Here is a 114,163-nt window from a genome sequence, read left to right as displayed (position 1 = left end):
ATTTTGATTCAAGTCTTCCAATTTCAAGCACACTAGGTTTCAAATGTTTAGGAACATCACTAAATCCGGAACGAGTGATTTGCATATGCTCCCGTCTAGTCAGCAGAACCAAATTTTCAGGGGCGCAGTTAAGTTTATTGCCGTCCTTAAACCTGACAACATGTCCTTTCGGAACAGGGCCGTTCATTTGTTCCCAGATAACCACATGCTTAAATCTGTACCAACCCTGAGCCCCTGTGTACGGGTTTACCTCGTCTACCTTAATGAGAATGTAGCCATCTTTTGAGCAAACTTTCTCATGCCCGATTGGCTTGTGGTTTTTCGGAATCTGACCTTTTTTGAAATTCCCGCTGTTGGGCTGTACCAAACCTTTTGTTCCTGCGTTCCAAGGCTTCATGCCTTTTTCAAAACATCCGGTTCGGCCACAGGTTATTTTGTGGTTTTTAAGGGCTGCTCGAATCTGATCTTTTGACTTATTCAAACCAAACTGCTGGTTAAAATCTTCTGTGAGTTGAGGGAGACACTTAATCGCGTACTCCCTAGCCAAGAAGTCCAGATGTTCTTTTGAATAGCGAAACATCACTTGTTACCTTCAAGCATCCGAGGCATACCTACATCGCAGCCATGCAATTCCTGTCTGGTCTTTGCTGCATCCAAGGCAAGTCTGCCGTTTGCGATAATTTCTTTGGAAATCGTTGTCATTGCCCCAGCCCTTTTGACCTCTTCATTAAGCTTGTCCCCTGTGACCTCATCGTCATTAAGACGTTCAAGCTGCTCGAAAAGATGGTTGTTCAGATCGGCTAATGTGTTTTTCATAACTTATCCTCTTGGCTGCTCATCAGGCCACGGCCGCCACGTCATGACGACCGCCCAGCGTGGGGCGGTTTCGCACTAGTTAATCCTTTCTACAAACTGAATCTTGCCATCTTCAATCCAGCTTTCGGGAATGTATTCCCTGTTTTTAAGGCCGCATTCATGGCACTGGTGCATGATATTCAACCAGCGTCCGTTAGGTTCGCCGGGGAGACGGACAGAGGTGGAGGCCTCCTTGGCCGGGAGCCTGCGCAGGAGCTTGCAGACAGCGCCGGATTTGATTGTGCCGACGGAAGCTTTCAGCATGATCCAGTTGTCAGCGTAGTCCTTCTTCAGCTTGGGTGCGGGAATCGGGGTGAATCCGTCCATTTCGGGGTTTTCGCCTTCACCTTCGATTATGTCGCAAACAGCGAGGACTATCTTTTCTACGTCGCGAGCCTTTGCGCGGAACTGCATGCTTTTGATCTGCTTAACGATGCTTGATCTATCCATTCAGGGCCTCCTTCCATTCTTCCTTAGTCCCATCAATGGGATCGTAATCAATCATCAACACTTCGGGGTTGACGCTTTCGGCCTGATCAATCAGACTCTGTGCTTGCCTGGTCCAGTCGTTTGACATTGCGCCACTCTCGACGCCAATCTGGAGGAGCTTTGCCATTCGCTGGACCACTTTTGTTTTTGTAAGAGACCGGGCTTCAACAGCATGGAGCCGGGACAAGGGTACGTACAGTTTGCCGGGACTGAATCGTTTGAGACACATGGTCGCCTCCTACAGGGCTGCGATGTCTAATACGATGTTTTCCCACTTGCCCTCAGGGCCGGTCCGCCGCTTGAATCTGATGTACTTTTTACTGTATTGCACTGTCAGGCTGGCTTTGACGGCCTTCATCGCGTTGTTCCAGTCTTCGTCTTCAATTTCCAACCTCATCAGAGGAATGACTTTAGAGGGCGAGACGCTGCCTTCCTTATCCGTCTCAAAAGCCTGACTGACCAAAGCCCGAACTTCGGGGCGGGCATCTTCGGTCCAGCCGATCAGGCATTCGTCAACCAGTGACTTCGCAGCCTGAAGCTGTTCATCGAATTCAAGGAAGTCGTTCACCGCCACCTCAACCCGAAGAGTACCGTCGAAAGTTGTGAGCCGGAAATTTTTAAGCTCACGTTTCTTTGCTTCATATTTCTCAAAAGCGAGTTCCATGAAGGCGTACATGTCGCCAAGAGCTTCAACTTTAAAATCCCGCATTGTCTCCTGAATGGGGACAGCCTTGGAAACAAGCCTGCGTACCAGTTCTTCCTTTTCTTTGTCGTAGTCCGAGACCTGTTCAAGAGGGACAAGGTGGCCCTTGCTGTTTTTCATGTATTTGCCATCAATGATTGCTTCAGTTGTCATAGGTTTCTCCTTCTATTTAACTTCCAAACCGGGCATCAGGATTCCGCAGAAACATCCGCCCTGACCGCCTTTCTTGTTCTTCCAGCCTGCAGAACAACTTTTGTTGCCATTGCGGCCTTTGGTGCATTCCCAACAATCCACAAACAGGAACCCACGGCTGTCCTTTTCGCTGAATTCGGCTTTTACGATGGGCATGCTAACCTTCCATTCTTGCGGCCAGCTCGTTAGCCAGCTTGGTTGAATCCAGGGGCGGTGTGTACTCCTTTACCGGGGTCTGCTGTTCAAGTTCTTCAAGGTGAAGAACGCATTCTTCCAGCAGGGTAATTACGCCGCTAAGCTTCTCGAAATCTTCATCCTTGAGCGGCTTTGAGAAGCTACGCAGCTCGTAAATGCAGTTTCTGATTTTGCCGATGGTGACTTCCTGCTGCCTGAAATCATCCATGTGCTCGATGCAGCCATCCAGAACAGCAATGACTTTGCTCAACCGTTCAAAATCATCATCGTCCAGAGGCTGTACAAAGGTACGCAGGACGATTGTGCAACCACGGATTTTGCCGCTTATCGGTGCCGCTTCAAGTCTGCTCGCCTGACTCATGATTCCTCCTGATCTTTTTCAAACCGGCCCGAAATGGTCCGGCAATGTTTCAAAATTTTCTTCTGGGTGCCGGGCTGGTAGAGGTCTTCTTCAAAGAAGATCCTTGCAAGGTTGCTCATGGCCTTGCGCTCGGCGGCAAAGGGATCTCGGATAGGCCGGGGCGGATACGGAGTATCAATTGTGTCACGGGCTTTCTTGGTCGGCGCATACAGAATCCGCTGACCGCTTTTGCCGCCTTTGCTGAGAAAACCTTGCTCCAGCAGGAAGCGGCAATACTTGCTGACAAATGAGACTTCCACGTGTGCCAGAGCTGCTACTTCGGCAATCTTGAATGTGGGACTGGAAGCCCTGATGATCTTCCACATGCGGCCGTATCCATCACCGCGCAGGAAGTGAACCTTAGGCATATAGATGTATGTTCCTTCCTTGACACGTTCGACTTCCTTGCCTTTGATCAAATCATACAAACGACTGCGCAGGGCTGTTTTCTCGGCGTCTGTCTTGAGGTTCAGTGCCTTATAGATCAGGATGTTGGTAAACTCCTGTTCTCCGTTCAGGCTCAAGGCCTGCAGCACTGTGCGCAGTTTATCCATTTCAGTGAGAACCATTAGTTCCTCCCGATCCGCAGTTTAGTGATTGTGGCCATGTCAATTTTGTTTTCACCCTGAACCTTTGCGTATTCTTCAAGCTTCAGCATGTAGCCATACACAAGGCGGAAGCTACCGCGTGCCAGCTCAGCCAGCCTGTGACACGCTTCCGGTGTCACTTCGAGCGATGCGGCCTGCATTGCGTAAAGCATGATGTCTTCAGGGGTGACGGGGCTGAATTTGACAACCTGAACCACACGGCTGCTGGTGCGGGACATGGAGCTGATCTTAGTCATCATGTTTTCTTCGCCGATCAGAATCATGGGGCAGGATGTGTAGTCGTGCAGGTCACGCAGGTTATCCAGCGTCTTGAGGCTCAGCCTGTCGGCTTCATCAATGATGATGGTACGGCGGAACCTGTGGATCTCGTCCAGAATCAAGTCCTGACTTGTGCTGATGCTGCGCGGCTTCTCCCCGCAGAATTCGAAGCAGAGGGCACGCCACATAGCTGCTTCGGTCCAGCTGCCCCAAACACGCAGGAAAACACTGTCGTTATTTGCGTGCCATTCTTTGGCGCACATGGTCTTTCCACGTCCGGCGCTGCCCTGAACAACCATCATTCCGGCCTTTCCCTTCTCGGTGTTGGCCAAGCTTGATGTAGCCTTGCGGAACTTGGTCACATTGCTGGTTTCAATAAAGATTTCGTGGTTCATACGCTCTCCGCATGGGCTTTGGTGTAAAGCTGTTTAAGTTGTTCAAATCGTGCTCCTGTATTGTTCACATACTCATCCGAGTTCTCGTATTCCCGCATGAATTCAAGGTCAGCGGGTGAAATTTGGTGGCCCTTGGCAACGGCTTGATTGAAACACCATTCGTACTTGTCCAGTTCGGATTCAAAGAAGTCAGGGCGCGGATCGGTAGCAGTGGGCAGGGTCTTGATCTTGGCCTGTAAAGCCTCCAAACGCTCTTTCTCTTCCGGCGCGATCGCTTTCTTCGGGGCCTCTTTCTTCTTGGAAACGATGGTAAGAGGCTGTTTTTGCTGTCCCATCCAAGGCAGGGAGTTAAGGCCGGATTCATCAAGGGAAACGTCCATTTCTTTGGCAAGCCTCATGGTGTCAGCCTTGAGGGCGTTCTGTTTTTTGATAGCGTCTTTGACTTTGAGCTGATCCAGTTCAGTGCCGTGTAATTTTGCAAGCGGGTGATGTGCTTCAACAGGGGTTGCAGTACCCAGCGGGCGATTCTCTTCATCGTAAAGGTAGACGGTGGAGAGGTCGCTCCAGGAGTACATGACGTAGAAAGGATTACCCCAGCGGTAGAGGCCTTCGTATGATTCGAAACGGATTTTTGAGATTGTAAAACCGCATCTGTCCGCCTTCTCAAACCGCTTGCGCCACATGAAATGACGCTCCAGCTCGGCAACATCAACGCCCGGTCCCTGTCCCGGCTCGAACCGCTCCCAAGGGGTGCCGTTCAAATCGTCCTGGTACTGTGTGCTGTACCAGTTCACATACAGGCTGAATATGTGGGACATCTCTGTCAGCGTTGGCTTCCAGTCGTTGTGATTCTTGGAGTGATAATTCTCGTTCCGCTTCATCCATGCTGGCTTGGAAGCAACGTTTTCCCCTATGTAGGAAGGCAGCAACCGGGCGCATTGGTCATTGAAGGTGCGAAAAAACCGTTCCACGATCTTAGTTCGGGCTTCATAGGGGCGGCTGAATTGAACATTAATGCCAAGTCGGGAATACAGGCCGTCCAGTTCGCCAAGATCGGGGTTAGTCTCTTGGAAATATTTTGATTTGAAAGCCTTACCGTTATCGAGATAAACGGTGATCGGGTACTTACCGAGATTCTTAACAGACATCTTTAAGGCTGAGGAAATAGCTACCGTGTCTTCCGAGGGCATGATTTCCCAGCCTACGGGCATACGGGAATACCAGTCGAACCAGAGGATAAGTGTAGGCCGGAACGGAAGACCGGTAACAGGGTGAATGCACTGAATGTTAAGGGTATGACCGTCGCAGAACAGCACCTGTCCAGCTTCTTTAAGCAGTGAAGGATCACGGGTGATGTACGGGGCATGCTTGTCTTTGAGGGCCTTTTCTCCCTCACGTTTCAGGATAACAAGATCAGGGAATTGACCCTTGAAACGCTTTGCGAAACGGGTGACCTGTTTATAGCCTGGGCAAGTCTGCTGTTGACGTTCCAGCACAATTTTCATGCTCTTCCAGGCCAACATCATTGAAGGCTGTGAGGGCAGAAGCCAGCAGCCGAGGAAGGCCTGTTCAGCTTCCGGGCTGATCTGGCCTAACCCCTTCTTGCCGCCTTTGGACCAAGCCCCGCGCTTGTCGCAAAGGATTTTGTAATCATTACCAGCATCTTTAAGCTTCTTGTCCCAGCGGTACAGGCTCTTATCTGAGACCTGACCTAATATTTCGCCTTCTTTAGGCAGAAGCAGACCGGTGTTAAAGGCGTTGATGAATGCGACCAGCATTTCGGACTTCTTCATCTTGCCTTTGTTTTTGGAAACGTAGTCGCGCCATTCAAGCACCAGCCTGTAACGAGCCATGCCGAGGTCATAAGACCAGTCAGGCACAACAGCTTCCGGGGTCTCGGCCTGAATTGTTACGGGCAGGTTCTGTTTTTCCAGTTCCGTTGCTTCCGCCTTCAGGATCGCGGTCTGTACGTCCTGCGGTAATGTGTCAAAAGCATACTCGTTACCGCCGCCTTTGCCCTTACGAGGCCGGGCTGTCCAGTTCTCACGGTCAGCACGAAGTAATAAGCCTTTAACTGTTAAGCCTATGTTTTGTGCTATTTTTGCGGTGGAGTAATACTTACACATGATGTTCTGTCGCTTGTTGAGGTTTGATTCTTCTGCTAATTAGAGGCTTCTTCTTTCTGGATCTCGGCAAGCAAAGCCGGATCAGCTTCTCTTATTTCTTTTAACGCCCTGCGCAGACGGTCTTTTTTTAGCCCGACCCGCAGTTCGGCAATAACTTCTGGAGGGCTGGCAGGTGTCAAAGAAACAGGTTTCTGATTATGATTTTGATGGGACATGGGAATATTCTCCTTTTGGTATGGTGCTCATGCAGCGGGATTTTTTCTGTATCCGCTGTGGTAAGGTTGAGCGTTTCTCTATTGCAAAAAAAGAACTAAAAGCCATTAAGTACGAAGATGATGCTTCCGATGCTTTAGTTGTTAGAAAGCTCCTCGGAGCGGGATGGATATTCACCTCTTCATTTATTGATAGAAAACCACAAGAATACATATTGTGTCCTGATTGTGTTCAGGCCGACATTACAAGGTTTAATAATCATCAACATGTATATGCTTCCTTGTATTCTCAGCGGTACACTATTGCAGAGCCGGACCACGCAGACTCTATTGCTGAATTTACTGATCTTCTAAACAAACAACTGCGGGAGACAGATGAACAGTAGCGACCCAATTAATATTTCCCATTGCATTTATCGCCTTAGTTGAAATAGAAGCGGCCTCTGTCAGATTAAGTCCGTGCTTATCCTCAAGGAGGGCACGGACTTCTTCTGCTATTTCCACCTCACTAGGCTCTGCAGTCTCTCCATGCTCTTCCTTGAACTCGACCTTTTCCAGACACAACAACTCAGACAAAAGTTCTTTAATTTCAGTCACAAGATTCTTTTCGTCACCTGTAGTCTTAGGAGACCACAGACCTTTGCAGGTAATTGAAATTTGTACTTCGGATTCCATAATTACTGATCTCCTTGCATATCTGCAGGCAGCCCCAGATACCTTTCAGGACAGCCCAGTTCTTTGAGTGCGGTCAGAACCTTACGATTATTCGCGCCGCCACGAATGGTCCTGCTAACGATAGACTGGGCTTTGATCCCAGCTTCATCAGCGATGTCTTTCTGCTCAAGGCCCTTTGCATCCATCCATTCCATGATCAGATAAGGACGACGCTTTCTGCCGTTTTTTACTCCGGCATGAGGATTTACTGCTGCTGCGCTCATATAAGACCCGCCTCCAATTTCTTTTTCTCTTTCTGTGATTTCTTGGCTTCGATCACGGCCTGGCCGTAATCCCTTAGCTTCTTGTCCTGGTCGGTCATGACTTCAAGGCCGAGCGCACTCAACAGGGGCATCAACGGGCTGTTATCTCCGGTTGCCATGACGAATGCGATTACAGCTTGAAGGCTGGGGGGATGATCCCGATCTTCCGGGGCAAGCCACTTATTGAGTGTGGCCGTCTTGACGCTCTTGGCGTTCCCGCGGCTCAACTTAACGCCGGAAGATCGGGAAATATCAGTCATACGGTCGGCAATGAGATCGCGAGACAGGGGATGGGCTTCGGCAACTCTATTCATGCTTGAACGGACCATTGGCATCAGGCTGGCCAGATTCGCGGCCAGTCTCTGAAATTCAATTTCCTGATTATCGTCATGAAAAAGTGTAAGCTGCTGCACTTTTTACCGTCCCGTTAGCTCCAATTTACCGTCTAAACTGTTTCGTTGACCGTTGGTGTAGGCGGGTGCTAATCAGTAGGTTACAAATTGCTGATTTATTTGCCGCCGACGACTCTTAAATAAGCAAGTTTTCTTGGTGTAGTCAACAAGAAAACTTGTTCAAAGTTTGCTTTTAGAAAACGAGTCGTCATTATTAATATCTTTAACAATTATTTTAGAGTGTTAAGTGGATAAAAATAGTGACAATAAAACTTCAAAGTTGAGTTCAAAGTTAGAAGAAGATACTTTGAACCCAACTTCTTTTGGTTCAAGGGTTCAGCTGTGTCGTGAAAAACTTGGTTTGTCACAGGAGTCCTTGGCAACAAAAGTTGGTGTAAGTGGAAACACAATCCAGTCTTACGAGAAAGGCAATTATCCTAAGGGAAAAAATGCAATTGAACTCGCAAAGATATTTGAGGTGTCTCTGGATTGGCTTCTTATGGGCATTGGTCGACCACAGAGTGAAAAGCCTGAGATTTTAAGCGATATCTCCGAAATGACACGCTCAAATTATGAGCTTGACCCTTTAAGCCGAGCTTTCATATATCCACATGAAAGACTTGAATTTCTTCGTATACAAAAGGGATGGACGCAGGAAAGCCTAGCCGCAACTGCAAGAGTGCCTGTGGCAAAGGTAAAAGAGCTGGAGTCTCCATCTGTATCAGAGGATATTTCAGCCATCACAATGATTGCTGACGTTCTTTTTGTTTCATTAGAATGGCTACTTACTGGGGAAGGTCCTCGGCAGAAATTCGCCGCAACTCCTCAAGAAGATGGGTACCGCCAACGGTGCGAGCAGCTTGAAGCAGAGCTGGTGAAAGAACGCGAAGAGAATCGTGCTTTGAATAAAGAAAGCCGGGAGCTTATGCGCGAGAACGGAGACCTGAGAGTAGAGCTGGAACGAATGAAGGCCAGGGCCGCACCGGACCAAGAAACGCCCAATGAAGCCCATCGAAAGGCAGGGTAAATTTAACGAAAGGAAAAGTGGGCAAAGGTAAAGTTTTATTTTTGCCCACTCATTTATAAGAATAACAATGGGTTGGTCAACGCCTTATGTGAGTGCTCATTGTGACGATTTTACAACTTAAATAACTAAAGTGGACGCAGCCCAGGACAATCAACTGCCGTCCGCCCGTGGACGGTAAAACCGCAATTTGACCCCAGACCCAGGGCAAAAGTATTTCTCAATTTGAATGTCCAAAACAAAGGCATTCAGCCAAAATTCTCATTTTGACCAAATGCCCTAAAATTTTATTTCGTCCCACACGAAAACCCGCAGAATACCTACATTCGTCCTACATTTGTCCTATACGATCCCCGTCTTTATTAAATTCTCATCTTCTCTGTCCCCCTATACGCATTTTATTCTTGAATCAATTTCTCTGGAGAATCCTGTATATTCAGTAATTCCACCGGATTTACATGGGTAATCAGGCAGTCCCTTACGCTTACGGGCACTTTGTACCCGGCAGTCTGTCATGCGGAAAACAAAAGAATTTTCTGTTTCATCAGTAATTTCCCAACGATTAAGATGAGCATACATACGCACCTTAAGAGCAGCCTTAAGGCCTTCCAGTCCCCCGTTTTTAGGCAACTCTAATATGTCCTTGGCCCGTCTTGCTTCTAGTGGGGAGAATCTGGACCAACAAGTGTCATTTACACGTTTAGCTGTGGTCATATCTGCTTGATGTTCAATGGCTTGAAACCAAACTCCGTCCGCTGCAAGCCATGCTGATCGCAATGCCATCCCTAGTTTTTCAACAGTATCTTGATCTGCGCTATCCAAAACAGATTGTGGGCTTATTCCGAGTGCCCGAGTCAGCTTTCCGGAAAGAATCTTAAAGAATTTGTCACCGGCCTCTTTCTCCGCGTCTAATGCTGCCTCCAATCCAAGTTGGTGCACGCTTTCTGCCATCCAAAGTCCGTAGTGACTTGTTAATTGACGGATAACTTCGGTGATATCCTCAAGTGTAGTCGGCTCCTTAGTGTCCATGTGTTTACTCCATATCAGCTAGGATGTGTTTTCTTTTTATAACAGCATAATGTGTCTGGATGCGCAACAAGGTCGCCTGTTTTTGACCTTTACTTACCCTGTTTAGGGTGGTTTCTGTTGAGTGTTTAACTGGTGTGCTTTGAGGTGTTGGCATATTTATACCAATGAGGCTGAGCGAATAGCTGTGGGTATGCTTTTTTTAGTGCCTTTTTTGCTGAAATAGGGAGTTTTGCTTTGTAGAGGGTTTTGGCTTTAGTTATATCAACTTCGGTAAGATCAACTCCCATAAGATTTGTTTGTACTAGGATTGCTCCAGTTAGATTGGATCCAGATAGCTTCGCATCGTTTAAATTTGCTCTAGTAAGATTTGCACCAGTAAGATTTGTATCAGTTAGGTTTGCGCCGATTAAGTTTGCCCCTTTGAAGTTTACTTTTTTAAGGTTGGCTTTCTTAAAATATGCGTCATGGAGATTGGATTCTTTGAGGTCCGCGCTTAGGAGGTAAGCTCCTTTGAAATTAGCTCCTTCCATATTGGCTTTTGTTAAATTTGCTTGCGTTAAGTCTACACCTTTGAGTTTCGCTTTTGTTAGATTGCAGTTTGTTAGCTTGGCTTTAATAAGTTTTGCTCCTGAAAGATCTGCTTTTTTAAGATTCGCTTTTTTCAAGTTTGTTTTTGTCAGATTCGCCCTGTACAGTTTGGCACGTCTTAAATCGGCTTTGTATAAATATGCCCCTGACATATTGGCTCCTATTAAATTAGCCTTGTTAAGGTCAAATCTATACATTTCCAGTATTGAAATTAGGAGTTTTTGGCCTTCAGTATATTCTTCTTCGGCAAAGAAAGAGCTGATAGTATCGTAGAAGTCATAGACTATAGGTTTTATGGGGACTCTCATCTTTTGCAGGCGAGCTAAATTGACACAAGCTTCTGCTCTGTACTCAGAAGCCATTTGCGTTTGAAAGTTTAAGACTCTTAATTCATATGAGTGCACTGTCTGTTCATATCTATTTGATGCTATACCAAATAGAACAAAATAAATGCTCATAATCCATAACATAAAAGTGCTTGGTTTTGGCGAGTTGTCCATATATTTTGGTGGAGGTGGAGATAATTTCTCCCAGATTGCACGTGTGCCGGAATATTCATATAAATTGTAGAGCGGCCTTGATGAATTCCAGATCAGGATTAGGACAATAATTCCAATGTGAGATGTAATGTATGTTTTCATGCTACTTATGCTCGTTTTAGTGAGTTGTTCAAACGAACTAAGTATAAATATAAAATGCGCGCAAGATTATTTTAAAATATATTTTTTACCCCTTCAAATCCCCCCCCACCTAATGTATCCATACCCCCATGAACCACCTGAAAAAATACGCAGACCAAGTTAAATTCATATCTGATGAAATGAAAGCAGGGCATATGACCATGGCGCAAGGAGCTATTCAGTTACAGGCAGTGGCAACTCTTGCGGAGCAGGATGCTGCTGAGGCTGAGGATGAGCAGTATGCCGCTCGGCTGCGTAAATTCGCGGAAATGATTTATGATGTGATTGAGAAGATGAACCCTGAGCAGCGGGTTATTCAGTAGAGTGGATAGTTAGATGTATTTTCAAAGCCCCTGTCTTGACGATTCAAGGCAGGGGCTTTGTTTATTCTTGGGTCTGGTTTGATTTCATGATGACCGTCTGATTGGTTGCGTTTACGTTCTGGGGAGGCTCAACATTCTTTATGTGGAGGGAGAGTGAGATTCCCAGAATTATCAGGCCGGGCAGGATGTAGAATAGTCGCTTGGCTTTCTTGGCGTGGGCTATGATCACACCGATGGAAGTTGCAAGCACTCCGATCTGTCCGAGTATGTCGACAAGCATAAACGGCTTACCTTCGGGCAGGGTTACTACATATACGATGATTGAAACTATGCAGTAGAGTGAAAAGAAAACTCCTAGCCCGCTATGGCCTTTCTTTTTTGCATAAAATGATATTCCGATGATGCTCAGCAGGGTGATTCCCGCCAGTATTAATGTAGTCAAGGTTAACCTCGTTTTGTTCTGTGTTTACGTGTTTATTTTTCTGTGAAGTGGGAAAAACTGTCAAGTTGAGTTGGGCGTATTGAGAATTGTGGATAATGAATCTTTAAGAGTGACTGTTTTTGAGTGTCTCTCTTCGTCTGTAAGTATCTTCAAATGAAAATAATGAACTTTTTGAATGAAAAACTGAATATTTTAATCCGTATTGTAGATATGGCCGTACAATCGACGCTGAAAAAAAATATCTTGTACACAATGGTCAGGATGGTTAAATAGTGGCCCCTTTTTACGTTTAAGGTTGTTTTTGTTTTCTTTACTTGTTCAAAAAGGATTTATTGTGATTCAGACTGAGACTTTGCTTACTTTTGGTGTTTATCTGGTTTTCCTGCTGGCGGTGGGGTGGTACTTTTACAAACGCACATCTGACATTGAAGGCTACATCTTAGGCGGCCGTGGACTCGGCGGGTGGGTTACCGCTCTGTCTGCACAGGCCAGTGATATGTCCGGCTGGCTGCTCATGGGGCTTCCCGGCGCGGTTTATCTCGGCGGAATGACTGAGGCTTGGATTGCTATCGGCTTGTTCGTGGGTACTGCCCTGAACTGGATTTTTGTGTCCGCACGTTTGCGTGTATACACCCAGATTACTGATACCCTCACAATCTCATCCTTTTTTGAAAAACGTTTTAATGATCCAACCAGCCTGCTGCGGGTCGGTTCTGCGGTTATTATTCTGATTTTCTTTACCATTTATTCTTCATCCGGTCTGGTTGCTGCTGGCAAGCTCTTCGAGTCCATGTTCAATATTGATTACTCCGTAGCTGTTATCACCGGGGCGGTCGTAATTGTTTCCTACACTTTTCTGGGTGGATTCATGGCTGTATGCTGGACTGACTTTTTTCAGGGCGGCCTGATGTTCTTCGCTATTGTGCTTGTTCCGGTTCTTGGCACAATTGATAACGGCGGTATTTCTGCTGTTGAAGCTGAAATGGTAGCCAGGAATATTTCAACCAGCCTCTTCCATAATGGTGCAGGAGTACCTATTTCTGTCATGGCAGTAATTTCCACCATGGCTTGGGGACTTGGTTACTTCGGTCAACCGCACATTCTGACCCGTTTTATGGGTATCAGCTCCATCAAAGAACTGCCCAAAGCCACAGCTGTTGCTCTTATCTGGGTTGTGATCTCCCTTGCCGGAGCGGTTGTTGTCGGTATGGTTGCTATCCCCATGTTCGACGGTCTCCATGGCGGTGAGCAGGAGAAAGTTTTTATTTACATGATTTCCAAGCTCTTCAATCCTTGGGTGGGCGGTGTGCTGCTGGCTGCGATTTTGTCCGCGATTATGTCCACTATCGATTCCCAGCTGCTTGTTTCCTCTTCCGCGTTGACCGAAGATTTTTACAAGAAGATTCTGCGCCGTGATGCTTCTGAAAAAGAGCTTATGCTCGTAGGACGTCTTTGTGTTCTGGGAATTTCCATCATCGCCATGAGTATGGCTCTGACTCCGGGTAACACTGTTCTCGGACTCGTTTCTTACGCTTGGGGTGGATTCGGTGCTGCTTTCGGTCCTGTTGTTCTGTTTTCCCTGTTCAGCAGGAAAACAACTTGGATTTCCGCACTTTCCGGTATGATTGTCGGTACTCTTGTGCTGGTTTTCTGGAAGGATTCCGGTCTTGGTGCCACAATGTATGAAATTGTTCCCGGATTCGTAGCGAACTTCCTGACCATCATGGCAGTGAACATGTTTGCCCCGCAGAAGGACGAAGAGATTCTGGCTTGTTTTGATGAAATGGAGGAGGCTCTTAAAAAATAAGAGCTTGTTGTTTAGCTTAGTTATGTTTATAAGGCTCTGCCCGCTCTAGGGCAGGGCCTTTTTTTATTGAATCAAAGAGTGTAGTCTGAGTTTTGTTTGGCTGCATAGAATATATTTTGGGCAGATATTTGTCCGGAGAGGTTAAAATGTTGGATTTTGAACGTAAAAGTATTGTGTTGGTAACATGTCCCAAGAATTTCAGCCCTTATCTTGCGGAAGAGATGGGCAGGCTGGGCTATAAGGTCCGGGCCGAACTTCCTGCGGGGGTGGAAACCAAAGCATCCTTGAATGACTGCATGCGCCTTAACCTCTGGGTGCGTTGCGGGCATCGGGTTATGTACCAGCTTAAGCGTTTCAAAGCCGATAATCCTGATCAGATGTACAATCAGGTTAAAGATATGGTCTGGGAAAAAATTCTTACCCCGGACGGCTACCTGACAGTAACCTCATCTGTCCGCACCGAGACTGTTAATGATTCTCGCTTTGCCAACGTGAAGGTCAAGGATGCCATCGTTGACCGCATTCGCGAAAAGACAGGGCGACGTCCTTCTTCCGGTCCTGAGATGTCCGGTATTGTTGTTTTCCTGCATTGGAAAGACGATGAGTGTACCGTTTATCTTGATACCTCCGGTGTGCCTCTTTCCCGTCGCGGTTATCGTAAATTCCCGGCTAAGGCTCCTTTGCAGGAGACTTTGGCAGCAACCCTGATCCGTGCAGCCAAATGGTATGGCCGTGGAAATTTTGTTTCTCCCATGTGCGGTAGTGGAACCCTTGCAATTGAAGCCGCGCTTGTTGCTTTGAACGGTGCTCCCGGTCTGATGCGCGATAATTATGCTTTCATGAAAATACCCGGATATAATCCTGAGTACTGGGATAATCTCTGTATTGATGCGGAAGACAGGGAACGTGACTCCATAGACGGTAGAATCATTGCTACCGACATAGACCCTGAAGTCGTTGAGGCGGCAAGAAAAAATGCCCGCGCTGCCGGGGTTGAGCATCATATTGAATTTGATGTTTGTGATTTCCGAGAGACAGAGGTTCCTGATGGTGAGGGTATAGTCATAATGAACCCTGAATACGGGGAACGTCTTGGAAGCAAAACCAAGCTTGAAAAAATTTATACTGCCATCGGTGATTTCCTGAAGAACAAGTGTCAGGGATACAAGGGTTATATTTTTACCGGAAATCTTGAACTTGCTAAGTTTATCGGTCTTAAGGCTTCGCAAAGATTGATTTTTTATAATGCCAAGATTGAGTGTCGTCTGCTTGAATTTGAAATTTTCAAAGGCAGCCGCAAGTCTCGCTACTAAGATTTTTTCTTTAAAGTCTTGAAAATAATTTTTTTAGAAGTTAATTCCTAGCATGATAGTTGTGGAGTGATGCCTGCAACAATTATCTGTTTTTGATCTGAGTAATTATTTTGGGAAGTTAAGGAGATTTTTTTATGCCCCGGATTCTCGTCGTAGATGATGATCCAATTTCACGTCAGGTTCTTAAAGCAATGCTTGAGAAAGAAGGGCACCTTGTTACGGAAGCCGAAGATGGAGTCAAGGCTGTAAAGGGGGACGACCGTAATCTGATCGATTTGGTTATCACAGATATTTTTATGCCGGAAAAAGAAGGCGTACAGACTGTCAGGGAATTGATGAAGGAAAACCCGGATATAAAAATTATCGCAGTATCCGGAGGAAGTTCTTCAGCAAATTATGATTCGCTTGATTGGATTAAAATGTTTGGGGTGAAATACACTTTCACTAAACCTTTTAATGCTACTGCTATTTTGGCCGCTATAGATGACCTGCTTGGATCATAATTTTAAACTTGTTTTTAATCTGTTGCATCTTAGCCCGTCCTGCCGTATTCCATCTTTCAAAAAAAGAACGGGAAATAATTAATGGCAGATAAACAAACATTTAGGGTTAAACTTGAATTTGATGATGTAGGACTGGCCAGCGTGCTGTTCGGTGCTCAGAATTCAAATCTTGATCTAATCGCACGCCAGTCCGGTGTCAGGATAGAGAGCAGGGGGAATTCCCTGCAGCTTATTTCTGAAAATGAAGAACTTATCGACCCGGTGGCAAAGTCATTTACCCAGCTGTATAAGTTGCTTAAATCTGGTAAGGAGGTCTTTCCGCAGGATGTGGAAGCCGCTTACCGTATTCTCTGCCGTGATCCGAAGGCCGATCTGATCAAAATTTTTCGTGACGAGCTTTTTGCGGTTTCACCCAGAAAGACGCTCACTCCAAGAACCCTGACCCAGCGTGCTTATTTTTCTGCCATCCGCGAAAATGATATGGTTTTCTCTGTCGGTCCTGCAGGAACAGGTAAAACCTATCTTGCCGTAGCCATGGCCGTTTATGCCTTGCAGCGCAAAGAGGTAAAAAGGATCATCCTTACCCGTCCTGCTGTAGAAGCCGGGGAAAAACTGGGCTTCCTGCCCGGCGACCTCGTGGATAAGGTCAATCCTTATATGCGTCCTCTTTATGACGCCCTGTATGATATGCTCGATGTGGCTAAGGTGCAGGATATGATTGAAGAAAATGTCATTGAAATCGCACCGTTGGCCTTTATGCGCGGGCGGACCCTTTCCAATGCCTTTGTCATTCTTGATGAAGCCCAGAATACTACTCCCGAGCAGATGAAGATGTTCATCACTCGTCTGGGATTTGGTTCCAAAGCAGTTGTTACCGGGGATATCACCCAGATTGACCTGCCCAACCGTGAACCTTCGGGACTGGTGGATGCCATTAATATCCTTCACGATGTACGCGGAATCAGCTTCATTAAGTTTGAGGATTCCGATGTTATCCGCCATCCGCTGGTGGCCCGGATTGTTAAAGCTTACGATTCCTACGAGTGCAGGGGTGGTAAGTAATGGGTGTGAACTTGAGTATGGAGTGTTTGCCTGATGCAAATTTTCCCCTTGCAAAAAGGGAATTGCTGCGCATGGCGGACCTGTTGCTTAATGTTCTTGGGTTGGAAGGTTTTGACTTTGATCTGAAAATAGTCAATGATGCTGCTATTGCAGAAGTTAACGAAGAATTTTTGGGATGCGTAGGGCCGACCAATGTGCTCAGTTTCCCCTTTTCCGAGACACCTGATCTGGAAAAGAACAGTTTTTTAGGAGAGATAGTTTTGTCTGTGGATACACTTGCCCGTGAAACCCGTCTCTACGGCCAGCAGCCGGAAGAGCATACTGTAAGGTTGCTTGCGCATGCGCTTCTGCACCTTGCCGGGTATGATCACGGTCTTGAAATGTATGCCCTTACTGACACTGCTGTTGACTCCGTATCTCCTGAGGTTCGACAGCGAATCTTGGGTTGGCAATAGTTTGAAAGCCAACCCGTTCCTTTGCAGCATGGTCCCGTCCGGGATCGTCCATATGCTGCGCATGAGCAAACCCCGTTTTTGTACTCATTCTTAGACCATTGCCATGTTTTTATGGTTTACAATGGCGGGTCTTATAGGCAATAATTCCCGATTGCAATTTTTCATTGTCAGTTAAGGCTCACCTCAAATATATCTGGAGTTTTACGATGATCAGACATCTTCTCAAAATCAATGATGTTCCCCGTTCAGAACTCGGCCAGCTCCTGCTTCGCGCAAAAGAGCTGAAAGATAATAAAATCAGGAATAACGCCCTTGAAGGGAAAACCGTTATCATGATTTTTGAAAAAGCTTCTACCCGTACACGCGTTTCCTTTGACGTTGCTATCGAACAGCTCGGCGGCCATTCTATTTTTATGACCCCTGCTGAATCCCAGCTCGGCAGAAGTGAACCGCTGGAAGATACCGCACAGGTTCTTTCCCGCTATGCGGATGCGCTTGTTGTCCGTACTTTCGGTCAGGACAAGGTTCGTACCCTTGCTGAGCACGGTTCTGTTCCGGTCATCAATGCCCTGACTGACAGATATCATCCTTGTCAGGTGTTGAGCGATATGCTGACTATCTACGAAAGAACTCCCGATCTTTCGAAAGTCCACGTGGCATGGGTCGGTGACGGAAACAACATGGCTCATTCATGGATTAATGCGGCCATTTACTTTCCTTTCTACCTGACTCTGGCATTCCCCAAGGGATATGAGCCTGACCACGACATTCTTTCCCGTGCATTGTCCATGGGTGCAAAGATCAACCTGAGCTATGATCCGGTTGAAGCGGTTAAAGGCGCACACTACGTCAATACCGATGTTTTTGCCTCCATGGGGCAGGAAGAAGAGCAGAAAAAGCGTGAACTCGCTTTTGCCGCTTATCAGGTAAATGATGAGCTGCTCAAGCATGCAGATCCTGATTGTAAAGTAATGCATTGCCTGCCCGCACACCGCGGAGAGGAAGTTACAGCTGAAGTTCTCGACGGCCCCAGATCAATCATTTTTGATCAGGCTGAAAACAGACTGCATATGCAGAAAGCTATCCTCGAATGGGCAGTTAACGGTATCGAAGTTGATTATGATGCTGTTGAAAAACTGCTCGGCCCTGTGCAGGCTGTTCCGCACATGCATACTATTGAGTAAGAATAATTATATTTTTAAGGATTTATAAAATGAGTAAAATTGAAAAAGTAGTATTGGCATATTCTGGAGGTCTGGATACCTCCATCATCCTGAAATGGATCAAGCAGGAGTACGACTGCGAAGTTATTACCCTTACTGCCGACCTCGGTCAGGGTGAGGAGCTTGACGGTATTGAGGAAAAAGCTCTCAGGACCGGAGCAACCAAGGCTTTCGTAGAAGACCTGCGTGAAGAATTCGCACGTGATTTCATTTTTCCCGCTTTCCGTGCCGGTGCCATCTATGAAGGTCGCTACCTGCTCGGAACTTCCATTGCACGTCCGCTGATTGCCAAGAGAATGGTTGAGATTGCGGAAATGGAAGGAGCACAGGCTCTGGCCCACGGTGCAACCGGTAAAGGTAACGACCAGGTTCGTTTCGAACTGGGCGGAATGGGCATGAACCCCAAGCTCAAGCACATCGCTCCTTGGCGTGAATGGGATCTCAAGTCCCGTACCGATCTCATGAAATTTGCAGAAGAGAATGATATCGAGATTCCCAACACCCGTAAAAAGCCTTGGTCCATGGATGCCAATATGCTCCATGTCAGCTTTGAAGGTGCTGAGCTTGAAGATCCTTGGAATGCTCCGTCTCCGGAATCTTACCGTTACTGCCGTCCCATTGAGAAAGCACCGGATGAAGCTGAAATCATCACCATTGATTTCGAAAAGGGTGATCCTGTAGCAATCAACGGTACCAAGTATTCTCCGGCAGCTCTTATTGAAAAACTCAACGAGCTGGGCGGCAAGCACGGTATCGGTCGTGTGGATATGGTTGAGAACCGTTTCGTGGGCATGAAGTCCCGTGGCGTGTACGAAACCCCCGGTGGAACCATCATGCATATCGCGCACCGCGACCTTGAAGGTCTTTGCATGGACCGCGAAGTCATGCACCTGCGTGACAGCTTGATCCCCAAATATGCTGAGATGATCTACAACGGTTTCTGGTTTGCTCCTGAGCGTATCGCGTTGCAGGCCATGATTGATGAAACCCAGAAGACCGTAACCGGTACTGTAAGACTGAAGCTCTACAAGGGTAATGCAATTCCCGAAGGCCGTAAGTCTCCTTACTCTTTGTACCGTGAAGATCTCGCTACCTTCGAAGAAGACGAAGTATACAACCAGAAAGACGCTGAAGGCTTTATCAAGCTGGTAGGTCTGCGTCTCAAAGGCAAAACTTCTTCCGGCTCCGAGTGGATCAAAGAATCTGACGTCGCTGACGTAGATTAGTAATGTCTCTAATTGCCCGGACGGACGCGAGTTCGTCCGGGATTTTTTCTAAATCCCAGATCAAAAGCGCGTAGCGCATCTATTTTACCATGGCAGATAATAAATTATGGGGCGGCAGATTTGCTGCCAAGACCGCGCAGTCTGTTGAAGATTACACTGAATCCGTAAGCTACGACCAGAATTTGTACCGCGAAGATATTTCCGGCTCTCAGGCCCACGCCAAGATGCTCGCAGAGCAGGGCGTGTTGACCGCTGAAGAAGCCGAAACTCTGGTCAAAGGACTTGATCAGGTGCTGGAAGAAATTGAATCCGGCAAATTTGAATGGAAAAAGGAGATGGAAGATCTCCATATGAATATCGAAAGCAGGCTGACTGACATTGTCGGACCTGTGGGCGGCAAACTGCACACAGGCCGCAGCCGTAACGATCAGGTTGCCACTGATTTCCGTCTGCACGTGCTCCGTTCTTTGGAAGCATGGAAAACCGCTCTCGAAAAATTGATCGCATCTTTCACTGCCAAGGCTGATGCAAATAGGGAAGTTCTGCTTCCCGGTTACACACACCTTCAGCCCGCACAGCCTGTAAGTCTCGCACACCACATGCTGGCCTATGCATGGATGTTTAAGCGCGACCACAGCAGGGTGGTTGATTGCATCAACAGAGCAAATGTATGCCCGCTGGGTGCTGCCGCTCTTGCAGGCACCACTTATCCGCTCAAGCCTGCGACTTCTGCAAAGTATCTCGGCATGGAAGATACCTTCCGCAACAGCCTCGATGCTGTTTCCGACCGTGACTTCGTAATGGAAGCCATGTTTACCGGAAGCCTGATCATGACCCACTTGAGCCGTATCTGTGAAGAACTTATCATTTGGGCCAACCCCTGTTTCGGTTTTATCAAGCTGCCTGATGAATTTTCCACCGGATCATCCATCATGCCCCAGAAGAAAAACCCTGACGTATGTGAACTCATGCGCGGCAAAACCGGACGTGTTTATGGCGATCTTTTCTCGTTGATGACCACCTGTAAGGGATTGCCGCTGGCTTATAACCGCGACATGCAGGAAGACAAAGAGCCTTTCTTTGATTGTGATAAAACAGTGCATGCTTCCGTGGTTATCATGGCTGATATGATGGATGCCATGGGCTTTAACTCCGCAAATATGGAATCAGCCCTCAAAAAAGGTTTCCTGAATGCTACTGAGCTGGCTGATTATCTCGTGGGTAAGGGCATTCCTTTCCGTGAAGCTCACCACATTACCGGTTCAGCTGTTGCAAAAGCGGAAGCGGAAAGCAGGGGGCTTGAGGATATGAGCCTTGAAGAATTGAAGACCTTCTCTGATAAAATCGAAGAAGATGTTTTTGAAGTTCTCTCTTACGAAGCAGCTGTCAGACGCAGGGTATCACCCGGTAGTACCGGACCGGAATCCGTAGAGGCTCAGATTACTGAGCTTAAGGCTTGGCTTAAGAAATAAGCTGTATTTTATGTAGTAATATTAAAAGCCGGAAGATTTGTAGTTGAATTCTACAAGTCTTCCGGCCTTTTTGATTCTGGAGAGTAAAAAAGCTAAGAATTGTTTTTTACGTATTCAAGGTCACGTTTATCAGTATTCTGAATGTGGTTAACAAGCCAATTTTCTAAAGCATCTGTCATTTCCTGCGCTAAGTCTTCATCTTCTGCAATGCATTTCAATTTGAATTCTTCCAATTTCTCACCAAAATCCTGATGATTTTTCTTGTGTTCATCCAGATTAGGAACACCTGCTTCTTCCATTATTCGCTCTTCAGATTCAAAATGATAGAGTGTGTAAAGGTGTATTTTCTCTAATAAGCTTGAAAGATGGGAAGAGTTATCTTCAAGAGGTTTTTTTCTTATCCTTTCGAGAATAGTGAAAAAGGTTTGATGCTGACTGTCGATAACTCCGATGCCAGTATGGAGAGGGTGTCCGGCTGCTGTCTCGCTATTCATGGTATGTCTTCTTTTTAACTAAGAGTGTTTGTTTGCATTAAGGGTATACGATTACTTTAATATCATAAGTCTGTTTTGGAGTCTTGTCTCTATCAATTCAAATGAGAGCCGAATTATTGCGCAAGGGACAGATGATGTCCGGAGTCGGTCTGAGTCAGAAAACTTAATTCTTCTGGGTATTGAAAATCTTTGTAAGGACCTTGGTGTTCGCTATGATGTAATTAAACGTAATCATGATTGGTAAAAAAATCACTGTCCATGTAATAATATAGGTGAAAAATACCGTAATGCGGAGGCTGTCTTGATTAAAAGTATTGCACAAATATTTCAAGGTAACGATAAGGATCTGTTTGTAAGCAGCAAACAGGTTCAGAAACAGATACTTTATAGATTAGCGGGGGTAAGTCTTTTGCTGGCTGTTGCTGTCGGTTCCCTCGCTTATCTGCTTGAAATGCGTTCAGTCATACATGATGTCGAGTTACTGGCTTTGGAACAGGTAAAGTCGACAATTAGGAAAAGTCAGCCTCTGATTCAAAATCCTACCAAAGAAAATATTAAGCAGCTCGAAGCTAATCTTAAAGAGGATTTACAGGTAAGTGATTTTGTTTTGATTGAAGTGTATACTTCTGAAAAAGAAGAGCTTGCTGAGGCCTACATACCCGGTATTGATGCAATTGACCGGCGAGCTGCTACTCATACCAAGAATGTTTTTAGAAAAGATGAAATTATTTGTCGTAATTTTGAATTGAATGAAAAAATTTATATTCAGGTTTTTAGTTTGCTCAATGCTCCGGAATATGGAGATGTAGGTTTTTTAGAGGGGCTGTATCAGCTTCCAGATTCCAAAAAGAACCAGATGTTCAGTAGGGTGTATTATTCTGTAGGGGTTATTGTCTTTGCTGTGTTCGGTACGGCGCTGATTCTTTATCCGATCATTTTAAGATTGATGAGCAAGGTTTTGAACTTCTCCGCACACCTTACCGAAGCTAATGTCGGTATGCTTGTCTCTATGGGGGCTGCCATTGCTAAAAGGGATTGTGATACTGATGCCCATAACTACAGGGTAACCATCATGGCTATAATGATGGCAGAGCATATAAGTTTGCCTGCGGCAGAGATTCGTACGCTCATTGTTGGTTCTTTTCTGCATGATGTTGGAAAGATCGCAATCCCGGATTCCATTCTCCTTAAGCCTGGGAAATTAAATGATGAAGAGTGGAAAGTAATGAAGACCCATGTTGCCCATGGTGTGGAGGTGGTCAGGGAACATGTTTGGCTTGCTCAGGCGGAACCCGTTGTATTTGGGCATCATGAAAAGTTTGATGGCTCTGGCTATCCGCAAGGGCTATCGGGAAGTGATATTCCTGTGGGAGCCAGAATTTTTGCATTGGCGGATGTTTTTGACGCATTGCACTCGAAACGTCCCTATAAAGAACCGTTTCCATTTTCTAAGTGTATGGAAATAATGGAGAACGGTCGCGGTTCGCATTTCGACCCAGAATTGCTTGATCGGTTTATGGAAGTTGTAATCCGGTTTGTCGACATTGACGGTCTTGAACGAACAGATGTACTGAAATCAATAGTCGCAAAGTATACTGAGCAGTATTTTAATGTAGAGCTTAAAACTCGGTGAGATTGCTGTGAGGTAGAGTTGTTTTTCGAAAAGAAATGGCGGAAGTGTATAGGAGTCGAACCTACCGACGAGGGTTAACCCGTCCACTGGATTTGAAGTCCAGGCGCAACACCGGTTACGATACACTTCCGCGTCGAAGAAGAGTTTGCTAACAATTTTGATAGCAAAGCGCAAGTACAATAATATTTTTGAATATGACTTGCCTTTTGCAAAATTAGCCTTATTAATAGCTGATTGAAACTGAAGAAAAAATGTAAATACAGTCCGATGCTTGCCTCATATTAATTAGGTTTAGGCAGGCCGGGCGCATATCCAAGGAGATTGACTTTGAATAGTTTTGCCAAGAATCTCTTGGTCTGGGTAACCATCATGCTGGTGATGATTGTTTTGTTCAATCTGTTTAACCAGCCACAGACTTCCCAGCTCAAACTTTCCTACACCGACTTTTTGAGCAGGGTCGATGAAGGTGAAGTCCTTCAAGTTAAGATTCAGGGGCAGAAAATCAGCGGGGTTATGGTTGGTGACAAGCGTTTTGTCACGTTTAACCCTGATGATCCGGCCCTTGTTCAGCATCTGCTGAAAAACAAAATTGAAGTAGTGGCAGAGCCGGAAGAAGAGGCTCCATGGTATATGACTTTGTTCATATCCTGGTTCCCAATGCTGCTTCTGGTCGGGGTTTGGATTTTCTTCATGCGTCAAATGCAAGGGGGCGGTGGAGGACGTGGCGGAGCCATGTCTTTCGGGCGTTCCCGTGCGCGGATGATTAATGAAGAGACCGCCAGAGTCACATTTGAAGACGTTGCCGGTGTTGATGAAGCCAAGGAAGAGCTTTCCGAGGTTGTTCAGTTCCTCAGCGAACCCAAGAAGTTTACCCGCCTCGGCGGACGTATTCCCAAGGGTGTTCTGCTGGTGGGCCCCCCCGGTACCGGTAAAACTCTGCTTGCCCGCGCTGTAGCCGGGGAAGCCGGTGTTCCTTTCTTCTCCATTTCCGGTTCCGACTTTGTTGAAATGTTTGTCGGTGTTGGTGCTTCCCGTGTGCGTGACCTTTTCGCACAGGGTAAGAAAAATGCACCTTGCCTGATTTTTATTGATGAAATTGATGCAGTTGGTCGTCAGCGTGGCGCAGGCCTCGGCGGCGGACATGATGAGCGTGAACAGACTTTGAACCAGTTACTGGTTGAAATGGACGGTTTTGAGTCCAACGAAGGTGTTATCCTTATCGCTGCAACAAACAGACCTGATGTTCTCGACCCAGCGCTGCTGCGTCCCGGTCGTTTTGACCGTCAGGTTGTTGTTCCTACCCCTGATGTTCAGGGCCGTGCACATATCCTCAAGGTTCATACCCGTAAGACTCCTCTTGCCGGTGAAATTGACCTTGATGTTATTGCCCGCGGAACCCCCGGTTTTTCCGGTGCTGATCTGGAAAACCTTGTTAACGAAGCAGCACTGTATGCTGCAAAGAACAATCAGGACTACGTCAAGATGGTTGATTTTGAAGAAGCCAAAGACAAAGTCCTCATGGGTCGTGAACGCCGCAGCCTGATTCTTACTGATGAAGATAAAAGAACGACTGCTTATCATGAAGCAGGTCATGCTCTCATCGCCAAGCTGCTTGATAATTGCGACCCAGTACACAAGGTTACCATCATCCCACGTGGCCGTGCTCTGGGTGTAACCCAGCAGCTGCCTGTGGATGACCGCCATAACTACAATAAAGCTTACCTCGAAGACACTCTGGTAATGCTGCTCGGCGGACGTGTAGCTGAAGAACTGATTCTTGATCAGGTTACCACCGGTGCCAGCAATGACATTGAACGTGCTACCAAGATGGCCCGTTCCATGGTTTGCCAGTGGGGTATGAGTGAGAAGCTCGGTCCTATGACCTTCGGTGAAAGTCAGGATCAGGTCTTCCTCGGCAAGGAATTGGTTCAGCATAAGGATTTCAGTGAAGATACTTCCCGCCTCATCGATTCCGAGGTTAGAAGAATCATTGACACTGCTTATGAAACAGCTAATAAACTGCTCAGTGAAAATGAGGATATGCTGCACAAGGTTTCCGATGCCCTTCTGGATCGTGAGACCATCAGCGGTGATGACATTGACACCCTCATGGAAGGTGGCGAGCTTGCTCCTGTTGAAGCAGTCTCTCCGGTTAAACCTTCTTCTCCGGCACGTGCTTACGGCTCTACCGGTAAATCCGGGTACACTCCTGTTTCCGAGCCTGGAAAAGAAGAGGAAGCGGATAATGGAGATTTCTCCTTTGATGAACAGCTGGAAGAAAAAGATGAATTCAAGCTTTCAGAAGAATCTGAAGAGCCTGAAGTGAAAGAAGATAAAGTCGAAGAAGCTAAGGCTGAAGAGACCAAGGTTTCTGAAGATAAAAAGAGTTCCGAATAAGGAATCAGGATTTATGTCCCGTAATTATTCATGGACCGTTAAGGGGGGCAGGGTGTTAGGCCCTGCCCCTTTTTTTATTGCCGGTATTGTTAATGTTACCCCTGATTCATTTTATGACGGGGGAAAAAACTATGATCTTCAGCAGGCCATTGAACATGGTCGTCTGCTTGCAAAGCAGGGCGCGGATATTCTTGATGTAGGCGGCGAAAGCACAAGGCCTTTTGCAGATCCGGTTTCTCTTGAGGATGAACTGTCGCGCGTAATTCCTGTTATCAGTGAACTAAGCCGCGATTATGTCGTCTCTGTTGATACCGTGAAGAGCGAGGTTGCCAGACAGGCTGTTGAAGCCGGGGCGGCAATAGTGAATGATGTTTCCGCCTTTGCCCAGGACCCGGCCCTGCTTGATGTTGTTGCTGACCTCAAGCCCGGATACGTCCTTATGCATAGTCAGGGAACCCCGGAAGAGATGCAATTGTCGCCGAGTTATGGTAATGTAATAGAAGATATTTTGAGTTTTTTTGAAAAAAGTCTTGAAAAACTTATAAAATCAGGCTTACCGGAAAATCGTATAGTGCTTGATCCCGGCATTGGATTTGGAAAGACCCTAGAGCATAATCTTGAGATTTTACGCAGGATTGACCGATTTATGGATTTGGGATTTCCTATTTATATGGGTCTTTCAAATAAGTCTTTGTGGGGCAAGTTGTTGGGACTGGAGGCTGATGAGCGGCAGAATGCCACTCAGGCTGCCACAGCTGTCCTTGCAGCCCGGGGAGTACCTATCCACCGGGTGCATGAAGTCGGCCTGACCAGCCAGACTTTGAGGATAGTGAAGGAGATCGGCGGAGATAATTGATGTTTGAATTTCTAGGCTTTCAAATTTCCTGGAAAGAACTGCTGGATATCGGTCTGGTGGCGATTGTCTATTTCTACATCATCCTGCTGGTGCGCGGAACTCGTGCGGCCGCGGTTATCTGGGGATTGTTACTTGTTCTTCTTGTATATTACCTGTCCGATGTCTTCGGTCTCTATACCCTCAACTGGCTGCTGACCAATTTTCTGAGTTCCATTTTTCTTGTAATTATTATCCTTTTTCAGAGGGATATCCGTAAAGGTCTGGCCCAGATGGGTGCAGGCCGTTTTTGGCGTAAGCAGGATTTTGAGATTGCGGTTATCGATGAAATCTGTACAGCCATGGATTCCATGGCCCGTCAGAAGATTGGAGCATTGCTGGTTATCCAGAAAAACGTCCCCTTGGGTGATATCCTCGAGAAGGGGGTTGAGGTTAATGGGCGGGTCAGCAAACAGTTGCTTATAAATATTTTCTGGCCCGATACTCCGTTGCATGACGGGGCTGTGGTCATAAAATCAAATAAGATCGTTGCTGCTTCCTGTATCCTGCCTCTGGCGCATGTTTCGACTCGTCAGAGTGCTATAGGTACCCGCCACAGGGCGGCTTTAGGTATCAGTGAGGAAACTGATGCCATTGCTCTTGTTGTTTCCGAGGAACGTGGAACCATGTCTGTGGCTATTGGTGGCAAGTTGACTACCAGCCTTGACATCGTCCGCCTTAAAAGGGTTTTGAAAAACGTTTTGACTTGATGGTATGAAAGTACAGCACTGGAAAATAGCCGCATTGGCCGTTATGATGGCCCTATTAACCTGGTATCTGGTTACCGGGCGTGATCTTGTTGAGACATGGGTGGAATTTCCGTTGGAGATTATCAATCCTCCGCAGGGAATGATTATCCGTGAAGGTATGATTAGTAAGGTTGCGGTGCGTTTGCGCGGTCCTAAAGGTTTGATCCGTAATCTTGATACCAAGAAAGTAGCCTATTCCCTTGATACCGGACATCTGGTTGTGGGTAATAATCCGGTAAACATTGTGCCGGAAAATCTGGGGCTGGGTAGTGCACTTGAAGTTGTGGAGATCAGCCCCTCGCATATCAATCTGGTCATGGATATGTTTGTGAAGAAGCGGGTCGGGGTTATTCCTACATGGGAGGGTGAACTGCACCGCGATTATACATTGAAGAAGAAATATTCCGAACCGGATGAAGTAACTCTGCGCGGTCCTGCTTCTGTATTGAAAAAAATTGATCAGGTCAGAACTCAGCGTATCATGCTTGATACGGATTCTCCGGGCAACTGGCGCGGCGAAGTTCCCCTGCAATTACCGGAGACTGTGGAATCCAATCCGGGGTTAGTCAACGTGGGCCTTGATTTTGCGGTCCGTTCAGGAAAGATGTGGGTCAAGGTGCCACTATATATTTTAGGGCCTGATGATGTTGACTTTGCTGCCAGCCAGAATTACGTCAGGCTGCTTGTGGAAGGGCCGAAGCCCTTTTTCAGGAAGAAAGGATTCAGAGACGAGATTACTGCTTCAATTGATTTGAATGCAACTATTCCAGTTGGAGATAACGTTGTACCTTACGAAGTTACTTTGCCTAAAGGCTGTTCAGTAACAAAGAGAAAACCTGAAGCAATAACTGTAACCATAGCGAGGCAGGAGCCGTAGTTAATCTGAACGGCCTGCATTTTTTTGGAGAGATGGATGAGTAAACGTTTGTTTGGCACTGACGGTCTGCGCGGTCAGGTTAATATTTTCCCTATGACTGCTGAAGTCGCCCTGCGTATGGGCCTTGCGGCCGGTTCTTATTTCAGGAACGGAAAACAGCGCCACAAAGTTATTATCGGTAAAGATACCCGCCTTTCGGGCTATGTGTTTGAATCTGCTTTGACTTCCGGTCTTTGCGCTATGGGAATGGATGTCTTTCAGGTCGGTCCCATGCCGACTCCGGCTGTTTCTTTTTTGACCCGTAATATGCGCGCTGATATCGGTATTGTAATTTCAGCTTCTCACAATCCGTTTATGGATAACGGTATTAAATTTTTCGACTCCTGTGGCTACAAACTTCCAGACGCGGTTGAAGATGAGATTGCCGATATGGTTCTTTCCAAGGATACCCAGTGGGATTATCCTCAGGCTGAGAAAGTTGGTCGTGCATACAAAATCGAAGACGCCCGTGGACGTTACATTGTCTATCTCAAGTACAGCTTCCCGCAGGATATGACTCTGAATGGAGTTAAGCTTGTTTTGGATTGCGCTAATGGTGCAGCCTACAGCCTTGCGCATATGTTTGAAGAGCTGGGGGCTGAAGTTGTGCGTATAGGCGATAAGCCCAACGGTCTTAACATCAATGATAAGTGCGGTTCACTTTACCCAGACATTCTCGGTCAGAGAGTAGTTGAGGAGCATGCTGACCTCGGATTGGCGCTTGATGGTGATGCTGACCGTCTGATTGTCGTTGATGAAAAAGGTCAGGTCCTTGATGGGGACGTGATTATGGCTATGTGCGCTGCAGATCTGATGGAGCGCGGTAAGCTTAATCATAATATGCTGGTAGCTACTGTCATGAGTAACATGGCACTGGAAAATTTCATGAAAGAAAGAGGCGGAACCCTGCTGCGTACCCCGGTCGGTGACCGTTATGTTGTAGAGGCCATGCGTCGCGAGGGAGCAATTCTCGGCGGAGAGCAGTCCGGTCATCTTATTTTCAAAGAATTCAGCACCACAGGCGATGGCCTGCTTGCAGCCTTACAGTTATTGCGTATACTGTGTGTGAAGAACAGGCCGCTTTCCGAACTTTCCGGACTACTTGAACTTTATCCGCAAAAATTACAGAATGTTCACGTGAAGCGGAAAAGGCCTTTTGAAGAAGTTCCTGCCGTGCAGGAAGCGCTCAAACAGGTTGAACAGGAACTGGCCGGAAAGGGACGTGTTCTGCTTCGTTATTCCGGGACTGAATCCGTAGCCAGAGTTATGGTTGAAGCGGAAGACAGTTCCAAAGTTGAACTTTATACTTCCGAGCTTGCAGGAGTATTGGAAGAGCATTTACGTTGATAATTAGTTCAGTTGCTGTTTAAGCGCTGAATATCATAAGGAGATTGTAATCAATGGTCATCAAGAAAGTTATTGTTCCGGTTGCTGGATGGGGTACAAGATCATTGCCTGCCACCAAGAACATTCCCAAGGAAATGCTGCCTATTTTCAAAAAGCCTGTTGTGCAGCATGTGGTGGAAGAGGCCATGTCCAGCGGACTGACCGATGTTATTTTTATAAATAACCAGAACAAGAAGATCATTGAAGACCACTTTGACTATAACCTCTCCCTCGAAGATGTGCTTAAGCGTGGCGGCAAGACCGAAGCCCTTGCGGAAGTGAGGAAGGTTGCGGAGATGGTTAACATTATTTCCGTGCGCCAGAAAAAACAGCTTGGACTCGGCCATGCAGTTCTTTGCGCCAAGGAAGTCTGCAAGAACGATCCTTTTGCCGTAATGGTCGGTGATGACCTCATGTTCGGTATGGAGCCGGGTATCAAGCAGCTCATCGATGCTGCCCGTACTGAAAATATGGCTGTTGTCGGTGTTATTGAAGTTCCTGAGAGCAAGGTTAACCGTTATGGCATTATTCAGGGTGAAGAGTTCGCTCCGGGAATGTATCGGGTCCGCTCTCTGGTTGAAAAACCGGCAATCGGTCAGGCTCCTTCAAGGCTGGCAATCGTCGGGCGTTATGTCCTGCTGCCTGAGATCTTTGATCATCTGGAAAGCCTTGAGCCCGGTGTAGGTGGAGAAATCCAGCTCACTGATGCCTTGCAGGGTCTTGCTCAGGATAATAAACTGCTGGCCGTGAAACTTCGCGGACAAAGGTTTGACGCCGGGGACTGGGTGGATTATCTTACCGCAAATATATACTTCGCCCTTCAGGACGAGGGGCTGCGTGATGACGTTGTAGCCAGATTGCGGGAGCTTTTGTCTTGTTCGTAAAGAATTTAAATACTTATGTGATACTTACAGTCCTTGCCGTGTGTCTGTTTATTAGCAGCCCGGCAAGGGCTTTTTTTCCGTCTGATGAGGACATAAATGATACAATGTACCAGCAATACGGTGCATTGAGTTCATTTGAAGCGGAAGTGACTTTCCCTGCAGAGCCGGGGACAACCCTCGTTATTAAGCGCGGTCATGATCATTGGCAGCAGACTTTTTCCGAGGCTGGGAGCAATGCTACCGCAGGGGCAAAATCTGTCGGGCAGTATTTCAAAACCATTGCCCAATGTCCTGCCGCTGCCGAAATACCTGTTTCCATGCTTCAGTTATGGGCCCCTGATGATCCTGTTTCCGACTGGATGTCCATCGGCGTGAACAATGCCACGAAAAGTTATGGTTTCCATGATGATACTCCGGCCTTTGTTTTCGGTGCGGAGCAGGGCGATGACAGTTCTCCCCAGATTTGGTTTGATAATGAAAATTTTGCACCGCTTAAGATAGTTCTCGGTCCGCAGCAGGAAATCATTTTCGGCACTTATTCCAAGTTTGCCGGTTTTATGCTGCCCCATACCGGAAAGTTGAGAATGGGCGAAGATGTCCTTGATTTTAATATCCAGTGGAAAAGCATCCGTAGGAAGATGGCTCCTGAGTTATTTTCTCCGGCTGCGATTAAAAAATCCAAAGGATGTGGAGTACCTTCCGGACAGGTGTATGAATTTTTGAAGAAATGCCTCAGACTCAATAAATCGGAATAAAAATGACTACACTCTGGCAGGCCTGCCTCGCCAGCCCACCATATTCAATTTATACTTACGAAGCACCCGCCGACCTTCCCAAGCTCATGGAAGGACAGCGGGTTCTCGTGCCTTTGGGCCGTTCTGTGCGTGTGGCATTTCTCATTGAAACAGTTGAAGAACCGCCGGAAAATTTGGAACTTAAATCCATAATCTGGCCTCTTGAGCGCGAACCGCTACTGAATTCCAATCATTTTAAACTTTATCGCAACATTGGCGCCCGGCAGATGCAGCCCTTGGGCAAAGTGTTGGAAAATGTTGTTCCCAAGCGGTTCCGCAGTGCCAAAGTTTCTTTCAAAGTGGCAGACCGGGCTTTCCCTGCACGGTTGAAGGCTCTCGATATCGGGCTCATGCCTGCTGAAAAGCGCATGAAGCTGGTTGAAATTTATGATGAAGGGCGGATGGATGTCAGCCTGCCTGCCGCTATAGAAAAGGAAGAATACGTCAGCCTTACTTCCGATCCTCCGTGGCCGGTGCGGCCCAATGCTGCCCGCCAGTTGCAGATTCTTGAGTATATTTTTGAAAACGGTCCCCGTGAAAAAGGTTTCCTGAAAAATATTATGGGTGATTGGACCGCCGGAGTGATCAAGAAGCTTCATTCCGATTCGCTGGTTAAGATCGGTCCTCCACCGGAGGAAGAACGTAATCCTGCCGAGAAATGTTCTGCCATTGGTCCTAAATGGGATTTTACACCATCGGAGCAACAACAGGGAGCGATTGATGAATTGCTGTCGGCTCTTGATGAGCCGAAGAGTACGGTTAAACTTCTGCACGGGATTACCGGGAGCGGTAAGACTCTCGTTTATATGACTGCGGCCCGTAAATGTATGGAGCAGGGCAAGTCAGTAGTTGTTCTGGTTCCGGAGATAGCCCTTGCTTACGCTCTTTGGAACGGAATCTGTCCGCTGTTCCCTGATTCGCGCAAATATCTTTATCATGGCTACCAGACTCCGGTGCGTAAGGAAGCTATCTTTCGCGCCTTGGCTGAGGATGACAGTCCGGCTTTGATTGTGGGGACCCGTTCGGCTCTATTTCTTCCGGTGCGCAACCCCGGCTTGATAATTGTGGATGAAGAGCATGACGAATCCTACAAGCAGGAAGAACGTCTGCCATATCAGGCTAAGGAAGTTGCATACGTGCTGGCTCATATGACTGGAAGCCTGCTGGTGCTCGGTTCGGCAACACCGGATATCAAGACCTTCCACGCCGCGCAACAGGGCGCTTTTGAAGTTATTTCCATGGAGAAACGGGTCGGCAAATCCATGCTTCCGGCAGTTAAGGTTGTGGATACCAGTGCCATTAAGAATCCAGAACAACCTTTTGCGCCGGAAACAGAAGCTCGTTTGAAAGAGGTGGTCGCCAAGGGAGAGCAGGCTGTGGTCATGCTCAACCGCCGAGGCTTTTCTCCGCTTATTTATTGCACTGATTGCGAAGAACCGTTCAAGTGCCCGCATTGCAATGTGAGCATGACCTACCATAAGGGCCGTGAGCGGGTAATCTGCCATTATTGTGGCAATGCCTATCATTTCCCTTTGCCGTGCTCTATCTGCGGCGGGAGCAATCTTCTGCCGCTTGGCGGCGGTACTGAGCGACTTGAGGAGCAGGTCGCCAAGGCATTGCCGCCGGAAACGAAAATTTTGCGTATGGATCGCGATTCCACCCGCAGACAGGAACGGCTGGATGAAATTCTGAAAAGTTTTGCCCGTGGCGATGCGCAGGTGCTGGTCGGTACTCAGATGCTTTCCAAGGGGCACAACTTTCCCGGCGTTACGCTGGTAGTTGTTTCCGAGGGTGATCTCGGTCTTAACCTGCCTGATTATCGTTCTGCAGAACGGACTTTTCAGCTTCTGGTGCAGGTGTCTGGTCGTGCCGGTCGAGGCGAGAAGCCGGGTGAGGTAATTATTCAGACCCGTAACCCGCAGAACCCGATATGGGGAGCGGTTACTTCCGCCGACTACAAGACTTTTTTTGAAAAGGAAATTGAGAAGCGGCGCAGGTTCCGTTATCCGCCGTTCACCAAGCTGACTCTTATCCGCATCAGTCATCCTATGGGCTGGGAGGGCGAGCACCTTTGTCCTCAGTTTTTCAGCCAGATTCGCGAGGCAGCAAAAGAGTCCGGGATAATGGCTATGGGCCCTGTCCCCGCACCGCTGGCCCAGTTGCGTGGACGTAAACGGTTCAACTGTCTGCTTAAGTCTGATGACTGGATGAAGACCAGAGAACTCTATGCTCAGATATTACGCCGCAACCCAGATAAGAAGCAGATTCGTATCACCATGGACCTTGATCCGGTGAATATGTTGTAATAGTTGTTATTACAGTTCATCATATATTCCGGGATAAGCGGTAAAGCATGTCATGGCCCCGGATCGGTGCAGGTTGTTTTGCAGGTTGTTGGAGATTTCGCCTATTGTGATATCTTTTCCTGCTTCACGAAATTTCCTGCTTAGAAAGCAGAGAGCCTCCATCCCCTTGATTGAAGCCGCATCAGTTTTGGATAAATCCAATTTTGGAGCGAAATTGCGTTTTAACATACGATTTCCGGTGCGGATTAAATCTGTAGCAGTTCCTGCATCAAGAGTTCCTGAAATAGTAATACTTGGCGGAATGCTGGTTTCATCGAAGCTGACTGAAGAAGGCAAAGACAAGGACGCTGTGCGTTTGATTTCTTCCAGATAGTTGATTTCATCGCGTAGAAGCAGTTGCGGAATAATAATGTTGTCTAACTTGTCCGCTATCTTATTCTTGTCCACATCTTGCGGTATGCAGATGAGTACGCAATCAGGCAACTGTTTATAAATTTTCGGGATACAGCTGCTGATGGATTCCGGTGGGGCAGAGATCAGCACGATGTCGGGATGCAGGTTGTTGGCGCTGCCTACAATTGATTGGATATCTATTTCGTCCAGATCACCTGTTGTTTTGAAATGGGTGAACAGGTCCCAAGACAGCGGGACGTAACCGTCGCGGACGAGAATATCAGTTTTCAGTGCACTTTCTGAAACATGGAGCAGACTATATCCGTAATGGGCGCAGATGCGGGCAATCTGTTCCGGGAATTCAAAATACTCCAAGGGCATCTTCAGTTTTATTTCAGCTTTTTGGGCTAAGCTGATGATTTCTGAATCCGTCGGGAGAATGAAATCAGCGTAGAATGGGCAGATGTGTGGATATTTTGCATAATCCAGCAACCATGGGAATGAGGGCGCAAAGATCATGGTCTTTTCTTTTGCGCCGGCTCTATCTCCCACGGTAAGCATCAGCTCATTGAAATCCATATTGAAAAAGGGGATTCCAAAGGCCAGTTTTATGCGATCAGGATTATCAAAAATTTCCATTTAAATGTCTTTTCCCCAGTTGATGCCTTTGTCCCATTTAACCTTGCCCTGAACTTTTTTCTGTTTGCGCAAAAGGATGTATATTGCTCCGGCACCGCCATCCTTGGGCTGGGCGGTACAAAAGGCGAGAATCACGCGCCTGAATGGATCACGGGTCAGCCATTCCTGAATTTCACGTTTGAGTACAGAATGACCTCCGGGGGAGTTTTTACCCCGTCCGGTAACAGCCAGCACGCATCGCTTGCCCTGCAGAAATGATTCACGGATGAAAAAGATCAGATTGTCGAAAGCCTGTTCGGAGTTCATGCCGTGCAGGTCAATGTGGGATTCGTAGCTGAAAGCTCCCTGTTTCAGCTTCTGGAAAACTTTGGAGTCGGTTCCACGAACATAGCCGAACATAAATTCGTCAGAATATTCCAGCTCAAATTCAATTTTACCGGTAACAAGGCTGCTTAAATATTCTTTGCCTTCATCTTCATCTGACAGTTTGGGGGCCGGGGCCGGTTTTGGCTTTTTGGGTGCAACGGTGGAACGATCCATGCGTTCTACACCTGCCATGGCATCCATGAATGCCTGATCATCATCCACTTCGATTTCCTTTTCTTCCGGTTTCACTGGGGCGGGCTTCTTCTTCACAGCTTCAAGTGCTTTTTTAACCGCCTTCGGTACATGTTCTTCTTTTTTATCTTTTTTGAATTTCAAACCCTTCAGATCAGAAAGGGAACTCATTTTCTTTTTAGCCATAAAAAATATCTCCTGAAAAAATGAGCTACCAAGTTAGTCATTATCCGATGTGAAGTAAATCTTTGTGTTCAGGAAATTTGAGTTTTAGTATTTTCTACCTTGACTTTTTCAGAGTCGTCACCATTTTTCATGTCGTGCGCGTTAATAGCAAATCAGGATATTGTGAAATTAATCATTATTTATTCTGGACTTGAAAAGTGAATTTTATTAGCTCTTCAAGGCGTACTTAATTCGACTAAATAACTCCATTTTTGGCTATTCGCTTATAAAGTGAGGAATTTCAATGCTTAAGATAGAAGACTTGCACGTCAGTATCGGCGACAAGGAGGTCATTAAAGGCCTCAACCTGCATATACAAGAAGGTGAGACTTTCATTCTTTTCGGTCCCAACGGTTCCGGTAAGACTTCCCTGCTTATGACCCTGATGGGTTTCAGCAACTATAATGTTACCAAGGGCAAGATTACTTTCAAAGGTGAAGATATCACCTACGCCCCCATTTATGAGCGTGCCCGTCTTGGTATCGGTATGTCCTTCCAGCGTCCTCCGACCATCCATGGCCTGAAAACCCGCCATCTGGTAAAAATGTGCGGTAATGGCTCCGATGTGGATGTCGAGATGCTTGCCGAGCGTGTCAATATGACCAATTTTCTTGACCGCGATATCAACTCCGGTTTTTCCGGCGGTGAAATCAAGCGTTCCGAACTTCTTCAGCTTATGGCGCAGAATCCGGGCCTGTTGCTTTTCGATGAGCCTGAATCAGGCGTTGACCTCGAAAATATGCACCTGATCGGTAAAATGGTTCGCACTCTGCTCGATGGTGAAATCAAGCCCTGTCTTGATCTGAGCATGAAAGAGCAGAAAATGAAAAAAGGTACCGATACCTGCGGCCTGATCATTACCCATACCGGACACATTTTGGATTACATCAATGCTGACCGTGGACAGGTCCTTTTTAACGGACACCTCTGCTGTGAAGCCAGACCTCGCGACATTCTGGAGCACATCCGTAAGTACGGATACAAAGAATGCGTGAAATGCTTGAACTAGCAGTTTAAATCCACGGAGAAATATCATGAAGAAAATTGATCTGAAAGATTATAAATTTGATGGTCTGGAACACGCAGTAATTGAAGATCTTTCTTCAATTGAAGCTGAAGAAAAAGAGCAGTTGATCATGGCAGGTGTTGACGTTGATGCCAAAGACGTCAGCGCGACCTTTATGCAGGTCGACCACTCCAACGTTCACTGCGGCAGCAACGATAAAGATGTTGAAGTCATGGATATCAAGAAAGCTCTTGAAAAATATGATGGCCTGCCTGAATACTTCTTCAAACTCATTGATAAAGATAAGGACGAGTTCACTCGCAACGCTGCAGACAATCTGCACGGCGGTTACTTTGTCCGTACCAAAAAAGGCGCGAAGATTGAAAAGCCTGTTCAGTCCTGCCTGTTCCTCAAGGCTGAAAATTCCGGCCAGAACATCCATAACATCGTGGTTGTAGAGGAAGATTCCGAACTGCATATCATCACCGGTTGTGCTGCCGCTCACGATAAATTCTCCGGCGGACATTTCGGCCTTTCCGAATTTTACGTTAAAAAGGGCGGTAAGCTCACTTTTACCATGGTTCATAACTGGGGTGAAAATACCGTCGTACGTCCCCGCACCGTGGGAGTTGTCGAAGAGGGCGGATCTCTCATCAACAACTATGTGCTCATGAAGCGGGTTAAGGATCTTCAGTCCTACCCGACCATCTACCTTAACGGTGAAGGCGCGGTTGCCCGTTTCAATTCCGTTCTGGTTGCACCTGAAGGTTCCCATATCGATACCGGAACCCGCATTATCCAGAATGCACCCAACACTAAAGCGGAAACCATTTCCCGTACTATCACCACTGGCGGTACCATTATCTCCCGTGGTCATATTCAGGGTAACCATGTTCCCGCTCGCGGCCACATTGAGTGTCAGGGGCTTATCCTTGGCGGTGGACGCATCCATGCCGTTCCTGAATTGGAAGGTACTGTTGAAGGTGTTGAACTTTCCCACGAGGCCGCAGTCGGTAAGATTGCGCAGGAAGAGATTGAATACCTCATGGCTCGTGGAATGGATGAGGACGAGGCAACCTCAACCATCGTACGCGGCTTCCTGAACGTTGATATTATGGGCCTGCCTGCAAAGCTGCAGAAAGAAATCGACAAACAGATCGAGGAACTTGACGCCAACGAATCCATGTAGGCTTCCACGCATATGCTTTACAGAGTGCCTTTCCTTAGGGGAGGCACTCTTTTTTTTGCGGATGGACAATAACTGCGTAATTTCATATACGCATAAACAGAAAGTTTAGGTTCTGTTTTAAGTTTATGTCTTTTAAAAATAAGTGGTTAGTAGATGCCGGGATATAAGGTTCATGTAAGCGGTTCTATCGTGGCCGGGGCGCTGGTTCTTCTGGGATTGGCTAATATCGGTCTATATGTGATTGATCCGCAGCAGGTTGTTGTTTTGTTTGTTCTGTGTGTGTTGGGTGCGCTTTTCCCTGATATTGATACAGATTCAAAGGGGAAGAGAATCTACTATTCAGGTATGCTGCTTTTGTCGCTTACTTTGATCTATTTTGACCAGTTTCAATGGGCGGCATATTTAGGAATTCTGGCAATGTTGCCCGGTATCAGTGCGCATCGCGGGTGGACTCATACATGGTGGGCCATGCTAATGGTGCCTATACCCATGCTGATTTTGCCGTATTATGTCTACGGACAGCCGTTTCCGACCTTGCTGCCGTATTATGTGGCTTTTGTGACCGGATATTTTTCGCATCTGTTGCTGGACAGGGAATTATAAAATAAACGGGATTGAGCGTAGTGCTCAATCCCGTTTTTATTGATTCTATTCGAAACTTCAGCGCGGAAAGTCGTACTGAAGTTTCAGGAGGAGGGAGGTTTAATCGTCGTTTTGTTCAAGTGCTTCCATCAGGCTTATGGTCAGCTTGAGGAAGTCTGCTTCAGTCAGAATCCCGATTAATCCGTTTTTTTCATTAACTACCGGAAAACAGCCGTACTTGTGATCCAAAAGGAGTGTTGCAGCTTCTTTCAGAGAAGTATTTTCTGTAATGGTTTTAATGTCTGTACGCATTATTTCCCCGACAGGGATTCCTGAATCAATTTCCCCTTGTGTGGCAGGGTCAATGTCGGCCAGTTGGGAGATTGTGGCCCGCAGGATGTCGCGATGGGTCACAAGTCCTATAAATTCCCGGTCAGCATTTACGATGGGGATATGTCTGATGCGCTGCAGGTCCATAAGTGACCTGGCCATTTTTAAATTGTCAGATTCACTTAGGGTGAAAAGTTCCGTGGTCATAAGATCGTTGACTTTCAGCATGTGTTCCTCCTTTTAGCCTTACTTTAATCTCTCTTTATGTCGCTTTTGTGTCAAGATGTATGTGGAAAAATCAGCTTTAAATGCCAATTAATGCTATTCAGGTTGACTTGACCGCTAAAATCTGATTTTCAACTGCAAACAATGAATTAATCCGGCTGTATTATTTGTTCGGGAATTCATAGTTAAAAATAAATTTTCAGGCCTTGCCGAGATCGGTTTCCGGCTGACGGGGGATAAGTGCGTATAGACCCAAAGCGTTCCAGGTTAAAAATGGTTGAAGAACAGATTGCAGCCCGCGGTGTTGCGGATAACAATGTTCTTGATGCCATGCGTAGAGTTCCTAGACACATGTTTGTTCAGGACGCCCTTGCTTCACGTGCCTATTCTGACAGCGCCCTGCCTATCGGAGAAGGGCAGACTATCTCTCAACCATATATTGTTGCTGTCATGTCTGAGTTGTTGAAGATTGAGCCGGGGCATAAGGTTCTGGAAATCGGAACCGGGTCCGGCTATCAGGCTGCCGTGCTTGCAGAGATGGGGGCGGAGGTTTTTTCTGTAGAAAGGATTCGCAAGCTCTTTATTTCAGCGCGCAAACTTCTTTTCGATATGAGATATTTCAACATTCAGTTGAAACTGGATGACGGGACAATGGGCTGGCCGGATAACGCTCCTTATGACCGTATAATTGTCACTGCCGGAGGACCTGAAATACCGCAATATCTTATAGATCAACTTGCTGATCCCGGAATACTGGTCATTCCTGTTGGTGGGCAGAGGCGAGTGCAAAGGCTCATGCTGGTTACTAAAACAGACGGAAAAATCGAAACCACGGATATGGGCGGCTGTGCCTTTGTCGATCTGGTTGGTAAACAGGGCTGGTAGGGCAGAATGAATTTTATCCAAGCTTGGAAGAATGGTCCGGGACCGGAATCAGCACGTGATTACCTTGTACTTATCCTTAAGGGGATTTGTATGGGAGTGGCCGATATTATACCCGGTGTTTCGGGTGGGACCATGGCTTTCATTACCGGAATTTATGACAACCTCATTGATTCCATCCGTTCTTTTAATGGTAAATTTATCAAGAGCCTGTTTAAATTCGACCTGACCGGTGCGATAGCCGAGGCACATCTTAAATTTTTGATTCCTCTCCTGTTCGGAATCGTAGTGGCTATGGTTTCCATGGCCCGTGTCATACATACCTTACTTGGAACACATCCTGTACAGGTCTGGTCTTTGTTTTTCGGTCTCATTGCTGCGTCCATTCTGGTTGTAGGCAGAAGGGTCGGGGAGTTTTCAACTAAGAATGTCCTCTCCGGCATTGTTGGCGCTGTCTTCAGTTATTTTCTGGTGGGGCTGATTCCCGTAACCACCCCCAATACTCTCTGGTTTGTTTTTCTTTGTGCTTCTATTTCCATTTGTGCCATGATTCTGCCCGGCATCAGCGGAGCGTTTATTCTTTTGCTGCTGGGTAAATACGAATTTATCACCGGAGCCATCCGCAATCCCACAACCCTTGAAAACGGGGCCATTTTGCTGGCTTTTGTCTGCGGTTGCGCTTTCGGTATTTCCCTTTTTTCCCGTGTCCTGCATTTTCTGCTGGAAAAACATCACGCTTTGACCGTGAGCCTGCTGACCGGATTTATGGCCGGGGCCATGCGCAAAATTTGGCCTTGGAAAGAGGTTCTCGATTCTGTGGTGATTCGGGGTAAAACTCATGTTTTGAGCGAGGCGAATATTTTGCCTCCGGCTTACGACGGGGAATTTGCGAGTGCTGTGCTGCTGATGGTTGCCGGATTCGCAGCAGTGATTATCTTGGAATGGGTATCTTCAGCCAAGGACAGCTGAAGTTGACCGGGGAGAGGGTTCCCCGAGTTTTTAATATACAACAAAGGCATAGATATGAGTTCATCATGTAGTTCCTGTTCTTCTGCTCCCCAGAAGGGCGGGGACAAGAAAGCGAGTGCTGCCCATGCTCTGCAGAATGAGTTGATTTCTTCAACTCTGCAGAAAATCAAATACAAAATTTTTGTAATGAGCGGCAAAGGCGGTGTTGGTAAAAGTTCTGTGGCGGTCAACATTGCTGCAGCTCTTGCCGACAAAGGTTTTAAGGTCGGTATCCTTGATGTTGACATTCACGGTCCCAGTGTTCCTCACCTGCTTGGTATTACCGGACAGCTGGATGTTGAACGCGGCAACCTTGTTGTTCCCAAAAGGGTAAATGACAACTTGCACGTTGTTTCCATGGAATCCCTGCTCAAGGATCCGGATCAGGCTGTCCTCTGGCGTGGGCCCATGAAGACATCCGCTATCAGGCAGTTCATTTCCGACGTACAGTGGGGCGAGCTTGACTTTCTCGTAGTTGATTCCCCTCCGGGTACCGGAGATGAACCCATGACCGTTCTTAAAACCATTCCCGAATCCCTTGCTGTGGTTGTTACCACCCCTCAGGAAGTTTCCCTTGCCGACGTAAGAAAGGCTATCAACTTCCTGCAGTACGCTAAGGCCAACATCATGGGTGTGGTTGAAAACATGAGCGGACTTGTTTGTCCTCATTGCCATGAGAATATCGACCTTTTCAAGAAGGGCGGGGGTGAAGAACTTGCCAAGAAGTACGGCCTGCCTTTCCTTGGCGCGGTTCCTCTTGATCCTACTACTGTTGTAGCCGGAGATCTCGGTAAGCCTGTGGTTCTTCTCGAAGAAGATTCCCCGGCCAAGCTTGCTTTCCGCAAGGTTGCAGACGAGATCGCCGAAGCTGCTGAAAGTAGTTTTGAGGTTGCTTCCAGCACTCATACCTAAGAAAAACGCCTTTTTTTGGGCGTAATCTCATTGCCGGGTTGACATACGTTGCGCCTCGGCACAGAATCATGCAGTTATTGCAGGGGGCCGTTTTTTGCGGTCCCCTGTATTACACGAAGGCTTGCTGGCTTCAGGGCAACAGCTCTGACTAAATGAATTTCACGACCCGGGACTCCTTATGTTCAACCTTGCCAATTCCCTGACTCTTGGACGCATTCTTGCTGTACCTTTAATTGTAGCTCTTCTTTACTATCCGAACAAATTGACCATGTTTTTGGCGGCCTTTGTCTTTTTTCTGGCATCGCTTACCGACTTTTTTGACGGTTACATTGCCCGCCGCAGCAATCAGGTTACCAACCTTGGCAAGTTTCTTGACCCGCTGGCTGACAAATTGCTTATCTGTTCTACCCTTATCATGCTTAGCTACATGGGATATGTAAGCGGTTGGATTACTGTTGTTATTGTCTGCCGTGAACTTGCGGTAACCGGACTCCGGGCCATTGCTGTGGATATGGGGCTGGTACTTGCTGCGGATAAGTTCGGAAAACTTAAGACCCTTGTCCAGAGCTTTGCACTCGGTCCCTTGCTCCTGCATTATTCTTACTTCGGAATTGATATGCATCAGTTGGGAATGTGGGTTCTCTACGTGGCTGTTTTCCTGACTGTCTTTTCCGGCGCTAATTATATGTACAATTTGCATAAAGTCTGGTTAACTAGCGAATAATAAAAATATCAGTAAATATCACAGACGGGACGATCAATGAACGGCAATGACCGACAGAATCTTGTGCTAAGGCTCAATAATTGTCTTGAAACAATTCTTGAGATGGAGCAGGAACTCGAGAAGCTTGACTTAAACAGCAGGTTTATTGAAGAACTTGAAGTTCTTAAGGGGTTTATGAGCAAAATGGAAAAAATCAGGGTGAGCGAAGCCGAAGTTGAAAGGATTGAGTCCGCCACTGATAATTTTTTGCATGAACTTCGAGTTCCGCTGGGGCAGGTTGATTCACCCAGAAAAATATTTACCCGGCTTCAGTAGGTGTTTGATTAATGCTGCGACGTAGAGTCTTGCTGGGTTTACTGGTTGTTATCAATCTCGTACTGCTTATACGGCTTGGAATGAGCGAGCAGGGATTTTTCGGTTATGTTGAACTGGATGACAAGGTTCAGGAGCTTGAGCGGAAGATTGAAGCTGCTGACAACCGGACTCTTGAATTGAGCAGGGAGATCAGACGTCTTAAGACTGATCGGGCCTATCAGGAGAAAGTCATCCGCAGCAGGATGAATTATGTTAAGGACAATGAAGTGTTATATATTTTCCCCAAATCCGGGGAACTAAAGACTCAGGGAGCAGGTGCAGATGCAAAGCAAGATTGAGTGGTATCAGGAAGTTCTGGCTCTGGAGCCCAGCTCAAAAGTATTTTTTCCTCTGGCACGTCTTTATGTTGAAATGGGCAATCTTGAAAAAGCTGTAACCACTCTCAGGATGGGCCTTGACCGCCATCCTGATTACCTTGAAGCCCGCCTGTTGCTGGTTGAAACCCTAGCCAAACTTGAACGGGATTCTGAAGCAAAGGCTGCTGTCGCTCCTCTGACCAGACTTTTTTCTTCCTACCCCTCATTCTGGAAAATGTGGGGTGCTTCTGTTTCTGAGGGCAATGATGATGTCGCCGGGGCTATGGCTTTTCTATTCTCCGCTCTTCATGGCTCGCCTATGTCATGGTCCGATGTTATGGCCGAGGGTATTAAGCAGCTGACCGGTGCTAATATCGGGGCGCGGGTTCAGAAAGCTGAGCCAGTTATTTCCAAAGAAAGATATGAAGCTGCTGGGGATTTTGTCCGCCCTGATCCGGAAGAAAGCGCTCTGCTGGTGGATGAAATATCCGAGGCCGCAGCCCTTGTTGATTTTGATGGGGATTCCGGTGAAGATTTAACCAGTTCCGTTGTCATGGACAGCCTTAAGACCAAAACCATGGCAGAAGTGCTTGCTTCACAAGGTGACCTTGAAGGGGCTCTTGAAATTTATCGCGACCTGCTTTGCAAAGCCTCGGACGATGATAAGGATGAGCTAATGGCTTTTATGGCTGATATTTCAAGCCGAATCAGTCAGGCTCCTATGGAAGATGTGGCCGGTGATGACGCGAGCAAGGATCCTTATTTTAAACACGCTAAAAGTAAATTAATGAGTACCCTTGAACTTCTTGCCGAGCGGCTTGAGGCAAGGGCTTCCAGATAAGAATTATTCTGATTTTTGGTCTTATTTAAAGATATAACTTAATAATATACAGAAGGATTCGTGCTGATTATGCACGGAATCCGGGTATGAGATATGGAATTTAAAAATTCTGTGCGCTCTGTCGCACTTTTTGTTTTTATGGCTGTTATGCTGTGTGCAAGTGGTTGTGAATACGGTAGTAAAGTCTGGCATGATGCACAGCAGACAGTAGACCCCAACCCTGAAATCAATCTTGAGCACGGTGGGATCGAGAATCCTGACGACAATAAGTTGGCTCTTCTTTTTACCCCGGTTGATGCAAAGATTCTCTCTCTTTGTGAGACTCTTTCCACTGTCGATTATCATCCTGATGAAAACTGGTTTAAGCTTCTTTTCATGCGTTTCCCTTGGATCAGCGGTGTTCTGACTGTTGATGATGAAGCCAGTATTCTCGTCAAGTTGCCTGAGGCGGAGATCAAACCTTTCAAGCCCGGTCCGCTCATTGAGTACGAAGGTGATTGGAATGAGATCACCTTGAAATCTTTTGTCAGTTATTCCGAGTTCGGTCCTGAAATGTATCTTGCAACTCCTTTTTTCAAGGATGCAGTATTTAAGGGGCTTGTTGTCGTTCATTTTGATCCCCGGATTTTGTTGAATTTTTGCCCGGACCCGACAAAGCTTATAATTATGCAGCCTGATGGGGGCGGTGTTTGGACCGGATCTGAGGATGTGGACAAGGAAGCACTCCTCAAGATTGACTGGGATGAGCTTCTTGATAATCAGGTCAGGGGTGTAATTTCGGTTGCCGGGGTAAGGTATGTCTGGCTGGCGCGCTATATTGGCGACACCCAGATAGTCTATCTGACTAAAGCTGTTTCCAAAGAAGATGAGGATGATGGCATACTCTTTTTCTAAAATTTATAGGTCTTATCCGAAAAATCTGGTATTAAAGCTTAATTCTTTCTGAAAATCGCGCAGCAGGGACATTCCGAAGGAGGATAAATGACCCAGCAGATTACTGTTACTGAACACCTTTTACTGCACCAGAAACAAATTCCCGGAGCTACCGGGCAGTTTACTCATCTTTTTAACGAACTTGTCCTCTCGGCAAAAATTATTTCCAGAGAAGTGAACAAGGCTGGACTTGTAGATGTTCTGGGCTTTACGGGTGAGGTTAATGTTCAGGGTGAGGAAGTAAAAAAGCTTGATGAATACGCCAACCGGATTTTGATTCATCGCATGGCCCGTTCCGGTGTTCTCTGTGCCATGGCTTCGGAGGAAAATGCGGATATTATTGATATTCCGCACGGACTTCCGCAAGGAAACTATATCATTATCTTTGATCCGCTGGACGGCTCATCAAATATTGATGTAAACGTCAATATCGGAACAATTTTTTCTATCTTCCGCCGTAAGAGTAAGCTTGGCACTCCGGTTCAGTCCACTGATGTTCTTCAGGCGGGTTGTGAACAGGTTGCGGCCGGTTATATTCTTTACGGTTCTTCCACCATGCTGGTTTTTACTACCGGTGATGGTGTTCATGGTTTTACTATGGACCCCGGTGTCGGAGAATTCCTTCTCTCACACCCGAACATGAAGATCCCTGAAACCGGTAATATTTATTCCGTTAATGAAGGGTACTGGCCTTATTGGTCCGAGGCCACTAAAAAGGTAGTCGGTTATTTTAAGTCCAGAGATAATATCCATGGTAAACCCTACAGCCTCCGTTATATAGGCTCTCTTGTAGCAGATTTTCATCGTAACTTAATTTACGGTGGAGTTTTCATGTATCCGGCTGATGACCGTGATCCATCAAAGCCGCGCGGTAAGTTGCGTCTGCTTTGTGAAGCTTCTCCCATGGCTATGCTCATTGAGCAGGCCGGAGGGCGTGCTACCGACGGAACTCAGCGCATCCTTGATATTGTTCCTGATGATCTTCATCAGCGCGTTCCTTTGTTTATCGGTTCAAAACACGAAGTTGAGACCATCAGGAATATTTATAAGGAGCAAGAGGGTTAATGCTCTGTCTTGGTATTGAAAGTTCTTGCGATGAAACAGGTCTTGCCCTTGTTCGGGATGGAAAGCTGGTTGCCGAGAAGCTTGCTTCTCAGGTTGATGTGCATGCTGTTTTCGGAGGCGTTGTACCGGAAATAGCCTCCCGTGAGCATTTGCGTGTTCTCCCTGTGCTTCTGCGTGAGTTGTTGAAGGATCAGAGCCTGACTATTGATGACATAGATGTGGTCTCCGTTGCCAGAGGGCCGGGATTGCAGGGATGTCTCCTTATGGGCTTAAGCTTTGCCAAAGGTCTGGTTTTGTCCAGCCGGGCGAAATTGATAGGTGTAAACCATCTGTGGGCGCATTTGACTGCTGCCGGGCTCGAACAGGATTTGCAGTTTCCATCTTTGGGATTGCTGGTTTCCGGCGGGCATACTCATATTTATCTGATTGAAAGTCCTTTGAAATTTACCCTGCTTGGCAAAACTCTTGATGATGCCGCCGGGGAAGCTTTTGATAAGACTGCAAAGTCCCTGAACCTTCCATATCCCGGCGGTAAGCTGGTTGATGAGCTGGGGAGGCGGGGTGTTGTTAATAAAAAGCTTTTTCCTGTTCCGTACATAAATAACGATAATCTTGATTTCAGCTTTAGCGGTTTGAAAACAGCAGTTGCAACTTATGTTAATCAGAATTCCTATTTGCGTCTCGACGTCATGGGGATTCCGGATGAAGGTGCTGAAGACCCTGCTGTTTCGGAAGAGCGCAAGAATATGCTGGCTTCTTTTAATTATGTTGTGGGCAGGGCTCTGAAGGTCAAGGTTGAGCGAGCACTGGAGCGTAACAAGGGAGTAAAATCTCTGATTGTCGCAGGCGGGGTTGCCGCAAATTCAGTTGTGCGTTCTGTTATGTCTGGTGTGGCTGCAAAATTTTCAGTACCGCTGGTTTTGCCTTCCATGCATCTTTGTACTGATAATGGGGCTATGATTGCCTATGCAGGGTACCTCATGGCCAGTGCCGGATGCAGGCATGATCTTGATCTTGAGGCAATTCCCCGTGGCAGGGTAGTGCCTTCGGATTGGATTTGTGAAGGTTAATTTAGTCAAGCGGGTGTTGCCTTTGCCCGTAAGGGTGGGTAGTATCTATTTTAATAGTTTCTAAACCGTTGTGTCTGTTCATCTTGACACATGGAGCAACGGGAATTAAATTTTAAAAATTGAACTCCACCCTTGGGGTGGACTCAGGACGAAGACAATTTGATGTGCCTGTCACAGGCGCAGCTACCTGAATACTGTAACAAGGAGAAAAACATGGCTTTGCAGGTTACCGATTCCAATTTTCAAGAAGAAGTTCTCAATAGTGATAAGCCTGTTCTGGTTGACTTCTGGGCTCCGTGGTGCGGACCCTGTCGTGCAATGGGCCCTGTGATTGACGAGCTTGCTGAAGAATTCTCCGGCCAGATTAAAATCTGCAAGATGAATGTAGATGATAACCCTGCGTCTCCCGGAAAGTATGGCATCCGTGCTATCCCGACCCTCATCCTTTTCAAGGATGGCGAAGTTGTAGACCAGACCACTGGTGCAGTTTCCAAGAGCAGCATTAAGGAAATGATCAGCAGCAAGGCTTTGTAAATAATGAAGTCTTATGACGCCGTTGTAATTGGGGGCGGCCCTGCCGGAATGGCGGCCGCCCTTTATCTCGCGAGGGCAGGAGTTAACTTTCTTGCCGTCGAAAAGTTGTCCCATGGCGGACAGATGCTCTTGACCGATGAGCTGGAGAATTTCCCCGGATTCCCTGAGGGAATCAAGGGGTACGAGTTGGCCGACAGAATGGACAGGCATGTTAAGCATTATAAGTATGACCATGTCTATGATGAGGTGCAGCAGATCATTCCTGGTGAAGAGTCTCACGAGGTTATAGTTGCTAGCGGTGATCATGTAAAAACCCAGGTAATCATAATTACCTCTGGTGTTACTTTCAGGAAATTAAAGGTTCCCAACGAGGAAAAGCTGCTGGGGCGCGGTGTTTCTTTTTGTGCCCTGTGTGACGGTCATTTTTATCGTGATAAGGTTGTGGCTGTCATTGGTGGCGGTAATTCAGCGCTTGAGGAAGCCCTCTATCTTTCCAGGCTTGTAAAGAAGCTTTACCTTGTGCATCGCAGGGATGAATTCAGGGCGGACAGGGTTTATCAGGATAAATGTCTTGCAAACCCGGTGATTGAGCTTGTCCTTAATTCTGTTGTTTCGAAGATTGTCGGTGATACCGAAGTCTCTGGTGTTGAAGTTAAGAATATAACTACCGGAGAGTATTCCGTCCTTGATGTGGACGGAGTTTTTATTTTTGTCGGTTTTGATGCCGTGTGCAGTTTTTTTCCAAAAGAACTGGCACTTGATAAATATGGATTTATAAAAACAACCTGCGAAATGGAATCAAGTATTCCCGGAATATACGCTGCGGGCGACATCCGTTCAAAGAAATGCCGGCAGGTTGTTACTGCCGTAGGTGATGGCGCGACTGCCGCCACGGCCGCGTATGCGTATCTGGAACATAAATAATGCGAAATAAATTTCTTTCTGTTTTTTTAGCTTCTTTTTTAATTATCAGCCTCTCCGGCTGTGGTCTTGTTGACTACTATTTCCTTCCCAAGCCTGAAGATACCGCGCAAGAGCTTTTCGAAGCAGGTGTGGAGGCTATGAAGGATAAAGAATATTACGATGCTACTGAGTTCTTTTCAAAGTTGAAAGACCGTTATCCTTTCAGCCCGTATACAGTTAAAGCTGAGATCAGTCTTGGAGATGCATATTTCCTTGATAAAAAGTATTTCGATGCATCTGAGGCTTATAAGGAATTCGCAGCCCTGCATCCTGGGAACGATGAGATTCCCTATGTCATTTATCAGATCGGTTTGAGCAACTTCAATCTGTTTAGCTCAATTGACAGGCCGCAGAGCAATATCACGGAGGCTCTTGAATATTTTTACAGGGTTGAAGAAGCATATCCGGATACCCAGTATGCAAAATCTGCCAAGGAATATATTGTAAAATGCCGCCGCTCATTGGCAGACCATGAGCTTTATATTGCGGATTTCTTCTGGCGATCTTCAAAGTTCGGTTCTGCATGGAAGCGTTATGCCTACGTGGTCAGGAATTTCAAGGATCTGCCTGAAGTGCGTAAATACGCTATGAAGCAAGCGGAAATGTCCTATTACGAATACCAGAAAACTCTATCTCAGGAAGAGCGCGAGCGTCTTCAGGGAAGCTGGAAAGAGCTGGTCGATTGGCTCTAATTTTTATCCCATGTTAAAAGCAAAGCCCGATAGACCTATGTCTGTCGGGCTTTTATTTAGTGAAGGTTGGTTTCGGAGGCAAAAATGTTTGAATTTCCACTTTGGTTGCAGGATTTCCAGATTGATGACGATATTTTCGGCGAAGCTTATGAAGCTACTTTGCCGCCCCAGCGCGCTTGGCTGAAAAAGACCATCGCGCAGGTATATGGAATTAATTCACCTGAAGCTCCAAGCAAGACATGGAATGTAAATACTTGGCGCGGCGGCTTTGAAACAGAAGTGTCTACTTCTCCTTTAGAATGGACCGTCCTGCTTTTGGATGACAAGTCTGTTTCTCCGGTCAGGATTCTGGCTGCTTTGGTCCCCGCCCTTGTTGCCGGGGTAAAAAATATTCTGGCTGTATATTGCGGAGAGGCTGAAATTTCACAGGCTGTTCTGGCCGGGTTTGAGCTTGCCGGTCAGGAAGATGTAGTGCATCTGCCGCAGGATAAGGTCGAAGAACTGCTCGATTATCTTATGCAGAGTGGTGTTGACGGTGCTATTCTTGATATGCGCTCCAGACTTGTTCTGCTGCCGTGCGGGCCGTGCGTACGTTACTGGCGTGCGCCTGAAATTTCCAGTATATCAATCTGTAAGGAAGAAGACTCCCCTGATATGGATGTTATGACTTTTGTTCATCCTGATGTTGAGTTTGTTGAAGTGGATGAGGATTCCCTTGGAGAAGTCCGTACTGATGCTGCTGTAGTCCCTGCTGAAATTGTCGGTGATGCACTGATGGATTTTAATATCGTTCTGGCCCACGGGCAGGAAGGTTGCTGGCTCTGGAGTGGGTTCAACTGTTCTTTTTTCAAGCGTGAATCTGTAGCTCTAACTGTGGCTGAATAAGTTCTTTTATCTGGAAGGTGACCTGTGAATACAAAGCCTGATTTCTCTGCAAAAGGTATTGGAAAGATACGTAATATAGGAATTATTGCTCATATTGACGCCGGTAAGACTACTGTTACCGAACGTATGCTCTATTTTTCAGGAAGAATTCACAGATTGGGAGAGGTTCATGAAGGAACCGCTACCATGGATTATTTGCCGGAAGAGCAAGAGCGCGGAATTACTATTACTTCAGCAGTAACCACATGTTACTGGGGACAGAATACAGTCAATATTATCGATACGCCGGGTCATGTGGATTTTACCATTGAGGTAGAGCGTTCCTTGCGAGTGCTGGATGGTGCGGTCGGGGTTTTTTGCGCCGTTGGCGGAGTAGAGCCTCAGTCGGAAACTGTCTGGCGTCAGAGTGAGGCTTATCATGTTCCCAAGCTCGTGTTCATAAACAAAATGGATCGCCTTGGTGCAGATTTTGAGGCTGTACTTGAATCGATGGCTGCCAAACTTTCCATCAAAAGTCTTCCTGTTCAGATTCCGGACGGTGCCGGAGATGAGTTCTCAGCTGTTTATGATCTTATTCGTATGAAAAAGCTGATCTTTGATCAGGACAGCAATGGCGAAGAATTTGATGTCCTTGATTTGGATGAGCAGGATGAAGAGTTTGTTGCTCCATGGCGGGAACGTATGTGCGAGATCCTTTCCGAGGTGGATGATGAATTCATGGAAAGGTATCTTGAGGATGACATCGATCCCGAATACATTGATGCCGTCATCCGCAAAGCTACTCTTGAACTTAAGCTGGTGCCGGTCTTTTCCGGTTCGGCATTGAAGAATGTGGGTGTGCAGCCGCTGATGGACGGGGTTGGAAAATACCTGCCCAGTCCGTTGGAAGCTCCCAAGGTTACGGGGATAAACCCGCAGACCGGTGTTGTTCAGGAAGTTGAACCGTCAGCCAATGGTCCGTTTCAGGCTCTTGCGTTTAAGGTTGTCATGGATTCCGGGCGCAAAATGGTGCTTATGCGTATTTATTCCGGCAAGATAGAGGCTGGAGATATGGTGCGAAATTATACGCAGGGTAAAGATGAGCGTGTTGCCCGTCTTTTCAAGATGCATGCAGGACGCAAAGAACGTCTTGATATGGCTGGTATCGGTGATATCGTTGGGGCTGCCGGACTAAAGGACACCTGTACCGGAGATACTCTTTCCTCTTCTGAAATACCGCTCGTGCTGGAACAGATAGAAATGTACAAGCCGGTAATTTCCATGGCTATTGAGCCGCGCAACGTGGATGAATCCGAAAAGCTGGAAGAGGTTCTGGATAAATATTTACAGGAAGATCCTACTCTCGCTTTAAAGACAGATGAAGATACAGGGCAGATTATTCTTTCGGGTATGGGAGAACTTCACCTCGAGGTTGTTCTGGACCGCATGCGCAGGGAGTACAAGCTTGAGCCAAGATCGGGCAAGCCGCAGGTTGTTTATCAGGAGGTTCCCGGCGGCAATGCGGAAGCCGAGGAAGAGTTTAATAAGCTCCTTGGTGAGGATAAGCATTACGGTTATGTGCGTCTTTCCGTTGAGCCGCAGGAAAGAGGAGCCGGTCGGGATGTTGTATTTGAAATTGATACGAGTGAATGGTCTTCCGAGTGGATGGATGCGGTTGCAGAAGGTGTCGATGATGCCTTGCAGAGCGGTGTTTTAAAGGGATTTCCGGTTCAGGACGTGAAAGTGCGTATTCTTGAACTGCGTAAACGGGACGGTGAATCAAGCGTTCCGGGGTACCATATGGCGGCTGGCAAGGCTTTAAAGGCAGCATTGGCGGCATCTTCGCCGAAGTTGATGGAGCCGATCATGGATGTGGAGATTTCGGTCCCTGAAGAATTTGTCGGCGATGTTATCGGGTTGCTGGGAGCTAAGGGCGCGCGTATCGAGAATATGCTCGACCGTAATAGGCAGAAGATTGTTCAGGCCTTATCTCCGTTGCGGAATATGTTCGGTTTTTCAACCGAGTTGAGATCGGCCACTCAGGGAAGGGCCGGTTTTGCCATGAAGTTCCACAGCTTTGATGTTTTGGACTAAATTCAACAAAGGGAAGTTGATGCAGAGGAATTTCAGCAGATGGGAGAAGTTAAAGAGGCTTCTCAAATTATATTATTTAAAATTGATGCGTATCAACGCATCCCCGCATAACATCGCTATGGGGGTCGCCTGTGGTGTTTTCGGAGGATGTTTTCCGGTTATACCGGGGCTTCCTCTGCAAACGGTCATTGCTGTTGTTATGGCTTTCTTTACCCGCAGCAGCAAGATTGCCGCGGCCATTGCTACATGGATATCCAATCCGTTTAACTGGCTGCTTTTCTATTATGTGCAGTTCAAGATCGGCACATTCCTGCTGCCGATCGAAGTTCAGTTTGATCCGGCCAAGTGGCAGGTTTCGGATTTTATGGAAATCGGCTGGCAGGGTGTGACAATCCTTATTTTTGGCGGATTTGTTCTTGGTGTTCCTCTGGGGATAGTTTCCTATTTTATTGCCTTGCATTTTATACGTCGTTATCGCAGGCGTAAAGCTTTGCGGATGCTTGCCCGCAGGAAGAAATTATAGAGTTGTTTATCTTAAAAATCTTACATCGGGAAAAGATGCTTTTTTTTGTGAGATTTCGTGATAATTAAGAAAGGTCCTTTGGTTTCAAAGGGCCTTTTTGCATTTTTTACGCCTTAGATAATTATACTGCTTGATTGAAATTGATTAAATGTTTAAAAATAGAAGTGTTTATCAGCCAATTCAAATGACTTGGAGAATTTTATATGTCTGATGATATGACAACTCAAGTATTCAAGGAAGAAGCATACGAATTACTGGGTGAGCTTGAAACCTCTTTGCTTGAACTTGAAGATGTTCCTGATGATATGGATATTATCAACCGTGTCTTCAGAGCGCTGCATACGATTAAAGGTTCCGGGTCTATGTTTGGCTTTGAAGCCATTGCTGAATTTACCCATGAAGTTGAGACCATATTTGATAAGGTCAGGAATGGGGAGCTTGCGATAACTAAAAATTTGTTGAGCCTTTCTCTTGCTGCACGTGATCATATTTATTCCATGCTAGAATCTTCAACCGGTGAAGGGGATAGCAGTGTAGGGAACGGCATTCTCGAAGGTTTGAAAGATGTTGCCGCTGACGGGGCCGAAATCGAGCAGGAAATAGAAGATGAAACAACAGTTGCTTCTGGTGAAGAAATAGAACCAGATGAAATAACTGAGGTTGATGTTAAAGAATCTTGCTCTAGTCAATCGTTGAAAAGCCTTTATCAGATTGTCATTAAGGTTGCCGCAGGCAATGACGTTGAAGAAGAAAACCTCGATCCTCTTTTGGAAGATCTTGGCCAGATAGGAGTTGTGTGTTCAAAAGTTCTGCACAGGGATGACGAAGTCTGGTGGGATGTTATTTTTCAGAGTAGTGCGGACTCCATGTCTATTGAGGAGATTTTCTTTTTTACCGATATACCGGTAACTGTGAATGTGCGCGAAGTCGCGCGGGAAGATGTTGCAGATATATTTGATCCTCACCATGATGATGAGAATGAAGATCTTTCCGCTGAACCTGCGCAGACTAAAAAGCTGGGTGAAATCCTTGTTGAAAGGGGTGCTGTAGCCTCCGAAGCCATTGATGAGGCTTTGGCCGTCCAGAAGCCTTTGGTCGATCAGAAGCCCTTGGGTGAATTGCTTACTGAGAAGGGTGTAGTCAGCAAGCAGAAAGTGGAAAGTGCCCTGGCAGAGCAGACAGCGACAAAAGAATTTAAATCAGCAGCTAAGAAATCTCGTAAAAAGGTTGATACTGCCTCTTCTATTCGAGTCTCCGCTGAAAAACTGGACTATCTGGTGGACCTTGTCGGCGAACTGGTCATCGTTCAGGCCCAGATCAGTCAGGTGGTCAGTTCCAAGGCCGACCCTTCCTTGACCGCTCTTTCTGAGGAACTCGAGCGTCTTTCCGATGAACTCAGGGACAGTACTCTCGGAATTCGAATGCTGCCCATCGGAACAACTTTCAGTAAGTTCAGGCGTCTTGTCCGCGATCTTTCCGAAGACCTCGGTAAAGAGATAGACCTTAATACCAACGGGGCAGAAACCGAGCTGGATAAGACCGTTATCGAGCGTCTTGGCGACCCCCTTGTACACCTGCTTCGTAATTCTATTGACCACGGCATCGAAGGGCCTGAAAAGCGGACAGCAAAGGGCAAGCCTCGCCGGGGCACCATCACGCTTACAGCAGAACATTCCGGTGGTGATGTACTCATCATTATCGAAGACGACGGTAAGGGTATGTCTACGGAGGTCATTAAGGCGAAGGCGGTTGAAAAAGGACTTATTTCCACTGATCAGGATCTTGGCGATAAAGATATTTTTAATCTTATTTTCGAGCCGGGATTTTCCACTGCCCAGAGTGTGACCAATGTTTCCGGTCGCGGTGTGGGGATGGACGTTGTAAAACGGGCCATTGATTCCCTGCGGGGCAGTATTGATATTACAAGTAAAGAAGGACAGGGAACAATCATAACCATCAGGCTGCCGCTTACTCTTGCGATTATCGATGGTCTGCAGGTTCGCGTCGGTGATGATTATTTTGTCATTCCGCTTTCCTTGGTTGAAGAGTGCGTTGAACTCACCAGTAAGGATGTTGAAGAGGCCAATGGCCAGCAGTTCGTTAACCTGCGCGGTGAGATTGTCCCGTATATCAGGATTCGTGAATGGTTCGAAGTTGAGGGAGAATCTCCGCCCATTGAACAGATTGTCATTACCGGACTCGATGGCAGTAGAATAGGTGTTGTTGTGGATACTGTTATCGGTGAGCATCAGACTGTAATTAAAAGTCTGGGACGTGTGTACCGTGATGTGGAAGGCATTTCCGGAGCAACTATTAAAGGAGATGGAACCCTCGCGTTGATTCTGGATATCCCGAAATTATTCAGGACAGTTCTTGCTGAAATAAAGGCGGCTGGCTGATGGTTTTTAAAAAAGGCAAAAAGGATAAAGGAAAGCCCAGGAAAGGGGAGCAAGTTCCGGTAGCGCTTATGCCTAAGATGACTGACTCTGATTTCGGCAAATTCAGTAAGCTGATAAAGGAGGAGTTCGGAATCAAGATGCCGCCTTCCAAGAAGACAATGCTTGAGGCGCGTCTTCAGAAAAGGTTACGTGCTCTCGGTTTCAGTTGTCATTCACAGTATTGCGATTTTCTCTTCAGCCCAGGAGGTTTTGAAAGGGAATTGGCTTCGCTTATTGATGTAGTCACAACCAATACAACGGATTTTTTCCGGGAGCCTAAACATTTTGAGTTATTGTTGAGCACAGTTTTGCCTGATCTGTGCCAGCGTAACAGCAGGCCTGTTAAAGTCTGGTCTGCGGGATGTTCCAGCGGAGAGGAACCATATACACTGTGTATGGTCCTCGAGGAATTTGCCGAAAAGAACCCTAGTTTCAAGTACTCCTTAATGGCTACGGATATTTCTACTGATATCCTTCGCAAGGCTATCAACGCCGTTTATCCAATGAGCAAGGTGGACGTGGTCCCAATGGCCCTGAAGAAAAAGTACCTGCTCAAAAGTAAAGACCGGGCCAAGCCGTTGGTCCGGGTTGTTCCGGCATTGCGTAACAAGGTGGATTTCCGGAGGCTTAATTTCATGGAGCCTTTTCCGTTCAAGGATCAAAAAGATATAATATTCTGTCGCAACGTAGTCATATATTTTGACAGGGCTACACAATACTCTTTGTTTAAGAAATTTTGTTCCACTTTATCCAAAGGCGGATACTTGTTCATCGGGCACTCTGAAAGTATTTCAGGAATGGAACTGCCAGTCAGGCAGATTGCTCCCACTGTTTACCAAAAGGTTTAGTTATGAAGAAGAAAACCAAGGTGTTGATTGTTGATGATTCCGCTCTGGTTCGTCAGGCATTACAGCAGCTTTTTGCTACTGATTCCAATATAGAAATAGTAGGCAGTGCCGGTGATCCTTTTGCAGCAGCAGAAATAATGAAAAGGGTTGTTCCGGATGTAATTACTCTTGATATTGAAATGCCTAAAATGGACGGACTTACTTTTCTACGCAAGTTAATGACCCAGCATCCTGTGCCTGTGGTTATTTGTTCTACCCTTACAGAACAGGGTTCGGATGCTTATATGAAAGCTCTTGAATACGGGGCGGTGGATGTGATTACTAAGCCGAAGATAGGTACCAAGAAGTTTTTTGAGGAGTCCAGTATCCGGGTTTGTGATGTGGTTAAAGCAGCGGCTATGACTAGACCAAGCAAGCTTTCTGCCCGTCCGATGACAGTTCAGCCCAAGCTTACTGCTGATGCGGTTCTGCCTAAATCCCGGCCTCGCACTACAGCTTTGCAGACCACCGATAAAGTAATACTCGTCGGTGCTTCAACCGGAGGAACAGAGGCGATTCAAGGTTTTCTGCAAAGTATGCCGCTTGATTGTCCGGGGATTGCCATTGTGCAGCATATGCCGGAAAAATTTACGGCTGCTTTTGCTTCAAGGTTGGATACCATTTGCCGCATTACGGTCAAGGAAGCAAGAGACGGGGACAGCATCCTGAGGGGGCAGGCTTTGATTGCTCCGGGCAATAAGCATATGCTTCTCAAGCGTTCTGGAGCCCGCTACTATGTTGAGATTAAAGATGGTCCTTTGGTCAGTCGCCACAGACCTTCCGTGGATGTGCTTTTTCGCTCAGGAGCATCCAGTGCCGGAAAAAATGCTGTGGGTGTAATTATGACCGGAATGGGTGACGACGGGGCAAAGGGCATGAAAGAAATGCACGACTCCGGAACATACTGTATCGCACAGGATGAGGCTTCCTGCGTCGTCTTTGGTATGCCGCAGGAAGCCATTAAACTAGGCGGAGTTGATAAGATTATGCCGCTTAAGAATATTCCCGGCGCGGTGGTTAATTTTTGTAGCCGTTAGCGATTCCGTTACTGCTTTTCGCCTTTGTTGTGTTTGTGAATGACTATGTTCACCTCTTCGGCTGTGACCAGTCCTTCAGTCATGTTTTCACTCAGAAAATCTGTGAATCTTTCAATTTTTTCGGGCCTGTCAATGATCTCGATGATCAGTGGCAGGTCTTCGGACAGCCTGAGGATGGAAGTTGTGCGGACCTGACTGTTTGCTCCGTAGCCCATCACACCTCGATATACCGAGGCCCCGGCGAGCCCTTGGTTACGCGCTTCTTCTACGATTACTTCGTAAAGGGGGCGGTGCTTGATTCTATTTTCCTCTCCAGTGAATATTTTGAGTCTTACAGCTTTTTCCGTTAAGGTCATGGCGAGTTCTCCGTATTAAATGGTTGCTTAGAATCAGGAAACAATCAATCTGCCCAGAGCCAGCCCGCCGATAATGCAGACGAATCCCAGCACACTCTGCCCGCCAATGTTCAGAGCGGTCATGGCCCACTGGCCTGATTTAATAAGGTTGGTTGACTCAAACATGTAGGTCGAAAATGTGGTGAATGCGCCCATGAATCCGGTTAAAATGAGGAGGCGCATCTCCGGCGGGAATCCGAGACGCTCTTCAAATAGTCCGGTAACCAGCCCGAAAAAAAGGCAGCCGAGCATATTCACTGAAAATGTTCCTATGGGGAAGGATGTGGCGAACATCCGCTGTGTTATGCCGGAAACAATATAACGGCATAGGCTTCCGACTGCCCCGCCAGCCGCGATGTATAAGTATTTATGCATTTAAAATTCCTTCAGTGACGTTCATTTATTAATATTTTGTAGCACTTCAAGTTAAGAGAGAAAAGGAAAATGGCCCTAGAAACCGAATTGAAATACCTGAATGCCGATCACGACAAAGCTCGGATGATTATGAAAGAGCAGGGGGCTAAGATGCTTACCCGGCATTATGAACGTAATGTTGTGCTCGATGATCCGGGGCGTACTTTATATAAAAGGTCAGCATTGCTGCGGGTACGTCAGGCGGATAAGGTAACTATGACTGTTAAACGTATTCCTGCAGCTCCGGTTTCCGGAAAGGCAAAGGTTTACATTGAGCACGAAACAGAGGTCTCAAACTTTGATGAGACCGTGGCTGCATTGCAGGTCTTGGGGTATTCTCCTGTTTTCAGCTATGAAAAGATACGTGAGGAATGGGAGTTTGCAGGATGTCATATCTGTCTGGATCTGCTCCCATTTGGTCCATTTATTGAAATTGAAGGACCAGAGGACGGAATTTTGTCCTGTGCTGATAGGTTGGGGCTAAGTTCAGATGATGCCTGCAAGAAGACATATCATGAGCTAAATCGGGATTATAGAAATGATCGCGGCTTGGACCCTGATGAAAATTTTGTGTTTACCCCTGAAGAAATTCAAGAATTACTTTAAGTTTTGATTTATAGTGATTTAGTTTTTTTATAGCACAAAAATAAACAAATCTTCCTCGACAGGTGGGGAAATTGTTCTTATTGTTAGATATAGTAGAACATAAAAATATTTAAAGTTAAAAAAATGGCTGAATATAAAGAAAATTTTGAGTCAGATGTACTGCTGGAGGACGAGCTGAAGGAACCTCGGAAGTTCCGTGTGCTTTTGCACAATGACGACTATACTTCCATGGAATTCGTTGTGGCCGTGCTCATGCAGGTTTTCAGGAAAACAGAAGAGGAATCCACAAAAATAATGCTCCAAGTCCATAATGACGGAGTCGGGGTATGTGGAGTTTACACGGCAGAAGTTGCTGAAACTCGCGTTGAAATGGTCAAGCAGCTTGCACAGCAGGCAGGCTATCCGCTGAAATGCACAATCGAAGAGGTCTAGTATGCTCAGCAAGGCATTGGAACAGGCACTGACTTCTGCGGTTAACGAAGTCAGGCTTAGAAATCACGAATTCCTCACTCTTGAACATCTGTTATATGCGATAATTCAGGAGGAGATGGGTGCAGACATTCTCGCCGGGTGCGGGGCAGAGCTTACCAAGCTTCGCAGCCAGCTGGAACGTTTTTTCGATGAAAACCTCGAACCCCTGCCCACTGGTGTTGATACTGAAGTTATCCAGACTCTGGGGGTGAGACGTGTCCTGCAGCGCGCTATCTGGCAGAAGAAGGCCGCAGGCAAGGATGTTGTGGAATTGGGAGATGTTGTTGCCGCCATGTTTGAGGAAGAAGACTCTTATGCCGTCTACTTCTTGAAGACACACGATATCTCACGTCTTGATATCCTTGAATATATTTCTCATTCAATGACTGAAAACGATTGGAGTGAGGGGCTTGATATCAGTCCCAATCCTCAGCAGGGTGGAATCGGTTCTTCTCCTGAAGGCAAGCCTTCCGGGGGCAAGGATGATAAAAAGTCCCCGCTGGAAGAGTTTACCACCAATCTCACTCAGCGAGCCCGGGACGGCAAGATTGATCCGCTTATCGGGCGTGATAGCGAAGTTGAGCGGACTTTGCAGGTTCTTTCCCGCAGGCGCAAGAACAACCCTATCTTCGTAGGTGATCCCGGCGTCGGTAAGACCGCCATGGCCGAAGGTCTGGCCCTTGCCATTGCCAAGGATGATGTGCCGGAGTCTTTTGCTGACACCGATGTGTATGCCCTTGATATGGGCGCACTGCTGGCCGGAACCAAGTATCGCGGTGATTTTGAATCACGCCTCAAGGGTGTGCTGGCTCAGCTCAAGCATAAGGAAGGGGCCATCCTTTTTGTGGATGAAATTCACACCATCGTAGGAGCAGGGGCAGTAAGCGGCGGTTCCATGGATGCATCCAACATTCTTAAGCCGTTCCTTGCATCCGGTGAAATTCGTTGTATCGGTGCCACTACCTACGAAGAATACAAGAATCATTTTGAAAAGGACCGTGCGCTTTCACGCAGGTTCCAGAAGATCGATATCAGTGAGCCTTCTGTTGAAGAAACCATAGAAATCCTCAAGGGCCTCAAGCCTTATTACGAGGAACATCACCACGTGCTTTATGCTCCTTCGGCGATCAAGGCCGCTGCCGAGCTTTCCGGCAGGCATATCAATGAACGTTTTCTGCCGGATAAGGCCATTGACGTCATTGATGAGGCCGGGGCTTATTACAATCTCAGCCAGCGTAAGCGTAAGGACAATCGTATTGTGGTTTCCGATGTGGAGAAGGTCATTTCCAAGATGGCCCGTATTCCCACAAGGCGTATCACCATGTCCGACCGTTCCCGCTTGCAGGAACTGGACAGTAACCTCAAGTCCGTTGTTTTTGGACAGGACGAGGCTGTGGATCTGATCACCAAGGCCATCCTGCGCTCCCGTGCAGGAATGAAGCAGGTCGGCAGACCTACCGGTTCCTTCCTGCTTACCGGACCCACCGGGGTTGGCAAGACTGAACTGGCCCGTCAGCTGGCTTCAACCATGGGCGTACATTTCATGCGTTTTGACATGAGTGAGTACATGGAGAAGCATGCGGTGGCCCGTTTGATCGGTGCGCCTCCGGGCTATGTGGGATTTGATCAGGGCGGTCTGCTCACTGAAGGCGTGCGCAAGAACCCGCATTGCGTGATTCTTTTTGATGAAATCGAAAAGGCTCATCCGGATGTATTCAACATCCTCCTGCAGGTCATGGATTACGCCACCCTTACTGATAACAATGGCCGTAAGGCTGATTTCAGGCATGTTGTCCTGCTCATGACCTCCAACGCCGGAGCGCGTGAAATGGCCAAGGGCGGAATCGGTTTCGGTGCCAGCGTTAAGGGTGGCGAAGACAAGGGCCGCGGAATCAAGGCGGTTGAAAAGATCTTCAGCCCTGAATTTCGCAACAGGCTTGATGGAATCGTGCCGTTCAATTCACTGCAGATTGACGTCATGGAGCTTATCGTTGAGAAGTTTATCAAGGAACTCAACGGGCAGCTGCTTGATAACAGAGTATCCATCGAACTGGACAAGAAGTCCCGCCGGTGGCTGGCTGAAAAGGGTCACGATCCGGCTTACGGAGCAAGGCCCATGGCCCGTTTGATCCAGACTTCCATCAAGGATGAAATCGCTGATGAAATCCTTTTCGGCAAGCTGGTCAAGGGCGGAACTGTCTCTGTCACTACCAAGGGTAAGGGCGAAGAGGAAAAGCTCAGTTTTAAGTTTAAGACCTCTACTAAGTAGTCGTGTTGCTGAGCTGAATTAATAAGTTGAATTTGAAGGGGAAGTTTCCGTAGGAAGCTTCCCATTTTTTGTCTCATATGTTTTTTGACAACAAGTTTGAAATAAGTTCTATTTTAAACCATAACTGGAGAAATAGATTACAGTAAACAGAAGGAAGGGTATGGGAGTATCAGTTAATAATTCTGATCAAGCTGCTCAAGTTGAGGGGGAAGGAACTTCGTTTCTTTTTGAGGCTGTCGGCTGGTATGGAACGGTGGCTATCGTGCTTGCTTATCTTTTGGTCAGTCTCGGTTTGTTGGATTCCAAGGGGCTGTACTATCAGTTTTTGAACCTTACCGGAGCGGTTGGAATTGTCTTCATTTCTATACAGAAACGGGCTTACCAGCCCGCAGTCTTGAATATCATTTGGTCTGTGATTGCTTTGGTGGCAATAGGCAAAGCTGTGTGGTGATCTTTTGGGGTGATGTAAGTTTTTCTGCGTAAACTGGTTATCAAGTTATAAGATGGTGAAGGAAAGTGGATATATTATCTGTTGATTTTGCCGGAATTCATTTGGTTAGTCCGTTAATTGTAGCTTCGGGACCTCCTACATGGTCGGGTGCGGCCATGGCTGAATGCTCCCGGCTAGGTGCAGGCGCAGTGGTTACTAAGACTATTGTCAGGCATCCCAAACAAAATCCTTGTCCTAGAATAGCAGTTCACGGCAAAGGAATGCAGAACATAGAACGCTATACTGAGCACAGCGTGGAGGAGTGGGGCCAGGAAATCGCGGTAGCAAAAGAATCCGGCACTGTTGTCTTTGCCAGCTTGATGGGGGACTCTATTGATGAGGTCGTGCGACTTGCGGAACAACTCCAAGAATACGGTGTGGATGGTCTGGAGTTGGGGATTAGTTGCCCACATGCGGATAGCGGCAGGATTGTTGGTGCAAATCCGGATCTTGTTTTTGAATATACCAAGGGATTGGTTCAGCATTCCTCTGTGCCGGTAATGGTGAAGCTGTCTCCGAATGTGTCTGATATTGCCGAGATTGCAATGGCAGCTGAAGCCGGAGGGGCCGATGCTCTTAGCGCCATTGACACTGTTCGCTGCCTGTTAGGGGTGGATATTGAAACAGCTAAGCCTTTATTGCCGACTTTTGGTGGGTATTCAGGGCAGGCCATAAAGCCTATTGCATTGGCCCATGTTGCGACAATAGCATCATCTGTAAAGATATCCGTGTCCGGCATCGGCGGAATTTTGAGTGGAGATGATGCGATTGAGCATATGCTCTTGGGTGCGAGTACATTTCAAATCTGTACAGGGATATTACTTAAAGGTTTCGGGCTGATTGCAGAGATTAATGACAGGGTCGGCCAATACATGGCGAAACATAATTACCTCTCTGTTGATTCATTTAGAGGTAAAGCTTTAGCGCATCTTTTGGAATTTGAAGAAATCGACAAACGGTCAGTCTCAGCGGTAATTTCGCCTGAGAAGTGTCTTAGCTGCGGGATATGCCAAGCTTGTGTTTATGGAGCGGTAAAACGTTTTGATGAAGCTTTTTCCATTTGTCGCGACAAATGCACAGGGTGCGGTTTATGTGTTTGGTTATGTCCGGCACAAGCGATACGTATGGAATATAATATTTCAAACTCTATTGCCAAATCATAATAATCAGTTATTATTTAAAATAGGCGGAAACCAAAGGATTATTATGGTTGTTTACAGACTGATAGAAGACCCCATCTTCCCCAATCCTGATGAAGCGGAGCCGGATGGCCTGCTCGCGGTTGGAGGTGATCTCAGCCCGGAAAGGCTGCTCTCTGCTTATGCTTCAGGTATTTTCCCGTGGTATGATGAGCGCTCGCCGATTTTGTGGTGGTCGCTTGATCCCCGTTTGATATTGAATTTTGACAAGTTGCATGTCTCGCGCCGCGTAAAGCGCAAGGTCAGGAACAGGGAATATTCCGTTACTTTTGACCGTTCATTTGAAAGTGTTATCGCCAATTGCGCCCGCAAATTTCGTCCGGGGCAGGCCGGGACATGGATTCTGCCCGAAATGATTGAAGCTTATGTAAAGCTGCATAAGCTCGGTTTTGTGCATAGTGTGGAGGTCTGGAACCGGGAAGGCAATCTTGTCGGCGGTCTTTACGGGGTTTCACTTGGTAAGGTCTTTTCCGGTGAATCCATGTTTTTCCTTGAGCCGGATGCTTCCAAGGTTGGCTTTTCGTATCTCGTACAATGGTTGAAGAATCGCGAATTTCATTTTGTGGATTGCCAGCAGCCGACAGATCATCTCAAATCCTTAGGAGCTGAAGAAGTCAGCCGGGATGACTTTCTGGACATGCTTGATGAGGCTTTAGAGCATCCGGCCCTTCGTGGGAGGTGGGAGTTTATGGAAGGGGAGTATGAGATGATAACGGAAGTTTTAAGTTAGAAATATCAAAGCGGAGGATTCTTAAAGAATCCTCCGCTTTTTAAGTTCAGATAAAATATTGATGCGCTTTCAATTTGCGAATCCTACTAATTATCATCACCTTCGCGGGTTTCAACCAGCGGACGGTGTGCTCCGAGATTGTACAGGCCGCGCAGGGCGAAGGGGAGGTCGAAATGGGGCACTTTTTCAAATTTGATCAGCCCGATATCCTTACCTTCGGTGATGGAAGAAAGCGGCGGCAGACCTGTGGGCACGGGAAATTCCATGGGGGTGGAGAAGATGGATTCCAGCCTTGATGAGTAATGATCCTTGAGATATTCAACAACCTGATCGCGCTCTTCCATAGTAAATGATTCGAGGACAATCATGCGGTCTTTCTTTGCATCAGGGATTGCATCGAGAGTAGCTGGGCTGCCGAAGAGATTGTCCCACTTAATCTTGTTTTCATCCGCTTCATCCCATTCGGGACGGAAAAGATGCACTTCGACATCGCGGCGGCCTTTAAAGCTCTTGATGACCATGGATACAGCGTATCCGCGCGGACTGGGTATTTCACCGTTTTCTATTTGGATTATAGGAATCATTGCTACCTCGCAAAATGAATGTTTTAATGAGCTTGTCAGCTTGTTACTTTCTTCTCATAACTATTTTAATTTAACAGCACAAGTCGGGAACCCACCATAATGGCGAACAATTTTGAGCTTGTAAGTGACTACACCCTTAAGGGCGATCAGCCTGAAGCGGTGAAGCAACTGGTTGAAAATATTAAGCACGGCGTACAGGATCAGATCCTGCTCGGTGCTACCGGTACGGGTAAAACCTTTGCTATGGCAAACGTGATCAAGGAGCTTAATCGCCCAACCTTGGTAATGGCTCCCAACAAGACTCTGGCGGCTCAGCTTTTTAATGAATTCAAAGCGTTGTTCCCGCATAATGCTGTTGAATATTTTGTCAGTTATTATGATTACTACCAGCCGGAAGCATATCTGCCGCATTCTGATACTTATATCGAAAAAGATTCGTCCATCAACGATGATATTGATAAATTGCGTCACTCCGCCACCCACGCCTTGCTGACAAGGCGCGATGTCATAATCGTGGCTTCAGTCTCCTGCATCTACGGTCTCGGTTCTCCTGAATTTTACGCCAAGATGATTATCCCGGTGGAAGAGGGGCAGGAACTTTCCATGGAAGAGCTCATGGATCGGCTGGTTGAAGTGCAATACGAGCGCAATGATTATGATTTCCATCGCGGAACCTTTCGGGTGCGCGGAGATGTAATCGAAATTATTCCGGCCTATGCTCGTGAGCAGGCTTTGCGCATTGAATTTTTCGGTGATGAGATTGATTCCATTCTTGAAACCGATCCGTTGACCGGGGAAGTTACCGGGCGCAGACGCAAGACTGTTATCTATCCGGCCAGTCACTTTGTGTCGGATCAGGATAACCTTGAGCGTGCACGGGAAGATATTCGCAATGAGCTTTCTGAGACTCTGACTCTCTATAAGAAAGAGAACAAGCTGATCGAAGCGCAGCGCATTGAGCAGCGCACTATGTATGATCTGGAGATGATTGAGGAGATCGGTTATTGTAATGGGATCGAGAACTATTCCCGACATTTGGATGGACGTAAGGAAGGTGAGCCTCCGGCAACCCTGATCCATTATTTCCCGGACGATTTTCTACTTTTCATGGATGAATCCCATATCGCCGTGCCGCAGGTGGGCGCTATGTACAATGGTGACCGTTCGCGTAAAACCACATTGGTTAATTTCGGTTTCAGGCTTCCTTCAGCTCTTGATAACAGGCCGTTATGCTTTGATGAATTTCTCGACAAAATCGGGCAGACCGTCTATGTTTCCGCGACTCCAGGCCCTTGGGAAATGGAACGGGCGCAGGGTCTTGTGGTTGAGCAGATTATCCGTCCAACCGGATTGCTTGATCCTGAGATTGAAGTCCGCCCGGTAAAAGGGCAGATGGACGATCTGCTTGCAGAGTGCAAAAAGCGAGAGAAACGCGGTGAGCGGGTGCTGATTACCACCCTGACCAAGCGTATGGCCGAAGACCTGACTGAGTATTTCAATCAGATGGGAGTGGAGGCAAAATATCTGCATTCGGACATTGATACCATGGAGCGCATGGCTATTATCCAGTCCTTGCGTGCCGGGGAATTCGTGGCGCTCGTAGGTATTAACCTCCTGCGTGAAGGTCTTGATATACCTGAAGTATCCCTTGTTGCCATTTTGGATGCGGATAAGGAAGGGTTCTTGCGTTCTACCCGATCTTTGATCCAGACATTCGGTCGTGCGGCTCGTAATGCCGAAGGGAGGGTTATCCTTTATGCAGATAATGTGACCCACTCCATGCGTACGGCCATAGACGAAACTTATCGCCGCCGTGAGAAGCAGATGGAGTACAACGAGGCCCATGGTATCGTGCCCCAGACCATCTCTAAATCACTGGATAATATGCTGGGAACATTGTACTCTGATAACTGGTCGGGCGGTGAGGTAAAGATCGCTGCTGAAGAAGCTGCAGAGTATGGACTTGATCCCGCAAAAATGGAAAAAGAAGTTCGGAAGCTTGAGAAAGATATGCGTAAATACGCGGCAGAGCTTGAGTTTGAAAAAGCTGCCGAACTGCGTGACCGTATTCAAGGCTTGCGGGAGAAGATTCTCAGTCTCGGATAATTTCGTCGGTTAACAATCAACCTGGACTGTCAGGAATGAAATCCAAATCCCTATTTGTAAAGCTGCTCCGCTTAAGGCGTGATTTCGGAATGTTCTGGGGGCTTATCTCCGGTTTCATTTATATGACGCTTGTTTTTATCAGCGGAATTGTTGGCTATATGTGGATTGAGGGATGGAATTTACTGAACAGCTTTTACATGGTTGTCATCACTCTTTCCACTGTGGGATTTATGGAAGTATTGCCTTTGTCCGATCAGGGCAGGCTTTTTACTTCCATTCTGATCCTTGGTGGCGTGGGTGGTTTTGCATATTTGATCGGTGCTTTTTCTCAACTGTTGGTGGAAGGGCGTTTGCAGGCAATTCTAGGGAGACGCAGGATGCAGAAGACAATCGGAAAATTCAAAAATCATATTATTGTCTGCGGTTATGGCCGTATCGGAGCTATTGTGACCAAAGAGGTCATGGATGAAGGTCTTGATATTGTTGTAATCGAAAGCAATCCTGAGCTGATTGCTCAGATGGAAGCAGCCGGGATCGCCTGTATCGAAGGAGATGCCACCAGCGATGAAACCCTTAAGCTGGCCGGGTTGCAGAATGCCAAGACTCTGATTGCCGCACTCTCCGATGAAGCAGCCAATGTTTATGTGACTCTGATCGCACGACAGTCCAATGTTAAAGTAAATATTATTGCCCGGGGTAATGATACCGCCAGCATCTCACGGCTTGAATTTGCAGGAGCCGACCGCGTTGTCCTGCCGCATACCATCGGTGGAATCCGCATGGCCCAGTCAGTACTCAGGCCTACAGTGACAAACTTTCTCGATATTGCCATGCGTGGCAAAATCGACTTGCAGATGGAAGAACTTTTCGTTACCGATTCTTCCGAGCTGGTAGGACTGGATTTGATTGAATCCAAGATTCGTCCCCGGTTCAATCTGATTATTATTGCCATCCGTAAGGGAAGTGGTGAAATGGTCTTTAACCCCGGCCCCAAAGAAGTCATTGAAGCAGGTGATACCCTGCTCACTGTCGGTAAAATTTCCGATCTCTCCGCTATTAGCAAGATTCTTTAAGAATGCCTCCGGCGGCTCTACGAGGGCCAGCGCTGCTCTCTGTATCCGTAAGGCTCGAGCAGGAAGCTCTCGCCTAACGGCTATAGGTAAGAAACTATTTGGAAAAAGTTTCTCTGGACTCATCATAAACTTTTATTAGTGCTTCGCTTTTGTGTTCGCAAAATTCCTTTTTAAAATATAAAGTTGATCGTGAAAAATAAAAATAAAGAAATTAAAGATTTAGTTGCGCTTCTTGAGAGGCATAACGAAGCATATCGCCGTGGTATGCCGACTATTAGTGATGCCCGTTATGATGAACTTACTGAGCAGCTTCGTGACCTTGATCCTGAAAACCCTTTCCTGACCAATGTAGAACCTGAGAATTTCAGCGAAAAGGTTGAGGTGCGTCACCCCAAGCCTATGCTATCTACCGAGAAAGCGTACACAACTGAAGAGCTTGAGCGATTTGTTTCCCGTGTTGAAAAGGAAGCAAAAACTATGGGTATCAAGGAAGTTACCTACCGTATTACTCCCAAGCTTGATGGTCTTGCTGCACGTGATGACGGTAAAATTTTTGCTACTCGCGGTAACGGCGAAGTTGGTTATGAAATTTCCAGTGCTTTTGCCAAGGGCGTGATTGCTGTTGGCGGGCGTGGTCAGGGCGTTGGTGAGATTGTTTGCAGCCTTGAATATTTTGATGAGCATTTGTCCGATCACTTTGAGCACCCGCGGAATATGGTCGTTGGTATCATTACTTCAGACAAGGTGAATGAAGCCGCTAAGCAGGCTTTGCAGGATGAGGCTGTACGTTTTGTGCCATACAGCACCTTGCCTAAAAAGGTTGTGAACGGTGAAGAGCTGGTCAGCCGTGTTTGGGAAATTACCGATGAACTCTGGGAAGCTGCTGATTATCCGCTGGACGGCATGGTGGCCGAAGTAACTGATACCGCACTTCAGGAGCGTCTTGGCGCTACAGCCCATCATTATCGCTGGCAGATTGCCATCAAGAAGAAGGGCGAGTCTGCGGTAACTGAGGTTGAAGGAATCCGTTGGCAGGTAGGCCGCATGGGTGCGGTTACTCCGGTCATGGAAGTTAAGCCCGTCTCTGTTTCCGGGGCTACTATCCGAAACGTTACCGCTCATAATGCCGGCATGCTCCGTGATCAGGGGATCGGCATTGGTGCAACTATTCGCATTATTCGCAGCGGCGAGGTTATCCCCAAGCTTGAGGAAGTGATCAAGCCCGCACAGGATGTGGAATTGCCTGCTGAATGTCCTTCCTGCGGTGCAGAACTTTTCTGGCAGAATGACTTTTTGAAATGTCCTGATTTCAGTTGTCCGGCACGCGTGGAACAGCGTTTGGAATACTGGTTTAAGACTCTCGGCAATGCAGACTGGTTCGGCAAGAAGACTATCTCCAAACTGGTTAAGGCCGGGCATAATTCTCTTGAATCCGTTTATACAATGGCCGAAGATGATTTTCAGAAACTTGGTTTCGGTCCGGTACAGTCCACCAACCTTGCGGAAGCTCTGTACATTAGCAAGACCAAGGAAACCGACGACTGGCGTTTTCTTGCTGCTTTCGGGATTCCCGATCTCGGCAAGGCGGACAGCCGTAAGCTTTTGGGTTATTTCAAGCTTGAAGACGTCGTGAATGTCAAACAGGAACAGCTTATTGAGTTGCACGGTTTTGGTGACATTACCAGTCACTCAGTGACCGAGGGAATCGCTGCGATTAAAGAAACCATCCTGCATATGTTGGAGTTTGATTTTAATCTTCGCCGTACCCCGCTGATTTCCGAAACTGAATCCATGGAAAGCCCCATCACAGGTAAAGGCATCGTTTTTACCGGAAAAATGGAGCAGGGCAGCCGCGAAGACATGCAGGCCATGGCAAGGCGTATGGGCGCAAAAGTTCAGACTTCCGTATCCGGTAAGACTGATTTTCTGGTCTGTGGCAGTAAGGTTGGAGCTAAGAAGATCGAATCCGCTAAGGCCAAGGGAGTTGAGATCATGACCGAAGCCGAGTTTATGGATATAGTTAATAATTAGAGCAAATTTTAAAGTATGCCAGAGGCGAAGACAAACTAAAAGGTTTTGGGATTTTTAAACCCTTTTGCAAAAGGGTTTAAGCCGCCGGAGGCTAAATCATATTAATAAAAGCGCGGAGCGCATCAAATTAAATTTCAAGGAGTACCCAATGACTGATGTAGTAATTATTGGAGCGAAGGGTCGTATGGGCGACACACTGGTCCGTTGCGTGCAGCAGAGTGATGATTTGAAACTTGCAGCAGTCATGGAACGTTCCGGCTGCGAAGAGGGGCTTGATTCTCTGGGCTGCGTTTGCGGTACTGATGCTCAGGAAGTGCTGACCAAGGTTCCCGGTGCTGTCGTGGTTGACTTTACTGCCCCTGCTGCGACTCTGAAACTGCTTGAGATTGCATCTGTTACCGGCAACCCGGTTGTAATCGGTACCACCGGCATGACCAATGAAGAAATTGAACAGGTGGAAGAATTCGCTAAGAAAATTCCGGTTTTCCTCGCTCCGAACATGAGCGTAGGTGTAAACGTACTACTCAAAATTTTGCCCGAACTGGTACGTATGCTCGGACCTGCTTATGATATGGAAATGACCGAAATTCATCATAACAAGAAAGTGGACTCCCCTAGCGGAACCGCACTTAAGCTGGCTCAGTGCATGGCTGAAGCTCGCGGCCTTGTTTATGATGAAGTTAAAAAGCATTCCCGTGACGGTATCATCGGAGCAAGAACCAAGGATGAACTCGGCGTAATGGCAGTTCGCGGCGGTGACGTCGTGGGCGACCATACTGCATATTTCCTCGGACCCGGTGAACGTATTGAAGTTACCCACCGTGCACACTCCCGCGAAACTTTCGCTCAGGGCGCACTCCGTGCCGCACGCTGGCTCTCCGAGCAAAAGCCCGGTAAGCTCTACGATATGGCTGACGTGCTGGATGTCTAGTCGGCTAGATTGCTGATTAGTTGATTTTAAAAGGCTGTTCCATTCCGGTGCAGCCTTTTTTATTTTTACGAGCAAAGTCTGATGTTTTTACAGCGGTCCATCCTTAGTATAAAGTTGGTTTAGTCTAACAATAAAAACTGATTATCGGGCTTAATATGTCTTTTTATGTAAGAGCGACAATTACTTATATACTTTTTTATCTGTACGTCCGGCTTTGGATCTGCAGGTTGCTGGTTGATAATCTCAAAATCAGGCGTGGTGTGCTTACTGCTACCGATCTGATGACTCTTGTCATGCCGATTACAGTGTTTTTCCCGGAGCATTTACCGTACCTGCTGAAGATTTTTATGCTGGGTGCCGGCTATAGCTGGGCAGCTATTATCGCCTGCATGGTTCCGGTAGGGCTATGTTTTGAGCCGATCCGCTGGGGTATGAAGCTTCTCGGGAATGGTATCAAGGTGCCGAGGTTGAAGGTGTTCGGAGTCCTTTGTCTTATTTCTATTGTGATGACAGTAGGCGGGTATATCAACGCAACCTCACCAGCGGTTAAGGAAATTGCATTTGACCTATCTAACGGTAGCAAAGAGGCTAAAGAATACCGTGTGGCGATGTTTTCAGATCTGCATGCCGGAAAGCTGATGACTCGTGACCGCGTTGCTGCGGTTGTAAATATGGTCAATTCGGTGAAACCCGATATCGTGCTTATGGTCGGTGATGTCTTGGATGATCACGATAGTGAATTGACCGGGGCGGTAGAAGAACTTGCTCTGATTAAGGCCCCTCTGGGTAAGTTCGCAGTTCTGGGCAATCATGAATTTTATCTCGGCAACAGTTGGTCCCGGAGTATGCTGGAACAGCAGGGAATAGAAGTGCTGGGCGATAGCTCCACCGTAGTTGATGGCCGATTTCTCTTGGTAGGACGCAATGACTTTGCAAACTTTCGTGGCGGAGGACTTGTCCGTGCTGCGTTAAAGAACGTGATCCCCAAGGGAAATAAACTGCCGATTATTCTCATGGATCATACTCCGCATGAGCTTGAAGAGGCCGAACAGAATGATGTTGCCCTGCAGGTTTCAGGACATACCCATAACGGGCAGCTGTTCCCGTTTAATCTGGTTGTGAAGCGTATTTATGAGAATGAGTACGGAACTTATCAGAGAGGGGACACCAGTTACTATACCAGTTGCGGTGTCGGAATCTGGGGGCCGCCTTTGCGCACTACTGCCAGACCGGAAGTGGTGCTGATGAAGATTCGGATTTAGATGGAATGGTTCCGGGGAGATTGTTAAGCCTCCCCGGATTTTCAGTTATCTGGGGAATGAACCGTTGTTGATATCAATGCAGGTGCCGTTGATGTATTCAGGGCAGTCTGTTGCCAGCCAGTGCATGGCGGACGCAACTTCTTCCGGTTTGCCGAAGCGTCCGGTGTAGACCGCGGCTTTGATTGCGTCACGGCGTGCTTGGGGGATTGTGTGCAGCATGTCGGTTTCAATGGGACCGGGAGCAACCACATTGATCACGATTCCGTGAGGGCCGAGGATTTTGGCAAAGCTTTTGGTCATGTTGATGACTCCGGCTTTGGTGATTCCATACCAGACATCGGGATGCCCGATTTGTCCGGCAATGGAAGCGTTGTTCACAATACGACCGTACTTTTTGTCTTTCATTGATTCGGAAACAGCGGTAATCAGGGCCACCGGAGCCTCAATATTGATCTTGAGGACTTGATCCACGCTTTCAGCAGTATATTCGTCATACGGGGTAGCGAACATTACTCCGGCATTGTTGATCAGCACGTCGATTGCGGGCAGTCCGGCAATGAAATCAGGGATTCCTGCTACATTGCTAAAGTCGTATTTTTCTGTTCTTACCTGCGGATGCTGGCTGTACTTGAAGTTTGAAAAATCCCGGGCCGCAACAATTACGTTGGCTCCGTCTGCGATGAACATCTCGGTCAGCTCAAGGCCGATTCCTTTGTTTCCGCCGGTAATTAAGACAGTTTTATTTTCCATTATGAGTTCCCTTTTGAGTTTTTGAAGTAATACTTTAAGTTTTGGTGAACTAGTAAAGCCTAAAGGAAGTAGGAAATCAAGGGTTCATCCATTTGTCTGATTCTTTCAGCATTTGACTATGCTATCAGATAAATTAAGAATTGAATTTCAGGGCCGGACCGAGGAAACGGAATCGGTCGGAGATTAAATATGAAGAATGAAAAATTAAAAGAAATCGGTGAATACCTGCTGGAAAATCTTGATCTTGCAGCAACCAGATTTGCCGAATTAATGATAGAGCACCAGCCGCGCTGGTATGCGGGGCTAGGGTTGGACGAGTGCAAAAGAATTGCCGCTTACGGCGTGAGCATGAGTCTCGAATGTTTCATACGCGGTGATTTGGAGCCTTTGGGGAATTATTTCAATAGCTGTGCAGAGATAAAGCTTGATCGCGGTGTGGGTATTCGTGATGTGGTAGAAGGCACCTTGCTCGGTAAGCAGGCTTTTATTGCTGCAGGAACGGAATTTTATACTGAGCAGGCAGATCTGCTTGAGTTTCTTGCAGAGCTTGAGGATTATTATGTTCAGGTCCTTACCCTGACTACGGACCGCTACTCAGGCATGCTGCTTTCCCGTTTGAATGCGGAACATGTGCGCAATAAGCTTTTGCTGGAAGCTTCTCGAACTGTAACCAGTGCCCTTGATCCTGATGAAGTTTTGAGCAGGCTGGCAGAGGTTCTGGCCGGAACTGTGGGTGAAGGCTGCTGTACTATTTTTCTGGTCAATCCTGATACAGGCGGACTCGCTCCCTGCGCCGGATTCGGTTACGGTTCCAAGGAGTGCCAGAGTGCTTTGCAGGGTTTAAGGTTATGTCCTTCCGGCAGCACCCTCAGCAGCGTTGATGGCAAGAGCTACGGTTTTTGTTCATCCAATAAAGCCAGTTCAACTTTTGCAGATATTCTTCCAGAGGCGGTTCGTTCCGGCAGTGCATCTCTATTTCACATCACCAACAGTGATCGTATGGTCGGAGTTGCGCTTGTTTCATCTGAAAAGCCCGGATTTACCTTCGATGCTGCCACGACTGAATTGATTGGCGGTATTCTGAATACCGTTGCCGTTGCTATTGAAAGTGCCGCTGCCGCGCGTCAGACTAAGCGTCAGCTTATGGAGAGTGAAAGCCTGCGCCGGGTTGCTAACGTCCTCTTACAGAGTCCTGAAGGTAAGAATGGCAGTGTTCTGAGTCTTATCACTGATGAAGCACGGACTATTGTTAACGGAATGGGCAGTGTTTTGATGCTGCTTGAGGGTGATTCTTTGCATTGTGTTTGTTGTTCCGGTGCCCCTAAGTGTCCCATGGAATTTTATCCTGTGGATTCCACTTATTACGGCAGTGCTTTTCAAGCCGGGGAAACTATTATTGTTCGTGATGCGCAAAGTGAAGTTCCTGAAGGTGAGCGTAGTGAGAAGCTTCGGACACTGATCGTTGTTCCTTTGCTGGAAGGGGATAAGAAGCTTGGTTTGCTCATGGTTTCCAATAAGAGCGGCGGGTTTGATCGTGATGATAAGCGCATTATGGAAATGTTTGCGGCTCAGGCTGTTCTTGCATTACGCAACAGCCGTATGTTCGAGCAGAGTGAAAAGCTGGTCGTGCAGGGTGAGCGTCAGCGTTTGGCCCGTGAGCTGCACGATTCCGTGACTCAGGCTCTTTACGCGATTACTTTTTGCTCCGATGCTGCTGTACGTTCCCTTGAATCAGGCAAGAGGGATGCGGCTATTGAGCAGCTCAAGGCTTTGCAGGGAATGGCCCAGCAGGGCATGCGCGATATGCGTTCCCTTATTTTTGACCTTCATCCGCCGGAATTGGAAAGCGAAGGGCTGGTTGGGGCTATTCAGGCCCGGTTGAATTCTGTTGAAATCCGTTCGGGTCTAGGGGCCGATCTTTTTGTAGAAGGGGACGAAAGGCGCTTGCCTCTACGCGTAGAGGAAGAGCTTTTCCGTATTGCCATAGAGGCCTTGAATAATTCTACCAAGCATTCCAAGGCAGAATCTGTTACTGTGAATGTTGATTTTGCTGAGGGCAAGACTGTTGTTCAGATAATTGATGATGGTCAGGGATTTGATATTGCAACATTGCCTACGGGCGGTATGGGGCTGCGCGGAATTCGTGAACGGGTCGAGCGTATTAATGCCCATCTTGATATTGACAGCGAACCCGGAAAGGGCACTGTGCTGACTGTAAAAGTTTTTGATGTAGAAGGGACTGGAGGCGGAGATGAGTGATGTGATTAAAGTTTTGCTGGTTGATGACCACGATATCGTTCGTATCGGTGTGCGCAGTTTTCTGGGTAGTTTTGATGATATCAAGGTTGTCGGCGAGGCGGCCAACGGTCAGGAAGCCGTTGAAATGACCGCTGAACTTTCTCCGGATATTATTCTTATGGATATGCTTATGCCTGTTATGGACGGTATTCAGGCTATTCGCGAGATCCGGGACCGTAAGCTTCCGGGGCGGATAATTGCCCTGACCAGCTTTGCCACAGACGATAAGCTTTTCCCCGCTATCAAGGCGGGAGCCATGGGCTATCTGCTCAAGGATTCCACTCCGGATGAATTGCTGGAAGCCATTCGACGTGTACATCGCGGCGAGCCTTCACTTGCCCCTGATATTGCTCGCAAGGTGCTATCAGAACTTTCCCAGCCGGGAGAAGAGTCTGAAACTCCTACTCCTGATCCGCTTACCCCCCGTGAGCTGGATACCCTCAAACTGGTATCCAAAGGCAAGAGCAACAAGGCTATTGCCGAGGAAATGTTTGTCAGTGAAGCAACTGTTCGCACTCACATGACCAGCATTCTTTCCAAGCTGCATCTGGCTAACCGTGTCGAAGCCACGCTGTACGCCTTGCGCGAAGGAATTGCATCACTTTAGGTTTGAATATTTGATCCGGTATGAAGTCCTTTCGTGCCGGATTATTCGGCTTGCCGTACCTTTTGCATGTATTTTCTAATGATGCTGTCTATTCTTCCACTCTTTGTCATTGCCTGAATAGCTTTTTCGAATTTAGGCAGTGCTTCGACATACTTGCTTTTTTTACTGATCAGTAGATGGAAGGGTATGAAGCCTACTGTGCCATTTGTCTGCACTATTTTTCGTGAAAGATTCATTTTTTTTATTTCTATCCATGCCGCAACGGGCCACTCAATTACAACGTCACCTCTCCTGTATGCCAGCATTGGCCATACATTGTCAGGTTTTGAGGCTTCATGCGTTTTGATTCCAAGGGATTGAACATTGTTTTTGTTCCATCCATTACCGACATAGGTAATGACGGAAAGGCCCGTCTTTTTTATGTCTTCCGGATTTTTCACCTGATCAATGAATGCCTTTTGGGGATTATCCCGATAGGTGAATATCTGAAGGTGTTGATTATAGAATGGCGTTGGATGGGTTACAGTATATTCTGACCGCTCAACGGTCCGGACAGTCATTATGCCATCCGCTCTTCCTGTTTTTATGTAGTTCTGACATCTGGCCCAAGGATACGATTCCCATCTAATTTTAATATCAATGCTGTCCATAGCTTCTGAAACAATTTCATAAAAAATACCTGATCTTGTTCCGTTTTTATCAGTTCTGAAAAGTGGCCAGTAATCATTGTATGTAATGATTATTGGTTCTTTTTCTGCATACGCTAGTGGATTATGAATTGTTGAGGCAATACAGAACAGAATTATAATTTTCAGTATGTTGTTAACGTAGAACCGCATTTCATTTCTCCATTTCAACAGAACAATAGCAATTATAGCAGTAATGGCAACTAGTAATGTCTGTAACTGGTTCTGTGAGAATTCTGTGTGAAATATATTCTGATTTATCAATAAATATCCAATGGTTCAAATGACTACGACAAATGTCGTGGATATTGATGCCGAATGTTCATCATTCCTGTTGATGCTGATTGATGAGGTCTTTGACTATATAATTGGAAATGGATGAGAGGGACTTCGAAAGTTTCTCCGTACTAAATAATAATTAACCCAATTATATAAAGGATTGTCATGTTTTGCAGGGATAATTTTATTCTGACTGCCCGTATAAAAGCTCGGCCCGGAAATGAGGCTGAATTGAAGGAAGTTCTTGAAAGGGGCGCGCGCGAATGTTCCGGACAGGAAGGTTTGTTTATATACAATTTGCATCAGGATAAGGATGATCCTTCCGAATTTTTGCTTTATGGGCATTTTAGTTCCCAAGCATCGTATCGCATGCACATGGATAGTGAGCCTGTACGTAAAGTTTATGACACGGTTGTCGGATTGATTGAAAAAGGCCCTGAAATTAAATTCTGGACTATACTTGAGAAAGTCGGGCAATAGTTATGTGGTTATATTTTGCATAGAAAGTTAGAGTGTTGATAAAAAGTAAATTAATTTAAAAACTAAGGAGAAATAAAGTGAAACAGTCCCTTAAACCCAATACCATTGCTATGCCGACTCCGGTCTGGTGCGTAGGCAGTTATGATAAAAATGATAAGCCGAATGTGATGACCATTGCTTGGGGCGGTATCTGCTGTTCTTCCCCGCCCATGCTGACCGTTTCGCTGCGTAAAGCTACTTACACCTACGGTTCAATCATGGAGCGCGGTGCATATACTGTTTCCATTCCTTCCGTTGAGCATGTTTCCGAAGCAGACTACTTTGGAATGGCCAGCGGCAGGGATGTGGATAAATTTGCTGCTTCCGGCCTGACCCCGGTTCGCTCCGATGTAGTTGATGCTCCATACGTAGAAGAGTTCCCTTTCATTTTTGAGTGCAAGGTTGTCGAAACAGTAGAGCTCGGTCTGCATACCCAGTTCGTTGGTGAAATTGTAGGCATCAAGGCTGACGAGAGTGTTCTTGATGAGAAAGGTAAGCCTGTGATCAACATGGTTAACCCTTTCATTTTTGATCCTAACAGCCGTGAATATCGGGGTATTGGAGACATTCTTGGCCATGGATTTAACATCGGTAAAAGATTTATGGAATAATTGGTGAGTTAAAATGGGAATTGCTCATACTCTACTTGGCGGCCATGTGGATGGACGCCCTGATTACCTCCCGCTGGTTGCGAAACCACGCATTAACAGTAAGCTGTCTCTTGTTGCAATTGAAATTGAAAAAGGCAGTGAATTGCACGCTCGAATTATGGATGATGCAAAATTCAGCCTGAATATTTTTTCAGGTAACGTTTTGGATTGTTTAGGTTTGACAACTTCCTTGTCTGATAAGAATAAGTGTTGTGACGGACGTTGTGTCAGTTTTTATGGAGAATCTGATGGTGCTCCCATGCTGGAGGTTGCTCCGCTTTCTCTTGAATGCAGGATTTATGAAACCGTCGATTTAAATGAATCTTCCTTTGTCATGGCTGAGATAATAAGCATTTGGACTAAAGGGGTTTCTTTGAAAGATGACTATCCTCAACCTACTGTTGAAAATCAGCCGATTCATTTGTCTGCGATGAAAGGGCGGATGGGAATTATTCCGGCTTTCTAAATATAAACAGTGTCCCGTCCTGAAATAGGTTTACACCCAAAGGACCTATTTTATGAAAAAGGAAGAAACTCAAAGAGTAAAGCGTACTCAGCGGGACTACACAATGGGCTTTAAATTGTCCGTTGTGGCATTAGTTGAAAAGGGTGAAATGACCTACAAGCAGGCCCAAAGGGCCTATGGAATCCAAGGTCGCAGCACTGTTTTAAAGTGGCTTCGTAAACATGGCAGCCTTGACTGGAGCAAGCCAATGGTACATCAGAAAAGAATGCCAAAATCCAAAGAGACTCCAGCACAAAAGATTAAGCGTCTTGAAAAAGAGCTTCAGGAAGAGAAGATCAAAACTATGCTTCTCAACGAAATGATTGATATTTCTGACAGAGAACTGGGTACTTCCATAAGAAAAAAACTTACCCCCGAGCTGCACGAGGTCTTCAGGAAACAAAGCAAATAAGTTTATCTGCTTGCTGTAGACAGCTCGGGGTGAGTCGGCAATCGATATATCAGGCTGAAAAACGCCATAAGGTACGGGAAAAACAGTTCCAAGAAGTAAAGAAACTTGTTTTGAGTCTGCGGGCCAGAATGCCTCGGCTGGGAACGCGTAAGCTTTATTTTTTATTGCGTGAGAAATTTGTAGCTCGTGGAATCAAGCTTGGGCGGGATGCTTTTTTCGCATTATTGCGCAGAGAGCATTTACTGATAAAAACAAGAAAAAATTACACAAAAACTACAAATTCAAAGCATTGGCTCAAAAAACATCCTAATTTATTGAAGGAGTTTAAGCCTCAGTATTCAGAAGAAGTCTTTGTTAGTGATATAACTTACGTAAAAACGTTAAATAAAACATACTATCTATCACTAATCACAGACTCTTTTAGCAGAAAAATTGTAGGTCACAATTTGAGTTCTGATCTTAGTGCCGAAGGGACCACTAAAGCTTTAGATATGGCTATCAAAAACCGAAAAACGCGAAACAAAACAATCCACCATTCAGATCGTGGATTGCAGTACGCATCGTCCATTTATCAAAACAAACTCAAGAAAGCCGAAATGGTCCCATCTATGACAGATGGGTATGATTGTTACCAAAATGCGTTAGCTGAACGTATAAATGGAATTTTAAAACAAGAATTTTTGGTGGTTAAATGCACTAGCTTTGATGAGTTAAATTCACTCGTAAAAGAGTCTATTGAAATATATAATTCTGAACGTCCTCATCTTAGTTTGAAAATGAAAACACCGAACCAAATACATAAACAGGGCTGTGGGGGTACCCCCACAGCCCTGTAGTAAACCAATTAACCGTCAATCTATTTTAGGACGGCTCACAGTTAAAACCTGTGGAGTAGATATGTTGAATTTCATGGTTAATGAAGAGCTTTGCATTAAATGCGGTCTTTGCGCACAGGATTGCTTTCCCGGGATTATTGAGCTGGATGAGTATCCTAAGATTACAGATGAACAAAGATGTTTTAAATGTCAGCACTGCCTTACGGTCTGTCCAACTGGGGCAATATCAATATTCGGTATTAAACCTGAATCCTGCACTCCTCTAAAAGGTAATCTTGCCGATGAAGATGCGCTTGCAGCCCTGATCAAAGGACGCCGTTCAGTTCGCGCATATAAGCCGGAACCGTTGGAGCCTGAAAGAATTCAGAAGCTGCTTAATGTTGCATGGCATGCTCCCACAGGTATCAACTCCCGCTGTGTGCATATCACTCTTATGGATGATCCTGATTCGGTAAAGAGATTTCGTGACGCAGTTTATACTCGTCTTGAAGGTGCCCTTGAAAAGGGTGTTTCCGAGATTCCGTACGTGGCGAATCTGTTCAAGATGGCCTGTCAGCAGATGAAGGAAAACAATGTTGATGTGATTTTCCGTGATGCTCCGCATTTTATTGTTGTCTCTGCTCCGCAGAGTGCTCCCAGCCGGGCCGCGGATATGGCGATTTTCCTCTCCTATTTTGAACTAATGGCCCAATCTATGAAAATTGGAACTCTCTGGAATGGTATACTCAAGCGTGTAATCGAGTCCGTCCTTCCGGATTTGAAAGAAGGGCTCGGTATTCCTGAAGACCACGAACTCGGCTATGCCATGCTTTTCGGTAATCCTGCTGTTAAGTATCAGCGCACTGCAGATCGCGGTGAAGCACGGGTAAAAAAGGTTGAGTGGTAGCAGGCGTTTTAATATTTTCGCAACGTTGATTGTTTTCTGGGGCGATTCTAAATAAAGCTCCCCGCCTTTCGGTTTGAAGGGCGGGGAGCTTTATTAGTTTTATTTAAAATTAAATTTATGTTTCCACTTTGGTACAATACCTTTGGCGTTAGAGATGTCTTTTATAATAGTTTCTAACTCTTTTATTGTTTGTTTTGCTGCTGAATCCGCTGCATTGAATCTATTGATATATGTTGCCGCGCATGTTGAATTTTTATTACTTGCAGCGAATCTGTAACCTTTATGTTGATAGAAGTAAGCGAGTAACTTGCATTGGGCTACATACAATCTTAAATTACTATTTTCATTTCTGTCATTCAAAATCTTGTCGAATGGTTCTATCTCTTCGTCTGTTATGATTTCGGTAATCCGTTTAATGTTAAAGCAGTTCTCGTCAAGATGTTTGGTCGATTTAACATAATATGGTTTGGCTTCATTTAAAGCTATTAAACTTGGCATGATCTCAAATAGCTTTTTGTCACGGTCAATCAGATTGTCCGTTTCCTTCTCCGCTTCAGCTACAACTGCGGTTGCTTCTGCGTTCTTATCAAGCTTCCAATAGCTTAATCCTTTAAGGATCAGGTAATTTCCATACAGTTTGTTCTTTTTTAATGTTGTTTTTCCAGAGTCATCTATGGTGTCCAAAATTTCCAAGGTTTCATGGTATAAAAGTTTGGACTTGTCTTGAGGAGCAATAGGGGCCGCAGAAACTTCACTTGGTGTTACATTGTTGTAGTATGAAACTTGACTGGATTGGTTGTCTAGTGATGCCGCTTCATTAAAAGTATCTTGAGCTGTTCTAAGTTTATTTATAGTTTTGCATCCGCATAACGAGACGAAAACTATTAATAAGAAAACGATTAGTTTTATGCGTCTACAAGTGTTCATCATGACTATCTCCTTATGTCAGAGCTTGAAGCTTTTCGTTCGCTTTAGTTCTTAGTGTTGCGAAATTGATTTCACTGCCATCCTTGATGTCCGCGATGAAGGAGTTAATAACATCTTTCAAGGCGTTAACCGCGTCCTGAGAGGCATTGGATTTAGCCAGTTCAGAGATTAGAATCTGTACTATTTCTTGAAGAACTTCATCTCGACATATGCGCCATTTGATATGTTCTTCATCACATTTGAATATCGAGAAAATGATCGCATCAATTGCTGCATCAATAGTAGTTTGTTTTACTGGGGTCGTCGTAATTTTAAGTAACTCTTGCCGCAGGCCGATGCCTTTGATTACTTCTGCGATTATTTTTGCAGAAGTCTCTGCTGATATATAAGCTTTATGCGTTTTCAGGCAGGTAATTGTTTGAGTTAAAGCCAGATTCAAGGCAGTGTTGTAGTTTGAATTATCCCCGGTGATCCAAGAAGGGTTGCCCTTGATTTCATCGCAGACAGTTTCGATTACCATGAGCATTTCAGAGTGGGTGAAGTCCGGTCTCCAGTATTGATATTCGGAGCTACTGTCACTGAGAGCTTTAATCGTTGCCTGCGTAGCAATGAAGAGTACGTTTTCTTGGGGTGAACGCTGTCCTTTCGGCCAAATCAGGTCTAGATTCTCACCTGTTTTTTCCAATATTATGCGTGCAACTTCCGGGACCATTGCATCATCAAACATAGGCATCTTAGTGCCTGCCAGCCCCGCTGCAATTTCAGAGAGTAAACCGTTAATTTTATCGTCTGTTTGCGTGATTAATTTTGGATGCTTGCTGACTACATCAAGAGCTGTTCTGGTAAGTCTTTCAGCTCCCGCCTGACTAAAGACGGGCTTGAACTTAATGCTGTCATCGCCAATCATCAAATCCAGTACGTCCTCGCCGACCTTGCGGGCAAGCAATTGGCTGCCTTCTCCTTGTATCCCTAAATAGTTGCCTGGGTCTGAAATCGCAGTATGTCCTGCGGCATCAAGTACTCCTCGGAAAATCAGTTCACCCCAAGCTTCCATTTTATAACGTTGTTTTCTTTTTTCCGTTTCGGAAAGGCTGCTGTCTTCATTAATTTTTTCATTTCTTTCGCTGACTAGCGTCGCAACTTTCTTGGCTGAATTTCCGATTAAGACATGTACGTTGGTATTATTCCCGAAAATTTCAGGGTTTGCACCGACAGATTCTAGTGTCGCGGTAAATAATAAAATAGGCAGTTTGTCTAAAGATTCAGTGGCGAACTCGATTTCGTCGAGTTCATTGATAAAAGATTTTATCAGCTTTCCTTCTGTCGTATTAATGTTGAATAGTTTTGGATTTAATTGCAGGAAGTCAATTCCTACTTCGATTAATGCTCCTGCAACACTTTGGATTGACGTTGCTTTTGAGGTGCCGTTTTCCCATCCTTCTACAGCGTATAGTGCCGCAATTGCTTTACCGTTGCCGGGATCGTAACCATTTTCCTGGCTATTCCCTTCTCCTTTCCAAGCCATGAGCTGTATCTTAGCTTTGATAGCTAAACTTACTAGTTCAGTCCTTTCGTCATCAGTCATGATGTTAAGTTTTTTAGCCAGAGCAACTACCTTCGGCCATGGTTTTGTCTGGCTGCCTTCGATTTTCCTTGCAAATTGAGCCCCTTCACAAGATTCGTTTTCAAAGAAAAACAGCCAGGCATCTCCTTCATTCATTTCATTATGCAAATCAGGCAGCGGCAACACCAATTCCCGGTTACGGGTAATATCCACATAACTCTTGTACCCGGCCTCTCCGATCTTAATAGAGGCTCGTATGGCGAAGATAATTATTGTTGCGGTATCCATTATCATTATGCACCTCCTTCGGGTAAGTCTGACGTTGCTTCTGTTTCACCTTTGAGTTGGCGAATCTCTTCCTTCAATCGTTCGTTCTCACTTTTTAGATTGTCTTCTTCTTGTGCTTCAAGGAAGCGATTTTCCCGTTGTTTCGGGTCCCGTAATTTAAGCTTTTTGAATAGGGTGTTCATGCTGCCACTTCCTCCGGCCAAGAGCATGGAGGTTAGGAAGAAATCAATATTAGCGTTAACAGAATGTCCATTGCCAAAGAGGATGTTGATGAGCTTTTGGACTATGTCCAGCTCTGCTGATTTGCAGAAAATAAACAGGGTGATGACGATGATGGGGGTTTTCCAACCTTTATTGTAGGTGTGTTTTATAAAGAACCGCCAGTCAAAGAGAGTGGTGAAGGAGACTTCTATGAAAGTTGCGAGGATGAAGGTTTTGAAAAGTAAGGTAAGGGCGTCGTCGTATACTTGTTGGTCAGTGGGATTTAGCCCATTCAGAGTTCCATTTGAGGCAAGGGCTGGAGCTGCGTAAAGCAAGGTAGTTAATAAAGTAATCCAGAAAGTTGATTTTAAAATTTTTGATTCTCTGCCCATTTGACCTCCTATGCAAATAGTTGAGTAAATATCTGTTGCTATTTAAGCATTATTTGTAAAATATCTTGATTCTGAGTCTTGTCAATAGGGGTTATTTTGTACTTAAACTGGACGGTAAAGATTCATGTCTATGGGCTGATTTTATTAGTGATTGTTTGTTGGTCAGGACACTGTCAAGCTGGGCGATGGCCGCATTTCACTCAAAGATAGAAATAAGCTTGAAAGTATATGGATGTGATTTGTTCAAGCTTAACTTCAACTTTTATAAAGGAGTGTTCTTATGCGAAAAGTGGAATTGATACGTGTGGAATCAACAGATGAAGCAACTCTTGGCGGTCTGTTGGTCGATGGGAAATCCATATGCTGGACATTAGAAGAACCTTGGCGCGAAAATCAGCAGAATATTTCGTGTATACCCGTAGGGCGGTACCCTCTTAAGCTTGAGTATTCACCTTCGAAACGATGCGAATTGTGGACTGTTAAAGATGTTCCGGGGCGGTCATATGTCCGAATTCATAAAGGCAATACAGTTGATGATACTGAAGGATGTCCGCTTACAGGGACCAAACCTGGGTATTTGGAAGGGAAACGGGCAGTTCTTGGCAGCCGGGAAGCTTTTAATGATTTTATGGCTGCAATGAGTGGAAGCAGGGAGGGAATTATTGAAATTTCTTCTTTTTCGGCGATGAATTTCTAGGCCGTTATATGTGGTAATTTTCCTTGATTTACAGGATGATAAGTTAGAAGATGATCCGCAAATACAGGGGGAATTATGAACATAATTAAGTGGGGGCCGGAAGAAAAGAAACAATGGCTTGAACAAGCTGTTTTTGAAAAGAATTACCGGCAGGATGTATTGGACAGAATTTTCGCGCTGCCTGATTCATATCGCGTAGAGCAATACGGCCAGCTTTCATATGATCCTGAACGTTATCCGTTATATGCACTTCTTTCCAAGGATTGGGTTGAGGGTAAGCGCACGGCCTTAATTACTGCCGGTGTTCATGGCTATGAAGTCGGCGGGATATACGCAGCCCTTAAGTTTTTGGAAACAACTGCCTCGGAGTATGCGGATAAGTTTAATCTTGTGGTTGTTCCTTGCGTAAGTCCTTGGGGATATGAGACTAATAACCGCTGGAATCCATATACTGTTGATCCCAACAGGTCCTTCTGCGGTGAGAATAAAGCGGAAGAATCCACTTTGCTGAAACAGTTTGTGGCAACGATTACCGGTGAGATTGCCGTTCACATTGACCTGCATGAAACAACCGATCGGGATAAAACTGTATTTCGTCCGGCATTGGCTGCAAGGGACGGGGGTGAATGCGTCATCGAAGATATCCCGCAGGGTTTTTACCTTGTTGCGGATGAGGATAGACCGGAACTTCCTTTTCAGGAAGCTGTTGTCCGTTCGGTGGAAGCGGTTACTCCCATTGCAGATAAGGACGATGAAGGTAATATTCTCGGTAAACCTGCCATTGCCCATGGAGTTATTTACTACCCCATGCGTGAGTTAGGATTAAGCGGAACACTTACCAATGCTCGCTTTCATACCACTACTGAAATATATCCTGACGGCGACTGGATGACTCCGGAATCCAGTGTTGAAGGGCAGATTGCTGCCATTCGTGGCGGTATGGATTATGTAATCAAGAATCATTGATAGGCGTCCTGCAGGACTGTTTGAAATAAAAATCCCCTTGTCAGGTTGATTCTGGCAAGGGGATTAAACTGCTACTTATTTCGTTCTTTCAAGCCCAGCACTTCTTGAATTTCCGGGTCTGAGACATTCTCTTTGGTTATCAGGTAGACATCAGTCATTGTTTCATCTGGTATCTCTTTTCCTCTGGCCGCCATTGTCGCTTGGTTAACCGCAATTCTCCCTATTTCATACGGGTCCTGTGCTACACCTGCGGTGATTTGACCATCCATGATCCCCTGAATCATTTCCGGGTCAGGGTTGAATGCAACAAACTTAAGTCCTTCAAGTTTGTTTAAATCCTTAAGTGTTTTAAATAAGATTTCGCTGCTGCTTTCATTAAAGCCGACAACTGCATTAACATTCTTCTTTTTGTTCGGATTGTCAGTGCCATACATAGCTACACGAATTTTGGAGGAGCCTCTTTTGTGTTCTTCCCCTACGTAGATGGCTTTGCCTATTTTAAGCTTCGATTCTGATTCTTTAAGTTGAGCCTTGAATCCTTCAATCCTGCTGTTTACAGGGGAATTGCCTTTGATAAACATGCCCAGAACAATCGTTCCGGAGTCCTTCAATTCTTTTTGCAGAAATTCAGCAGCGAGTCTCCCACCCTTGAAGTTGTCGGAGTGGACGTATCCTGTATTGGCATTTCCGTGCACTTTCGAAACCATTTGAATAACAGGAATACCCCTGTGCATGGCTTTGTTAATAGACTTTTTCATTCTCAGGCTATGTACCGGAGAAATAACTATAGCGTCCACTTTGTGCTCAATGCACCAGTCAACTTCAAGTTCCTGTTCCTTAAAATCCCCGAGTCCTGAAGGGCTAAGCCAGTAAATTTTGATGTTGCCATCGTCGGTAGCAGCCTTGGTTACGCCTTTTTTTAACAGAATCCAGAAGTCCAGATCTCCTCGTTCCGGAATTACCGCGATTTTGAGTTTTCGAGAGCCGGATGTATCTGCTGCACTAACGGGATACGCAAAGAACAGGGCGGAAAAGATTAGAATTAGTAAAGTGGCTATTCCGGGTAATTGAATAATGTTGCGTGATTTCATCTGGTCTCCTTTGACTATCGGGTGAAGGGACTTTTGCCGGGAAGTTTAACCCGTGGGAATTAGTCATTCAAGTGAGAATTGTTATTTTAACATAAGATGGTTATTTTTTGTCCAGAACTGTTAGAAATGAGCATTCGGATTTGTAGATTTTGTTTATTGCAGTATGCCCTATGGATTATAGGGGAGAGTCTTTATTAGTATTAATTGGGCCAAAAGAGTTTTTAATACTTTTAAAAGTTTTTTGTTTAGCGAAATGTTCTTTAAACTCTTTTACCATTATTTTTTCAAATATTGGATGATATTTCTGTATGTTATTTATGGTAGCAAAGTCTTTGGTCTCTCCGTTTAAAATGTCTTTACGAATTGCTATATTAAGGGCTTGCATCGTAAATTGAAGCTCGATTTCTGTTGTTCTATATCTGGCATATTTCTCATCCGATTTTAAAATATTGCAGATAATGAATTGAGCATTAAGAATAAGAGCATTAATCATGATGAATTTTGTATCAAATTTAAAAAAAAGTGCTGTTCCAAGAGATATCCCCGAAATAGCTAAAGTCCATATAGTAATCCAGTAAGTTATTCGATGATGTGTAGCCCAGAATTTATAGTAGCGTAATTTTTGAGTATAGAAGTCAATTATGTTTTCAGCGCTTATGGTATTGTTATTCATATTGTTTTGGGAATAAAATTAATAAGTGCGAGGAGGTCAGTTCCTTAAGTTTTTTTCTAGATTTATTGTCCGAATTATTATGCGTAATGTCAATATAGTTGTGGAAAATTTAAATGTATTCAAAGTATTAAGTTTTGCTAGATCGAATTAATAGCATCATGAATGCTTCTGTTCTCTAGAGATAAATCAACGGCAGAACAATTGATAATGTAATCCACATGATTAATACCAGCGGGGTTCCAACCTTTAAGAAATCCGAAAATGAATATTCCCCGGCGTTCATTACCAATAAATTGGTTTTGTAGGCCATGGGAGTGGCAAAGCTCATATTTGCCCCGAACAGGACCGCCAGAACAAATGGTTCCGGTTGAAGGCTTAGCTGCTGGGCAATGGACAGGGCTATGGGGGTGCCGATTACAGCAGTAGCGTTGTTGGAGATAATGTTGGTGAAAACTGCCATCAGAAGCATGAGTCCACTAATGATGACGGCTGCCGGAGCATCTCCGTTTAATGCTACATACAATCTGCCCAGAAAGTCAGCACCGCCGGTTATAAGCATGGCTTTTCCCAGAGCCAAACTGGTCACAACGATCAGGACTACCTGCGCGTTTAAAGCCCTTGTGGCGTCTCTCCATGTAATGCATCCGGTCAGGATCATAAGCAGCGCTCCGCATGGTGCACTGATAGCAATGGGTAGAATGCCGAAAGCGGCGGTAAGTATTATTACCAGCATTATGCCCATTGCAAGGTGAGCTTTCCGGGAATACGGAAGATCCATTGTTGAATCTAGAATCAGAACATTCGTATCTTTTTTGAGTTCCGAAATCTTTTGTCTTGGCCCTTGAATTAACAGGATATCACCGACTTTAAGTTTTAAGTCGCTGATTTTGTCTAAGTAGCGTTTTAGCTTTTTGCCGGAACGGTGAATGGCCAGCGGAGTCATGCCGGTTCTTTCTGCAAAGTTATAATCTTTTAAGGTGGTTCCGCTCAGCGGAGATCCTTGATAAATCACGATTTCAGCAATTTGCTGATCACCAGCTTCGAAAGGATGCTCGGCGTCATATGGAACCGCTGAGCCCACAGGATACAAAGTTCCTTGCAGGATTCTCTCAAATTCTTTGAGTTGTTCCGGTGTGTCGTTTATGACCAGATGGTCTCCGGCCTGAAGGATGGCCCCCGGATGCAGGTATATCGGTTTACCCTCCCCACGTTCTATGGTGGCAACCTTCATTGCATTATCAGTAAGTTCAAATGCCTTTGAAAGAGGGCTACCCTCTAAAAGGCTGTCTTCTGTAACTTCCAAATGAGCGGTAAATATACGCGGAGAGCTGTCTGTCAGGGTGATATCAATTTTCGGGATGATGCGTGGGGCTATCTGCCAGAGATACAAAATTCCGATACTTCCGGCGATGACTGCCGGTAATACAAAATCAAACATTTCTATACGTTTGAAGCCCATATCCGCAGCTACTGTAACGACCAGCAGGTTGGTGGAAGTCCCGATTGTTGTTGCGGTCCCGCCAAGCAGGGTGGAAAAGCCCATGGGCATTAGTACGGAAGAAGCCTGAGAACCTGTTTTCAATGATACACTTATGAGGACCGGCAGCAGGAGAACCACCACGGGAACATTGTTGATAAAGGCACTGATGAATGCTCCGAGCAGCAGCGTCAGTAAAAATGAAATAGAAGGGCTTTTCTTCCACGCCCGGGACAGCAGACGGCCCATTGGGTCCAGCGATCCTGTGCGCAGAATCCCCTGTCCGGCAATCATGAGCGCGCATACCGCAATTAATGCTTCATTACCGAAACCGTAAAAGAAATTGACAGCGTGAAATATTTCTCCATCAGATTTATAAGGGAAAAGTTCGAATCCAACAGTCAGGATCAGGAATATAAGTAGACTTGATGTTTCGAGTGGAAGTTTCTTGTTGCTGAACAACAGTAATGCAACAGCCGTTAAGACCAGTACAGCAAGAGCATGAAGATTTGGAAGTGGAGGTATATTCATGGAAATTCTCCAGTAGCAGGATGAATATGGTTCACATGTTTACAGCATACTAATGGAAGATTGGTAGAACGATATCCTATCCCAACGCGACATCAAGGGTCATCATCACTGCAAATCCGATGATACAACCCATGGTTGCCTGATCGCCGTAACCTGAAGCCTGCGATTCCGGTACAACTTCCTCCACCACAACAAAAATCATGGCTCCGGCGGCAAAGGCCAGCGCATATGGCAAAATGGGTTTAGCAAAAATGACTGCTGCCGCACCGATAACCCCGGCTATGGGCTCTACAAGTCCTGAAGCCTGACCGTAGACAAAGCTTTTCATCCGCGAAAAACCGATACGCCGCAAAGGAACTGAAACAGCAGTACCTTCCGGGAAGTTCTGAATTCCGATTCCCATGGCAAGTGCGATGGCTCCGCCGATGGATGCCGTATCATATCCCGCGCCGACGGCTCCGAAGGCCACACCAACGGCCAGTCCTTCCGGGATGTTATGCAGGGTGATGGCGAGCACCAGCAGGATGGAGCTATTCCAGTTTGTCTCAACCCCTTCCGCATCAGAGCGTGGAGCGTTGATATGCAGGTGTGGTAAAAACTTATCCACCAGTCGTAGAAATACTGCGCCCATTATAAAGCCCACCGCAGCCGGCATAAACTTGAAAGGTCCGAGATGCTCGCTCATTTCAATAGCCGGTGCAAGCAGAGACCAGTAACTGGCTGCAATCATTACCCCGGCAGCAAAACCGAGCATAATGTCTAACGTCCGTTTACTGATATCCTTGCCGATAAATACAACTGCTGCCCCTAGGGCGGTCAGTCCCCAGGTAAATAAGGTGGCTAGCAGAGCCTGCATAACAGGTGAAAGGGTCATAAAAAAATTCACCATCAACCTCCTGAAAGGAATACTGTAAACAACGCGGTGTGTTTTGATAGTATCATGATTCAATTTAGCTTCAAGTATAAACTATTCCGTCTTTATGGTGGTTTTATAGATGGTCGGTCATGGTTGAAAAAATAGTGCGATTTAGGCGGGGCTGACATGCTTTTATGCCAGCCCCGGAGGATAGGGTAGAGCTGGAAAGCTTCTTAGAGGGGATTGATAGAAGGGGAAGGAAAGGGATTTCCTTGGTGAGCCAGCTCTCCCTGTTCGGCAAATTCATGCCTTACTTGTTCGAGATCAATAATTTTGGGCTCTACAAGAGTGAAGCCCTGAGCCTCGCACCAGTCATTGCGGTCTGCGAATTCGCCGTTATATCTAGCATCGTCGAGGATGAAATAGTCGTCTTCACCCATGATGCGGTCCCATTGGTGGATCATGAATTCAAATTTTTCAGGGTTGAATTCAGTTACATTGTTCCATTCCCAAGAAAATTTGCATATTTCGTTGTCATAGCCGAGAACTGCAAGATACTTTGCGTTGCTGTCAAGAAAGATGCGCCGTCTTATTTGTACCGGGTTTTGGGTGATAATGCCGTAGTCAAATTCGACCGGTTTGTCGTCAAGAGTAATTCTCAAAGAACAATCCGAATCAATTTTCATGCCCCATGTGGTGGTTTTACCTTTACGCCACCAATTCATGATTTTCATGGAATAAACTTTCTGACCATATTCATTTATGGTCTTTGCCGTTTTTTCAGAAACAGGATGCAGGGCTAAATCGCACGAGCGTCCATGAGCGGAAATCTTTAGTTTCATCGTTTTCGTCCTCCTGAAAGTTAGCTTTGCGCTTATGTTTTGAGGACTTAAATTGCATAGCCTATGCCACAATTCCAGGAACTGTTTAAACTCGTTTTTATTTTTTATTTCAGGTTCTTATCGTTTTTGCCAGTTGGTGTTAATCTGGCAAAAGCAGGAGTTTGCGCAATTGCGTATTGCAGGAGGAATTCAATTTCCCTGCAATATAGCCTGATCCTTTTCGGAGCTATTAATCCACAATATAACGGGTTGAAGGTCCTCGTCCTGTCTTTCGGAGTTTTCCGGCTTTGACCAGTATCTGCAAGTCATAAATGGCAGTCCGGGATGGAAGTCTTCCGCCTACTATCTTTTGATATTCGTTTCGGGAAACGGAATTCATTGTGCGGATAACTTTCCATGCCTTGATCTGGCGTTCATTAAGGGAAGTGCTTTGAGATTGATCCGGCTCCATGCTTTCTTCAAGCATATCTTCATTATGAGAAACTGTGCTTTCGGAGGAGGGCGGTTCTTTCATCGTTTCGGAGTGCTTGTCTTCTGCATATGACCAGCTTTCTCCTTCGAGCCTGATTTCGTCGGCCTGAATGAGCTTGTTGTTAGCCATAACGACAGCTCTTGTGATGCTGTTGACCAGTTCGCGGACGTTTCCGGGCCATTGGTAGCCTGTAAGCTTGGCAACAGCCCCACGGCTGAGTGCAATATCTTTTTTGTCGGTAAGGTGCTCGGCCTGCTTAATATAGTACAGGCTTAACAAGGGAATGCTTTCCGGATGTTCGCGCAGCGCAGGAGTTTGGATCATGAGAACTTTGAGCCGGTAGTATAGGTCTTCCCTGAAGAGCTTTTCTTTAATCAAGATTGTAAGGTCTGCGTTGGTAGCAACGATGATCCTGATATCAAAGCTTATTTCCTTGTCACTACCCAGCGGTTTGAGCCGGCGCGAAGCAATAGCCCGCAACAGTGATTGTTGAACTTTCAGCGAAGCTGACTGAATTTCATCAAGGAATAATGTGCCGCCATGAGCTTCTATGAAAGCCCCGTTACGGTCGGTCTTTGCATCTGAAAATGCTCCTTTGACATGCCCAAAGAGTGCATCAAGGAGGAGATTTTCATCCAGTGCGCCACAGTTGACTGAAATGAAAGGCTTTTCACGGCGGGCACTGTTGTTGTGGACTGCTTCGGCCACCAACTGTTTGCCTGTTCCTGTTTCGCCGTAAATAAGGACATCAACGTCGACTTCGGCGGCTTTGAGAATTTCATTCTTAAGGTTATTGATCTGTTTTCCGTAACCTATAATTTCCGGAATGACTGTGACATCAAGATTTGAAAGGGCTTGAATCTCCTTTTTAAGATCGGCTTTTTCCTGACTGTTGATGGCCACAAGCTTTTCGTCTTTGGCTTTCATTAAAATATATTGGCTGTTAACGTGTCTTATAATTCTGTTGAAGGCTTTTTGCAGTACCTGCAAATCATTGTCTTTGTATGGTAAATCAACTTCTTTAAGTTGATCCAGTGAGGTCTGGTCTGCCATTACAGCAGCGAATTCCCGAATAGGCTTGGTCAGTGCCCTGCCGAAAAAGAGAACGACCAGAATTGTTGCAGCAACCGCGATACCGGATACGACCAGCAGGATACTCATGAAATCATAGCCCGCAACCTTTGGCAGAACACTACGGTCGGTATAGATAATGGCACCGTATACTTCTGCTTCGCCTCCGGGAGTCTTTTTGAAGCATACGGGAGCATATGCAAGCGTAGGGATTGTCGCGGAATGTTGCCCGGATTCGTGAAATAAAAATTCCAGCCCTTTTTCTTTCTTTTGTATTTTTTCGATTCTTTCCCAGTAGTCCGCGTGAATTTCGCTTGGGCGGAAGGCTACATTGTGTTCAGCCTTACCGAGAGTGCCTTGATAATCCTGCCTTGCGAGAAATGAGGTGAGCTCTGAGGTTCCGTCTTCCTTTGGAATCGACTGGAAGAGTATCCAGCCTTGCGGGTCGACGAAATAGCTGAAGCGCAGTTCGTTGCTTCGCTGAAATGACCATAACGGTGACTTTTCCGAGTCATATAAGGTTAGGAAATTTCGTAGTTTTTCTGCCTTAACTGAGAGAAACATTATTCCGTCAAAGTGCCCGTCACTGTCTGATGTTTTTATGTAAAAGCGGATTACTTTCTCTTTCACCAGCATATTTCCGTTTCTGCCGCTTTGTACAGGATAGGTGACTTCACGGATATAAGAAGGCTGAACTTCGGCATTTTTTAATGATGATAGCTTTTCAAGCTCCAGCATCGGGTTGGGACTGACCCTGTCCAGGGCTGCTTCATCAAGCTCCATAACCATGCCGTTTCTGTTGACCAGTATCTGAGGTTTTCCGGTGGAGGCCGGGATATACGCCAATTCATAATAGGGAATTCCTCCGGCCGTGATCCTGTTTTGAAATTGCAGGCTGATGTCTTCGCTTTTTTGTTTACTTAGGGCGAAATAACGAAGGTCTGTTGCGCAATCAGTCATGAATATTTCTATGTCGTGGACAATTGCAAGGTTTTGCATTGCCACTGTCCTGCCGAGAGCTATCCTGATGTAGTCCTTAGAAACTTTGTAGGAAGCTGCCCCCACGATAAGAATGATGATCAGGATTGTAGGCAGCAGCGACAGCAGCAGTTTACCGCGCAGACCAGTCCTGTTCCAGAGTCTCTTGGGAGAGATCATATCGCTGTTTTTCTGTTCTGTGGTCTGTGCATATTCAGACATGGCATTCATCCTATATTTGCTTCGCAGTTAAAATCTAAGTGTAGCTGTTATTAGCGTTAGAGTCGGCGCGGTGTGCTTGTCAAGGCAATTCGGCATGGTGATTGCTTTTCTCTTGCCTGTAGTTACATGCGGAAATTATACCAGAACTTATTTTGATTTAATATTTTGAAATAATTAAACTAAATCTAGCAAAGAAGGCGGGTTGTCACGTGGAAAGAACACGCAAGTATCACGGAATAAGAAGGGTGCTCCTGTTCTCGATGATAGTTGTCCCCTTTGTTCCGTTAATTGTGGCGGCAACTATCGGTTATTACTCTCATGTAAGGTCGATGGAGCAGCTGGCGATGTCCGCAGTCAGACTGGCGGCGGCTGACCATGGCGAAATGGTGAACTTTTTCCTGAACGAACGCAGAGCCGATCTGATGGAATCATTGGACTTGCTTGGAGGTGAGATCAAGGACACGGCAAGAGTCAGGGATATACTGGGAGAATTGCGAAGTTTAAGGAGAGATATGTATTCCGATCTGGGGTTGATTGATCCTGAAGGCAATCAAGTGGCGTATGTCGGAGAATACCCGCTTGAAAACAAGAACTACCTGGATTCAGGGTGGTATAAGGAAACGGTCAGCAATGGGTACAATATCAGTGATATTTATCTCGGATTAAGGGGAGTACCGCATTTGAATGTATCTGTATCAAAGCTGATTGATAATAAAGAGTGGGTGTTGCGGGCCACTTTGCGTCCCGCTGCGCTAAGAAGGATCGTGGAAAAGGTCAATATAGGTGTGTCCGGGGAAGCATATATAATCAACAGCGCTAATAGATTACAGACTTCCCGGCGTAGTGGGGGGGACATTTTTGACCGGGACAGTTATCTTTATCCGGATCAGAAGGATGGGGTTATAACTTTCGACGGTTCAGAGAATGATGAAGCATACATCTTTGCCACGACCAGTCTTAATAACGGAAAATGGCGGCTAGTAGTTCGTCAAAAGCATTCCGATGCTTTCCGCTCCAGCAGCAGTGCCCTGTATCTGATCCTTGCCATATTGATTTGCGGAGGATCGGTTCTGGTCCTGCTGGCGGTAGTTGCCAGTAATAAGGTGTACGAAATGTTAACCCGACAGGCAGATACAGTCTGCGCCCTTGAAGCCCAGTTCCTGCGTGCAGCCAAGCTTGCTGAGCTAGGGGAGATGTCAGCCGGGTTCGCTCATGAAATAAATAATCCTCTGCAGATAATGAAAAGTGATCTGGCTCTGCTTGAGATGTTGCTGCAGGAGGAGATAGAAAGAATCGGGGAAGGTGAGAACAGCACTGAAATTGCGCAAATTAATCGTCAATTGAAGTTGCAGATTGATCGTTGCGCAGGAATTACGCGCCAAATTCTCAATTTCGGACGTCAGAACAAACCGGAATTTAAAAAGATAAACATGGTGGATTATCTTCCTCAGGTTGCCAAGATGGTGGAGAAGAAAGCTGAATTGGAAGGGATCAGGTTCATTATTGATGTGGACAGGCGAACACCTTCTGTTCTTGCGGATCAAGGCCTTTTGCAACAGGTTATGGTTAATTTGTTGAATAATGCCATTCACGCTGTGGTGGAAGAACATGGTCCCGAGAACGGCGAAATTGTGATTGCTGCAGGTGAGGATCAAAATGGAAATGCTATAATCAAAGTTTGCGATAATGGGGTTGGCATTCACGAAAAAGATATGGAGCGCATTTTCTTACCCTTCTATTCCACGAAGAAAAACAGTGACGGGACCGGACTGGGACTTGCTGTCTGCCATACTGTAATAGATTCACTTGGCGGACGGATGAAGGTTAAAAGTGAACGGCATAAGGGTACTGAATTCAGCATTATCCTGCCGGCATTCAGTTAGTTGCTGCTAAATTGTTAAAGGCCGGAACTTGCCATTTTGATATGTGCAGGTTCCGGCCTTTGTTTTCTGATGATGCTTTCTTATGACGTTTTTGCGGGGGCAATAATTCTATCCAGTTCTAGAAGGTAATCTTCGTGCCTACGCAAATAAAAGGAAAGCGGTTTGGAAAAATTATTACCGATTAAGCCGTCGACGATGATGTGAGATACGGATTCCTTTTGGCTGAGAATCTGCTGGGATGACCTGAAAATGTTCTTTTCATCCTTTGACATGTCTCTAATCGCTTGTTGCAAGGCTTCTTTGGCCCGCGGCTGATACATTCGCAGATAGAGCAGATCCAAAGCGTTTGCCATTAATATCGAATCGTCACACACTTCTCGGCTGCGGCAGAGCTTTATGAATTCGGCTGGACTTTCGAGTAGTGAGAGTAGGTCTTTGTTAGGGAATCTGACTTCCATTTCAGAGAAGAAATCCAGAACCTGACGTATCTTTTCTTCGTAGTCCCAGGATCGGGCTATAATATTTTCTTTGCGGTCCGCCATACCTTCAAGAAATCCGGCAGCAAAGTCTGAGGCCAGTTTTGATATGACAGCCGCCCATTGTTGGATGAGCATATCTATTTCCGGTATTCCGCAAATATAGAGAAGTGTGGAAATGGTGTAACTGAAGACAATTGCAATGGGGATTGAAATTATGCTGCGGAAGAAGTTGCCGAAGGCTGCTTCCTTGGGCAGTTCCCGAATGATGTTGTGACCTGTTATGTATATGCCGTTGGTTAATGCCATGATCGTGTAAAGCATGGTCGGGTTGGTGGTTACATTGATGTTAAATAGTCCATCCAGCACCACGGATTTACATAGCCAGTCCAGCAGCGGAACAGAGAAACCGGTAAATAGTAGGGAATCGGCAATGCGGTTCCAGTTTATGAAGTCGCTCCAGACCAGATAAGGAGACCGTTTGAGGCCGCCTCCGCCGAGTATAGACTGAATGATGTTGCGGAAACCGGTGATGGAAAACCAGATCAGGCCCCCCAGCCATGCCAGAACCCACCAGTCCTTGGTGAGATAAAAAGTCAGAAAGGCCGGAATGAAACCGATGATAATTTTAAATACGTTTTTCAGTGTACTGTTTATGTACTGCGGTTCGGTTTTGTTCACGGTATTCGGTTTTTGCTTGATCAATGAGAGCCCGTTTCCGGTATTCTGCGATAATCCTCCCAGAGGGCTGATATTGCCGCACTGTCCGTGTTCAATTCTGTAGTTGGAAATTTCCCATTTATTTTCTTTGCGCTGTAATATTTCGCGCAAAAGAAAGGCATCTTTCACGTGGCTCAGGAAATGGCTTGAAAGCAGAGGAATGTTTCGTTGCGACATATATTTTATGGTCAGGGATATGTTTGCCGAAACAGGTAGACATTTTCTGTCGGGATTTTCTTCGATTTCCTTGCGCGCCCGGGGAGGCAGGGTATCAGCAACAGCGAATCCCATACCGATGGCCCGTAATGAACCGCCGGTTGAACCGCTTCCGATTTTTGTTCTGATTTTGCGATGCTTATAGCTGTTTTTCAGTTCCTCAATATGTTGTTGAATCAGGATAAGCTTTGCAAGCTGTTCATTGTTTTCGGGGTCTTTCTCTTTTTTTAGTTTCTCAACACAGCTGCAAACAATTTTTTTAAGTCCTATGGAGCTGCCTGTGTTCAATGATTGCTGCAGCATGTTAAACGGAACCCGGTTCGGGAAGTGGTTTTCAGTGATATTTTTCAGATTAATCAATTCAAAGTGCGTAATTCGTCCTTTGCAGTCGTATACAAGTTCCACCGCATCTTCCAATTCCATGTTTTCCAGAATCAGGGTTATTCTGCTGGAAGGGCTAGCGTTGAGCAGTTTTTCTGTCAGTTTCTCGGGTGAGAATACCATGTGGACAGATGTTGCTTTTGAGGCTGACGGTTTGTCTGGGTTCGGGAGATCTGAGTTGGCTTGGGGAGAAAGATATCGAGCCGTGATCGTGTCTGGATCAAGCAGGTTGATGGAGTCCACCTGCTTATCGATTCTGCTTTTTTCTTCAATGCTTGCAACAAGGTATACAGCTGCAAGCTCTTTTACCCTCTGCTTAAAGTGTGGAAGTGAAATCTCATGAATATGCTTTCCGAGGTGGGTCAGGGTTGGAGCTATGGATTTCAGGCTGCTCAGGAACTCAGTGTAATCAATTGCAGGAAGACTGACCACGACTTCACGTTCAATAGATTGCCGGTGCTCGGAGTTAAACTTTGCAGTCACACTGCGAATGTATTCAGCATGTATTTTTTGGGAAGTTCTCCCGAATTGCATGATCTCCTGCACCTTTGCGTTTTTGAAAAATTCCGCAATGTCATTCTGGTCGATAATGTTTTTCGGAGTCCAAACAAATTTCACATAGCGGTTGCGGACTACAGCTCTTAATTCAATTCCGAATTCCACTTTAATATCCAGAATCTGCGCTGCGGAATACAGTTCTGTTGCTACTTCCGGGGATAGGAAATCATAATAAACTACCCGCAGCCTGCGAATTCCCTTTATCCATGCATCCATAACCAGATGAGATGCAGATTTCCTTCCTTTGCTGTTCGCATCGTGCACCCGGTCATCAAATGTCAGCTGATTCCATTCCTCCGGCATTTCAAGAAGATGGTATTTTTTAAGTTGCTCACGAATGAAGCTGCTTTTTCCGAAGGAAACACTTCGGAAATCATGAGCCAGCCTTAGTTGCTTTTGTTCATCGTTGCCGGATCTAATGATTTCCTTTGCGATCTGAATAAGGACTCTGGCCCTGTTGTTTCGCAGTGTGGTTTTTGATGTGGCCATCACCTCATTTTTCAGAGCGGATAGAGCGTGCAGCCTCTCATTAACTTCATCTGATTCAAGAGAGCCCAGCAGGTTAAAAGCGGCATAGGCAATTCTGATGCCGTATGGTGCGGCAAGTTCTTTAATCCCATGCGGTTTTAGGTATGGACTGAGCAGTGACCTGAAGCGGGCCTTATCCTTCTTGCGGGAAATAATGTTGTTGAAAAGTTCCACCAGCAAGTGGTCGTTATGGTCGAAGTAGATGAAATTGTAACTAAGCATATCGTCTCCTGTTCATAATTTTGCGCATTAAATATTGCATTTCCGATGCCACCCATCCCTCACAGTTTTGTTCACTGTTTCGGTATTCTTTCTTCTCGTTATTATTTGCTTAAAAGAGCCTGAATATTGCGTTTTGCGAGATGTTTTTGCGCATACTTAGTTATTTAAATCATATGGTTATGTATTGGCATGTCGTCTGCATTAGTGAGGCTGGTTTCATTGGTTTGCTCTGTGCAACCGTAATCAATTTAAAAGGATGAACTCAAAATGAGGAACACAAGAATCATGCTTGTAGATGACGAGGAGCGTCTGCTTTGCACTACCAAGAAGCTTTTCGAGAAATTGGGATTTGAAGTCTTAACCTGCTCGTCAGGGAAAGAAGCACTCGAATTGCTGGAGCAGACAGATGTGCACGTTGTCTTTCTTGACATCAAAATGCCGGGCATGGACGGCATCGAAACTTTGCAGCGAATCAAAAAGAAGTTCCCGTTTGTGGAGGTAGTTATCCTGACAGGGCACGCCTCAATGGAGGCGGCGGTAGAAGGCTTGAAATTGGGTGCATTCGATTTCTTGATCAAACCGGTGAGTATGAAGGAGCTGCTTGAAAACGTAGAGGAGGCATCAGCAAAAATAAACAGACAGAAGAAACGATTTCTTTCGGCCCGGAAGGAAAATCCAGCATAGGTTTTCCTTCCGGTTAAAGTTGAAATTAAAGGAGGTTACATAATGGAGATTATCAAAGTCCTCATGGTTGATGATGAGGAGCGTTTTCGCGAGACAACTGCGAAGATTCTTAAGCGTAAAGGCTTCGAAACGATGCTTGCAGCTAGTGGAGAAGAGGCTCTGGATATGTTGTCCCATTCGCCGGATGTCATCATTCTTGATGTCAGGATGGGCGGAATGAACGGTCATGAAACCCTCGAAAAGATTCGTGAAAAGGATCCGGATATTCCGATCATTATGCTTACAGGGCATGGCGATATTTCAGGGGCTAAAAAGGCCTACTCCGCAGGTGCTTATGACTATCTGGCAAAGCCCTGCGACATCGATCTGCTCGCAGCCAAAATCAATGATGCATTCCACAGTGTTGCTAAAGTGAAGCTGTCGGAAAAGTTGGTCGGAAGTGTGATGATTCCCCTTGATGAGTACACGGAGATCGCAGCGGACAGCACCGTAAGTGAGGCCATTGCTGCTTTGCGGAAGTCAATGCAGGGGTTGGTTGCAACAAATCGGCTCATGGAGTCTGGGCACCGTTCTGTAATCGCAAGGAACGCGGACGGCAGTACTGCAGGTATCCTCAGTCCCCGAGACCTGCTTTATGCAGTTCTTCCTGAATACCTTTCAGCACCGAAGCCTTCCACCGCGGACAGTCTTCAATATTCGGCAATGTTTTGGGATGGCCAATTCACAACTCTTGCAGAGAAGCTTGCGGGCAGGACTGTTCGCTCTCTGCTGTCTGGAGAGTTCCTGACTATTGAATCCTCGGCGAACCTTATGGATGCGACTAATGCCCTTATCACCACAGGCAAGAGACGCATTATCGTTCAAGAGAACGGCATAGATGTAGGCATCGTCAGGGAGCAGGAACTCTTTTACGAAATAGCTCGAATTATTTCGTTCAGATAATTACAGCAGATTTGCAATACAGGGGTAAACATATGTCAAACTCAAAGAAAAAAGCAACCGGATACGATAAGTTTGTCAACTGGAGGCTGTTGATTATTCCGGTAGTTCTGTTTTTTGTAATTCTGGTTTTGCCCACCTCACAGGGAATGAGAAAAGTCGGAATGCAATATTCAGTAGGTCCGAAGGTTGTAACCAATTACATAAGCGAAAAACTTTTCGGTGCTGGAAGTGCCGCTGTTGAACAATGGCAGGTGCTTACGGCGCGCATGATGGAACAGAACATGCGTATGGGCGCTTTAAGCAAGAAACGCTTTATGAGCCGCAACGAAAAGTGGGCTAAGAAATATAAGATTCCGGTTGATTCTGCCAACTTCGCTAAGGCCAGAGATTACGTAGAGAAAAATATCTCTGACGAGGTCTTTCTGAAGATTATGAAAAGTGCTTACGACCTGCGTGTAAATGATTTGAATTATTCAGATCTTTCAAAGAATGATAAGAAGAGCGCTGACGGCGGGGCATGGAAAATCAAAGTTGCCATTGCCATGGTCGTGTTTGTCGTCTTCTGCTTCATGACCGAGTGCATACCGCTACCGGGAGTAGCTTTTTGTATCGGATTGATTCTTGTCTTCACCGGAGTTGTTACCAGAAGCCAAGTGGCCGGTTTGTACTGGGATGACGCAGTCTGGTTTATCATGGGTTCACTCATGTTCGCGACAGCATTCGTCAAGACAGGGGTGGATAAGCGGGTGTGTATGCTCATGTTCAAGAAACTGGCTGTGCCCAATGTCCGCTGGATCTCCCTTATTTTCTTTGTCGTGATCAGTCCGCTGGCTGCCTTTATCTCCGACCATGCCCTTGCCGCAATGTTTCTTCCCATCGGTATGCTGCTTTATCAGAACAGCCTTACCGATGAGATTCCTGAAGACAAGGAACTGGCAAAGATGCTTATGATAACCATCGCTATGGCCTGTAACGTAGGTGGTCCCGGTGCTCCTTCGGGCGGTGCGCGCAACGTAATCATGATGACCTATCTTACCGACATGTTCGGTATGGACATTGGTTATGCGCAGTGGATCATGTACTGCATGCCTTTTGTTGTGGTCATGATTCCGCTTACCTGGGTGGCTTGTAACATGCTTTTCAAGCCTCGGATCACATCGTTGGCTCCGGCCATGCGCCATCTTGAAAGCGAAATCAATAAGATGGGCCGCTGGAACAGGGATCAGATCTGGGCCATGGTAATTTTCCTCGTCATGGTTTTCGGCTGGTTCACAGAAAAAGCTTTCTACAACATCGGCATCTACCCGATTCGTCTTGGTATCGGTGTAATCGCGGTTGCCGGTGCGGTGGCTTACCTGCTGGCCGGAGTTGTTAACTGGCGTGACTATCAGGAAAAGGTCGACTGGGGTGTTGTCTGGCTCTACGCCGGTGCAATCATCTTCGGTAGAACTCTTGACCAGACCGGTGCGGCATATTGGCTGGCCCAGTCCTGCATCGACATGCTGGCTCCGCTGGGTATGAGTGAAGGGCTTCCCCTGATGCTGACCTCCAACGGTCTTACCGCGGTGCTGACCAACCTGATGGCTGACGGACCTGCCGCCGCCGCAGTAGGACCTATCACCCTGAATATGGCCAGTATCGTGCATCCCGGCACAACATTCCTTCCCTTTATGGCCATGGCTACCGCAGTGGCATCATCATTTGCATACTGCCTGATCATCGGAACTCCCCCCAACGCGATTGTCTACGCCTCCGGTTATCTGGAACCGAAGGATTACCTGCGGGTAGGCATTCCCATGTGGTTTGTTGCGAATATTCTCATCATCCTGCTCACAGCGGTTTACTGGAGCGGAATAGGTTTCGGCAGCCTACCTTCCTTCTAAACCGGCAAAAAAGCGGTCGGCTTCGGCCGGCCGCACCTTAAGGGGATAACTAATGAAAACTGAAAAACAAGTTGAAAAGAAATTTATTCATAAAAACGGAACTACGTATTTTTCAAAAAGAACAGAACAGCAGATCCTATTCGTTCTGACCTCAGGCATGCTGCTCTGGGGACTGGTAGAAGGGATCAGCAGCTACCTGAATTAGGAGTATGTCATGACGAATATACAGGCACCGGCTGTGAAGATGGGAGTGAGGGAATATCTGGAATCTCTGGTCTCCATTGTACGTTCCCCTGCTTCATTTTTTGAAAGTGCAAATGATGAAACCGGCAGCAGGCGGGCTCTTCTGTTTCTTATGATTTCAGGATTGTTCTATTGCTCGGTAAGTATGACCTATTTTTTCGAAAATTCATTGGTAATGGGCGTGGTTATGATGGTCAATGCTGTGTTCATGCCTGCCTTGGGAGCCTGCTTTTCATTTTGCATCATGAGGATGATGACCCCGTCCATGGCTTCTTATTCAAGTGTCTTCAATGTTTATGCCTACGCCAGCGGAGCGGTGATGGTCATTTCATGGATACCGGGACTGGCTGTTGTCATGGAGCCTGTCCGGGCCATTCTTGTGGGGGTAGGGCTTTATAAGACCGGAAAACTGGGCAGATTCCAATCTTTCATAACAGTGGTGCTCACTGCTGTACTGCTCTTGCTGTTTTTCTGGACAGTTGCGCCGCTTGTTGTGTCAATTCGCGATTTTTAGAGAAATTAGTCCGCCATATTTTGTGACCGCATAATGCTGATCACCACCCCCCTCGCCAGCAGGCCGGGAAGCTCCCTCCCGGCCTGCGTACGGGAGGCTCAAGGAGAAAAAGAATGAAAAGTGTTCATGTTCTTCTGGTCGATGATGAAAATGATTTTCTTATTGCATACAAGCGCCGTCTCATTCGCCGCAATGTTGAAGTCAGTGTTGCCTCAAGCGGTTTAGCTGCTTTGCGGATGGTTGAAGACACTGATTATGACGCAATCGTGTTGGATATCCTGATGCCTGAAATGAACGGGATTGAAACATTGAAGCGTTTAAGAGCCGTGAAGCCGGAAATACCGGTAATTATCCTGACCGGACACGCGAATATGGAAGCTCTTGCACAAGTCACCGGGGGAGGGGCTTTTGATTATCTTCTAAAGCCGGTCAGTACTGAAGAATTGTATTTCAAGATTATGGATGCGGTCCGAGAAGCCAGGATCAGAATCCGTTGATGCAGGAGGCAGGCTATGCGTACCTTCATAAATGCAATTTCCCGTATATTGAGAAATCCTTCTGCTGCTGATCGCAGTTCCTCGGCACGTTTTCTTGAGCGGTGTGAAAATTTTCGTCTGCTGCTTTCCGCCAACAACAGTGCCCTCAAAAGGATGGCGGAACTGACTGAAGCCTCCCGTAGTGTTAAGCCTGTAGGGATGACCTATATCAGGGCTGAGAATGTCAGGATTTCCGCTGATGTGCGTAATATGATCGAGCGGCTGTGCCGTATTGCTCCCGGCAGGTACGAAACGCTCAAGGATGCTTTCAACAGGATTTTGGTGTTGATGAATAAGGAGCTTGCTGCGGATGTAGAGAAGCCTACCGGTTCAAATATCATCAATCTCCAAGATTTGAATTCCGGCCTGATTTCCGAAGTCGGATCAAAGATGGCCCTGCTGGGCGAGATAGCGTCTATACCCGGAATTCGTGTTCCTGATGGATTTTCCATTACCGCTTCTGCCTTCCGAAACTTGCTGCGGGAAACCGGTCTTGGCGAGGAGTTGAAAAGGGTGGCTCAGATTTGCGGTGAAGGGAATTATGCCACACTAAAAGTGTTGGAGAGAAATATTAAGGAAGCCATCAGCCTCTGCCAATTCCCTCAGGATCTGGAAAATGAAATTTCTGCAGCGGCAGAGCAACTGGCTGCCGGACGAAGGCTAACTCATGCCGTGCGCAGTAGTGCCCTTTGCGAAGACAGTTTGGAAACAAGTTTTGCGGGACAATTCCATACGGAACTGGGCGTCGCTTCTGATGAGGTTGTGGAAGCTTACCGCAATGTAATTGCCAGCATGTATACTGCGTCCGCTGTTACCTATCGCCTGAACCATGGAATACGCGATGATGAAATGGTCATGTGCGTCGGGTGTGTGGAAATGATTGATGCTGTGGCAGGAGGGGTGGCCTATAGTCGTGATCCTTCCGGTCTTCATGAAGGGCAGATCGTAGTTTCAGCTGTACATGGCCTCCCCAGCAGTCTTGTCGACGGGGTCACCAGAAGTGATCTTTGGCGGCTGGACAGGGAATCCCTTGCCGTACTTTATGAAGAGATCGTTGATCAGGAGTGGGGCCGCTTCATGGCTTTAGACGGAAGTGTTGTCCGTCGGAGGCTGGGGACGGATCAGGTGAACCGTCCTTCGATTGATCTCGATGTGCTTGTCCGCATAGGGCAGACAGTACTGGACCTCGAAGATCATTTCAATTGTCCGCAGGATATGGAATGGTCTTTGACCGGTGACGGGATTATATATGTTCTGCAATGCCGTCCTTTAGGAATAATGTCGCAGCAGGAAGCACAGGAAAGTTTTAATGAGGATCAGAATTTCCCGCTAATTGTGGATTCCTGCCAGCCCGCCAGCTCAGGAATCGCATCAGGAATTCCCTACTACATCGAACATGCCCACGACATGATCGATTTCCCCTTTGGGGGAGTCCTCCTTACCAGAGTCGCCGGTCCAGAACTGGCGGCTCTGCTCCCTGATGCCGTAGCTGTGATAGCCGAATTCGGCAGTTGTACCGGGCATCTGGCAAATGTAGCCCGTGAGTATGGAATACCCGCTTTGATAGGTGTTCCTGATGCTGTTGAGAAGTTAAATGGAGTTGGAGAGGTTATAGTTGACGCTGTTCGGGGCCGTATACTTTCAGGAAGCCTCGACAAAAACACTGGACCTCATAAAACCCGTAATCCCGATACTCCGGTACGCAGAGCTCTAAGTTCAGTGCTCAAGCTGATTACACCCCTGACTTTGACAGATCCCCGCAGCCCTGAGTTCATCCCGGAAAGATGTGAAACTCTGCACGACATAACTCGTTTCTGTCATGAAAAAGCCGTTGCGGAAATGTTTAAGGAACGTGCCGGGATTGATAACTCTGCAAGGCAGATGCTGGACGGAGAAAAGTTGCAGTACTGGATTATCGATCTCGGCGGAGGGATTTCGGAGAACAGCGCTTCCAATGATGACGGATATGTGCGTTTTGAGGATATCCGCTCCAATGCGATGAAGTCGTTGTGGGCCGGAATGACCGGTTTTCCATGGGAAGGACCTCCTGATGTCTGCATTGACGGGTTTGCTTCAGTTCTTTTCGGAGCCACCTGCAATCCGGCTCTGGTTCCGGGATTGCGTAACAGCATGGGAGAACGCAGCTATTTCATCGTGGGCCGCAACTATTGCAGTTTGCAGTCCCGCTTAGGCTTTCATTACTGCACGATTGAAGGCTTCGCCGGCGATGATACGGAAATGAATTACGTTCTTTTCCAATTTAAGGGCGGCGCTGCAGATATGGGCAGGCGCTCCCTGAGATTGCGGTTGGTGGCCGAAATACTTGCGGAACATGGGTTTCATACTGCCGTCCGGGATGATGTCCTGTTTGCCCGTATGGAAGGTATTTCTCTGGATATAGCCGAGCGCGGATTGGTGGTCGCTGGCTACCTGCTTGTGCAGACCCGTCAGTTGGACATGATAATGAAGGACGGTCCTGCCGTTGAGAACTACCGGAACAAATTCCATAGGGAAATTGAAATCCTGCTTGCGGGAGGTGGAAAATGAAGGCTTTCCGCTATCTTCAGCTGAAATGGAAACTGACTGCAACAGCGTTGTTTTTTTCGCTTATCCCCTTATTCCTATTGGGTTTTGTTCTTCATGGACAATTCAGTGAATCTTATGAGGATAAATTGCGCAGCAATTTGCGACTGACCGTACTCAACAAGTCTGATGCCATCGATATGTTTCTGAAGGAACGTGTCGTTCAATTACAGAATATCGCCAATACCAATTTTTTTTCCGAAATATCAAATCAGGAAAAACTTAACAGCCTTTTTGATGCCATTTACAGCACATCAAATTCATTTATCGACCTTGGAGTTTTTGATCAGCAGGGTAACCATGTTGCTTATTGCGGGCCTTATGATTTGAAGAACATTAATTATCAGGATCAGCGCTGGTTTAATCAGGCCATGCTCAAAGGGGTGTTCATCAGTGATGTTTTTATGGGGTATAGGAATTTTCCTCATTTCATAATTGCCGTTAAGCGCAGGGAACAAGGGCGGACATGGATTCTGAGGGCTACCATTGATTCCGATGTATTCAACTCATTGGTAAGTAATGTCCGAACCGGTCAACTCGGTGACTCCTATCTGATCAACTCCAGCCTGCTGTTGCAGACTTCCTCCAGACGCAGCGGAGATGTCCTTTCCAAGGCAATTCTTCCTGAATTCTCCCCCGGAGGGAATGTAGAGATAATCAAGTGGAATGACCACGGAACCGGAATGGTTGCCGGGATAATGCAACTGGGCATGGTCGACTGGAGTCTAGTGGTTCTTGAGAATCCTGAAGAAGAGCTTTCGCCTGTCCTTCGGGATCAGTCGCTTGTGTTTGTACTGCTTTTTTTCTGCGCCCTGATGATTTCTATCGGGACATATTTCGTGATCACTTCCATTGTCCGCAAATTAATGACTGCGGATAAAGAGAAATCCCTTATGGATGCCACGGTCATGCAGTCCTCCAAGATGGCTTCACTTGGAAAGATGGCAGCCGGAGTAGCACATGAGGTCAATAATCCTCTTTCCATCATCAGGGAAAGTGCCGGATGGATCAGAGACATGATCTCCGATGGCGGTTTTGAGGGGGTAAAGGACCTTCCTAATCTGGAAGAGGCCCTTGGGGATATTGAACGCCATGTGGAGCGGGCCCGTTCGGTAACGCACAGGATGCTTGGTTTCGCACGCAGCATGGAACCGGCACAGGATGATGTTGACCTTAATCAACTGGTCCGGGAGACAGTATCTTTTCTCGATAACGAAATTTTATACCGGACCATCTGGGTTACCTACGATCTCAGTCCGGACCTTCCTTCCATCTCCACTGATTTCAATCAGGTTCAGCAAGTGGTTTTGAACCTCATGGAAAATGCAATTGATGCCGTAGGAAATGACGGTTCTATCAAGCTTTCAACACGGAGTAGCGGTGATTTTGTTGAGCTTGAGATTGCTGATTCCGGTCCGGGAATTCCGCCGGAGCTTCTCTCCAAGGTGTTCGATCCTTTCTTTACCACCAAGTCAGCCGGGGAAGGCACAGGATTAGGACTTTCTATCATCTATACGATCCTCAAAAAAGTTGGAGGAAGCGTTAAGGCCAGAAATCTGCCTGAGGGAGGAGCGCAATTCATTGTGCGGTTGCCGCTGGTGAGCAGGAACACCTACATACAGGAGGAATCATGTCCAGAATAAAGCTGCTTGTTGTGGATGACGAAACTGATTTCTTGAAGCTGGTCAAAAGAAGGCTTGAAAGAAGAAATTTTGATGTTGAAGTGGCTTCCAGTGGTGCTGAGGCCTTACATTTCCTTTCCGCCAATCCTGTGGATGTCGTCATTCTTGATGTGAGGATGCCCGGTATGAGCGGCATGGATGCTCTTAAGCATATGCGTCGTAAGCATAGTGAGGTGGAAGTGATCATGCTTACAGGTCATAGCTCAGTTGCTTCAGGATTGGAGGGGATAAGCCACGGCGCATATGATTATATTCTTAAACCTTTTGAAATTGATGATCTTATTGAAAGGATTCGGAGTGCTCATGAGCATGCTGTTTTAAAACGTGAAGGTGGTGGCGGAAATGTCAGCTCTGGAAGTTAGGGATTTTAACTTGATGCGGCATGTTTTCTTCGGTCTTGCATTGATCGGCGCTGCAGGATCGCTGATCAATGCAGGCTACGGTACCTGCGTTGAGATTATTGCTGCGGTGGCCGGTTTTTCTTTGCTTGGGTTTATTCTGCAGGAATTACAGCGTTCCAGGCGCAGGAGCCTTGAGTTGGAAGGGCAGCTTATTCAGCTCAAGCGTATGAATTCTTTTGATGAGATGTCCGCCGGGATAGCCCATGAAATCAATAACCCCCTGAATATAATCATGCAGGAGGCAGAGATAATAAGGGTCACTATCGAATTTTCAGAGAGTTGTCTGCTTACTGATGAGATTGATGAAAGCATTGAAGTCATCAGGGCTCAGGTAAGGCGATGCTCGGAAGTCACTCGTAAGTTGTTGGATATGGGGCGGAAAAGGCTGCCTGTAACCCAGCAGGTGGACATAAACAACTTACTGAGAAGGCTGCTCGCACTGGTGGACGAAGAAGCCGCCGACAAGAAAATAAAAGTGGTCCGTAACATTCCCTCCAGTGTGCTTCTAATCAGCACAGACCCTCCGTTGTTGCGGCAGGTATTTTTGAATCTCCTTAAAAATGCAATTCAGGCCGTCGGGCACAGGGGGGGAGATTGTTATTTCCAGCAGGCTTGAAGGTGGACGAGTTGTTGTTTGTGTTGCGGATAACGGTTGCGGAATAGCTGAAGATAAACTTCCGCATATTTTTACTCCCTTTTTCACGACCAAAAGTCCTGAAGAGGGGACTGGAATAGGTCTCGCCGTTAGCCTTCGTATTATCAACCAACTGGGAGGAACCATCGATGTAGAGTCTTCTGTCGGCAAGGGGACGGTCTTTTCGGTGGCGATTCCCGTAAATGGAGCAAGGTCGTCATGAACAGTAAAGGACGGATTCTGATTGTCGATGATGAGGATCGGTTCAGGGCAAGTCTGAAACGTATACTCGAGAAGTTCGGATTTGATGTTGTGACCGTTGCTGACGGAATGGCTGCCTTGCATGTGCTTGAAAGGGGGGAGGTTGATGTTGTCCTGCTGGACAGCAATATGCCCAACCTTCCGGGGGAGGATGTTTTCACAATTATCAGGAAACATGGAATCGCTGTGGAAATAATTCTCCTGACTGGTTTCCCGGTCATTGAAAATGCTCTCAAGATGATGCGCAACGGCGTTTTTGATTATCTGACAAAGCCGGTGTCAATCAAGCAGCTTTTATCTGTGATCGAATTGGCGGTGGAAAACAAGCGAATCAGGAATTGGGATACGGGTGCTGTAGATATTCTCAACTGCAATGTTGACTGACGTTGTCCTTTTTCCCGGTTAAACAACGTAAAGTGTGGTGCATGGAGTATTTATGAGTATCAAAGCTAAATTAATGTTGGTGTTTATGACATCGTTTCTGGGCCTTGTCGCAATATTTGGCGTAAATTATTGGGGTGACAGGGTTATTGAAAACAGTCGTAAAGTAGAGATGCTTGCAAATGAAGGGGTTGAATTGTTTCTGCAGGCGAGAAGGCAGGAGAAGAATTTCCTGCTGCGTATGGATTCTTCCTCTTTCGATAAGGCTATTAAGCATGCAGGTGATTCGGCAAAGAAAGTGAAAGAGGTTGAGCCTCTTTCTCCTGAATTGAAAGAGACTTGTGTGAAGGTTGGTGGCTTTGTTGATGCCTACAAGAAATATCTGACTGAAGTGTATAATCACTATGTATCAAAAGGGCTTACCATGAACGAGGGTCAGCGTTGGAATTTTATTCAATGCGGCAAGAAACATGGAGGAAGCTTTTAAGGAAGGCACAATCAATTCCGAATTGTTGATTCTTGTCCTTCAGATGCGCAGGCAGGAGAAGAACTATATAATCCGCGGTGGTGAAACCCCGGTTAAGCGTGTTGATTCCATGATCATGCGGATCAGGGATGAGGTGCGTGAGTCCTTTCCCGAAGAGCGTGCCAAGACTCTGCTTACAGCTCTGGATGATTACAGCGAAGCCTTTCATAAATATATTGCGCTGGAAAATTCCATAATAAAGCTCAAGGCAGAGCTCATTATGTCCGCCCGGGCGGTGGAACCTTTATATGATAAAATTCTAAGCGTCAGCTCCGAAAGACTGGAACATGATTCTGCTGTAATCGGATATACGGTTATAGCTATAGAAGTGACTGTGGGTGTTGCGGTCCTGTTCATACTGCTTTGGGTTATGCTGACGGTTTCATCTTCGCTGAAAAGGTTGGGATCGTACGCCAAGTCTGTGGCCGGCGGTGATCTTGATTGTGAGCCGGATGGGCAATTTGCTTCTGAATTACTGGAGCTGCGCGATGTTCTGGTCGGTATGGTAGGCAAACTCAAGGAAGGTATTGATGAGGCCCGATCCCTAGAACAGGATGCCGTAAATCAGGCCGCTCTTGCGGAAAAGGCTAGGGATGAGGCTGTGGAGCAGCAGAACTATACTCTTTCGCTTATGGAAAAGATTACCGGAGCGTCTGCTCGGGCCGAAGCAATTGTACACCGGCTGACCTCGGCTTCAGCTGATTTAAAAGTCAGGACTCAGGCAATTGCTGATGGTGCTTTGGAGCAGCAGGGGCATATGAATGCCTCCGCGACAGCTGTGGAGCAAATGCATCTTACCGCCAGAGAAGTTGCAGAAAATGCGGAAGGTGTTTCTTCCACCGCAAATGATGCCAGAAAGGAAGCCGGTGGCGGAATTGAAGTTGTCTTTAGGGCAAGAGACGCAATGAGTATGGTCTCCGGGACGGTTTCGAGTCTTGAAACAGATATGGTCAGTCTCGGAACCGAGATCGAGTCTATCGGTGAAGTTGTCGGCGTAATTAACGAGATTGCCGATCAGACAAACTTGCTGGCCCTTAATGCCGCCATTGAAGCTGCCCGTGCCGGGGAAGCCGGAAAAGGCTTTGCCGTGGTCGCTGACGAAGTTCGTAAGCTGGCCGAGAAAACAATGGTAGCGACCAAGGAAGTAGATAAGTGCATTTCTAGCATTCAGGAACGGACTCATGAAAATATTGAGGGGGTCAAGAAGGCTCTTGCATTTGCGTGTTCTGCTGATAGTGAAGTCAATAATTCCGTGGATGTTTTCAAGCATATTCAGGGGTTATCTGATGACGTGGCTGAAAAAATCGAGGGTATAGCACTGGCAGCAACCCAGCAGTCGGTTGCATCCAAAGATATTGAGAGGACTGTTTCGCATATTGCTCAACTGGCGGAAGGTTCAACTGATAGCGCCCAGCAGTCTGCCTGTTCAATTGCCGACCTAGCAATGATGGCAGAAGAGTTACAGGATGCCATTGTACAGTTGAATTCCGGTAGCAATTAGGATTATCCGTACTCAGATAAAACCTTAAAGTATAAAAATTAAAGCAGCCCTTGTTATTCAATGGAATAACGAGGGCTGTTTTGGTTTTTGTGAGATGGCGGGGGACATCGAATTGGTGTTGTATTCTTTTGATATATATCGCTTTTTTGGGTTGGGAAAATTGGTGTACTCGTGTGGGTACTCGCGGTGGGGTGGGAATGTTTATGTAACATCATTAAAAGTAGGTTTTGTGTATAATCGTTGAACGTTTACCTTGTCTGATTATATTTGTTATTGGGGGCGCGTTGGTAATGTATAGATAATTTATTCATTTTGTCGTATAAGCCATTTGTTTTCATAAAAATAGCATTTTATTCGAGAGTGCGGTTTTGTTTTTGTGATTTGAAATATATAATTGGCTATATCGCCTAGTGTCATATGATTTAATTAATGAGGAATTTATGGAATCTAACGTTAATAAGTTTTCGTTGTTGAAAGATTTGTCAGACGAACAAATGCAAAACTTCGTAACGATTAAGGCTCACTGTGAAAAAATCTTAGATAATTCACCCCGTTTTAAGTATTTTACTTTGCATGGCAAAGATCATATCGAAAATCTGCTTAATATATCAAATTTTATTATTGATGGAGGAATTTCATTAACTCAAGATGAGGCTTATTATCTTGCGTTATCAATATGTCTTCATGATATTGGTATGGTTGCGCCGCTAAATTCATTGAGCGATAAAGATATTTTTTCAGGAGAGCAACTTAGCGATTTGGCGAATACTGAGTTAAAAATAAGAAGGCACCACCATGATCTTGTTGGTGACTATCTTGCTGATAAAGTAGTCTTCCTTTCCTCTTTAAATATTAGTTCTGCAAGCATCTCTTTAATTGTTGATATTTGTAAAAATCATAGAGTTGTGGATCTTTCTCAAGAACAAGGTTTCGCTAGAAGAATCGGTGCCCTTCTTAGATTGATTGATGAATTAGATGTTGGGCCGGGAAGGGCTCCAATTGCGGTTTTAGAGAATTTTTATGAAGAAATGGGAGTGATTGCTTGTTGGCACTGGTATAAGCACGTTATTACTCAGGAGTGGCTTGTACGTGATAATGTTGCATATCATACTGAGAATGGTAAAAATAAAATTTTATTTAAACTGATTGTCAGACCAAATTCATCGACAAGTGTTGAATACTGGTTAAGGCAAAGCATGCGTTCTATTAATAAAGTTTTAATCGATGAGCATGTTCAAAGGATAATAGATAGTGAGTGGGGTGTTTTTATTGATGTTATGCCAGATCATTTTAGATCTAAGGCAATGTCTTTGGGCGATAAATGGGAACGCATAGAAAATATAGCGTTGTCTTCTGGTAAGAAAACTATAATGCTTATTGATGATGAAGAGAGAAAAATGCATGATATGTTTTTACCATTAATGGATAAATATCATATAATTTATTCTCCGAATGCTAAAGATGCTGCAGTAAAAATGAACGCAGTTGCAATTGATCTAGCTATAGTTGATATGCAGATAGGCTCTGGAGGGCTGTGGGCTCTTGAAGAGACTTTGAATTGCAAAACTACTGGTGTGAAAGTTTGCGAGTATATTAAAGAGAACCATCCAAAGACTCAAATTGGTATTTTAACAGGGACTAGGCATAAAGTAGAAGGTCTGGATAAAGAAAGTTTAGTGTTTTTTTTGAAAAAACCAGTTGATCCTGAGGTTCTTGAAAGGAGAATTGAAAATGTTCTCTCGTGATGAGTCTATCGTATTAGATATTAATAATTTTAATGTTTGGGATAATATACAAGGATGGCTAGATGGAATTGTCAGTGATTATAATCTAGCTGGCAGTATACTTATAAGGTGTAATAGCTCTTTTAGTGTTGAATTGTTGTCATGTTCAAATATTGAAATTGAGCCATTGAAAGGTACATATAGGAAAAATTTATTAAGCTTATTCCAAGAGTGTATAAGATATAATTCTACTACTCATTCTCATTTGCTCCCACATGATATTTTTGATGGTATTAATAGTTTCTCTAAAAGTAAAAATTTGACTCGTAGAGTTATTTATTTTCCATTTATTGTTGATGATTCTAGTTATGCAGTAATGTGTTTTTCGAAGGTGGTTGAATCAAAAGAAATTGATGAAGATTTGACAATAGAGTTAGGAGACATGGTTCTCTTGTCTCATGAAATATCAAAGACAGAAGAATATTTGGATAGATTAAATACGTTAGAGTTATATGTTAAAGAAGTTGGACACGATTTTTCAAGTTCAGTTCAATCTTCTATAACAACACTTAGGCTGATATCTAGAGGTTATGTATCTTCGCAGGAAATAGTTGTTCAAAAGATAAAGAAAGTCGAAGAAGAAATTTGGGCTGCCTATAGGAATGCTGAAAATCTCGGGATAGTGGTGGATAGAAATTATAATGTTGGTAACCCAGAATATTTTGATTTGTCTGAATTGATAGTGAATTTAGTTGAGCAGTATAGAAGTGAGGCAAATGAACGTAATATAGTGATTGATTCACAGGTTACATCTTCAAATATTAAAATTTGGGGAGATCCAAATGGAATTTCCACAGCTACAGGACATTTTTTGATAAATGCTATTAAATATGCCTTTGGTTCTTCAAGAATTGTTCTTTATCTGAATGAAAATGATAATAGTGTTGAATTAAAAATAAAGAATAAGGGTATGTCCTTACAAGAAGAAGACCGCGTAAAAATGTGGAGATTTGGTTATCGTGGACGTTTGGCACATGAACGACATGTTAACGGAAGTGGGATTGGGTTATTTACAGTGAAAAAAATTATTGAAGCTCATGGTGGGCGTGTGGAAGGCTGTAATTATGGTGATGAACATGTTGTTTTTAAATATATTGTTCCAAAGGATAAAAATTTTGGTGTAAAATTATTGTCTTAAATTTTGGTATTGTCTTTCGTTGCCTTTGCCTCAAATACTCCCTATAATCACCGCAAAACCTGCGGCGAATAACCACCGCATTCACCGCAAACAAGGGCAAAAGCAATGTGGATACACGAACATCAAGGCTGGCCGAATTTTTCATGGAACGCTGAAAAGCTCATTTCCAAGCTGGCAGACGTCCGCCATCGGCAGGGCGTACTGCTTGGTAAGATTGGGAATCTGGGCTTTGACCTGAGAAATGAGGCGGGCCTGAAGACTCTCACTAATGATATAGTTCATTCTTCTGCCATAGAAGGGGAACTCCTCAATCCTGAGGAGGTACGGTCCTCTATTGCCCAGCGTCTGGGAATCGACATTGCTGGCTTGAAACCGGCAGGGCGTGATGTGGACGGCATAGTTGAAATGATGCTTGACGCCACACAGCGATACGCGGAGCCTTTGACTAAAGATCGGCTCTGTGACTGGCACGCGGCACTTTTCCCAATGGGGCGTAGCGGCATAAAGCGGATTACCGTTGCAGATTGGCGTCCTGCGGAAGTCGGAGCCATGCAGGTTATTTCC

Annotated in this window: 115 protein-coding genes, 1 tRNA gene and 1 other RNA gene (2 of these 117 running past the window's edge); 80 read left to right on the top strand and 37 right to left on the bottom strand. The window is 46.1% G+C overall.

Annotated elements, in window-relative coordinates:
* The 11 genes from ACKU40_RS06850 to ACKU40_RS06800 form a co-directional block, all read right to left on the bottom strand.
* On the bottom strand, positions 1-580 hold the 5' portion of the coding sequence (locus tag ACKU40_RS06850) for an HNH endonuclease signature motif containing protein (protein WP_320175769.1). It extends 35 nt beyond the left edge of the window; the window shows 580 of its 615 coding nt (coding positions 1-580); it begins with the start codon at positions 578-580; its stop codon lies off the left edge, out of view.
* Complete coding sequence (locus tag ACKU40_RS06845) at positions 580-816, bottom strand: hypothetical protein (RefSeq protein WP_320175768.1); 237 nt, start codon at positions 814-816, stop codon at positions 580-582. Before ACKU40_RS06845 ends, ACKU40_RS06850 begins: the two co-directional genes overlap by 1 nt.
* A gap of 9 nt (positions 817-825) precedes the next feature.
* An RNA gene (locus tag ACKU40_RS06840) (hammerhead ribozyme type II) lies at positions 826-892 on the bottom strand.
* Positions 892-1,305 (bottom strand): hypothetical protein, encoded by a 414-nt coding sequence (locus tag ACKU40_RS06835; RefSeq protein WP_320175767.1) that lies wholly within the window; start codon positions 1,303-1,305, stop codon positions 892-894. The genes ACKU40_RS06840 and ACKU40_RS06835 overlap by 1 nt, the downstream gene beginning before the upstream one ends.
* Positions 1,298-1,573, bottom strand: coding sequence for a hypothetical protein (locus ACKU40_RS06830; RefSeq protein WP_320175766.1), 276 nt, complete (start codon positions 1,571-1,573; stop codon positions 1,298-1,300). Before ACKU40_RS06830 ends, ACKU40_RS06835 begins: the two co-directional genes overlap by 8 nt.
* 9 nt (positions 1,574-1,582) lie before the next feature.
* Positions 1,583-2,200: a DUF3164 family protein gene (locus ACKU40_RS06825; protein WP_320175765.1), complete on the bottom strand. Its 618-nt coding sequence runs from the start codon at positions 2,198-2,200 to the stop codon at positions 1,583-1,585.
* Between the two features lie 12 nt (positions 2,201-2,212).
* Positions 2,213-2,395, bottom strand: coding sequence for a hypothetical protein (locus tag ACKU40_RS06820; protein ID WP_320175764.1), 183 nt, complete (start codon positions 2,393-2,395; stop codon positions 2,213-2,215).
* 1 nt (position 2,396) lies between these two features.
* Complete coding sequence (locus ACKU40_RS06815) at positions 2,397-2,795, bottom strand: hypothetical protein (protein ID WP_320175763.1); 399 nt, start codon at positions 2,793-2,795, stop codon at positions 2,397-2,399.
* The gene (locus ACKU40_RS06810; protein WP_320175762.1) at positions 2,792-3,403 is read right to left on the bottom strand and encodes a hypothetical protein; all 612 of its coding nucleotides are present in this window, start codon (positions 3,401-3,403) and stop codon (positions 2,792-2,794) included. Before ACKU40_RS06810 ends, ACKU40_RS06815 begins: the two co-directional genes overlap by 4 nt.
* Complete coding sequence (locus ACKU40_RS06805) at positions 3,403-4,095, bottom strand: AAA family ATPase (RefSeq protein ID WP_320175761.1); 693 nt, start codon at positions 4,093-4,095, stop codon at positions 3,403-3,405. Before ACKU40_RS06805 ends, ACKU40_RS06810 begins: the two co-directional genes overlap by 1 nt.
* Positions 4,092-6,221, bottom strand: coding sequence for a DDE-type integrase/transposase/recombinase (locus tag ACKU40_RS06800; protein WP_320175760.1), 2,130 nt, complete (start codon positions 6,219-6,221; stop codon positions 4,092-4,094). Before ACKU40_RS06800 ends, ACKU40_RS06805 begins: the two co-directional genes overlap by 4 nt.
* Positions 6,222-6,393: 172 nt before the next feature.
* Here ACKU40_RS06800 and ACKU40_RS06795 point away from each other — a divergent pair, with 172 nt between their 5' ends.
* Entirely contained in the window at positions 6,394-6,819 is a 426-nt protein-coding gene (locus tag ACKU40_RS06795) for a hypothetical protein (RefSeq protein WP_320175759.1), read from the top strand.
* Here the strand turns inward: ACKU40_RS06795 and ACKU40_RS06790 are convergent.
* Genes ACKU40_RS06790 through ACKU40_RS06780 form a run of 3 tightly spaced genes read right to left on the bottom strand, consistent with a single transcriptional unit; the run spans position 6,773 to position 7,823 of the window.
* A complete protein-coding gene (locus tag ACKU40_RS06790; protein WP_320175758.1) occupies positions 6,773-7,108 on the bottom strand; it encodes a hypothetical protein in 336 nt (111 codons plus the stop codon). The genes ACKU40_RS06795 and ACKU40_RS06790 overlap by 47 nt on opposite strands.
* A gap of 2 nt (positions 7,109-7,110) precedes the next feature.
* Entirely contained in the window at positions 7,111-7,371 is a 261-nt protein-coding gene (locus ACKU40_RS06785; protein ID WP_320175757.1) for a helix-turn-helix transcriptional regulator, read from the bottom strand.
* Entirely contained in the window at positions 7,368-7,823 is a 456-nt protein-coding gene (locus ACKU40_RS06780) for a hypothetical protein (protein ID WP_320175756.1), read from the bottom strand. Before ACKU40_RS06780 ends, ACKU40_RS06785 begins: the two co-directional genes overlap by 4 nt.
* A gap of 226 nt (positions 7,824-8,049) precedes the next feature.
* On the opposite strand from ACKU40_RS06780, the gene ACKU40_RS06775 reads away from it, so the two are divergent.
* Positions 8,050-8,829 carry a helix-turn-helix transcriptional regulator gene (locus ACKU40_RS06775; RefSeq protein WP_320175755.1) on the top strand — a complete coding sequence of 260 codons (780 nt, stop codon included), beginning with the start codon at positions 8,050-8,052 and terminating at the stop codon, positions 8,827-8,829.
* A gap of 384 nt (positions 8,830-9,213) precedes the next feature.
* Here the strand turns inward: ACKU40_RS06775 and ACKU40_RS06770 are convergent, their stop codons facing one another.
* Together ACKU40_RS06770 and ACKU40_RS06765 are read right to left on the bottom strand one after the other, a co-directional pair.
* Positions 9,214-9,855 carry a DUF6125 family protein gene (locus tag ACKU40_RS06770; protein ID WP_320175754.1) on the bottom strand — a complete coding sequence of 214 codons (642 nt, stop codon included), beginning with the start codon at positions 9,853-9,855 and terminating at the stop codon, positions 9,214-9,216.
* Between the two features lie 125 nt (positions 9,856-9,980).
* Complete coding sequence (locus ACKU40_RS06765; protein ID WP_320175753.1) at positions 9,981-11,084, bottom strand: pentapeptide repeat-containing protein; 1,104 nt, start codon at positions 11,082-11,084, stop codon at positions 9,981-9,983.
* Positions 11,085-11,212: 128 nt separating this feature from the next.
* On the opposite strand from ACKU40_RS06765, the gene ACKU40_RS06760 reads away from it, so the two are divergent.
* Complete coding sequence (locus ACKU40_RS06760; protein WP_320175752.1) at positions 11,213-11,446, top strand: hypothetical protein; 234 nt, start codon at positions 11,213-11,215, stop codon at positions 11,444-11,446.
* Positions 11,447-11,507: 61 nt separating this feature from the next.
* On the opposite strand, the gene ACKU40_RS06755 is transcribed toward ACKU40_RS06760, so the two are convergent.
* Positions 11,508-11,888 (bottom strand): hypothetical protein, encoded by a 381-nt coding sequence (locus ACKU40_RS06755; RefSeq protein WP_320175751.1) that lies wholly within the window; start codon positions 11,886-11,888, stop codon positions 11,508-11,510.
* A gap of 334 nt (positions 11,889-12,222) precedes the next feature.
* On the opposite strand from ACKU40_RS06755, the gene putP reads away from it, so the two are divergent.
* The 8 genes from putP to argH all read left to right on the top strand — a co-directional run bounded on the left by putP (position 12,223) and on the right by argH (position 20,949).
* Complete coding sequence (gene putP, locus ACKU40_RS06750) at positions 12,223-13,695, top strand: sodium/proline symporter PutP (protein ID WP_320175750.1); 1,473 nt, start codon at positions 12,223-12,225, stop codon at positions 13,693-13,695.
* Positions 13,696-13,841: 146 nt separating this feature from the next.
* On the top strand, positions 13,842-15,008 hold the full coding sequence (locus tag ACKU40_RS06745) for a THUMP domain-containing protein (protein ID WP_320175749.1): 1,167 nt from the start codon (positions 13,842-13,844) through the stop codon (positions 15,006-15,008).
* A gap of 134 nt (positions 15,009-15,142) precedes the next feature.
* Positions 15,143-15,511: a response regulator gene (locus ACKU40_RS06740; protein WP_320175748.1), complete on the top strand. Its 369-nt coding sequence runs from the start codon at positions 15,143-15,145 to the stop codon at positions 15,509-15,511.
* Positions 15,512-15,592: 81 nt separating this feature from the next.
* The gene (locus ACKU40_RS06735; RefSeq protein ID WP_320175747.1) at positions 15,593-16,573 is read left to right on the top strand and encodes a PhoH family protein; all 981 of its coding nucleotides are present in this window, start codon (positions 15,593-15,595) and stop codon (positions 16,571-16,573) included.
* Positions 16,573-17,028 carry an rRNA maturation RNase YbeY gene (gene ybeY / locus ACKU40_RS06730; RefSeq protein ID WP_320175746.1) on the top strand — a complete coding sequence of 152 codons (456 nt, stop codon included), beginning with the start codon at positions 16,573-16,575 and terminating at the stop codon, positions 17,026-17,028. Before ACKU40_RS06735 ends, ybeY begins: the two co-directional genes overlap by 1 nt.
* 206 nt (positions 17,029-17,234) lie before the next feature.
* Positions 17,235-18,212, top strand: coding sequence for an ornithine carbamoyltransferase (gene argF / locus ACKU40_RS06725; RefSeq protein WP_320175745.1), 978 nt, complete (start codon positions 17,235-17,237; stop codon positions 18,210-18,212).
* Positions 18,213-18,241: 29 nt separating this feature from the next.
* Positions 18,242-19,477 carry an argininosuccinate synthase gene (locus ACKU40_RS06720; RefSeq protein WP_320175744.1) on the top strand — a complete coding sequence of 412 codons (1,236 nt, stop codon included), beginning with the start codon at positions 18,242-18,244 and terminating at the stop codon, positions 19,475-19,477.
* A gap of 89 nt (positions 19,478-19,566) precedes the next feature.
* Positions 19,567-20,949, top strand: a complete 1,383-nt coding sequence (gene argH, locus ACKU40_RS06715) for an argininosuccinate lyase (protein WP_320175743.1) — start codon at positions 19,567-19,569, stop codon at positions 20,947-20,949.
* Positions 20,950-21,041: 92 nt separating this feature from the next.
* Here the strand turns inward: argH and ACKU40_RS06710 are convergent, their stop codons facing one another.
* A complete protein-coding gene (locus ACKU40_RS06710; protein WP_320175742.1) occupies positions 21,042-21,443 on the bottom strand; it encodes a hemerythrin family protein in 402 nt (133 codons plus the stop codon).
* 301 nt (positions 21,444-21,744) lie between these two features.
* Here ACKU40_RS06710 and ACKU40_RS06705 point away from each other — a divergent pair, with 301 nt between their 5' ends.
* Positions 21,745-23,076 carry an HD-GYP domain-containing protein gene (locus ACKU40_RS06705; RefSeq protein WP_320175741.1) on the top strand — a complete coding sequence of 444 codons (1,332 nt, stop codon included), beginning with the start codon at positions 21,745-21,747 and terminating at the stop codon, positions 23,074-23,076.
* 36 nt (positions 23,077-23,112) lie between these two features.
* Here the strand turns inward: ACKU40_RS06705 and ACKU40_RS06700 are convergent.
* A tRNA-Sec gene (locus tag ACKU40_RS06700) sits at positions 23,113-23,206 on the bottom strand.
* Positions 23,207-23,403: 197 nt separating this feature from the next.
* On the opposite strand from ACKU40_RS06700, the gene ftsH reads away from it, so the two are divergent.
* From ftsH to priA, 8 genes are all read left to right on the top strand, one after another.
* A complete protein-coding gene (gene ftsH / locus ACKU40_RS06695; protein WP_320175740.1) occupies positions 23,404-25,473 on the top strand; it encodes an ATP-dependent zinc metalloprotease FtsH in 2,070 nt (689 codons plus the stop codon).
* Positions 25,474-25,486: 13 nt separating this feature from the next.
* Complete coding sequence (gene folP / locus ACKU40_RS06690) at positions 25,487-26,329, top strand: dihydropteroate synthase (RefSeq protein WP_320175739.1); 843 nt, start codon at positions 25,487-25,489, stop codon at positions 26,327-26,329.
* Positions 26,329-27,075: a diadenylate cyclase CdaA gene (cdaA, locus tag ACKU40_RS06685; RefSeq protein ID WP_320175738.1), complete on the top strand. Its 747-nt coding sequence runs from the start codon at positions 26,329-26,331 to the stop codon at positions 27,073-27,075. The genes folP and cdaA overlap by 1 nt, the downstream gene beginning before the upstream one ends.
* Positions 27,076-27,079: 4 nt before the next feature.
* Positions 27,080-27,991, top strand: coding sequence for a CdaR family protein (locus ACKU40_RS06680; protein ID WP_320175737.1), 912 nt, complete (start codon positions 27,080-27,082; stop codon positions 27,989-27,991).
* Positions 27,992-28,027: 36 nt separating this feature from the next.
* Complete coding sequence (gene glmM, locus ACKU40_RS06675) at positions 28,028-29,377, top strand: phosphoglucosamine mutase (protein WP_320175736.1); 1,350 nt, start codon at positions 28,028-28,030, stop codon at positions 29,375-29,377.
* A gap of 53 nt (positions 29,378-29,430) precedes the next feature.
* The gene (galU, locus tag ACKU40_RS06670; RefSeq protein ID WP_320175735.1) at positions 29,431-30,300 is read left to right on the top strand and encodes a UTP--glucose-1-phosphate uridylyltransferase GalU; all 870 of its coding nucleotides are present in this window, start codon (positions 29,431-29,433) and stop codon (positions 30,298-30,300) included.
* 104 nt (positions 30,301-30,404) lie between these two features.
* A complete protein-coding gene (locus tag ACKU40_RS06665; protein WP_320175734.1) occupies positions 30,405-31,055 on the top strand; it encodes a hypothetical protein in 651 nt (216 codons plus the stop codon).
* Between the two features lie 2 nt (positions 31,056-31,057).
* Positions 31,058-33,400: a primosomal protein N' gene (gene priA, locus ACKU40_RS06660; RefSeq protein WP_320175733.1), complete on the top strand. Its 2,343-nt coding sequence runs from the start codon at positions 31,058-31,060 to the stop codon at positions 33,398-33,400.
* Positions 33,401-33,409: 9 nt separating this feature from the next.
* Here priA and ACKU40_RS06655 read toward each other — a convergent pair whose 3' ends face one another.
* Together ACKU40_RS06655 and ACKU40_RS06650 are read right to left on the bottom strand one after the other, a co-directional pair.
* Positions 33,410-34,432: an anti-sigma factor antagonist gene (locus ACKU40_RS06655; protein WP_320175732.1), complete on the bottom strand. Its 1,023-nt coding sequence runs from the start codon at positions 34,430-34,432 to the stop codon at positions 33,410-33,412.
* Positions 34,433-35,176 carry a Smr/MutS family protein gene (locus ACKU40_RS06650; RefSeq protein WP_320175731.1) on the bottom strand — a complete coding sequence of 248 codons (744 nt, stop codon included), beginning with the start codon at positions 35,174-35,176 and terminating at the stop codon, positions 34,433-34,435.
* Positions 35,177-35,459: 283 nt separating this feature from the next.
* Between ACKU40_RS06650 and ACKU40_RS06645 the strand changes: the two genes are divergently transcribed.
* The 3 genes from ACKU40_RS06645 (at position 35,460) to ACKU40_RS06635 (ending at position 38,013) form a co-directional block, all read left to right on the top strand.
* Positions 35,460-36,224, top strand: coding sequence for an ABC transporter ATP-binding protein (locus tag ACKU40_RS06645; RefSeq protein ID WP_320175730.1), 765 nt, complete (start codon positions 35,460-35,462; stop codon positions 36,222-36,224).
* Positions 36,225-36,249: 25 nt separating this feature from the next.
* On the top strand, positions 36,250-37,410 hold the full coding sequence (locus tag ACKU40_RS06640) for a SufD family Fe-S cluster assembly protein (protein WP_320175729.1): 1,161 nt from the start codon (positions 36,250-36,252) through the stop codon (positions 37,408-37,410).
* 153 nt (positions 37,411-37,563) lie between these two features.
* Positions 37,564-38,013, top strand: a complete 450-nt coding sequence (locus tag ACKU40_RS06635) for a metal-dependent hydrolase (protein ID WP_320175728.1) — start codon at positions 37,564-37,566, stop codon at positions 38,011-38,013.
* Between the two features lie 99 nt (positions 38,014-38,112).
* On the opposite strand, the gene ACKU40_RS06630 is transcribed toward ACKU40_RS06635, so the two are convergent.
* The gene (locus ACKU40_RS06630; RefSeq protein ID WP_320175727.1) at positions 38,113-38,550 is read right to left on the bottom strand and encodes a CBS domain-containing protein; all 438 of its coding nucleotides are present in this window, start codon (positions 38,548-38,550) and stop codon (positions 38,113-38,115) included.
* A gap of 237 nt (positions 38,551-38,787) precedes the next feature.
* Between ACKU40_RS06630 and ACKU40_RS06625 the strand changes: the two genes are divergently transcribed.
* The 19 genes from ACKU40_RS06625 to ACKU40_RS06535 all read left to right on the top strand — a co-directional run bounded on the left by ACKU40_RS06625 (position 38,788) and on the right by ACKU40_RS06535 (position 56,685).
* On the top strand, positions 38,788-39,432 hold the full coding sequence (locus ACKU40_RS06625) for a protein-L-isoaspartate(D-aspartate) O-methyltransferase (protein ID WP_320175726.1): 645 nt from the start codon (positions 38,788-38,790) through the stop codon (positions 39,430-39,432).
* 6 nt (positions 39,433-39,438) lie between these two features.
* Positions 39,439-40,398: a DUF368 domain-containing protein gene (locus ACKU40_RS06620; RefSeq protein ID WP_320175725.1), complete on the top strand. Its 960-nt coding sequence runs from the start codon at positions 39,439-39,441 to the stop codon at positions 40,396-40,398.
* Between the two features lie 54 nt (positions 40,399-40,452).
* The gene (locus ACKU40_RS06615) at positions 40,453-41,349 is read left to right on the top strand and encodes an Mrp/NBP35 family ATP-binding protein (RefSeq protein ID WP_320175724.1); all 897 of its coding nucleotides are present in this window, start codon (positions 40,453-40,455) and stop codon (positions 41,347-41,349) included.
* 178 nt (positions 41,350-41,527) lie between these two features.
* Complete coding sequence (gene pgsA / locus ACKU40_RS06610) at positions 41,528-42,073, top strand: CDP-diacylglycerol--glycerol-3-phosphate 3-phosphatidyltransferase (protein WP_320175723.1); 546 nt, start codon at positions 41,528-41,530, stop codon at positions 42,071-42,073.
* A gap of 36 nt (positions 42,074-42,109) precedes the next feature.
* Positions 42,110-42,388 carry a hypothetical protein gene (locus ACKU40_RS06605; protein ID WP_320175722.1) on the top strand — a complete coding sequence of 93 codons (279 nt, stop codon included), beginning with the start codon at positions 42,110-42,112 and terminating at the stop codon, positions 42,386-42,388.
* Between the two features lie 11 nt (positions 42,389-42,399).
* Complete coding sequence (locus tag ACKU40_RS06600) at positions 42,400-42,726, top strand: septum formation initiator family protein (protein ID WP_320175721.1); 327 nt, start codon at positions 42,400-42,402, stop codon at positions 42,724-42,726.
* Positions 42,710-43,585, top strand: coding sequence for a tetratricopeptide repeat protein (locus tag ACKU40_RS06595; RefSeq protein ID WP_320175720.1), 876 nt, complete (start codon positions 42,710-42,712; stop codon positions 43,583-43,585). The genes ACKU40_RS06600 and ACKU40_RS06595 overlap by 17 nt, the downstream gene beginning before the upstream one ends.
* 93 nt (positions 43,586-43,678) lie before the next feature.
* Positions 43,679-44,479, top strand: coding sequence for a hypothetical protein (locus tag ACKU40_RS06590; RefSeq protein ID WP_320175719.1), 801 nt, complete (start codon positions 43,679-43,681; stop codon positions 44,477-44,479).
* An 87-nt stretch (positions 44,480-44,566) separates the two neighbouring features.
* Positions 44,567-45,583: a class 1 fructose-bisphosphatase gene (gene fbp, locus ACKU40_RS06585; RefSeq protein WP_320175718.1), complete on the top strand. Its 1,017-nt coding sequence runs from the start codon at positions 44,567-44,569 to the stop codon at positions 45,581-45,583.
* Complete coding sequence (tsaD, locus tag ACKU40_RS06580; protein WP_320175717.1) at positions 45,583-46,653, top strand: tRNA (adenosine(37)-N6)-threonylcarbamoyltransferase complex transferase subunit TsaD; 1,071 nt, start codon at positions 45,583-45,585, stop codon at positions 46,651-46,653. The genes fbp and tsaD overlap by 1 nt, the downstream gene beginning before the upstream one ends.
* Before the next feature lie 213 nt (positions 46,654-46,866).
* Positions 46,867-47,187, top strand: a complete 321-nt coding sequence (gene trxA / locus ACKU40_RS06575; RefSeq protein ID WP_015851695.1) for a thioredoxin — start codon at positions 46,867-46,869, stop codon at positions 47,185-47,187.
* Positions 47,188-47,190: 3 nt separating this feature from the next.
* Positions 47,191-48,111, top strand: coding sequence for a thioredoxin-disulfide reductase (trxB, locus tag ACKU40_RS06570; protein ID WP_320175716.1), 921 nt, complete (start codon positions 47,191-47,193; stop codon positions 48,109-48,111).
* The gene (locus ACKU40_RS06565) at positions 48,111-48,842 is read left to right on the top strand and encodes an outer membrane protein assembly factor BamD (protein WP_320175715.1); all 732 of its coding nucleotides are present in this window, start codon (positions 48,111-48,113) and stop codon (positions 48,840-48,842) included. Before trxB ends, ACKU40_RS06565 begins: the two co-directional genes overlap by 1 nt.
* An 84-nt stretch (positions 48,843-48,926) precedes the next feature.
* Positions 48,927-49,727 (top strand): hypothetical protein, encoded by an 801-nt coding sequence (locus tag ACKU40_RS06560; protein WP_320175714.1) that lies wholly within the window; start codon positions 48,927-48,929, stop codon positions 49,725-49,727.
* Positions 49,728-49,751: 24 nt separating this feature from the next.
* Positions 49,752-51,800 carry an elongation factor G gene (gene fusA, locus ACKU40_RS06555; protein WP_320175713.1) on the top strand — a complete coding sequence of 683 codons (2,049 nt, stop codon included), beginning with the start codon at positions 49,752-49,754 and terminating at the stop codon, positions 51,798-51,800.
* A 19-nt stretch (positions 51,801-51,819) separates the two neighbouring features.
* A complete protein-coding gene (locus ACKU40_RS06550; protein WP_320175712.1) occupies positions 51,820-52,323 on the top strand; it encodes a DUF2062 domain-containing protein in 504 nt (167 codons plus the stop codon).
* Between the two features lie 203 nt (positions 52,324-52,526).
* Entirely contained in the window at positions 52,527-54,722 is a 2,196-nt protein-coding gene (locus tag ACKU40_RS06545; RefSeq protein WP_320175711.1) for a chemotaxis protein CheA, read from the top strand.
* A 68-nt stretch (positions 54,723-54,790) separates the two neighbouring features.
* A complete protein-coding gene (locus tag ACKU40_RS06540; RefSeq protein ID WP_320175710.1) occupies positions 54,791-55,609 on the top strand; it encodes a CheR family methyltransferase in 819 nt (272 codons plus the stop codon).
* 2 nt (positions 55,610-55,611) lie between these two features.
* Positions 55,612-56,685 carry a chemotaxis response regulator protein-glutamate methylesterase gene (locus tag ACKU40_RS06535; protein WP_320175709.1) on the top strand — a complete coding sequence of 358 codons (1,074 nt, stop codon included), beginning with the start codon at positions 55,612-55,614 and terminating at the stop codon, positions 56,683-56,685.
* An 8-nt stretch (positions 56,686-56,693) separates the two neighbouring features.
* On the opposite strand, the gene ACKU40_RS06530 is transcribed toward ACKU40_RS06535, so the two are convergent.
* Together ACKU40_RS06530 and crcB are read right to left on the bottom strand one after the other, a co-directional pair.
* The gene (locus tag ACKU40_RS06530; RefSeq protein WP_320175708.1) at positions 56,694-57,041 is read right to left on the bottom strand and encodes a DUF190 domain-containing protein; all 348 of its coding nucleotides are present in this window, start codon (positions 57,039-57,041) and stop codon (positions 56,694-56,696) included.
* A gap of 33 nt (positions 57,042-57,074) precedes the next feature.
* The gene (gene crcB, locus ACKU40_RS06525; RefSeq protein ID WP_320175707.1) at positions 57,075-57,455 is read right to left on the bottom strand and encodes a fluoride efflux transporter CrcB; all 381 of its coding nucleotides are present in this window, start codon (positions 57,453-57,455) and stop codon (positions 57,075-57,077) included.
* A gap of 69 nt (positions 57,456-57,524) precedes the next feature.
* On the opposite strand from crcB, the gene ACKU40_RS06520 reads away from it, so the two are divergent.
* From ACKU40_RS06520 to aat, 6 genes are all read left to right on the top strand, one after another.
* Complete coding sequence (locus ACKU40_RS06520) at positions 57,525-58,100, top strand: class IV adenylate cyclase (protein WP_320175706.1); 576 nt, start codon at positions 57,525-57,527, stop codon at positions 58,098-58,100.
* 123 nt (positions 58,101-58,223) lie between these two features.
* Complete coding sequence (gene clpS, locus ACKU40_RS06515) at positions 58,224-58,532, top strand: ATP-dependent Clp protease adapter ClpS (RefSeq protein WP_015851707.1); 309 nt, start codon at positions 58,224-58,226, stop codon at positions 58,530-58,532.
* 1 nt (position 58,533) lies between these two features.
* The gene (gene clpA, locus ACKU40_RS06510) at positions 58,534-60,840 is read left to right on the top strand and encodes an ATP-dependent Clp protease ATP-binding subunit ClpA (protein WP_320175705.1); all 2,307 of its coding nucleotides are present in this window, start codon (positions 58,534-58,536) and stop codon (positions 60,838-60,840) included.
* 160 nt (positions 60,841-61,000) lie between these two features.
* The gene (locus ACKU40_RS06505; protein ID WP_320175704.1) at positions 61,001-61,291 is read left to right on the top strand and encodes a CBU_0592 family membrane protein; all 291 of its coding nucleotides are present in this window, start codon (positions 61,001-61,003) and stop codon (positions 61,289-61,291) included.
* 65 nt (positions 61,292-61,356) lie between these two features.
* Positions 61,357-62,493 carry a 4Fe-4S binding protein gene (locus ACKU40_RS06500; protein ID WP_320175703.1) on the top strand — a complete coding sequence of 379 codons (1,137 nt, stop codon included), beginning with the start codon at positions 61,357-61,359 and terminating at the stop codon, positions 62,491-62,493.
* 43 nt (positions 62,494-62,536) lie between these two features.
* Entirely contained in the window at positions 62,537-63,259 is a 723-nt protein-coding gene (aat, locus tag ACKU40_RS06495; RefSeq protein WP_320175702.1) for a leucyl/phenylalanyl-tRNA--protein transferase, read from the top strand.
* Positions 63,260-63,345: 86 nt separating this feature from the next.
* On the opposite strand, the gene ACKU40_RS06490 is transcribed toward aat, so the two are convergent.
* Positions 63,346-63,843 carry a hypothetical protein gene (locus tag ACKU40_RS06490; protein ID WP_320175701.1) on the bottom strand — a complete coding sequence of 166 codons (498 nt, stop codon included), beginning with the start codon at positions 63,841-63,843 and terminating at the stop codon, positions 63,346-63,348.
* 99 nt (positions 63,844-63,942) lie between these two features.
* Between ACKU40_RS06490 and uvrB the strand changes: the two genes are divergently transcribed.
* From uvrB to ACKU40_RS06465, 5 genes are all read left to right on the top strand, one after another.
* The gene (uvrB, locus tag ACKU40_RS06485; protein ID WP_320175700.1) at positions 63,943-65,949 is read left to right on the top strand and encodes an excinuclease ABC subunit UvrB; all 2,007 of its coding nucleotides are present in this window, start codon (positions 63,943-63,945) and stop codon (positions 65,947-65,949) included.
* A 35-nt stretch (positions 65,950-65,984) separates the two neighbouring features.
* Positions 65,985-67,022, top strand: coding sequence for a potassium channel protein (locus tag ACKU40_RS06480; RefSeq protein ID WP_320175699.1), 1,038 nt, complete (start codon positions 65,985-65,987; stop codon positions 67,020-67,022).
* Positions 67,023-67,211: 189 nt separating this feature from the next.
* A complete protein-coding gene (locus tag ACKU40_RS06475) occupies positions 67,212-69,053 on the top strand; it encodes a BRCT domain-containing protein (protein ID WP_320175698.1) in 1,842 nt (613 codons plus the stop codon).
* 148 nt (positions 69,054-69,201) lie between these two features.
* A complete protein-coding gene (gene dapB / locus ACKU40_RS06470) occupies positions 69,202-69,984 on the top strand; it encodes a 4-hydroxy-tetrahydrodipicolinate reductase (RefSeq protein WP_320175697.1) in 783 nt (260 codons plus the stop codon).
* A 227-nt stretch (positions 69,985-70,211) separates the two neighbouring features.
* The gene (locus tag ACKU40_RS06465; protein ID WP_320175696.1) at positions 70,212-71,246 is read left to right on the top strand and encodes a metallophosphoesterase; all 1,035 of its coding nucleotides are present in this window, start codon (positions 70,212-70,214) and stop codon (positions 71,244-71,246) included.
* Positions 71,247-71,291: 45 nt separating this feature from the next.
* Here the strand turns inward: ACKU40_RS06465 and ACKU40_RS06460 are convergent, their stop codons facing one another.
* Complete coding sequence (locus ACKU40_RS06460; protein WP_320175695.1) at positions 71,292-71,996, bottom strand: SDR family oxidoreductase; 705 nt, start codon at positions 71,994-71,996, stop codon at positions 71,292-71,294.
* Positions 71,997-72,185: 189 nt separating this feature from the next.
* Here ACKU40_RS06460 and ACKU40_RS06455 point away from each other — a divergent pair, with 189 nt between their 5' ends.
* Positions 72,186-74,255 carry a GAF domain-containing sensor histidine kinase gene (locus ACKU40_RS06455; RefSeq protein WP_320175694.1) on the top strand — a complete coding sequence of 690 codons (2,070 nt, stop codon included), beginning with the start codon at positions 72,186-72,188 and terminating at the stop codon, positions 74,253-74,255.
* Positions 74,248-74,901 (top strand): response regulator transcription factor, encoded by a 654-nt coding sequence (locus tag ACKU40_RS06450; protein WP_320175693.1) that lies wholly within the window; start codon positions 74,248-74,250, stop codon positions 74,899-74,901. Before ACKU40_RS06455 ends, ACKU40_RS06450 begins: the two co-directional genes overlap by 8 nt.
* Positions 74,902-74,942: 41 nt before the next feature.
* On the opposite strand, the gene ACKU40_RS06445 is transcribed toward ACKU40_RS06450, so the two are convergent.
* Complete coding sequence (locus ACKU40_RS06445; RefSeq protein WP_320175692.1) at positions 74,943-75,740, bottom strand: transporter substrate-binding domain-containing protein; 798 nt, start codon at positions 75,738-75,740, stop codon at positions 74,943-74,945.
* A gap of 291 nt (positions 75,741-76,031) precedes the next feature.
* Here ACKU40_RS06445 and ACKU40_RS06440 point away from each other — a divergent pair, with 291 nt between their 5' ends.
* The 5 genes from ACKU40_RS06440 to ACKU40_RS06420 all read left to right on the top strand — a co-directional run bounded on the left by ACKU40_RS06440 (position 76,032) and on the right by ACKU40_RS06420 (position 79,674).
* Positions 76,032-76,346: an antibiotic biosynthesis monooxygenase family protein gene (locus ACKU40_RS06440; RefSeq protein ID WP_320175691.1), complete on the top strand. Its 315-nt coding sequence runs from the start codon at positions 76,032-76,034 to the stop codon at positions 76,344-76,346.
* 77 nt (positions 76,347-76,423) lie between these two features.
* Positions 76,424-76,996, top strand: a complete 573-nt coding sequence (locus tag ACKU40_RS06435) for a flavin reductase family protein (protein ID WP_320175690.1) — start codon at positions 76,424-76,426, stop codon at positions 76,994-76,996.
* A 13-nt stretch (positions 76,997-77,009) separates the two neighbouring features.
* The gene (locus ACKU40_RS06430; protein ID WP_320175689.1) at positions 77,010-77,501 is read left to right on the top strand and encodes a flavin reductase; all 492 of its coding nucleotides are present in this window, start codon (positions 77,010-77,012) and stop codon (positions 77,499-77,501) included.
* A 52-nt stretch (positions 77,502-77,553) separates the two neighbouring features.
* Positions 77,554-78,788, top strand: a protein-coding gene (locus ACKU40_RS06425; RefSeq protein WP_320173021.1) for an IS3 family transposase whose coding sequence is annotated in 2 segments (ribosomal slippage) — positions 77,554-77,908 and positions 77,908-78,788 — 1,236 coding nt in all. Because the reading frame shifts where the segments join, the coding sequence is not laid out codon by codon here.
* 61 nt (positions 78,789-78,849) lie between these two features.
* Positions 78,850-79,674: a nitroreductase family protein gene (locus ACKU40_RS06420; protein ID WP_320175688.1), complete on the top strand. Its 825-nt coding sequence runs from the start codon at positions 78,850-78,852 to the stop codon at positions 79,672-79,674.
* 99 nt (positions 79,675-79,773) lie between these two features.
* Here ACKU40_RS06420 and ACKU40_RS06415 read toward each other — a convergent pair whose 3' ends face one another.
* From ACKU40_RS06415 to ACKU40_RS06405, 3 genes are read right to left on the bottom strand one after another with little or no spacing between them, the layout of a single operon-like run.
* Positions 79,774-80,604, bottom strand: a complete 831-nt coding sequence (locus tag ACKU40_RS06415) for a hypothetical protein (RefSeq protein WP_320175687.1) — start codon at positions 80,602-80,604, stop codon at positions 79,774-79,776.
* Between the two features lie 10 nt (positions 80,605-80,614).
* Positions 80,615-82,459, bottom strand: a complete 1,845-nt coding sequence (locus ACKU40_RS06410; RefSeq protein ID WP_320175686.1) for a hypothetical protein — start codon at positions 82,457-82,459, stop codon at positions 80,615-80,617.
* Positions 82,459-83,046, bottom strand: coding sequence for a bZIP transcription factor (locus tag ACKU40_RS06405; protein WP_320175685.1), 588 nt, complete (start codon positions 83,044-83,046; stop codon positions 82,459-82,461). Before ACKU40_RS06405 ends, ACKU40_RS06410 begins: the two co-directional genes overlap by 1 nt.
* A gap of 280 nt (positions 83,047-83,326) precedes the next feature.
* Between ACKU40_RS06405 and ACKU40_RS06400 the strand changes: the two genes are divergently transcribed.
* Together ACKU40_RS06400 and ACKU40_RS06395 are read left to right on the top strand one after the other, a co-directional pair.
* A complete protein-coding gene (locus tag ACKU40_RS06400) occupies positions 83,327-83,743 on the top strand; it encodes a DUF5675 family protein (protein WP_320175684.1) in 417 nt (138 codons plus the stop codon).
* A 75-nt stretch (positions 83,744-83,818) separates the two neighbouring features.
* Positions 83,819-84,709 (top strand): M14 family metallocarboxypeptidase, encoded by an 891-nt coding sequence (locus tag ACKU40_RS06395; protein WP_320175683.1) that lies wholly within the window; start codon positions 83,819-83,821, stop codon positions 84,707-84,709.
* Between the two features lie 71 nt (positions 84,710-84,780).
* Here ACKU40_RS06395 and ACKU40_RS06390 read toward each other — a convergent pair whose 3' ends face one another.
* From ACKU40_RS06390 to ACKU40_RS06365, 6 genes are all read right to left on the bottom strand, one after another.
* Positions 84,781-85,800, bottom strand: coding sequence for a substrate-binding domain-containing protein (locus ACKU40_RS06390; RefSeq protein WP_320175682.1), 1,020 nt, complete (start codon positions 85,798-85,800; stop codon positions 84,781-84,783).
* 175 nt (positions 85,801-85,975) lie between these two features.
* Complete coding sequence (locus ACKU40_RS06385) at positions 85,976-86,473, bottom strand: hypothetical protein (RefSeq protein WP_320175681.1); 498 nt, start codon at positions 86,471-86,473, stop codon at positions 85,976-85,978.
* Between the two features lie 175 nt (positions 86,474-86,648).
* On the bottom strand, positions 86,649-88,481 hold the full coding sequence (locus ACKU40_RS06380; RefSeq protein WP_320175680.1) for an SLC13 family permease: 1,833 nt from the start codon (positions 88,479-88,481) through the stop codon (positions 86,649-86,651).
* Positions 88,482-88,557: 76 nt separating this feature from the next.
* Entirely contained in the window at positions 88,558-89,355 is a 798-nt protein-coding gene (locus ACKU40_RS06375; RefSeq protein WP_320175679.1) for a ZIP family metal transporter, read from the bottom strand.
* A 215-nt stretch (positions 89,356-89,570) separates the two neighbouring features.
* Positions 89,571-90,179, bottom strand: a complete 609-nt coding sequence (locus tag ACKU40_RS06370) for a hypothetical protein (protein ID WP_320175678.1) — start codon at positions 90,177-90,179, stop codon at positions 89,571-89,573.
* Between the two features lie 229 nt (positions 90,180-90,408).
* Positions 90,409-92,922, bottom strand: a complete 2,514-nt coding sequence (locus ACKU40_RS06365) for a sigma-54 dependent transcriptional regulator (RefSeq protein WP_320175677.1) — start codon at positions 92,920-92,922, stop codon at positions 90,409-90,411.
* A gap of 209 nt (positions 92,923-93,131) precedes the next feature.
* Between ACKU40_RS06365 and ACKU40_RS06360 the strand changes: the two genes are divergently transcribed.
* A complete protein-coding gene (locus ACKU40_RS06360) occupies positions 93,132-94,805 on the top strand; it encodes a sensor histidine kinase (RefSeq protein WP_320175676.1) in 1,674 nt (557 codons plus the stop codon).
* An 80-nt stretch (positions 94,806-94,885) separates the two neighbouring features.
* Here ACKU40_RS06360 and ACKU40_RS06355 read toward each other — a convergent pair whose 3' ends face one another.
* On the bottom strand, positions 94,886-97,906 hold the full coding sequence (locus ACKU40_RS06355) for a hypothetical protein (RefSeq protein ID WP_320175675.1): 3,021 nt from the start codon (positions 97,904-97,906) through the stop codon (positions 94,886-94,888).
* Between the two features lie 267 nt (positions 97,907-98,173).
* Between ACKU40_RS06355 and ACKU40_RS06350 the strand changes: the two genes are divergently transcribed.
* From ACKU40_RS06350 to ACKU40_RS06270, 17 genes are all read left to right on the top strand, one after another.
* The gene (locus ACKU40_RS06350; protein WP_320175674.1) at positions 98,174-98,590 is read left to right on the top strand and encodes a response regulator; all 417 of its coding nucleotides are present in this window, start codon (positions 98,174-98,176) and stop codon (positions 98,588-98,590) included.
* A 42-nt stretch (positions 98,591-98,632) separates the two neighbouring features.
* Complete coding sequence (locus ACKU40_RS06345) at positions 98,633-99,532, top strand: response regulator (RefSeq protein ID WP_320175673.1); 900 nt, start codon at positions 98,633-98,635, stop codon at positions 99,530-99,532.
* Positions 99,533-99,564: 32 nt separating this feature from the next.
* Entirely contained in the window at positions 99,565-101,415 is a 1,851-nt protein-coding gene (locus ACKU40_RS06340; RefSeq protein WP_320175672.1) for a DASS family sodium-coupled anion symporter, read from the top strand.
* 52 nt (positions 101,416-101,467) lie between these two features.
* The gene (locus tag ACKU40_RS06335; RefSeq protein ID WP_320175671.1) at positions 101,468-101,620 is read left to right on the top strand and encodes a hypothetical protein; all 153 of its coding nucleotides are present in this window, start codon (positions 101,468-101,470) and stop codon (positions 101,618-101,620) included.
* Between the two features lie 9 nt (positions 101,621-101,629).
* Complete coding sequence (locus ACKU40_RS06330) at positions 101,630-102,172, top strand: YIP1 family protein (protein ID WP_320175670.1); 543 nt, start codon at positions 101,630-101,632, stop codon at positions 102,170-102,172.
* Positions 102,173-102,285: 113 nt separating this feature from the next.
* A complete protein-coding gene (locus ACKU40_RS06325) occupies positions 102,286-102,669 on the top strand; it encodes a response regulator (RefSeq protein WP_320175669.1) in 384 nt (127 codons plus the stop codon).
* Between the two features lie 15 nt (positions 102,670-102,684).
* Complete coding sequence (locus tag ACKU40_RS06320; protein ID WP_320175668.1) at positions 102,685-105,255, top strand: PEP/pyruvate-binding domain-containing protein; 2,571 nt, start codon at positions 102,685-102,687, stop codon at positions 105,253-105,255.
* Entirely contained in the window at positions 105,252-106,934 is a 1,683-nt protein-coding gene (locus ACKU40_RS06315; RefSeq protein ID WP_320175667.1) for an ATP-binding protein, read from the top strand. Before ACKU40_RS06320 ends, ACKU40_RS06315 begins: the two co-directional genes overlap by 4 nt.
* Entirely contained in the window at positions 106,922-107,335 is a 414-nt protein-coding gene (locus ACKU40_RS06310) for a response regulator (RefSeq protein ID WP_320175666.1), read from the top strand. The genes ACKU40_RS06315 and ACKU40_RS06310 overlap by 13 nt, the downstream gene beginning before the upstream one ends.
* A complete protein-coding gene (locus ACKU40_RS06305; RefSeq protein ID WP_320175665.1) occupies positions 107,316-107,990 on the top strand; it encodes a histidine kinase dimerization/phospho-acceptor domain-containing protein in 675 nt (224 codons plus the stop codon). Before ACKU40_RS06310 ends, ACKU40_RS06305 begins: the two co-directional genes overlap by 20 nt.
* Positions 107,935-108,231 carry a sensor histidine kinase gene (locus ACKU40_RS06300; protein ID WP_407944324.1) on the top strand — a complete coding sequence of 99 codons (297 nt, stop codon included), beginning with the start codon at positions 107,935-107,937 and terminating at the stop codon, positions 108,229-108,231. Before ACKU40_RS06305 ends, ACKU40_RS06300 begins: the two co-directional genes overlap by 56 nt.
* Positions 108,228-108,653, top strand: a complete 426-nt coding sequence (locus ACKU40_RS06295) for a response regulator (protein ID WP_320175664.1) — start codon at positions 108,228-108,230, stop codon at positions 108,651-108,653. The genes ACKU40_RS06300 and ACKU40_RS06295 overlap by 4 nt, the downstream gene beginning before the upstream one ends.
* A 52-nt stretch (positions 108,654-108,705) precedes the next feature.
* A complete protein-coding gene (locus ACKU40_RS06290) occupies positions 108,706-109,137 on the top strand; it encodes a hypothetical protein (RefSeq protein WP_320175663.1) in 432 nt (143 codons plus the stop codon).
* The gene (locus ACKU40_RS06285) at positions 109,121-110,677 is read left to right on the top strand and encodes a methyl-accepting chemotaxis protein (protein WP_320175662.1); all 1,557 of its coding nucleotides are present in this window, start codon (positions 109,121-109,123) and stop codon (positions 110,675-110,677) included. Before ACKU40_RS06290 ends, ACKU40_RS06285 begins: the two co-directional genes overlap by 17 nt.
* A gap of 440 nt (positions 110,678-111,117) precedes the next feature.
* Entirely contained in the window at positions 111,118-112,422 is a 1,305-nt protein-coding gene (locus tag ACKU40_RS06280) for a response regulator (RefSeq protein WP_320175661.1), read from the top strand.
* The gene (locus tag ACKU40_RS06275; RefSeq protein WP_320175660.1) at positions 112,409-113,599 is read left to right on the top strand and encodes a HAMP domain-containing sensor histidine kinase; all 1,191 of its coding nucleotides are present in this window, start codon (positions 112,409-112,411) and stop codon (positions 113,597-113,599) included. Before ACKU40_RS06280 ends, ACKU40_RS06275 begins: the two co-directional genes overlap by 14 nt.
* Before the next feature lie 105 nt (positions 113,600-113,704).
* Positions 113,705-114,163: the 5' portion of a Fic family protein gene (locus ACKU40_RS06270; protein WP_320175659.1), read on the top strand. It continues 657 nt past the right edge of the window; the window shows 459 of its 1,116 coding nt (coding positions 1-459); it begins with the start codon at positions 113,705-113,707; its stop codon lies off the right edge, out of view.

The sequence above is a fragment of the Maridesulfovibrio sp. genome (genome assembly GCF_963666665.1).
Classification (GTDB): domain Bacteria; phylum Desulfobacterota; class Desulfovibrionia; order Desulfovibrionales; family Desulfovibrionaceae; genus Maridesulfovibrio.
The sequence above is the reverse complement of the archived record's forward strand: the minus strand, read 5'-3'. Positions and strand labels throughout refer to the sequence as shown.

Bases quoted from the DNA above. Each gene is read 5' to 3' on its own strand.
- ACKU40_RS06680 (WP_320175737.1), top strand. From the start codon at position 27,080: ATGAAAGTACAGCACTGGAAAATAGCCGCATTGGCCGTTATGATGGCC.
- trxB (WP_320175716.1), top strand. From the start codon at position 47,191: ATGAAGTCTTATGACGCCGTTGTAATTGGGGGCGGCCCTGCCGGAATG.
- ACKU40_RS06335 (WP_320175671.1), top strand. From the start codon at position 101,468: ATGAAAACTGAAAAACAAGTTGAAAAGAAATTTATTCATAAAAACGGA.
- ACKU40_RS06740 (WP_320175748.1), top strand. From the start codon at position 15,143: ATGCCCCGGATTCTCGTCGTAGATGATGATCCAATTTCACGTCAGGTT.
- ACKU40_RS06590 (WP_320175719.1), top strand. From the start codon at position 43,679: ATGGAATTTAAAAATTCTGTGCGCTCTGTCGCACTTTTTGTTTTTATG.
- ACKU40_RS06835 (WP_320175767.1), bottom strand. From the start codon at position 1,305: ATGGATAGATCAAGCATCGTTAAGCAGATCAAAAGCATGCAGTTCCGC.
- ACKU40_RS06325 (WP_320175669.1), top strand. From the start codon at position 102,286: ATGAAAAGTGTTCATGTTCTTCTGGTCGATGATGAAAATGATTTTCTT.
- ACKU40_RS06420 (WP_320175688.1), top strand. From the start codon at position 78,850: ATGTTGAATTTCATGGTTAATGAAGAGCTTTGCATTAAATGCGGTCTT.
- ybeY (WP_320175746.1), top strand. From the start codon at position 16,573: ATGGGTGTGAACTTGAGTATGGAGTGTTTGCCTGATGCAAATTTTCCC.
- ACKU40_RS06635 (WP_320175728.1), top strand. From the start codon at position 37,564: ATGCCGGGATATAAGGTTCATGTAAGCGGTTCTATCGTGGCCGGGGCG.
- ACKU40_RS06415 (WP_320175687.1), bottom strand. From the start codon at position 80,604: ATGATGAACACTTGTAGACGCATAAAACTAATCGTTTTCTTATTAATA.
- ACKU40_RS06430 (WP_320175689.1), top strand. From the start codon at position 77,010: ATGGGAATTGCTCATACTCTACTTGGCGGCCATGTGGATGGACGCCCT.
- dapB (WP_320175697.1), top strand. From the start codon at position 69,202: ATGACTGATGTAGTAATTATTGGAGCGAAGGGTCGTATGGGCGACACA.
- ACKU40_RS06710 (WP_320175742.1), bottom strand. From the start codon at position 21,443: ATGAATAGCGAGACAGCAGCCGGACACCCTCTCCATACTGGCATCGGA.
- ACKU40_RS06505 (WP_320175704.1), top strand. From the start codon at position 61,001: ATGGGAGTATCAGTTAATAATTCTGATCAAGCTGCTCAAGTTGAGGGG.
- ACKU40_RS06345 (WP_320175673.1), top strand. From the start codon at position 98,633: ATGGAGATTATCAAAGTCCTCATGGTTGATGATGAGGAGCGTTTTCGC.
- ACKU40_RS06395 (WP_320175683.1), top strand. From the start codon at position 83,819: ATGAACATAATTAAGTGGGGGCCGGAAGAAAAGAAACAATGGCTTGAA.
- ACKU40_RS06490 (WP_320175701.1), bottom strand. From the start codon at position 63,843: ATGATTCCTATAATCCAAATAGAAAACGGTGAAATACCCAGTCCGCGC.
- ACKU40_RS06350 (WP_320175674.1), top strand. From the start codon at position 98,174: ATGAGGAACACAAGAATCATGCTTGTAGATGACGAGGAGCGTCTGCTT.
- ACKU40_RS06605 (WP_320175722.1), top strand. From the start codon at position 42,110: ATGAACGGCAATGACCGACAGAATCTTGTGCTAAGGCTCAATAATTGT.
- ACKU40_RS06330 (WP_320175670.1), top strand. From the start codon at position 101,630: ATGACGAATATACAGGCACCGGCTGTGAAGATGGGAGTGAGGGAATAT.
- argF (WP_320175745.1), top strand. From the start codon at position 17,235: ATGATCAGACATCTTCTCAAAATCAATGATGTTCCCCGTTCAGAACTC.
- ACKU40_RS06805 (WP_320175761.1), bottom strand. From the start codon at position 4,095: ATGAACCACGAAATCTTTATTGAAACCAGCAATGTGACCAAGTTCCGC.
- ACKU40_RS06280 (WP_320175661.1), top strand. From the start codon at position 111,118: ATGGAATCTAACGTTAATAAGTTTTCGTTGTTGAAAGATTTGTCAGAC.
- ACKU40_RS06535 (WP_320175709.1), top strand. From the start codon at position 55,612: ATGAAGAAGAAAACCAAGGTGTTGATTGTTGATGATTCCGCTCTGGTT.
- ACKU40_RS06305 (WP_320175665.1), top strand. From the start codon at position 107,316: ATGTCAGCTCTGGAAGTTAGGGATTTTAACTTGATGCGGCATGTTTTC.
- clpS (WP_015851707.1), top strand. From the start codon at position 58,224: ATGGCTGAATATAAAGAAAATTTTGAGTCAGATGTACTGCTGGAGGAC.
- ACKU40_RS06455 (WP_320175694.1), top strand. From the start codon at position 72,186: ATGAAGAATGAAAAATTAAAAGAAATCGGTGAATACCTGCTGGAAAAT.
- ACKU40_RS06640 (WP_320175729.1), top strand. From the start codon at position 36,250: ATGAAGAAAATTGATCTGAAAGATTATAAATTTGATGGTCTGGAACAC.
- clpA (WP_320175705.1), top strand. From the start codon at position 58,534: ATGCTCAGCAAGGCATTGGAACAGGCACTGACTTCTGCGGTTAACGAA.
- ACKU40_RS06320 (WP_320175668.1), top strand. From the start codon at position 102,685: ATGCGTACCTTCATAAATGCAATTTCCCGTATATTGAGAAATCCTTCT.
- ACKU40_RS06615 (WP_320175724.1), top strand. From the start codon at position 40,453: ATGAGTTCATCATGTAGTTCCTGTTCTTCTGCTCCCCAGAAGGGCGGG.
- ACKU40_RS06630 (WP_320175727.1), bottom strand. From the start codon at position 38,550: ATGCTGAAAGTCAACGATCTTATGACCACGGAACTTTTCACCCTAAGT.
- ACKU40_RS06460 (WP_320175695.1), bottom strand. From the start codon at position 71,996: ATGGAAAATAAAACTGTCTTAATTACCGGCGGAAACAAAGGAATCGGC.
- ACKU40_RS06650 (WP_320175731.1), bottom strand. From the start codon at position 35,176: ATGGCTAAAAAGAAAATGAGTTCCCTTTCTGATCTGAAGGGTTTGAAA.
- ACKU40_RS06290 (WP_320175663.1), top strand. From the start codon at position 108,706: ATGAGTATCAAAGCTAAATTAATGTTGGTGTTTATGACATCGTTTCTG.
- ACKU40_RS06560 (WP_320175714.1), top strand. From the start codon at position 48,927: ATGTTTGAATTTCCACTTTGGTTGCAGGATTTCCAGATTGATGACGAT.
- ACKU40_RS06620 (WP_320175725.1), top strand. From the start codon at position 39,439: ATGAATTTTATCCAAGCTTGGAAGAATGGTCCGGGACCGGAATCAGCA.
- ACKU40_RS06480 (WP_320175699.1), top strand. From the start codon at position 65,985: ATGAAATCCAAATCCCTATTTGTAAAGCTGCTCCGCTTAAGGCGTGAT.
- glmM (WP_320175736.1), top strand. From the start codon at position 28,028: ATGAGTAAACGTTTGTTTGGCACTGACGGTCTGCGCGGTCAGGTTAAT.
- ACKU40_RS06600 (WP_320175721.1), top strand. From the start codon at position 42,400: ATGCTGCGACGTAGAGTCTTGCTGGGTTTACTGGTTGTTATCAATCTC.
- ACKU40_RS06820 (WP_320175764.1), bottom strand. From the start codon at position 2,395: ATGCCCATCGTAAAAGCCGAATTCAGCGAAAAGGACAGCCGTGGGTTC.
- ACKU40_RS06785 (WP_320175757.1), bottom strand. From the start codon at position 7,371: ATGAGCGCAGCAGCAGTAAATCCTCATGCCGGAGTAAAAAACGGCAGA.
- ACKU40_RS06810 (WP_320175762.1), bottom strand. From the start codon at position 3,403: ATGGTTCTCACTGAAATGGATAAACTGCGCACAGTGCTGCAGGCCTTG.
- ACKU40_RS06825 (WP_320175765.1), bottom strand. From the start codon at position 2,200: ATGACAACTGAAGCAATCATTGATGGCAAATACATGAAAAACAGCAAG.
- ACKU40_RS06645 (WP_320175730.1), top strand. From the start codon at position 35,460: ATGCTTAAGATAGAAGACTTGCACGTCAGTATCGGCGACAAGGAGGTC.
- crcB (WP_320175707.1), bottom strand. From the start codon at position 57,455: ATGCATAAATACTTATACATCGCGGCTGGCGGGGCAGTCGGAAGCCTA.
- aat (WP_320175702.1), top strand. From the start codon at position 62,537: ATGGTTGTTTACAGACTGATAGAAGACCCCATCTTCCCCAATCCTGAT.
- ACKU40_RS06720 (WP_320175744.1), top strand. From the start codon at position 18,242: ATGAGTAAAATTGAAAAAGTAGTATTGGCATATTCTGGAGGTCTGGAT.
- fbp (WP_320175718.1), top strand. From the start codon at position 44,567: ATGACCCAGCAGATTACTGTTACTGAACACCTTTTACTGCACCAGAAA.
- ACKU40_RS06830 (WP_320175766.1), bottom strand. From the start codon at position 1,573: ATGTGTCTCAAACGATTCAGTCCCGGCAAACTGTACGTACCCTTGTCC.
- ACKU40_RS06800 (WP_320175760.1), bottom strand. From the start codon at position 6,221: ATGTGTAAGTATTACTCCACCGCAAAAATAGCACAAAACATAGGCTTA.
- ACKU40_RS06275 (WP_320175660.1), top strand. From the start codon at position 112,409: ATGTTCTCTCGTGATGAGTCTATCGTATTAGATATTAATAATTTTAAT.
- ACKU40_RS06365 (WP_320175677.1), bottom strand. From the start codon at position 92,922: ATGTCTGAATATGCACAGACCACAGAACAGAAAAACAGCGATATGATC.
- ACKU40_RS06450 (WP_320175693.1), top strand. From the start codon at position 74,248: ATGAGTGATGTGATTAAAGTTTTGCTGGTTGATGACCACGATATCGTT.
- ACKU40_RS06545 (WP_320175711.1), top strand. From the start codon at position 52,527: ATGTCTGATGATATGACAACTCAAGTATTCAAGGAAGAAGCATACGAA.
- ACKU40_RS06400 (WP_320175684.1), top strand. From the start codon at position 83,327: ATGCGAAAAGTGGAATTGATACGTGTGGAATCAACAGATGAAGCAACT.
- tsaD (WP_320175717.1), top strand. From the start codon at position 45,583: ATGCTCTGTCTTGGTATTGAAAGTTCTTGCGATGAAACAGGTCTTGCC.
- folP (WP_320175739.1), top strand. From the start codon at position 25,487: ATGTCCCGTAATTATTCATGGACCGTTAAGGGGGGCAGGGTGTTAGGC.
- ACKU40_RS06565 (WP_320175715.1), top strand. From the start codon at position 48,111: ATGCGAAATAAATTTCTTTCTGTTTTTTTAGCTTCTTTTTTAATTATC.
- ACKU40_RS06665 (WP_320175734.1), top strand. From the start codon at position 30,405: ATGTACCAGCAATACGGTGCATTGAGTTCATTTGAAGCGGAAGTGACT.
- ACKU40_RS06380 (WP_320175680.1), bottom strand. From the start codon at position 88,481: ATGAATATACCTCCACTTCCAAATCTTCATGCTCTTGCTGTACTGGTC.
- ACKU40_RS06295 (WP_320175664.1), top strand. From the start codon at position 108,228: ATGAACAGTAAAGGACGGATTCTGATTGTCGATGATGAGGATCGGTTC.
- ACKU40_RS06760 (WP_320175752.1), top strand. From the start codon at position 11,213: ATGAACCACCTGAAAAAATACGCAGACCAAGTTAAATTCATATCTGAT.
- ACKU40_RS06520 (WP_320175706.1), top strand. From the start codon at position 57,525: ATGGCCCTAGAAACCGAATTGAAATACCTGAATGCCGATCACGACAAA.
- ACKU40_RS06445 (WP_320175692.1), bottom strand. From the start codon at position 75,740: ATGCGGTTCTACGTTAACAACATACTGAAAATTATAATTCTGTTCTGT.
- ACKU40_RS06770 (WP_320175754.1), bottom strand. From the start codon at position 9,855: ATGGACACTAAGGAGCCGACTACACTTGAGGATATCACCGAAGTTATC.
- ACKU40_RS06735 (WP_320175747.1), top strand. From the start codon at position 15,593: ATGGCAGATAAACAAACATTTAGGGTTAAACTTGAATTTGATGATGTA.
- ACKU40_RS06815 (WP_320175763.1), bottom strand. From the start codon at position 2,795: ATGAGTCAGGCGAGCAGACTTGAAGCGGCACCGATAAGCGGCAAAATC.
- ACKU40_RS06530 (WP_320175708.1), bottom strand. From the start codon at position 57,041: ATGACCTTAACGGAAAAAGCTGTAAGACTCAAAATATTCACTGGAGAG.
- ACKU40_RS06595 (WP_320175720.1), top strand. From the start codon at position 42,710: ATGCAAAGCAAGATTGAGTGGTATCAGGAAGTTCTGGCTCTGGAGCCC.
- ACKU40_RS06550 (WP_320175712.1), top strand. From the start codon at position 51,820: ATGCAGAGGAATTTCAGCAGATGGGAGAAGTTAAAGAGGCTTCTCAAA.
- uvrB (WP_320175700.1), top strand. From the start codon at position 63,943: ATGGCGAACAATTTTGAGCTTGTAAGTGACTACACCCTTAAGGGCGAT.
- cdaA (WP_320175738.1), top strand. From the start codon at position 26,329: ATGTTTGAATTTCTAGGCTTTCAAATTTCCTGGAAAGAACTGCTGGAT.
- priA (WP_320175733.1), top strand. From the start codon at position 31,058: ATGACTACACTCTGGCAGGCCTGCCTCGCCAGCCCACCATATTCAATT.
- ACKU40_RS06745 (WP_320175749.1), top strand. From the start codon at position 13,842: ATGTTGGATTTTGAACGTAAAAGTATTGTGTTGGTAACATGTCCCAAG.
- ACKU40_RS06410 (WP_320175686.1), bottom strand. From the start codon at position 82,459: ATGATAATGGATACCGCAACAATAATTATCTTCGCCATACGAGCCTCT.
- argH (WP_320175743.1), top strand. From the start codon at position 19,567: ATGGCAGATAATAAATTATGGGGCGGCAGATTTGCTGCCAAGACCGCG.
- pgsA (WP_320175723.1), top strand. From the start codon at position 41,528: ATGTTCAACCTTGCCAATTCCCTGACTCTTGGACGCATTCTTGCTGTA.
- ACKU40_RS06540 (WP_320175710.1), top strand. From the start codon at position 54,791: ATGCCTAAGATGACTGACTCTGATTTCGGCAAATTCAGTAAGCTGATA.
- ACKU40_RS06355 (WP_320175675.1), bottom strand. From the start codon at position 97,906: ATGCTTAGTTACAATTTCATCTACTTCGACCATAACGACCACTTGCTG.
- galU (WP_320175735.1), top strand. From the start codon at position 29,431: ATGGTCATCAAGAAAGTTATTGTTCCGGTTGCTGGATGGGGTACAAGA.
- ACKU40_RS06765 (WP_320175753.1), bottom strand. From the start codon at position 11,084: ATGAAAACATACATTACATCTCACATTGGAATTATTGTCCTAATCCTG.
- ACKU40_RS06340 (WP_320175672.1), top strand. From the start codon at position 99,565: ATGTCAAACTCAAAGAAAAAAGCAACCGGATACGATAAGTTTGTCAAC.
- ACKU40_RS06405 (WP_320175685.1), bottom strand. From the start codon at position 83,046: ATGGGCAGAGAATCAAAAATTTTAAAATCAACTTTCTGGATTACTTTA.
- ACKU40_RS06370 (WP_320175678.1), bottom strand. From the start codon at position 90,179: ATGAAACTAAAGATTTCCGCTCATGGACGCTCGTGCGATTTAGCCCTG.
- ACKU40_RS06385 (WP_320175681.1), bottom strand. From the start codon at position 86,473: ATGAATAACAATACCATAAGCGCTGAAAACATAATTGACTTCTATACT.
- ACKU40_RS06375 (WP_320175679.1), bottom strand. From the start codon at position 89,355: ATGACCCTTTCACCTGTTATGCAGGCTCTGCTAGCCACCTTATTTACC.
- ACKU40_RS06310 (WP_320175666.1), top strand. From the start codon at position 106,922: ATGTCCAGAATAAAGCTGCTTGTTGTGGATGACGAAACTGATTTCTTG.
- ACKU40_RS06655 (WP_320175732.1), bottom strand. From the start codon at position 34,432: ATGGAAATTTTTGATAATCCTGATCGCATAAAACTGGCCTTTGGAATC.
- ACKU40_RS06845 (WP_320175768.1), bottom strand. From the start codon at position 816: ATGAAAAACACATTAGCCGATCTGAACAACCATCTTTTCGAGCAGCTT.
- ACKU40_RS06315 (WP_320175667.1), top strand. From the start codon at position 105,252: ATGAAGGCTTTCCGCTATCTTCAGCTGAAATGGAAACTGACTGCAACA.
- ACKU40_RS06285 (WP_320175662.1), top strand. From the start codon at position 109,121: ATGGAGGAAGCTTTTAAGGAAGGCACAATCAATTCCGAATTGTTGATT.
- ACKU40_RS06440 (WP_320175691.1), top strand. From the start codon at position 76,032: ATGTTTTGCAGGGATAATTTTATTCTGACTGCCCGTATAAAAGCTCGG.
- ACKU40_RS06300 (WP_407944324.1), top strand. From the start codon at position 107,935: ATGCAATTCAGGCCGTCGGGCACAGGGGGGGAGATTGTTATTTCCAGC.
- ACKU40_RS06790 (WP_320175758.1), bottom strand. From the start codon at position 7,108: ATGGAATCCGAAGTACAAATTTCAATTACCTGCAAAGGTCTGTGGTCT.
- ACKU40_RS06390 (WP_320175682.1), bottom strand. From the start codon at position 85,800: ATGAAATCACGCAACATTATTCAATTACCCGGAATAGCCACTTTACTA.
- trxA (WP_015851695.1), top strand. From the start codon at position 46,867: ATGGCTTTGCAGGTTACCGATTCCAATTTTCAAGAAGAAGTTCTCAAT.